A 114,366-nucleotide genomic window follows, 5' to 3' on the forward strand; every position below is an offset into this window, starting at 1 on the left:
TCGTCAGCTTCTACAACAGCCAGCGGTTGCACTCCACACTGGGCAACTTGCCACCCAATGCTTTCGAGCAGAAATCGGCAATCAAACAACCTATCGGTCTGTACGAAAAAACTTGACCAGGACAGTTTCATTTGTCTGAACGATAGCCCAGTAGACCATGCGCCTGAGTGTCAGCTCCCGCTGCACTCCTATTAACAATTTTCACGCTGCCAGCGTCAGCAATGTGGATTTAACGCAGCCAATTGAGCGACAGCTTTATGGACCCTCGACAGTGAAGAATTTTCTGCCCGTAAGCTGCCTCTGGCCGGTACCCGCTGCTGGTCGGTACTTGTCATTGGCGCATCAAACTCGAATGACTCGTGCCGCTTCGGCAACAGCCATTCAAGGAAAGACCGAAAAATGGCGCCTAAGGCCAGCCATTGAACCCCAGTCGCGCCAATTGCCTCCTTCAAATCAGCGATTTGCGAATCCGCGCAGAAATCACATCAATCACCGTCACAGTCACAATGATGATGATCATCACGGCGCAGGTCTCTGCGTATTGAAAGCCGCGGATGATTTCCCACAGGATGACGCCGATGCCGCCGGCCCCGACCATGCCCACCACCGAGGCCGAGCGCACATTTGACTCGAACCGGTACAGCGAATATGAAATCCACAGGGGCAACACCTGCGGGATGATGCCGTAGACAATTTCCTCCAACGCGTTAGCGCCGGTGGCGCGAATGCCTTCGACTGGCTGGGAGTCAATGGACTCCACCGCCTCCGAAAACAGCTTGGCCAGAATGCCGGTGGTGTGCACAAACAGGGCGAGCACACCGGCGAAGGGGCCCAACCCGACGGCCACGATAAACAGCATGGCAAACACCATTTCATTGATGGCGCGGGCCGCATCCATCAGGCGGCGAATGGGCTGGTAAATCCACCAGGGTGCAATATTGGAGGAGGACAGCAAGCCCAGTGGCACCGCAAACACAACGGCCAGGGCGGTGCCCCACAGTGCGATTTCCAGGGTGACGATCATTTCCTGCAGATACAGCCGCCAGTCGCCAAATTTGGGTGGGAAAAAGTCGGCGGCATAGGTGGCCATGTTGCCGGCGTCGCGCACCAGATCGAACGGACGCATATCGGCACCCCGCCAGGAGCCGGCCAGCAAGGCCAGCAGCAGGCCCCATGTGAACAAGCCAAACAGGCTGGTGCGGGATGCCACGCGCATTACTGCACCTTGCCCAGCGTCGCCAGCTGCTTGTCAATGTCGGCCAGCTTGCTTTGTTTGTCGGTGGCCGCCAGTGTCATATCGGCTTCAAATTTGTTGCGCGCCTTGAACAGCTCCAGCTGGCGAATGGGGAGGAGCTGGTTGTTGCTGGAGGCCTTGAAGCCGGAGAGCTTGGAGAGCTTGAACAAGGCATCCTTTTCCTGCTGGCCGCCCTGACCGTAGCTGTAGAAGAAGTCGCGCACTTTGGCCTTGGTGGCTTCGGGCAGGTCTTTGCGAATGACCAGCGGGTCCAGCGGGATCAAAGGGGAGGTCCAGATGACGCGGATGTCGTTGAACTTCTCGGGCAGCTTGTCTTTCAGCTTGTCCAGGTTTTCGCTGTTGTTGGTGGCCACGTCGACCTGTTTGTTCGCGACGGCCAGCGCGTTGGACTCATGGTTGGCGCCGCGCGTCAGCTTGAAAAAGGTCTTGGCATCGATCCTGTTCTGGGCAAACACGTAATAGCTCGGCACCAGAAAGCCGGAGGTGGAGTTCGGGTCGCCATTACCGAAAGACAGGTTCTTGCCCTGCTTGAGCATGTCGTCCAGTGTTTTGAGGGGGCTGTCCTTGTGGACGATCAGGTGCGAGTAATAGCCTTGTGTGCCATCGGCGTTGACCATTTGGGCAAACACCTCACCGCCGGCGCGGTCCACCGCTTCCATCGCCGACTTGTTGCCAAACCAGGCCACATGCACCTTGTTGAAGCGCATGCCTTCGATGATGCCGGCGTAGTCCGAGGCAAAAAAAGCGCTGACCTTCATGCCGGTCTTTTTGGCCATGCCATCCAGAATCGGCTGCCAGTCCGACTTCAGGTTTTGCGACGATTCGGTCGAGATGATGCCGAAATTGATTTCCTTCAATTCCTGGGCCGCCACCGGGTTCAGGGCGATGAGCGTGGCACCGGCCAGGCCGGCGAACAGTTTCTTGATCATGGGAAGTTCCTGTAAAACAGTTGGACAGAGGAGAGATTTGAATCAGGACTTGGCGAGCTCGCTCAATTTGCGGCTGATGTCGTCCAGGCGGGTTTTCTTTTCTTCGGCCTGCAGGTTGGCATCGGCCTCCAGCTTGATTTTTTCCTTGAACAACTCAAGCTGGCGCACTGGCTTGAGTTGCGCATTGCTGGAGTCCTGAAAGCCGCCGAGCGTAAGTTTGTTCAGCAGCGCCTTTTCACGCGCCGCATCCGGCCCGGACTTGCCGTAGGCCAGAAAGAAATCCTTGATTTTTGCTTTGACGTCCGGCGGCAAGTCTTTGCGCCACACCAGCGGGTCGGAAGCAATCAGGGGCGATTTCCATATCTGGCGTAACTGATGGGCGATGTCGGGCTGGCGCGTCTGGATGCGCTCCAGCACATCGGAGCTATGCACTGCGGCGTCCACCTGCTTGTTGGCGATGGCCATGATGTTGGTTTCATGGTTGGCACCGCGCACCGCCTTGAAGGCGGTTTTGGGGTTGACATTGTTGAGGGCAAAAACATAGTAGCTCGGTACCAGAAAGCCGGAGGTGGAGTTGGGATCGCCCATGCCAAAACTCATGTTTTTGGCGTTCTTGAAGATGTCGTCGAGCGTGTTGTAGGGGCTGTCCTTGTGCACGCTCACGAAGCTGTAATAGCCGAGCGAGCCATCGGCATTGATGGTCTGCGCAAAAATCTCGCTGTTGGCGCGCTCCACGGCTTCAATTGCGGATTTGTTGCCCAGCCAGGCAAACTGCACTTTATTGAAGCGCATGCCTTCGATCACGCCCGCATAGTCCGGCGCAAAAAAAGCCGTGACCTTGATGCCGAGTTTTCGGCTCATGTCGTTGATCACAGGCTGCCAATCCTGCTTGAGATTTTGCGATGATTCGGTGGACAGGATGCCGAAGTTCATTTCCCGCACTTCCTGGGCCACCACGGGATTGATGGCGATGAGCATGGCAGCGGCCAGCCCGGCGAGTCGTTTCTTGATCATGGATAAGTCCTTCAAAAAAAGCGGTACCAATGCGTTGCAGAAGTCAGGCCGCGCAGGCCAGCGGGGCACGCGCTGCCAGCGATGCCGGCCAGGCTAGGTGCGGCAGGGCGCGCCCGCTGTCTTGCAGGCTGGAGATGTGGTCGCCCAGCGCCAGGATGTCGTCGGCGTCGGCACCATAGAGTTCGCGCAGCAGGGTAGGCGTCAGCGCCACCGACGGACCGTCATAGACGATGCGGCCCTGGTGCAGGGCGACGGTGCGGGGGCAATACTTCATGGCGACGTTCACTTGGTGCAGCGACACCACCACCGTGCATTGGTCTTCGCGGTTGACGCGCGCCAGGATGTCCATGACCTTGCGCGAGGATTCGGGATCGAGCGAGGCAATCGGTTCATCGGCCAGGATTACCTTGGCGCCCTGCACCATGGCGCGCGCAATGGCGGCGCGCTGCTGCTGGCCGCCCGACAGGGTCGAGGCGCGCTGGCCGCAGCACTCGGCGATGCCGACGCGCCTCAATGCCTCCACGCCGCAGGCCACTTCAGCCGGCGTGAACCAGCGCAGCAGACTGCGCCACAAAGGCACGCGGTGCAGCGTGCCGGCCAGCACATTGACGATGACGGGCAGCCGGTCCACCAGATTGAATTGCTGAAAGACAAAACCCACGCCGGCGCGGGTCTGGCGGATATCGGACGCGATTTTTCCGTTTTGCTGCACAGTCTTGCCGTGGATCTGGATCAGACCCTGGCCCGCGCCGTCGCCCGCCATGAGGCCGGCCATGTGGCGCAGCAGGGTGGATTTGCCCGAGCCGGAGGCGCCAATCAGCGCCACCATCTCACCGGCTTTGATATTCAGATGAATATCGTGCAGCGCCTTGCGTCCGCCGCGAAATGTCTTGTTCAGTGCATTGATGTTGATGGCCGTGCCCATGGTGACTCCTGTTGGAAGCGCCTAAGTTAACGGGGCAATATGTCAAATAGATGTCGGATCAGGCGGTGATTTGTTGGCGCGCTGAATCTGGCTTGAGCATGTGCGCCGTCAAACCGGTGAAAATGCAAGTCTCTTTTTTGCACGGCCCTACCTCCCCATGAACCGACACCTCTGGCTGCTGGCCATCTGCCAGGGACTTTTCCTGACCAACAATGTCACCTTCATCGCCATCAACGGTCTGGTGGGCTTGAGTCTGGCGCCGCTGGGCTGGATGGCGACCTTGCCCGTCATGGGCTATGTGGTCGGCGGGGCGCTGTCGACCGGGCTGGTGGCCACCACGCAGCATCGCTTCGGGCGCAAGCTGTCGTTTCAATTGGGCCTGCTGGTGGCGCTGGCCTCGTGCCTGCTGTGTGCCTACGCCGCCGTCAACAAGAATTTCTGGCTCTTGTGTGCGGCCACCGTGGTTGCGGGGTACTACAACGCCAACGCCAATTTGTACCGGTTTGCCGCAGCCGAACTTGCCGGCGCCGCCTGGCGCGAAAAAGCCGTGTCGCTGGTGATGGCCGGCGGTTTGATCGGCGCGGTGCTGGGCCCCAACTTGGCCCAGCACACCCGCACGCTGACGGATGTGCCCTTTGCCGGCGCCTACCTGGCCTTGGCCGGGGTCGCCGTGCTGGCGATGGCCGTGCTGACCTTCATTGATTTTCCGCCGCCGCCCGTGAAAAACTCAACGGACAGCGGCCGTCCGCTGGCCGAGATCATGCGGCAACCAGCCTTCATTGTGGCGGCGGCCGCGGGCGCCTTGGGCTTTGGCGTGATGAACCTGCTGATGGCTGCCACGCCGCTGGCCATGCAGCAATGCGGTCTGCCGTTTTCCGATGTGGCCCTGGTGCTGGAGTGGCATGTGATCGGCATGTTCGCGCCGGGGTTCTTCACCGGCCATTTGATCAAGCGCTTTGGCGCGTTGCCCATCATGGGCGTGGGCGTGGTGCTCAATGCGCTGTGCATTGCCGTGGCCCTCTCCGGCGTGGACCTGCACCAGTTTTTGATCGCCTTGCTCCTGCTGGGCGTCGGGTGGAATTTTCTGTTCACGGGCAGCACCACGCTGTCGCTGCAAACCTACACGCCCGAGGAAAAAGACCGGGCGCAAGGGGCCCTGAATTTCTTTGTCTTCGCCACCTTGGCCTTGAGTTCATTTGCCTCCGGTGTGCTGGTCACCACGCGCGGCTGGGCACTGCTGAATTACGGCTCGCTGGTGCCCGTGGCGCTGACCGGCGCGGCACTGGTCTGGCTCAGCCTGCAGCAGCGCCGGGCGCTGGCAACTTAAAAGCGGGCGTCCAGCCATGCCCTGAGCTCGGCAAAAACGGGCGCGGGCTTGAGCTCATTGAATATCTCGTGGTAGAGCGCCTCGAAGCAACGGGAACTCACCACCTTTTTCGGCGCCGCCGCCGCGAAAGCCCGGCTGCCGGCCGGGTTAACCAGTTGGTCGGCCCCGGCGTACAGCAGCAGGGTCGGCACCTTCCAATCAGGCGCCTGCGCCAAGGTGGCTGGCCCGCTATCCGCAATGAAGCGCGCAAGCCGGCCCGAGATGCGGTCATGCACCCGCTTGTCGGCGCGGTAGGCGGCGACCACGGCCGGATCATGCGAAATCAGCGCGGGGTCCAGCCCGTTGCCCACGCGCAAGTTGGGTGCGAGTTTTGGCACGATCGCCAGCAGCAACTTCTGCAGCCAAGTGAGCCCCGGGTCCAGCGCCGGCGAGGACAGGACCAGCGCCTCCACCGGGCGCAGGCCCAGCGCCACGAAGCGCGCGGCCACCAGTCCACCCAGGCTGTGGCCCAACAGAATCAGTGGTGTGCCGGAAGCCATGCGCACCCGGGTGCTGTCCACAATGTCGGCCAAATCGTCCAGCAGCCGGCTGTCCGTGGGCAGGCCGCCACGGGGTCCGCCCGAGTCGCCATGGCCATACTGGTCATAACCGCGCACCGCAAAACCCCAGTTGTTGAGCTGATGGGCTACAAGGTCGTAGCGGCCGGCATGTTCGCCCAGGCCATGCACCAGCAGGACGACACCGCGCAAGCTTGTTTCCGGGTCTAGCGGCCAGTCCTGGATGGCGAGGTTGTCACCATCGAGGGACACAAAAGTGGAGAGTGTGCTGTCCATGCGTGAATCAATAAGTTGCCTGCAATAAGGCTTGCAGAAACCGGGCCAGGAGCGTCGTGCCGGGTCAGGTCAGGGGATTTGGGCGATGACCTGGGCCACGGCCGCCGTCAGCTTCTTGGCGTAGGGCACATGCAAAAACTCGTTGGGTCCGTGCGCGTTGCTCTTGGGGCCGAGTACGCCACAGACCATCATCTGCGCCTTCGGAAAACCCTTGGACAGCATGTTCATGAGGGGAATGGTGCCGCCTTGGCCGATGTAGCCGCAGGGGGCGTCAAAGTAGGTTTGTGATGCGGCGCTCAGCGCCTGCTCGAACCACGGGGCCGTGCCGGGTGCATTCCAGCCCGTGGCACTGCCTTCGCCTTCAAAGGTGACGCGGGCTTGGTAGGGCGCGTTGTCTTCCAGCAAGGTCTTCAATTGCTGCACCGCCGTGGCGGCATCCACCAGCGGTGGCAGGCGCAGGCTGAGCTTGAACGCGGTGTAAGGCCGCAGCACGTTGCCGGCGTTCTTGAAATCCGGAAAGCCCTCGGCGCCGGTCACGCTGAGAGTGGGCGCCCAGGTGCGGTTCAGCAAGGCTTGCACCGGGTCGGTGGTGGTGGGCAGGGCAAACTGGGTGGAACCGCCGCAGTCGTAGTGCGCCCAAGGGAAGCGCTTGTATAACTCGTCGCCCAAAATCGCCGCCGTCGCCCGGGCTTGGGCCAGGCGGTCGGCCGGCACCTCGCAATGAAACGAGGCCGGCAGCATGCGACCGGTGGCGCTGTCTTCCAGCCGGTCCAGCACCTGGCGCATGATGCGAAAACTGGAGGGCACCAGGCCGCTGGCATCGCCCGAATGCACGCCTTCGGTCAGGATTTCGACCTTCAACACGCCGCTGGCCATGCCGCGCAAGCTGCTGGTGAGCCAGAGCTGCTCGTAGTTGCCGGCGCCCGAGTCCAGGCAGATGACCAGCGCCACGTCGCCCAGACGGGTGCGCAAGGCGTCGATGTAGGGCAGCAAATCGTAGGAGCCGCTTTCTTCGCAGGTCTCGATCAAGCCGACGATGCGCGGGTGCGCCGCATTTTGGCTCTTGAGCGCCTGAATGGCGGCCAGGCTGGCGTACACCGCGTAGCCGTCATCGGCGCCGCCGCGACCGTAGAGCTTGCTGTCTTCATACTTGGGCGTCCACGGCCCGAGGTCGCTGCGCCAGCCGGTGAATTCGGGTTGCTTGTCGAGGTGGCCGTACATCAGCACGGTCTGCCCGGAAACCGCTTTTGCCGGGCCGCCTGCGTCGTTGGCCGCGCCGGTTGAGGCGGGCACCTCGAAAAAAAGCACCGGCGTGCGGCCCTCCAGCCGGATGATTTCCAGCGTCAGGCCTTCGACCTTCTGCGACTGGACCCAGGTCGCCGCGTCCCACATGGCCGTGTCAATGAAGCCGTTTTGCGCCCAATCGGCGTCAAACGCGGGCGACTTGGCGGGGATGCGGATGTAGTCTTCGAGCCGATGGACGATATCGTCGTCCCAAGCGCGGGTCACCTCGCTCAGTACTTGCGCGGCGTTCAGTGTGGATTCGGGTACTCGGGCATTCATGAAGAATTCCTTGGGCGGTAATTGAAAACTGCTGTCCATCATGACACCTTAGCGCGACAAGGTATAGACCGAGGTGCCCGCCAGCAGGTTGGGGCAGAAGCGCACGGTGCGCCCATCCTGCAGGCCGAAGCTGTCCAGCACTTTCAACTTGCTGCGCTCGGCCAGCTGCGCCAGGTCGGCATGGGTGCCGACGCGGATGTTGGGCGTGTCGTACCACTGGTAGGGCAGGCGGCGCGTCACCGGCATGCGGCCCTTCAGCACACTCAGGCGGTTCGGCCAGTGCGCAAAATTGGGGAAGGCGACGATGCCGATGCGCCCCACGCGCACGGTCTCGCGCAGCATCACCTCGGCGTTGCGCAGGTGTTGCAGGGTGTCAATCTGCAGCACCACGTCAAATGAGGCATCGGCGAACAGGTTCAGCCCTTCGTCCAGATTGAGCTGGATGACGTTGACACCACGCTTGACGCAAGCCAGCACGTTGGCATCCGCAATCTCGATGCCGTAGCCAGTGCAGCCGCGCGTTTGTTGCAGATGCGCCAGCATGGCGCCGTCGCCGCAGCCCAGGTCAAGAACGCGGGACCCTTCGGGCACCATCCGGGCAAGGGACTGCATCGTGGCCAGATCGCTCATACCGCCACCTCTTGGATAATGCTATTAAAATAAGAGCGTACTACGCCCATGTAGCGTGCGTCATCGAGCAAAAAGGCATCATGTCCGTGGGGAGCGTCGATTTCAGCGTAGCTGACGTCGCGTCGGTTGTCGAGCAGGGCCTTGACGATTTCGCGGCTGCGTTTCGGCGCAAAGCGCCAGTCGGTGGTGAAGCTCACCAGCAAGAATTTGCAGGTGGCCCGCGCCAGCGCGTGGCTCAGATCGCCGCCATAGGTGCGGGCCGGGTCAAAGTAGTCGAGCGCCCGGGTGATCAGCAAATAGGTGTTGGCATCAAAGTACTCGGCAAACTTGTCGCCCTGGTAGCGCAGGTAGCTTTCGATCTGGAACTCGACCTCCTGCGTGCTGTAGAGATAGGCACCCAGGTCCCCATCCTTGCTGACGGCGCGCAGCTGGCGCCCAAACTTCTCATTCATCACATCGTCACTCAGGTAGGTGATGTGGCCAATCATGCGGGCGATGCGCAAGCCCCGCTTGGGCACGGTGCCGTGCTCGTAAAAATGCCCGCCATGAAAATCCGGGTCGGTCACGATGGCGCGGCGCGCCACTTCGTTGAAGGCGATGTTCTCGGCCGTCAGGTTCGGCGCGCTGGCCACCACCACGGCGTGGCGCACGCGCTGCGGGTATTGCAGCGCCCAACTCAGCGCCTGCATGCCGCCCAGGGAGCCACCCATCACGGCCGCCAGGGTCTGGATGCCCAAGGCGTCCAGCAATCGGGCCTGGGCGTTGACCCAGTCTTCGACCGTGACCACGGGAAAATCGGCGCCATAGACGCGGCCGGTGTCCGGGTTCACATGCATGGGCCCGGTGGAGCCGAAGCAGGAGCCCAGGTTATTGACGCCGATGACGAAGAGTTTGTTCGTGTCCAGCGGCTTGCCCGGGCCAATCATGTTGTCCCACCAGCCCTCGGACTTCTCTTGGCCGGCGTAGACACCCGCCACATGGTGCGAGGCATTCAGGGCATGGCAGATCAGCACGGCATTGGATTTGTCGGCATTGAGGGTGCCGTAGGTCTCGAAACTCAGTGAATAGTCGCGAAGGGCAGCGCCGCTTTGCAAGGGCAAAGCGTCAGCAAAGTGCATGGACTGTGGTGTGGCAATCAACATAAAAAAACCCGGCAACGCTTTACGCGGGGCCGGGTTACCTGGTGGAGTGACGGTGGCCGTGTTTAGCTGAATTTCGAAGCTCATCGGCTTCGGCGCCCGCAATCCTGGATCAAATCGGCGCAAAAGGTGAGTATAAATCCAAGTCTAGGCTCCATTGAGCGAATGGCCAGCCCGGTCCGGTTACCTGCAGCCCTGCGGCGGCCCCTTCTCCAGCGCAAGACAACAAGGGCTGACACCCGGTTTTTTCCTCGTCGCGCGACGCGGAAGAGCCGCCATCAGTCCTGATTTGCACAGATTTGGATCGTTTGGCACAGCTTTGGCGTGAATTTTGCTTTAGTTTGGTGCGTTTAAAGTATTTTCAATATAAACGCACCAATACAACTCATTTCACCCCAAAGAGGTTCTCATGGAAGCACTAAAACAGGGCGCAGACACCCTGTTCATTCTTCTTGGCGCAGTCATGGTGCTGGCCATGCACGCTGGTTTTGCATTTCTGGAGCTCGGCACTGTGCGCCGCAAGAACCAGGTCAATGCCCTGGTCAAAATTTTGGTGGATTTTTCCGTCTCCACCGTGGTTTATTTCATGGTCGGCTACGGTGTGGCCTACGGCACCAGCTTCTTTGTGGGCGCCGAACAACTGATGGCCAAAAACGGCTACGAGCTGGTCAAGTTCTTCTTCTTGCTGACCTTTGCGGCGGCGATTCCGGCCATCATCTCGGGCGGCATTGCCGAGCGCGCCAAGTTCTGGCCGCAACTGATTGCCACCGCCGTGATTGTGGGCTTCATCTACCCCTTCTTCGAGGGCATTGTGTGGAACCAGCACTTTGGCGTGCAGGCCTGGATCAAGGGCCTCGCGGGCGAAGAGTTTCATGACTTTGCCGGCAGTGTGGTGGTGCATGCGGTGGGCGGCTGGATCGCGCTGCCCGCCGTCATGCTGCTGGGTGCCCGCGCCAACCGCTACCGCAAGGATGGCGGCATCTCGGCGCATCCGCCCTCCAGTATTCCCTTTCTGGCCCTGGGCGCCTGGGTGCTCACCGTCGGCTGGTTTGGTTTCAATGTCATGAGCGCCCAAACCCTGGACAAAATCTCGGGGCTGGTAGCCGTGAACTCACTCATGGCCATGGTCGGCGGCACGCTGGCCGCACTGATTGCCGGCAAGAACGACCCCGGTTTTGTCCACAACGGCCCGCTCGCCGGCCTGGTGGCCGTGTGCGCCGGCTCGGACCTGATGCACCCGCTGGGCGCGCTGGTGGTGGGCGCGGTGGCGGGGGGCATTTTTGTCTTCATGTTCACGCTGACGCAAAACAAATGGAAGATCGACGATGTGCTGGGAGTCTGGCCGCTGCACGGGCTGTGTGGCACCTGGGGCGGCATTGCAGCCGGCATTTTCGGCAGCAAAGCCCTGGGTGGTTTGGGCGGGGTTACGCTGGGCGCTCAGCTCATCGGCACGGCCATGGGTGTCGTCTGGGCCGTGGCGGGGGGGCTGGTGGTTTACGGCGTGCTCAAGAGCTCCATGGGTTTGCGCCTAAGCCAGGAAGAAGAATATGACGGGGCTGACCTGTCAATCCACAAGATCAGCGCCACGCCGGAGCGAGAAGCCAACTGGTAGTGCCCAAGGGATTGGCGCCGCGAGCGCCACCCGTGGCTGCTGTTGCTATCTAGTTAGTAGCTGCTTGCGCTTATTCGGTGTGGGCTAGCGGTCAATTTGATTCGAACTTTGTCGTTCATGCCGGGACCGGTCCCAGGCCGGTAAACCAGGCCTGCAGCGCCTTTCCGTGCAGCGGGCCGCTGCCCAGATTGCCCTGCATCACATCACAGCCCAAGCGCGTGACGGTTTCTTTTTCGGCTTCGGTTTCCACTCCCTCGGCGGTGACCAGCAGGCCCATGCCGTGGCCCATTTCAATCATGGACTTGACCAGGCGCTGCGTCGCCGGCAGGACATCGACGTGGCCTACAAAACTCCGGTCAATCTTGAGCTCACTTACCGGCAGTTGCTGCAGGTAAGCCAGGGACGAATAACCGGTGCCGAAGTCGTCAATTGACAGCTGCACGCCAAGTTGACCCAGGGCATGCAGCACAGCGACGCTGTGTTGCGGGTCTTCCATCAGGCCACTCTCGACGATTTCCAGGCGCAGTCGCCGCGGGTCCACGCCGTGCAATTCGATCAGCTGTTTGACGCGGCTGCAAAACTTCGGGTCCTGCAAATCCCGCGTGCTCACGTTGACGCTGATGCTGAGTTCCGGGTGATGGGGTGCCCAAAGCGCCAGGATGTGCAGGGCTTCACCCAGCATCCAGGTCGTGACAATGCCGATGTAGCCGGTTTGCTCGGCAAAGGGCACGAACTCGGCCGGTGATACAAAACCCCGTTGCGGATGTTGCCAGCGCACCAGCGCTTCGGCCCCTACAGCCCGGCCTGTGCTCAGTGAAAACTTGGGCTGCAACCACATTTGCAGTTGGGACGTGGCCACTGCCACGCGCAAGTCGGATACCAGGCCCAGATGGCTCAGGCGCGCCGCTTCCTGGGCTTCGCTGTACCAGGCAAACCGCACGGCGGCCCGTTTTGCGGCGTGCAGGGCGACCTCGGCGTTGCGCAACAGGGTGCTCACCGGGCGCGGCGCATTTTGCCCCGTCGAGTCGGCAAAACCATAGTCCAGACTCAAGTCCACGCTGTAGCCACTGCACAGCACCGGCTGCGCCATGGCCTGTTCAAGCTGCAGACGCAAACGTTCCACCGTGGGGCGGTCCGGGGCACTGAACGACACTGCGAACCGGCCACCCGCCAGATGGGTTACCAGTGGATAGTGGCCACCGATCAGCCCGCTGCTTGCCGCCCGCTTGACCACCGTGTCGGCGCGCTGCGCCACTTCCTTGATTAAAGTGTCGCCTGTGGCAAAACCCAGACTTTCGTTGATGGTCTTCAGGCGCGCCAGGTCGATCAACATCAGGCAGTTGTTGCGGCCTTCCTGTTCCGCCGTGGGTTTGAGCAAGTAGGTGCGGTTGGGCAGACCGGTTAGTGGGTCACGAAATGCCAGGTTTTCAATGTCTCGCTCCCGTGCGGCGATGGCCGTTGTCATGGTGGTTAGCGCCTGGCCCACCCGATTCACTTCTTCGGCGCTAGTGGCCAGCACCGGACTGGAATAATCGCCCCCGGCAATACGCAGAGCCGTGGCCTCCAGCTGGGCCAACGGCGTCACCACACTGCGCGTCGTGCGCAACGCCAGCACAATGGCCAGCATCACGGCCAGCAGTGACAGCATCGCCACCCACTTGGCCAGTTGCTCGAAGCTTTTCTGGGCCTGCAGCATCTGCCGTTCCACCCGCTCACGTTCGCGGTTGATCAGCGTGTTGGATTCAATCAGCATTTCTTCAAGCGAAGGCTGCACTTGCTCGGTATAGACACGCATGGCGGCCTTCGGGCGATCTCGCTCGATCTCAGCCACCGTGGCCTTGAACGCTTTGGAATAGGCCGCGCGGGCGGCCACCAGGCGCTGCAATGTACTTTCCTGCGCCGGGTCGTCCAGCAGATCCGCCAGCGAGGCGATGATGCCTTCGATGCGGCGGTTGCGTTCGTCTACCTCGGTGTATTCAAGAACACGGTGTTCACGTGGCGCGTTCATCAGGCGCAACAAGGCGTTGCCGGCACCCTCGGTATACAGCGAGAGGGTTTGTACGCGCAGAAGGCGCTGCATATCCTGGGTGGCAAAACGTTGGGTCAGGTGCGTGATGGATCGAATTTCCAGGCTGGCCAAGGCCAGCGCCATTAGCATCAAAGCTACCACCGATCCAAAACCCAGCGCCAGCCGCCAACCCAGGCGGCGCGGCCAGAGCCGGGCCCCGACGGGACGTGGGTTGACGCTTTCACCATTTGAGCGTTTCATGCCCCGATATTGTGCACGTCAGCCGTGCATGCCGCCACTGGCCAGCTGCTCACTGGCGCGACTGCTTGTGCAGTTCCTGCACGCCGGCCAATCGCTTTACACTGCAATGGCCACCATGACTATCGCCGCCACGCCCTCCTTTGAACAGCAACTGATCGACCACCGCAGCTATTTGCTGCGTTTTGCCCGACTGCAGTTGCGAAACGAGACGTGGGCTGAGGATGCCGTGTCTGAAACCGTGCTGGCGGCACTGGCCAAACCACAGTCATTCGCCAATCGTTCGCAGCTCAAGACCTGGCTGATTGGCATTTTGAAGCATAAGGTGATCGACGCGTTACGGCATCACAGCCGTGAGGTCTGCGGTCTTGACGGCTCTGGCGATGACGACGCTGACCCGCTGGACTTCATCGGGTTCAAGGCGGACGGGCACTTCTCACAGGCCCCGTCAGAATGGGGCAACCCCGAGCAGCAGATCAGCAGTCGGCAGTTCTTCGAAGTACTGGATGCCTGCGCCAGCAAGCTGCCAGCCAGTCAGGGACGCTTGTTCCTGATGCGGGAGTGGCTGGAGCTTTCCAGCGAAGAAATTTGTAAGGAATTGAGCCTGACACCGACTAACTTATATGTTCAGTTGCATCGTGCCCGGCTTAGGCTGCGCGAGTGCCTGGAGCTGAACTGGTTTGCCAACCGGAACTCTACATGATGCCTTTTCAACGAACCTGTAAAGAAGTCACTGCGTTGGTGATTGCGCGGGAAGACCGTGCACTACCATGGCGTGATCGGTTGGCGCTACGTCTGCACATGGCGATTTGTACCGCGTGTCCCACTTTTGAGCGTCAGGTGCTCACCATGCGTCGCGCCATGACGCAGTGGCGAAATTATGACGATCAAGAGACGCCGTCCCCAAACACCGAAGATCCGCCACGGCGCCTATCCTGATCAGGCGGCTTGACACCGTTCTCCATCTTCCAGCAAAAAAGATTGTGAAAATATAAAACTTGACGCATAATTAACTTGTATTGTCGGAAATCGGTTGTACAAGTTTGCGGTGTTTAGTCAGTTTCGCGTCTGCTTTAAGTCTTCATTGTTTTGTTGATTGCGGGGTATAGCGGTTTTGGACTCCATCGCGTTTTGAGTCATTTTGAGGAGTCCTTTCATGGGCAACAAACTTTACGTAGGCAACCTGCCTTACACTTTCCGTGACGAAGACCTGCAGCAAGCATTCGCTGCACACGGTACTGTCACTAGCGCCAAGGTCATGATGGAACGTGACACCGGCCGCTCCAAAGGCTTCGGCTTTGTGGAAATGGGCAGCGATGCTGAAGCACAAGCTGCTATCAACGGCATGAACGGTCAACAATACGGTGGCCGTGGCCTCGTGGTTAACGAAGCCCGTCCGATGGAAGCTCGTCCTCCCCGCACTGGCGGCGGCGGCTTCGGTGGTGGTGCTGGCGGCGGCGGTTACGGCGGCGGTGCTGGCCGTAGCGGCGGCGGTGGCGGCGGCGGTTACGGCGGCGGTGCTGGCGGCGGCGGTGGCCGTAGCGGTGGCGGCGGCGGTTACGGCGGTGGCCGTAGCAGCTACTAAGCAGTCGACTGGCTTTACGCCAATCAAAATAAAAGGGCCCTTGTGGCCCTTTTATTGTTTCAAGCTGTTTTCAATTCACTGCACTCACTCAAGGTGACAAGTCAGGGGCTGTTGCTCAGAGATCTGGGCCGCGTGGTTTTCGGGGGCGTCCGGCAAAAGCGCTGTCAAATAGCCAGTTGGGCAACAACCGTAACACCTTGGCCACTATCCCCATTTGCCAGGGGATCACGCGATAACTGACGCCAGCCTCAATTGCCCTAAATGCCTTTTCCGCAAATTCATCCGGGTGCATCAGAAAGGGCATGGAATAGGTATTCTTCTTCGTCAACGGGGTATCGATATAACCTGGGCACAAGGTCACCACTTTTACGCCACTGCCTCGGAGTTCTCCGCGAAGACACTCACAGTAGCTGATCATGGCCGCCTTGCTTGGGCAATTTGCGCCATGGCCGGGAAAGCCCCGGATACCGTTGACGCTGCCAATCCCCACCACGGCGCCCGAGCCGCGTTGGATCATGGTGTTCAGAAAAGGGTGAAATGTTGCAGCCGTGCCTGTGTTATTGGTGGCAAACGTTCGGGCGATCACATCAATATCGGCTCGCTGGGTCGTGTCTACGCCGACGCTGATCCCGGCACAGGCGACTACAACGTCGGGGACACCCTGCTGCATCAGGCAGGCCTGGCCCGCAGCAAATATGCTGTCCGGTACGGCGACGTCAGCACTGTAAATTCGATGGCGATTGGCGGCTATCTGTCGAATACCAGCCCATGTGTTGACCTCCTGCGTGCGTCGCGCCACCAAGGCGAGCGAATAACCCGCTTGATAAAAACGCCAAGCCAGCGCCTGACCAATGCCACTGGATGCGCCCGTGATAAAAACGAGTTTGGACATACTCTTAGGTTGGCTATCTATTTCTTGGCGGCGTCAGGCACCAGCGTGCCTTTGACACGCCCTTTGAGCTGCATCACGCGGTCCAGGTTATCGAAATCCATCGAATCTGCGGTGAATACATCGTTCCCGCGTATCAGTTCCACCGGTTTGTGCGATTTGACGCGTTCAGTATTCATGAATGCATGCAAAAATTCGCCGCGAAACTCCATGCGCGGCTGGGGTTGCCCGGCGATATCTGGCGCGGGCTCGCGCACCACCCGCGCATCGCCAAACAACTGCACTTCCGACGCATCCCCGTTGGTCAACGCGCGTCGGGCGGTCGCCGTTGTCAGACGCCCCTCTTCGTTGAACGAGCGAATACGCACCGAATCGATTTCCAGCGTGTCGGTGTCAGGGTAGTGGCGGGCATAAGTTCCCAGCACTTCACTTTTGAGCCTGCCCGTGCCGTCAAACGTCTTGACTGAAAATTTGCGCATGAAATAGTCCGGCTCATGCCGCGCTGGTGCCTCTTTCTCTGGCTGCATTAGCATCGGTGTGCTGCGCACCAGCCAATAGGTTCCCAGTGCCAGCATCGCCATGAGAATTATGGGTAAGTAGAGCGACAGGCGCTCCCACACCACGCGCACGAGCTTGATCACCGCGCAGTTTCCTCCAGCAGGCGCGCGTACTTGCCGCTGGCAATAAGAAGCAGGTCGCACAACTCTCTGACCGCCCCATTGCCGCCCTTGGCCCTTGTCACGTAATGCGAAACCGCCTTGACCTCCACATGCGCATTGTGCGGCGCGCAGGCCAGTGCACAGCGCCGCATCATCGCAAGATCGGGCCAGTCGTCACCCATCGCCGCGGCTTGGCCCCAGTCCAGCCCCAAGGCGGCGAGTGTTTGCTCGGCGGCGGGATGTTTGTCTTCGGTGCCGTAATGCACATGGTCAATGCCCAAGGCCGCAAGGCGCAAGCGCAGGGGTGTCGAGTCGCGCCCCGTAATAATTGCGGGGATGATGCCAGCACGTTGAAGCAGCTTGAGGCCATGGCCGTCCAGCGTGTTGAAGCGCTTGATCGTTTCCCCCGTTTCCGTGTAGTGCAAACCGCCGTCGGTCAGGACTCCGTCCACATCGAAGAAAACCACGCAAATGCCTTGTGCCTTGAGCAACAACTCAGGCGGAAAATTGAGTGCAGGGTCAGCCATCAGATCACCTTGGCACGCATCAGGTCGTTGCTATTGAGTGCGCCGCACAAGCGGCCCGCCGTGTCCAGCACCAGTACACTGGTAATTCGGTGCTGCTCCATCAATTCGGCGGCCTCCACGGCCAGGGCATCGCTGGCGATGGTACTGGGCTTGGGGTGCATGACCTGTTGCGCCGTGGTGGCGCGCAAATCGATGCCTTTTTCAACCAGGCGGCGCAAGTCACCATCTGTAAAAATTCCCAGCACTGCCAAATTGGCATCCACGATGGCCGTCGCCCCCAGGCCCTTGGCGCTCATCTCGCGCATTAACTCGCTGAAACTGGCTTGCGGTCCAACTTGGGGCACGTTATCACCGGTGCGCATCACATCGCTGACGTGCGTGAGCAGCTTGCGTCCCAAGGCGCCGCCGGGATGGGAACGCGCAAAATCCTCAGCCTTGAAGCCGCGCGCGTCCAGCAGGGCCACGGCCAGTGCATCACCCATCGCAAGCTGCGCCGTGGTGCTCGCCGTGGGCGCCAAATTCAAAGGGCAGGCTTCTTTCTCGACCCCGCAGTCCAGAAAAATATCCGCATGACAGGCCAGCGTCGATTCAGCTTTGCCAGTCATGGCAATCAAGGGGGCTCCCATGCGTTTCAGCATTGGCAGAATGGCGGTCAATTCTTCTGATTCACCGCTGTTCGAAATGGCCAATACAAGATCGACGGGCTTGATCATGCCGAGATCGCCGTGGCTGGCCTCGGCCGGATGCACGAACATGGCGGGTGTTCCCGTCGAGGCCAGCGTGGCGGTGATCTTTCGCCCAATATGGCCGCTTTTGCCTATCCCCATCACCACTACTCGACCCCGCACCCGAAGCATCATCTCCACCGCACGAGAAAACGAGTCACCCAGGCGCCGTTTCAAACCCAGCACAGCTGCAGCTTCGATGTCCAGTGTTTCCTGCGCCAGACGGATGGCGCGCGCCGGTTGAAATGTCGATATTGGCGTGTGTTGTTGTGTCATGGTCGGATATTATCGGTCGGCGCATCGCTTGTTAGTATCTAGGGGTGAGCCCTCTGGAACTGACCCTACTTTATTTGCTGGCCGCCGTACTGGGCGTGGTTGCCTGTCGCTCCTTGAAGCTTCCCCCGATGCTGGGCTATCTGGCTGTAGGCGTGGTCATCGGGCCCAATGCGCTAGCCGTGGCAAAAAACGCCGACGGCGTGCGCCATCTGGGTGAGTTCGGGGTGGTTTTCCTGATGTTTGTCATTGGGCTTGAATTCAATCTGCCCAAACTGCGCGCCATGCGCAATCATGTATTTGGACTGGGTTTTTTCCAGGTGTTGCTGACCATGCTCGGCGCCACCGCTGCCGTCCTGATTCTGGCGAAGATGGCGCCAGGCCTCTGGGCCATGGGTTGGCAGACGGCCTTGGCCCTGTCCGGCACCCTTGCGATGAGTAGCACGGCAATTGTGGTCAAGCTGATGAACGAACGCCTCGAAATGGAGTCGGAGCACGGCAAGCGCGTCATGGGTGTGCTGCTGTTTCAGGATCTGGCCGTCGTCCCATTGCTGGTATTGATCCCGGCGTTAGGGGCTACCGGGGAGCAGTTGTTTTCGACGTTGGGCGTCGCGACCCTCAAGGCCGCCATAGTAATTACCTTGCTATTGGTAGGTGGTCCGCGCGTGATGCGCTTTTGGTTGACGCTGGTGGCCCGGCGCAAAAGCGAAGAACTGTTTGTCCTGAATCTGCTGCTGATCACCTTGGGGCTGGCCTGGCTGACGGAGCTGGCGGGCTTGAGTCTGGCGTTGGGGGCCTTTATTGCGGGCATGCTGATCTCAGAGACGCAATTCAAACAGCAAGTGGAGACCGATATTCGGCCCTTTCACGATGTCCTTCTGGGCTTGTTTTTCATCAGCATCGGGATGATGCTCGACTGGCGCTTGGTGTTGGAGCGCTGGCCGCTAGTGCTCCTGCTGGTTACGGTGCCGGTGTTGTTCAAGGCCGCGCTGGTTACCTTCCTGGCGCGCGCGTTGGGCGCCACCGCCGGGGTTTCACTGCGCACCGGACTGTACCTTGCTCAAGCGGGTGAATTCGGGTTCGTGCTGCTGACACTCGCCCACGAAAATGCGCTGGTGCCTCCCGCATTGCTCAACCCGATACTGGCAAGCATGGTGCTCTCCATGCTCGCCACGCCGTTCATTATTTTGTACAGCAACCAGGTGGTGATGAAGCTGGTCAGCAGCGAGTGGCTGCAACAGTCCCTGCAAATGACCACCATCGCCCGCAAATCCATCAACGTCAACAAACATGTGATCATTTGCGGCTATGGCCGCTGCGGACAGAACTTGGCGCGCATGCTGGAACTGGAAGGTATTCCGTACATGGCGCTGGACCTGGACCCTGACCGGGTGCGGCAGGCCGCGGCCGCCGGTGACTCGGTAGTTTTTGGCGATGCCGCCCGTCTTCAGGCCCTGATGGCGGCGGGGCTGGCGCGGGCCAGTGCCGTGGTCATTACCTACCTTGAGGTACCGGGCGCCATGAAAGTGCTGGCCCATATCCGGGCCCATGCACCCCAGGTTCCCGCCATCGTTCGCACGCAGGACGACCACGATCTCGAGGCGTTGCGGCAGGCGGGCGCCACCGAGGTGGTCCCCGAGGCGATCGAAGGCTCGCTCATGCTGGCGAGCCACGCACTGGCACTGGTGGGTGTACCCATGCGACGTGTGATTCGCATCGTGCAGGAGCAACGTGATGCCCGCTACAACCTGCTGCGTGGTTATTTTTACGGGGTGGACGACGACCCGGTGGATGAACTCCATCAGGAGCGTCTGTCGTCCCTGACCTTGCCCCTGGCCGCCAAGTCCATTGGTAAACCGCTCAGCCATCTGGCCTTGCACGCATTTGATGTTCGCGTCGTCAGCTTGCGACGCAGCGGCGGCAAGGTCAAGGCGGTGGCATTGGATCCGCTGATTGAAGGCGGCGATACCCTGGTGCTCTCGGGCAAGGCTGAAATGCTGGCTCTCGCCGAGCAAAAACTGCTCAAGGGTTGACCTCGCCATGCGCGGTCGGGATGCGGGCGCGGTGCACAATACGGTTTCAATCCCAACCGGATGATCCATGCAAAACCTCAGTGTCAACCAGTACCTTAGAGATCACATCCGCACCGTGCCTGACTGGCCGGCACCGGGGGTGCAGTTTCGCGACATCACACCGCTGTTGCAGGACGCCAAGGTATTCAGGGTATTGATCGACGCCTTTGTTCAACGCTACACGGATCCAGCCAGGCGCCCTGATGTGGTGGCGGGACTGGATGCCCGTGGCTTCATTTTGGGTGCGGTGATTGCTTATCAACTGAACGTGGGTTTTGTGCCCATCCGCAAGAAGGGCAAACTGCCTTTCACAACGGTGGAAGAAACCTTCGAACTGGAATATGGCAGCGCCACCGTTGAGCTGCATACCGATGCCGTCAAATCCGGTGATCGCGTGCTCTTGATTGATGACCTGATCGCGACCGGCGGCACCATGATGGCCGGCATGAAATTGCTCGAAAAACTGGGGGCTCAAGTGATTGAAGGTGCCGCCCTGGTGGACTTGCCCGAACTTGGTGGCTCCGACAAACTCAGAGCCGCCGGTCTGCCGCTCTATACCCTGATTGATTTCGATGGACGCTGACCGTCGGTGCAAAGTTCAGTTCAAGTCCCCGTACTGGGTCCCGCTGAGCGGCGAGCCGTGACTGCTTGAGTCAACTATTTGCGTGTCTTCAAACTCGGCAGGTGGTGCCGGGTTTCGTCGCCCGGAAGTGACGATCTGGCCGGACGCCCAGCGAGCTGCTGCAGGGGTGACACCGGCCAGCGCCCGTTTGAATGCCGCAACTTCGTCTTCCTGCAACGGTTCATATGCGGGCACCGGTCTGGTCGACGATTCGGATGTTGCAGGTAGGCGCGTGGCCTGGGGTTCTGACACCATGTTGGAAAGGTGATGCGCGCGAACCGCCTGAGTTGACGACAGGCCTGCCGTGACCCGCTCGTTCACGCGCCAGTAGACGGCTGTGACCAGAATGTCATGACGAGTTCTGGCAATTTCGGCCATTCTGGCTTCAATTTCGGCGAGGCGATCGGTGATATCTGTCGACTGCCTGACCAGGTCCATCATGATGAGGTACTGGCGGCCTCGCGCATCGAGTGACAGAACCTTGAATTTGTAACTGGCCGCCAGCACCCCGCTACGAATCATCGAGTCACGCACGACGCTATAGATCAGCTCACGATTCTCAAGGCGCTCGGTTTTGTGATTCACCGCGTGCCCGGCTGGCGTTGGGACAGGTTTGCCCCGAACTCGGTCAGGCGGCATCTGGGGCACCGTGGCCTCTACATATCCCAAGCCGTGACTTTCACGGGTAGATGTAATTTTTGCTGTTTTTTTGCTGGCGAACCAGTCGAATAGTGACATTTTCTTCTTTCAGGTCAGCGCGACACGTCGTTCCGTCCGTGTCCTCCATTGAGCAGGCGTTATTGTGCGGCTGAATGGGTCTTCGTCTTGGGCAAGCACAAAATCAAACTATTTGCCGATGCAAAATTTGGAGAATATCACCCCAAGGAGATCGTCCGAGGTAAATTCACCGGTTATTTGATTCAATGCATTTTGAGCCAGACGCAGCTCTTCAGCCAGCAGGTCCAACGACTGTGCGTTGGCGGCCATATGGTCTCCAGCTTCCCGCAAATGGTCATCCACCCGGCGCAGTGCCTGCACATGGCGCTCGCGGGCAATGTAGACGCCCTCGGGGGCCGACTGCCAGCCCGCAACTTCCAGCAGCTTGCGACGCAAGGTGTCCAGTCCGGCGCCAGTTTTGGCCGACAGCGTCAGTCCCCATGCCCGATCCGGGGCGGCTATGGCATCGGCTTTGTTCCAGATATCAATGACGGGGATGTTTGAAGGCAGTTTTTGGGCTATGGCCCCCGCAATGACCGCATCATCAGCTATGTAATTAATAGCATCCATGCGAGTCAGATCATGCAAGAATAAAACGGCGTCAGCGGCCTCGATGGCGTCCCATGCCCGTGCAATACCGATCTTTTCGATCTCATCGTCACTGTCGCGCAAACCTGCCGTGTCAATGACATGTACCGGCACGCCTTCAATCTGAATGGTTTCTTGCACCTTGTCTCGGGTGGTGCCGGCCACCGGCGTGACGATCGCCAACTCGGCCCCCGCCAGGGCGTTGAGCAGCGAGGACTTGCCTGCATTGGGCTGTCCCGCAATGACCACCTTGATGCCTTCACGCAAGAGCGCGCCTTGGCGCGCTCGCTGGAGCACGTTTTGCAAGGTTTGCTGCAGCTTTGATAGCTGCCCCTGCGCGTCCGCCTTGCGCAGGAAGTCGATTTCTTCCTCAGGAAAGTCCAGCGTCGCCTCCACCAGCATGCGCAGATGAATCAGCGCGTCACGCAGGGTGTGAATTTCCCTAGAGAATGCGCCCGACAGCGACAGGCTGGCGCTGCGGGCCGCAGCCTCGGTGCTGGCGTCAATCAGGTCGGCAATAGCCTCGGCCTGCGCCAGATCGATCTTGTCGTTAAGAAAGGCGCGCTCGGAAAATTCACCCGGCAGCGCCACCCGCAGGCCTGGTAGCCGAGGTACACGCAGGACGGGATCGATTTCGGCAGCGGCTTCGATGCAGCGCGCCAGCAACAGCTGCAACACCACCGGCCCGCCATGCGCCTGCAATTCCAGCACATCCTCTCCGGTGAACGAGTGAGGTGCCGGAAAATAAATGGCCAGTCCCTGGTCAATCGCCAGTCCAGCGCTATCCAAGAACGGGGTGTAAGTCGCATCGCGCGGCTTGAGCGGACGTGAAAAAAGCGCCTGAATCAGCGCTCCGATACTTTTCCCGCTGACCCGCACAATGCCCACGGCACCCCGACCGGGCGCGGTGGCAATGGCGGCAATGGGGTCCTGATGACGCGGCAGGGACATCGCAACTCAGCCGCGGGCCGCTTGCCCCAAGTCAAGTGGCAGCCCGCCGGAAGGCGGTGCCGCACTTGCTGGGACCAGCATAGCGGCCATGTTTACTTGAACTTGGGCAGGTTGAACTGCGGTGGCACACCCATGCGGGTGTTGATCACCCACTGCTGCGCAATCGACAACACGTTGTTGGTGATCCAGTAAATCACCAAACCAGCCGGGAAGAAGAAGAACATCACGCTGAACGCCAGGGGCATGAACCACATCATCTTGGCCTGCAGCGGGTCAGGCGGTGCCGGGTTGAGGGCGGTCTGCAGCACCGTGGTCAGGGTCATGACCAGCGGCAGGATGTAGAAAGGATCAGGCGACGAGAGATCGTGAATCCACAAAACCCAGGGCGCGTTGCGCATCTCGACGCTGGACAGCAGCACCCAGTACAAGGCAATGAAAACCGGAATCTGGATCATGATCGGAAAACAGCCACCCATCGGGTTGACTTTTTCCTCGCGGTAGATGCGCATCATCTCCTGCTGCATCTGCTGCGGGTTGTCTTTCAGACGTTCACGCATTTCCGTGATCTTCGGATTGACGGCCTTCATCTTGGCCATGCTGGCGTACGCCTTGGCATTGAGCCAGTAAAAAGCGGCTTTGAGCAGCAGCACCAAAGCCATGATCGACCAACCCCAGTTGCCGATGAAGCTGTGGATCTTGTCGAGCAGCCAGTAGAGCGGCTTGGCCAGGATGGTGAGCCAGCCGTAGTCCTTGACCAGTTCCAGCCCGGGGGCCAAAGACTCCAGCCCTTTTTCTTCCTGCGGACCGGCAAAAAATTTGGCTTCCACGGTCTTGCTGGTGCCCGGCGCAATGTCGGTCAGCGACGTGATCATGCCAACGGCATAGAGATTGGTATCGACCTTGCGCATGAATAAATCGCGCTTGATGCCGTCGCCGAGCAGCCAGGCGCTGGCAAAGTAATGCTGCACCATGGCCACATAGCCGTTTTCCGCCTGTTTTTCGATATCGACCTTGTTCTTCTCGATGTCGCTGAACTCTACTTTTTGGTACTTTTTGGCCTCGGTATAGATTGCCGGGCCGGTGAAGGTGGAATAGAACGAGGACTCACCCGGTGGCTTGTTGCCATCGCGCACCAATTGCAGGTAGAGCTGCGGCGACACGGCGGCGGTGCCCACGTTGATCACTTCATGCTTGACCGTCATGGCGTAAGCGCCACGGGCCAGGGTAAAGGTTTTCACCAGTTTCACGCCACCCAACTCGGGGGACTCAAACCGGATAACCAGCTCTTTGTTGCCATCCGTGAGGGTACGTTCGCCTGGCACCACGTTCATGACCGTCTTGTGCGTGGGGAAAGTGCCACCTGCGGCGCCGGCGATCAGACCGGTTTGCGCCATGTAAGTACGGTCCTTTGATTCGTCCAGCAGAATGAACTTCTTGGTCTTATCGGCCATGTCGACGTGCTTGACGAATTCGGTCTGCACCAGGGAGCCGCCTTCGGTGTCGAACGTCAGTTTCAGCACATCGGTCGTCACCACAACGCGCTCGTGGGGCGCAGGTGCCGCACTCGAAGTAGAGGCAATATCGGTTGCAGCGCCCGCTACAGGGGTGGTGCCAGCTATTGAATTCGTAGCAGGAACTCCGCTCGGAACACTGGAGGCGGCCACCGGCGGATGGGCTGGCGCTGCCAATTTGGCTGGGCCTGGGAAGAAGGTGGCTTTATGGCCGTTGTAAACCTGCCACTGATCCCATAGCAAGACCATGGAAAAGCCAAAAATCACCCACAAAATGGTGCGGCGAATATCGTTCATGAAGACTTCTTATGAGTGGAGGATGAAATCAGCTGGGTAAAGAGCCGGGGTTTTTCGGTCGGAACGGGGTCATGCCCGCCCGCACACCAAGGGTGGCAGCGTGCAAGACGCGCCAGTGTCAAATAGCTGCCCGCTGCAGCGCCATGCGCCTGCAAAGCCTGCAATGAATAAGCAGAGCAAGTCGGCTCGAAGCGACAAGAAGAACCCAGCCAAGGGCTGAGCAGCAAACGGTAGCCCTTCACCAAGCCAATCAACAAACGCTTGATCATGGCATGCTGACTTGACGGACAGGCGCAGCCGAGCGAGCCGCGGCGCGTGCGAACAATTGCTGCAACTCCAGCCGAACGCTGGCCTTGAGCTCATCGGATGTGGCGCTGATAAATTGTTTGCGGTCGAACCCGACACGCAAACGCACGACATGGGCAGCCACCTGCAGCACCGATTCGAACTCGGTGCACACACTGTAAATCTGGCGTTTGATGGTATTGCGTGTAACGGCTCGTTTGGCCCAGCGTTTGGGCACCATGGCGCCCATCCACACGTCCCGCACGACAAAAAGCGCCACTGGAGGCGCCTTTGACGGCTCTGATGTTTTCTGTTCGACCACCGACACATCCAACGCAGCACAGTGCAAAGCAAAGTGGGCCGTTCTGGCTACGGTGCCGCCAGACAGCACGGCCTGAAACTGGCTTCGCGTTTTCAGTCGCTGCAATTTGAGGCTGCGCCAGAACTGCAAGTCAGCTGCGCGCTATGCGTGCAGACAGAACTAGACTGCCAGACGCTTGCGGCCCTTGGCGCGACGAGCGTTGATCACAGCACGGCCGCCGCGGGTTTTCATGCGAACGAGAAAACCGTGAGTGCGGGCGCGTTTGATCTTGGAGGGTTGGTAAGTGCGTTTCATTTTGGAAATCCTAAAGGGCTCAGTGAGGGCCCCCCACCGGTAAAAGTGAATGAGCCGCTGTCTTGTCTCCCCCGACACAATCAGGGGAACTCGCGATTATCGCAAACTTTCTCAGCCCCGGCAAATTTGTCGCGTGCTTTTCGGTCGCGGCCGGGCATTTTGAGCGCGCAGGACTTGGCTTTAGCCTGGTTTTGGCGTCAGCCACCGCAGCAATTGCCGCGTCACTTCGGGGCTGCTCAGCAAGGCCAGGTGGTTTGTGCGATAGGCAATCCATTGCGACGCTTTCGCAAAAGCCAGGCGGCGTCGTGGATCCTCGTGTTGGCCCATGGCGCTGGGCAGGGGAACCAGGCCGTCACCAATCACCGCATCCATCAGGTGGTGCCTGGGCAGGGTGCTGCGTTTGGCCGCAGTCGTTGCGGCCACGGCATAGCAGGCCACACCCATTGGCAAGGGTACCAGCTGACGGCTATCGGCTTTGCGGCGAAATCGGCTGTGGCCCTGCCAGTCGGCATCCAGCAGATAACCGTAGCGCAGGTCGGTGATGCCCGCGCTACGCAGTTGGCCCAGCAGGGCGAAAGGCGCCGTGTAGGGCGTGCTTGCCAAAATAAAGTCTACCCAGTTGCCGGCCCGCTCCAATGGCGCGCCATGGTGCGGCGTGCCCAGAAACACGATGTTTTTGAGCTGTGTCGGCCAGTGCAGTGCCTCCTGCCGGGCGTCATGGACGGCGCTGCGGATCAGCAGGCCGCCCATGCTGTGGGCCACGACGCTGAGCTCCTCGATCGGAGTGGGCCAATGTGCGCGCAGTTGCTCCAGTAGGGTGGAGAGTTCGTGCCCGTTTTGCGAGATGTGCAATCCGGAGTTGTAGCGCAGATAGATCGGGGTGTAGCCCAGCGCTGAGGCCAAGGCTTCGCCATGGTCCTGCACTTGCCCTTTTCTTCCCTTCTGTCCGCTGCGCTGCGTATGCCACTGCAGGTCGTTCATGCACAAGCCGTGAATTAGCAGCAACACTTTTCCGGTCACTTCGGGCGCGGGCGGCAAGGCCTGCCAGTTCAGGGCCTCGCCGCGGTAGCGCAGCGTCATCGGCGTTGCCAAGGGATTGTTGCTGGCGGCCAGACGGTCCCCCATCACGCCATTGAGCGCCGCGAGCACGGCTTCGCGTTGGGGTGTTCCGGGATAGGCTTCGTCGGTCGAGTCGAGCAGAGGTTGCAGCTTGGCCAATAGCGTATCCACGCCCAGGCCCAGCAGTCGGGTTATCCCCCTGACACTCCGGTAAACCATCCCGGTGAGGCCACGGGTTTGCCCTGGCATGGCGCCACCCGGTGCGCCCAGGGTACGCCATACCGATTGGTGCACGCCTTCGGCGATGTGGGTCACCCCTGCCGTGGCTTGCGTCGCCAACTGGGCAATGGCCCGAAGGTCCGACGTGCGCAGATGTTTGAGTTGGGTTTTGGATGCCGGTTTGGCCATGGCAGTCGGTGCGCCGGATGAAAAATCTCGACGCCCCCGCTTATTGTGGGTGCGCCAGCCGTTGCGGCGGTAGAGGTGGGGCCCGTGTTTTTTCGCGTGATTTGTGCTAGCTGACCCGCAAGAGCGCACGGGGCAATGGCCGGGGCTGCAAGCCGAGCGATCCAAGCGGCGGTTAACTCAATAAAAGCGGCTTAAGTTTGTCTGCGGTCCATCGATATTGACAGTAGGTAGACTAACGCCAAATTCAGGGGCGCGAGACTGTGGGGCACAATCCCACAAAGTACAACAGCGGGTTGCCAATTCGGCGTGAAAAAAATGATTACTCGGGAAAGCTGATTTGGAACATAAAGCCAGTATCTTAGGGGTCGCATTAATTTGTGTCGCTTTCGGCAGTGAGGCGCTCACGCTGGGTCGCGTGCGTGGTGCTGCGCTGGTAGGCCAGCCCCTGGATATGGTGATTCCGGTTCAGATGGATGCAGGCGAGGACGCCTCGTCCTTCTGCTTTGATGCCGATGTATTTCATGCCGATACGCGTCAGGAGGCCAGTCGTGTGCGTGTTGTCGTCGAAGCGACGGCGCAAGCCCAAACGGCCAATGTGCGGGTTCTGTCCTCGGCGGTCGTCGACGAGCCCGTTGTCACGGTCTACTTGCGTACTGGCTGCGGACAAAAAACAACACGTCGCTATGTCCTGTTGGCCGACTTGCCAAGCGAAGTCGCAGCACCTGTGTCAGGGGCGCAGCTGCCCTCAAGAACTGCGCGACCGCCTGCACAAGTGGTTTTGCTTCCTGATGTTGCCGCGGCTCCAAGGCCATCGCCCGTGGTGGCGAATTCGGCACAGCCCGTCAAGACCAAGACCGTTCGGGGGCCAACGCAGGCTGCGCGACAGGGAATTGTCGACAAGCGCGCTGACGTGAGGGCGGCGATTGCCGCGCCCAAACAAACACAGTCCGATGAAGCCAAAAAGCCTGGGCGAACGACCGGGCAATCACGATTGAAGCTGGACCCTCTGGAATTGCTGTCAGACCGGGTCGCGAATCTTGACGCATACATGACATTCCCCCCGTCTGAGGACGCGTTGCATAACCTGGAAAAAATACAGACGCTCGAAGGCAATGTGAAGACTTTGCTGGCCTTGACCGCGAAGAATGAGAGCAGCCTCGCGGATCTGAAAATGCGACTGCAAAAGGCCGAATCAGAGCGCTTTCCGGGCAGCGTGATTTATGGCTTGATCGCCCTGGTGCTGGTCTGTCTGGCGGCGCTGGCGTTACTCTGGACCCGGCAGCGCCGCGTTCATACGGGTGACGACAACTGGTGGAGCGGCGCCGACGCCATGCCAGCGGCAGTAGCGCCAGAACTTGAACCAGGGCCCGGGCCCTCCACCTCCCCGGCGACGGCCCACCAGGAGCTGGACGAGACACCGGAGCCGAAAAAGGCCCGCTCAACTGCTGTGTCGGGCTTGGTGGCTGATTCCGGCCCCTCATCCGAGCCGGGTGTCAGCCTGGTGGAAATGAGTGAGTCGGCGTTTGATGACCTGATGCAATCCAGCGTGGTGCACGCGGCGAATCGCAAGCAGCCTGCAGCGCTCGCGGTGGTCTCCCCGCCGGCGCCTGTGCCCGGGCTCCATTCAGAGGCGACGCTGGATGTCCGGCAGCAAGCGGAGTTTTTTGTTTCGCTGGGTCAAACCGACCGGGCCGTGCGAATTCTCGCGAAGCAAATTGACGAAAGTGACGCGCCCAATCCGTCGCTGTACCTGGATTTGCTCAGCCTGCTTCATTCGCTCAGTCTGAAATCTGATTTTCAAAGCCTTCGCAAGGATTTCAATCTGCTGTTCAACGCCAGAGTTCCCGAGTTCGCGGTATTCAAGAATGAAGGCAAGGGCCTGGAGTCTTACCCCGATGTTCTGTCCCGCATCACGGCATGTTGGTCGACGTCCACGATCCTGGAATTGCTGGGGGCTTATATCCTTCAGAACCCCCAACTGGCCAAGGTGCCGGTTTTTGATTTGGCCGCATTCCGGGATCTGCTGCTGCTGCACGACGTGGCCCAGCGCGTTGTTCTTGATGCCGATCTGGCGCTGAACGGCCAAACAGATTATTCCGTGGATGAGACTCTGCCTCCTCCCATGCTGGATCTGGACCTCGATCTGGGCCTGTTTGATTCCGACATCGACGGGTTGTCTCGCCCTCCGGTGGCGGCGGAGGTCGATATTCCCCTGGTGATGCCCGGTGATCACGAGTTCAAGGCGGCCGGGGCCGACGCAAGACACGTACTCGACGTCGACCAGATGTTGAGTTTTGACCTGCCGGAGGCCGGCATGGCTTCAGGGCCGCCCGGCATCAAGTCACGGTAATGGGCTGACCCCGAAGAGCTCCGGGTCCGACTAGAAGCGCTCGTGCGGTGCCAGGTAGCGCCACTGGCCGACCGGCAGATTGCCCAACATCACGTTGCCGATGCGCACGCGCTTGAGACCCACCACTTTCAGGCCGACCAGCTCGCACATGCGGCGAATCTGGCGCTTTTTGCCTTCCGTCAGCACAAAGCGCAGCTGCTCGGGGTTTTGCCATTCCACCTTGGCCGGTTTCAGGGCCTGGCCGTCCAGGCTCAGGCCGTGGCGCAGCTTGGCCAGCCCGTCGGGCGGGAACATCGCCTGCACATTGGTGGTGACGGGGTCGCCATCATTGATCTGCAGCAGGCGGTCCGGGCGGCCATCGGGTTCGATGAAGCCGATGTAGCTGACCCGCACCAGGTACTCTTTCTCCATCACCGAGTCTTCGCCAATCAGCTGGCGCGCGACGCGGCCGTCCTGCGTCAGCACCAGCAGGCCGATGGAGTCAATGTCCAGCCGCCCGGCGGGCACCAGGCTTTGCAGCTGCTTGGGGTGGAAGAAGAAACGGGCGTTGTCCTCGGTCCAGCGGTTTTGCGGCTGGATCAGGGTGATGGCGGGCAGATGGCCGTCTTCGGCCTGGCCGCTCACAATGCCCATCGGTTTGTTGAGCAGAATCGTGACCTGATTGGCCTGCTGGCCTTGGGCCTGCTTGTTGATTTCGATGCGCACATCGGGCGTGACCTGCATGCCCATGGTGGCGATCTCGCCATTGACCTTGACCCAACCGCGACCAATCCAGTCGTCGGCTTCGCGGCGTGACGCCAGGCCGAGCTCAGCCATGCGCTTGTTCAGGCGCAGGGTGCCGCCGGCGCCTGTTGCCCCCGTGCCAACGGTGGTGGATGGCACCCGACCAGGAGGCGGTGCGGCGCGGCGAAAGGAGGGGGGAGAATTGGAGGTTGTCATTTTGCTATTTATTTAGTAGCTACTTGCGCAGATTTGGCGAGGGCTAGAGGCTTATTTTATTCAAATTGTGACCAACCGGTAGCCCACCGCCGTTTCGGTCAGAAAATGCCGGGGCTGGGCCGGGTCGGTTTCCAGCTTTTGCCGCAGGTGGCCCATGTAAATCCGCAGGTAGTGGCTTTGCTCGGCGTGCGAGGGCCCCCACACCTCGCGCAGCAACTGGCGGTGCGTCAGCACCCGTCCCACGTTGGCGATCAACACCGTCAGCAGGCGGTACTCAATCGGGGTCAGATGCACCTCGGCGCCGCCGCGTCGCACCAGGCGCGCCTGCCGGTCCACCTCAACCTCGCCAAAGCGAAACAGCGGATCGGCCTCACTGGCGGCGTCGGCCGAGCCTTCCCCTGGCGCGGCGCGCGGTCGGCGCAGGTTGGCGCGTACCCGGGCCAGCAGTTCGCCCACGCCAAAGGGCTTGGTGAGGTAGTCGTCGGCCCCGGCATCGAGGGCTGCAATCTTGTCGGCTTCATCCGAGCGTGCCGACAGCACCACGATCGGCACGCCGGACCAGCCGCGCACGTCGCGGATCAGCTCCAGGCCGTCGCCGTCGGGCAGGCCCAGGTCCAGCACCAGCAAGTCGGGTTTGCGTGTCCCCGTTTCTGTCAGCCCTCTTTTGACCGAGTCGGCCTCAAACACCTGCCAGCCCTCGGCTTCGAGCGCAGCGCGCACAAAGCGGCGAATCTGGGGTTCGTCTTCAATGATGACGGCAACGGGGGCTGGCATGGCTGGGGTGGACGAGTTGGACTGGCGTTCAGGCATCAGGGAGGTCGGGCAGCTCCGGGGGCGGCTTGCGCGGCAGGGTCAGGATGAATTCTGCACCACCGCCCAAGGCCTGGGCCGCCGTGATGGTACCCCGGTGCGCTTCCACCACCGCCTTGCAGATGGCCAGCCCCAGGCCGACACCCGGCGTCGCCGATTCGGTCTTGCCGCGCGTGAACTTGTCAAACAGTGTTTGCTCCTGGTCTTTGCTGCCCGGCGGCAGGCCCGGCCCGTAGTCGCGCACGCTCAGCACCAGCGTGGTCGGCGTAACCCGGGCACTGAGCAGAATCGGCCGCGCCTGCGGCCCGGCAGCGCCCCCATATTTGGCCGCGTTCTCCAGCAGATTCACCAGTACCCGCTCCATCAGCGCCGCGTCGAACTCCACCAGTGGCAGCTCGGCCGGCACGTCGGTCTGTACCACCGCGTGGCCGAGTGCATGCTGGGCCGCCCGGATGGCGCTGCCGACCAGTTCTTCAACCGAATGCCAGTCACGGCGCAGATTGACCTGGCCGCTTTGCAGGCGCGCCATGTCCAACAGGTTGGTGACGAGCGCGTTGAGCTGGCGTGCTTCCTGGCTGATGGCGCGGGTCGTGGCGGCTTGGCTGCTGGCCAGCGGGGGGGCCGAGCGTTCGAGCGATTCCGCCAGCCCGACCAGCGCGGTCAGCGGGGTGCGCACGTCATGCGAAATGGCCGCCAGCAAGGCGTTGCGCAGGCTTTCGGATTCCATTTGCACCACCGCCGTTTGCGCCACTTCCACATAGTGCACCCGCTCAATCGCAATGGCGATCTGGCGCGCCAGTGTTTCCAGCTGCTGCACCTGTTCGGGAATCAGCAGCCAGCGCGGCTGCGCCGGCTGCAGCGCCAGCACGCCGCGAATCCGCATCGGCGCCTGCAGCGGCACGTAATGCCAGGCATGGGACGGCAGGGTGGCGGTGGCCAGGCCGGCGCGCTGGCCGTTGTGAAACGCCCAGTCGGCAATGCTGGCGTCAATCGAGGCTGGCAAATCGCTGGCCAGCGCCAGCTGGTCGTTGGCATCGGTCAGCAGCACCCGGGCCTGGCCGCCAAAGCTGCGCTGCACAGCTGCTTCGCCCAGCTCCACCACCTGGACGACCTGCAGCGCGGCAGACAGGTCCCGCGTCAACTCGAACAGGGCCTGGGCGCGCCGCTCTCGGCTGGCCGAGATGCTGGCCGAAAAACGCAGGCTGGCGGTGAGCTGGCCAATCAGCAGACCCACCGCCAGCATCACCGCAAACGTCACCAGGTATTGCACGTCGCTGACCGCAAACGAAAAGCGCGGCTGCACGAAAAACACATCGAATGAGGCCACGCCGAGCACGGCCGCCAGAATGGCCGGGCCACGCCCCAGCTTGACCGCCACCAGCACCACATACAGCAGGAACAGCATCACGATGTTGGCCAGGTCGATCCGGTATAGCAGCGGCCAGGCCAGCAGCGTGGTCAGCACGCAGCCGGCGCCGGCCCAGGCATAACGCGGCCAGGCGTCGCGCCACGGGACGGCCTCTTCCGCCTCGAGCCCGCTGCGCGGCACGGCCTGGGGCAAGCGCCGGGTGCTCTCGGTCCCGCCAACCTCGATGATGTCCAGCGCCGGGGCCAGGGTGGCGAGCTGGCGCGCGAGGGACGGGCGCAAAAGACGCCGCAGCGCCGGCCAGCGCCGTGCCCGGGGGCGGCCGGTCACCAGCGTGGCGCAGTTCAGGGTATCGGCCTGCCGCACCAGTTCGCCCGCCACGTCGTTGCCGGTCAACACGGCAGTGCTGCCCCCCAGTTCTTCCGCCAGCTTCAGCACGGCCAGCGTGCGGTCGCGCATCGCGGCGGGCAGGCGCTGCAGGGCGGGTGTTTCGACATAAGCCGCGTGCCAGCGCACGTTGAGCTGGCCGGCCAGCCGTGCGGCGCTACGCACCGCATGTTCGGCCCCTTCCTGCGGGCCGACGCAGGCGAGGATGGCGCCGGAGGTGTTCCAGGCCGACGCGCTGGCGAGGGCCTGGCTACCGCCGGCTTGCGACTGCTCGATGCGGTAGCTGCGCACGTCGTCTTCCACATGTTCGGCGGTGCGGCGCAGGGCAATCTCGCGCAGGGCGATCAGGTTGCCCTTGCGGAAAAAGTTCTGCGCCGCGCGTTCGGCCTGCTGCGGCAGATAGACCTTGCCAGCCTTGAGGCGTGCCAGCAGCTCATCCGGCGTGACGTCGACCAGGATGATTTCGTCCGCGCGGTCCAGCACGGTGTCGGGCACGGTCTCCTGCACGCGGATGCCGGTGATGGCGCCCACCGTGCCATTCAGGCTTTCCAGATGCTGGACATTAATGGCGCTCCACACGTCAATGCCCGCATCCAGCAACTCCTGCACGTCCTGCCAGCGTTTGGGATGGCGCGAGCCCTCGACATTGCTGTGCGCCAGCTCATCAACCAGCAACACGGCCGGGTGGGCGGCCAGGGCGGCGTCCAGGTCAAATTCATACAGGGTGCGGCCGCGGTAGGGCACCTCGCGTTGAGGTAGCTGTTTGAGCCCGGCCAGCAATTCGGCGGTTTCACTGCGGCCATGGGTTTCGATCACGCCGACCAGCACCTCGCGTCCGGCCACCTGCTCACGCTGGGCGGCATTGAGCATGGCGTAGGTTTTGCCCACGCCGGCGCCGGCGCCGAAGTAAATGCGCAGCTTGCCGACGCGTGCGTCTTCGCCGCGGATTTGCGCCAGCAGCTGATCGGGGTCCGGGCGGGATTCGTGGGTGTAAGCCAAAGGGGGGGTCTTTCGTGTCAAACAGGGCGTGCAGCGAAGGGTAGCACCTTGGCGTAGGCAACGATGCCGCCAATCTGGCCATTCGGCAAACAGCTCAGGATGCGGTCGATCACGGTGTCGCCCCGTCCGGCGGGAAAACGGACTTCCAGCTTGACCCTCGCGTCTTTGTGCATTGGCGAGCAGCGAACAATGGCCGTGTCAGGGCAGGCCTGCAAGGCTTGGCGGGCCCGCCACGCATCCTTGCTCGCAACCACTACATTCATCAGCTCGAAGCGTTTGGTCGCAAGCGCAATTGGGGCCGGATGCGGGTCGACAAAAGTCAGGGCATGACCACGGTACGCAGCGCGTGCAGCCGGAAAAGCCAGAACGGAAAGAAAATTCATCGTGAACTCCAGCGTGCTGTTGATAGAAAGCACGATGGGAAAAGGATAGAAATCACGCCGTAAAAACGGGGATAAAACCTCTCGGTGCGGTGTAAAGAAAGCGTTAAGGCCGCAGTGCGTCTGGGCGTGCGGGTGGAGATGCGGTCCCCCGCAAATGCGCTTTGCTCCCACGCTCACGTCCGATGCCGTTCCCGTCGCTTTTTCGAGCGATCCTGCCAACGGCCGATGCCCCACGCCAGCACCAGCGGAACGCACACAGCGGCCAGTGCGTACAAGAGCGTTCCCAAGTCAGAGCCCATGGATCATGCGTGCCGTGGCGAGCCGATGTGGGTTTAGCGAATGGCTTCAAGTGCCAGATTGAGCTGGAGCACATTCACGCGCGGCTCACCCAAAAAGGGCAGGAGCGGTGGTTCGGTCTGCTGCGCCACCAGGCTCTGCACCTTGTCGGTTGGCAAGCCGCGCGCCTTGGCCACGCGGGCTACCTGAAAGTTTGCCGCAGCCGGGCTGATGTGCGGGTCCAGTCCGCTGGCGGAAGCTGTGACCAGGTCCACCGGCACCGGTGCCGTGTTGCCCGGATCAGCGGCGCGCAAGGCTTCAATGCGGCCCTTGATGGCGTCGGTCAACGCCGGGTTCAGCGGGCCCTGGTTGGAACCACTGGACGCCGAGGCGTTGTAGGGCATGGGGCCGGTGGCCGAAGGGCGGCCCCAGAAATGCTGGGGTTCACTGAAGTTTTGGCCGATCAGGCTGGAGCCGACCGGCTTGCCATCACGCAGAATCAGGCTACCGCCCGCCTGCGTCGCAAACAATGACTGCGCCACACCGGTCACCAGCAGGGGGTAGGCCACACCGGTTACCAACGTGAGGATGAAGAACAGCACGAGTGCCGGACGAAGAATGTTTTTCATGAGAGTTCCTTTCAATTTGTTGCTAGGGCAGCCAGGCATCAGGCCAGATGCAACGCCACCAGCAACAGGTCAATCGCCTTGATGCCGATAAAGGGCACGATCAGTCCGCCCAAACCGTAAATCAGCAGGTTGCGGCGCAGCAGCATGGCCGCGCCCATGGCCCGGTACTTGACGCCCTTGAGCGCCAGCGGGATCAAAAACATGATGATCAGCGCGTTGAAAATCACCGCCGACAAAATGGCCGATGATGGACTGCCCAGACGCATCACGTTGAGGGCCGCCAGCTGCGGGTAGGTGGTCACGAATATTGCCGGAATGATGGCGAAATATTTGGCCACGTCGTTGGCAATCGAGAAGGTGGTGAGCGAGCCGCGTGTCATCAGCAAGGCCTTGCCGGTCTCCACCACCTCCAGCAACTTGGTCGGGTTCGAATCCAGATCGACCATGTTGCCGGCTTCCTTGGCGGCCTGGGTGCCGCTGTTCATCGCCACCGCCACATCGGCCTGGGCCAGCGCCGGCGCGTCGTTGGTGCCGTCGCCGGTCATGGCCACCAATCGGCCCTCGGCCTGGTACTGGCGAATCAGCTTGAGTTTGTCCTCCGGCGTGGCCTCGGCCAGAAAATCATCGACACCGGCCTCGGCTGCAATCGCCGCCGCCGTGAGCTTGTTGTCGCCGGTGATCATGATGGTCTTGATACCCATGCGACGCAGTTCCATGAAGCGCTCTTTGATGCCGGCCTTGACAATGTCCTTCAGCTCCACGATGCCGAGCACGCTGTTGCCATCGCTCACCGCCAGCGGCGTGCTGCCGCGGCGCGAGACTTCATCGGCGGCCCGGATGACTTGCGCGGGGAGGCCGCCGCCCAGCGACTCAATGTGTTTGCGGATCGCATCCACGGCACCCTTGCGCAGCTGGCGCATGCTGCCGTCACTGTTTTTGACATCGACACCGCTCATGCGGGTCTGCGCCGTGAACGGCACTTCATGGCTTTCCCCCACCAGCGGCTCGACCGCACCAAGGCGTTGGGCCAGCGTGACGATGCTGCGGCCCTCCGGCGTCTCATCGGCCATCGACGCCTGCACGGCAACGATCGCGAGTTGCGCCTCGGTCACGCCGGGGGCGGGCAAAAAAGTGGCGGCCTGCCGGTTGCCATGGGTGATGGTGCCGGTCTTGTCCAGCAGCAGCACATCCACATCACCGGCCGCTTCCACGGCCCGGCCCGAGGTGGCAATCACATTGGCCTGCATCATGCGGCTCATGCCAGCCACCCCCACCGCCGACAGCAAACCGCCGATGGTGGTGGGAATCAGGCACACCAGCAAGGCGATCAGCGCGGTGAGGCTGACCACGGTGCCAGCACCAGACGCACCGACGCTGAAAACAGAGAACGGCAGGAGCGTGACCGTGACGATCAGGAACACGATGGTTAGCGCCACCAGCAAAATCGTCAGCGCGATTTCATTCGGTGTTTTCTGGCGTTTGGCGCCTTCGACCATGCTGATCATGCGGTCCAGAAACGACTCGCCCGGATTGACCGTGATGCGCACCACCAGCCAGTCAGACAACACACGGGTGCCGCCCGTGACCGACGAAAAATCGCCGCCCGATTCGCGGATCACCGGGGCCGATTCGCCGGTGATGGCGCTCTCGTCCACGGTGGCCACGCCTTCGATGACTTCGCCATCGAGCGGAATCATGTCGTCTGCATCAACGAGCACGACATCGCCTTTTCTCAGGTTTTCGGCCTGCTCGGGCAACCAGGTCGTACCGTGGAAAATCTTGTTGACGGGGTCCTTGAACTTTTTGGCCCAAGTACTTTTCTTCAGGCTGCGCAGCGAAGCGGCCTGCGCCTTGCTGCGTCCTTCGGCCAGTGCTTCGGCGAAGTTGGCAAACAGCACGGTGAACCAGAGCCAGAGCGAGACACCCAGGATGAAGCCCGCCGACTCTTCTCCCTGCCCCTGCAGGGCCAACAGGCCCAGCAAGGTCGTCAGGATGCTGCCGATGTAGACCACAAACATCACCGGGTTGCGCCATTGGACCTGCGGGCTCAGTTTGGTGAAAGACGCCACGATGGCCGGCTTGAGCAGCACCGGATCAAGGAGCGTGAGAGAGGTTTTCGTTTTCATAGCATTGACTCGACTTTTCTTGTTCGGCGGTTCAGTGACCGGGCCACAGCATCAGGTGCTCGACCACCGGGCCCAGCGCCAGCGCCGGGACGTAATTGAGCAGACCCACCATCAGGACAGTGCCAATCAGCAGGGTCACAAACAGCGGACCATGGGTCGGCATGGTGCCGGCCGTGACGGGCAGGCGTTTTTTGGCGGCCAGGGCTCCGGCAATCGCCAGCACCGGCACGATCACGCCGAAGCGGCCCAGCCACACGGCCAGTCCCAGCAGCGTGTTGTAGAACGGCGTGTTGGCGGACAGCCCGGCAAAAGCGCTGCCGTTGTTGTTGGCGGCTGAGCTGAAGGCATAAAGAATTTCTGACAAGCCATGGGCGCCGGGGTTGGCAATGCCGGCCCTGCCGGCGCCGGCCAGCACGGCAATCGCCGTGCCGGTCAGCACCAGAATCGGCGTCGCCAGAATGGCGATCGAGGTCAGCTTCATCTCATGCGCCTCGATCTTCTTGCCCAGGTACTCTGGCGTGCGCCCAATCATCAGGCCCGAAATGAACACCGCCAGAATGGCAAAGATCAGCATGCCGTACAGGCCGCTGCCGACGCCGCCAAACACCACTTCGCCCAGCTGCATCATCACCATGGGCACCATGCCGCCCAGCGGCGTGAAGGAGTCGTGCATGGCGATCACCGCGCCGCACGAGGCGGCGGTGGTGATCACCGCAAACAGGCTGGAGGCGTTGATGCCGAAGCGGGTTTCCTTGCCTTCCATATTGCCGCCGGACTGCAGGCTGCTGGTGGCTTGGTCCACGCCCAGCGCGCCGATCAGCGGATTGCCGGCCTGCTCGGCCGGTGTGATGGCGATCACGGCAATCACAAACATCACCGTCATCGCCGCCAGCACGGCCCAGCCCTGGCGCTGGTCGCCGACCTCGCGACCGAAAGCAAAGCACAAGGCGGCGGGGATCAGGAAAATCGCCAGCATCTGCAGCAAGTTGCTCAGCGCGGTCGGATTTTCATAAGGATGGGCCGAGTTGGCATTGAAGAAACCGCCGCCGTTGGTGCCAATCATCTTGATGGCTTCCTGCGACGCGACCGGGCCCATGGCCAGTGTCTGTGTGCTGGTCTTCAGGTTTTGCAAAACCGGGTTGCCTTTGTCGTCTTTCAGGGCCTGACCGTCGGGGTCATTTTTGGGCACTTGGTAGCTGGTGGCCTCCAGGGTCGTCACGTCTTTGTAGGCGTCAAAATTCTGGATCACGCCCTGGCCCACCAGGAACACGGCGAACACGAGGGACAGCGGTACCAGCAGCCAGGTTGTGATACGCGTCACGTCTACCCAGAAGTTGCCGATGACGCCGGTCGAGCGCGCCGCAAAGCCGCGAAACAGGGCGAACACCACGGCGATGCCGGTGGCCGCCGAGAAAAAGTTCTGCACCGCGAGCGCTAGCATCTGCGTCAGGTAGCTCATGGTGGCTTCACCACCATAACCCTGCCAGTTGGTGTTGGTGACAAAGCTGAGGGCGGTGTTGAACGCCGAATCCGGCGACACGGCGACCATGCCGGCCGGATTGAGCGGCAGCCAGACCTGCAAGCGCTGCAGCGCATAAACCACCAGCACGCCCAAGGCATTGAAGGCCAGCACGGCCAGCGCGTAGTGCGACCAGTTCATGGACTCCTTCGCGGAGGTGCCCGCGAGACGGAACAGCGGCGCTTCGACCCGCTGCATCCACAGCGGCACATTGCCAGAACTCAGGCGCGCCAGCCAGATGCCGAGCGGCCAGGCCGCCACAAGCAAAAGCCCGAGGAAAAGGGCCAACAAGCCCCATGAGGAAGTACTCATCAAAACTCCTCAGCGCGGATCAGCGCATAAACCAGATAGGCGAGCAGCAGGACTGCGCACATGCCGCCAAAACCGTAAAGAACCTCCAGGCTGATCATGAGCGGCCTCCGGCTGGTTTTTCGAGCTTTTTAAAACCCCAGACCAGCAAGACCATCAGGCCCCACAGTCCGGCGGCGGCGGCGACAAACACGATATCCATGAGCTACTCCTGATTCAAATGAATGAGGGGAGTGTGGAGACCGGCGCGTAAAAACGGGGATGAGATTGATCTACCGGCTGTAAAAAAACTGTAAATGCGGGCGTTTTCGTCGGGCGAATGCGAGCGAAAACTGTTTGTAGGTGGCGGCCCCAGCCAAGCGCAACCCAATTGCCTAACGCAAACCGGACCTGTCGTGCTGCGCAGCAAGCAGCGTTGCTTCCACACGGCTGCGCACCTGCAACTTCTGCAGGATATTGGTGACGTAATGTTTGATGGTCTTTTCTGACAGAAAAATGCGTTCTCCGATTTCCCGGTTCGTCATGCCGGCGCCGATCAGGCCGAGGATTTCGCGTTCGCGCTCCGTCAATTCCTGCAAGGGATCGGGTGCCTGGCCCTGGGTCAGTGACACCAGCATTTCTGCGGCGAGCGAAGGCGACACATAAACTTCACCGTTGGCGGCTGTACGCACCACACGCGTGAGCTCACGGGCGGAAACCCCTTTCAGCACATAGGCCCGGGCGCCGGCCTTGAAGGCCGCAAACAGTTTGTCCTTGTCTTCCGAGACGGTCAGCATCACGATCGTGGTGGCGGGACAGGCCGTGGTGATCTTCTCGGCCGTGACCAGTCCGTTCCAGCCCGGCATGCTGATATCGAGCAGCACGACGTCGGGCAGTAGTTCTCGCGCCAGCCTCAATGCTTCTTCGCCCGATGCCGTCTCGCCCACCACGGTCAGTCCGGGATCCGAGTCCAGAGAATGCACCACGCCTTGCCTGAACAAGGGATGGTCATCGACCACCAGAACGCGAATCTGCTCATTCATAGTTCATCTCCGGTACGACCAAGGGCAAATTTACCCGGATCAGGGTTCCCAAGCCAGGCATGCTCTGCAAATCGAATGAGCCACCCAGAATCTCCACCCGTTCGCGCATGCCCACCAGACCGAGGTGTCCCACCTTGACCGCCGCGTGCGGATCGAAGCCGGGGCCCTTGTCGCTGATTTCAACCAGCAGGCGACTGTCTTCAGACCTGATTTCGACCCGTTGTGCGGCGCCTGCGGCGTGCCGAAACCCGTTGGCGAGCGATTCTTGGAGCAGTCGGTACAAAGCGATTTTGACTGGCAGCGAGGCCGCCGTGTTGATGTCGGCCACCACCAGCGCGACTTTTGCCCCGGTCTTGCTTTCGTAGTCCCGTACCGCCCGGGCAGCGATCTCGTTCAGGGTTAGCGGATCAATTTCTGGCAAATGCAGGCCGGCGCAAATCGAGCGCAAATCGGCAAGCGCCGACTCGATGGCGGAATGGATCGGGCGCAATGCCGTAGCGGCCGACTGCCGCTCCTGCTCCCCGCCTGGGCGTTTTGAGCAGAGGTCACTGATGGAGTCAAACCGCATCAGGGCAAAACCCAAATCCTGGCCGGGGCCATCATGCAAATCCGCAGCTATGCGGCGCAGAAAAGTTTCATTGAGGGCCGTCGTGCTCGCCGCCGCTCGCCGCACCCGGTCATGCAGTTGTTCGTTCTGGGTGTTCAAGGCGGTCAGCTGCGCCAGCTTGTCATTGAGTTCGCGTCGTTGCCGGTCAATGGTCTGGCTACCCCGACGCACCAGAAGAAACAACAGCAAATACATCACCGCGGTGGTTAGCGCCACCACCAGCCAACTTTGGCGCTGCTCAGCGGCGGACTCGTGCATCACTTCATCCACCCGCTGATAGAACTCGGCAACCGCAATCACTGACCCCAGCCCCAGCGCATGGATCGGCGTGTAGGTTTCGATCAGGCGCGGCCATTTGTGGGCCTCTGCTGCATTTTCGGCTGCGTTCAGCTCGCTGACCTCCGAATGCACCCGGCCGGCGAGCGCCTCCGCCAAGCCTTCTCCAATCGGAAACGATTGTCCAATCAGCGAGGCATCGGCGCTGTACAGGATGCGACCATCCGGCCGCCATATTTTGAAAGCAACGATGCGCTTGCCCAGCGGTGTTTGGGTCAGCAATGCACTCAACGCTACCCGGTCCGCAGCACGCAGATCGTCCGAACTGAGCAGACTTTGCACATGCGGCGCGACAAAGCTGTCGACGTACAGCCCGGTTACCCCGCCCATACGATGCACGACACTTTCTTCGACCTGCTTGCCGATCAGGGAGCCGATCACCATCATCCCGGTCAGCAAAACTGGAAAACTGATCAAAAGGAACTGGCGCGACAGGCTGGAACGGATAAAGGCAATCACGATAAATTCTCCTGGCTTCAGCGTAGCACTCGGCATGCGGCATAACAAATGACAGGGGCTAAATAGGGACCAAGGTCTGATGATTTAGCGACCAACGACGGCCTGAAATCGCGACCAGCGACCGTCGTTTATGAAGCCCCCCTTGCCTAAACTGAAACCAAGAGAACTGCAGCTGGATCGGCAAAGAAGCAAACCGGTACTTCACCGAGGCCAGCAGACACGAAACGCAGGCGTAGTTCTCTTGTTTGCAACTTCACTCATTTAAGGAGATTTATCATGTTGACACAGACCAAAATTGCTTTCCTGATCAGTGCCCTGGTCGCAGGGACTACATTCGCCAGTTCTGCCTCGGCTACGTCAGTAGCGGATCAGCCGATCGCGCGCGAAGCCAGTGAAGGCGCACGCGGCGAGGGCGGCAAAAAAGGCGGCCACCCCGCCATTGAAACCAAAGAGCAATTGGCGCGCAACGGCGCTGACGACGCTGCCGGTGATGACCACGGTGGCCGCCGCGGTGGGCGGAGTGGGCGCGGTGGACGTGGTTAATTCCGCTTCAAACTAAACCCCGAAATGCGTTCCGGGCGAGAGCCGGGAACGCATTTTTTCAGATGTGAAACTCAATCGGCTGACGACCTGCGTTGGAAGCCCCAGACCAGCAAGAACATCAGGCCCCACAGTCTGGCTGCTGCGGCGATAAACACGATATCCATGAGCTACTCCTGATTCAAATGAATGAGGGGGTGTGCTGACCGGGGCGTAAAAACGGGGATGAGATTGATCAAGTGGCTGTAAAAAAGCCGCAATGGGTAAGCATTGTCAGCCTGCTGATGCTTGTCAAATTGCTATTATTTTAATAGCTTTATGCGATTGATTGGTGGGCGCTAGAGGCTAGTTTTATGTAAAAAATTCAGGGCTACGCGTCACCCTGCCCGTCTTGCACGTGGCTACCAAGTTCGAGCAACAAACTATCTCGGGTTTCCACCAATACACAAACCGTCAGCGTCCTTCATAATTAGTTCGTCGTCCTTACTAAGTGCATCGTATTGCATGGACGGGAGCGCGATGGCTCATGTGAGTCGTTCATAACCACAGGCCTGACACAGGCCAACTGACTGGAGACAAAGATGAAACTGAAGACTACCCTGACCGCACTGGCGCTGAGTCTGGCCGCTGCGGGTGCATTTGCCCAATTGACGGTTGGCGTCAGCTGGTCGAATTTCCAGGAAGAGCGCTGGAAGACCGACGAAGCCGCCATCAAGACCCAGCTGGAAAAAATGGGCGCCAAGTACATCAGCGCGGACGCCGCCGGTTCGCCCGAAAAACAATTGGCCGACATCGACGGCCTGATGGCCAAGGGCGCCAAGGTCCTGATCGTGCTGGCCATGGACAAAGACGCCATCCTGCCGGCCGTGAACAAGGCCAACAAGCAAAAAGTGCCTGTTGTCGCCTACGACCGCCTGATCGAGGCCCCCGGCGTGTTCTACATCACCTTTGACAACAAGGAAGTAGGCCGCATGCAGGCGCGCGCCGTGTTCAAGGCACAGCCCAAGGGTAACTACGTGATGATCAAGGGTTCGCCGACCGATCCCAACGCCAACTTCCTGCGCGAAGGCCAGCAGGAAATCATTGCCGCCGCCGTGAAGAAGGGCGACATCAAGATCGTCGGCGAGGAATACACCGAGGGCTGGAAGCCCGAAGTCGCACAGAAAAACATGGAGCAGATCATCACCAAGACGGGCGGCAAGATTGACGCCGTGGTGGCCTCCAATGACGGCACCGCCGGTGGCGTGGTGGCGGCACTGAGCGCCAAGGGCATCAAGGGCATTCCCGTGTCGGGCCAGGACGGCGACTTCGCCGCGCTGAACCGCGTGGCCCTGGGCTCGCAGACCGTGAGCGTCTGGAAGGACGCCCGTGACTTGGGCATGCAGGCCGCGCAAGCCGCTGTTTCGCTGGGCGGCGGCAAAAAGGTGGCGGGCGCCACCTCCTGGAACGGCGGCGAGAAGAAGATTGCCCTGCAGGCGCAATTCCTCAAGCCCGTGCCGATCACCCGCGACAACCTGGATCTGGTGGTGAAAGCCGGCTGGATCAAGAAAGAAGAACTCTGCAAGGGCGTGACCGGCGACGTCGCCGTCTGCAAGTAATACCGGCCCTTCAGCAACCTCCTCCTGGTCTGCGCAGGCAGGCCGGGTAAGCCGCCCACTCACATGAATTCCCCTCTTCAAACCCTGCGCAAGGCGCCCATCGACTGGCGGCTGGTGTTCATGGCGCTGGTGCTGGCCGTGCTGGCCGGCACGTTCCACATTTTTTCGGACGGCATCTTCCTGTCGCCGGAAAACCTCTACAACATTGCCCAGCAGACCGCAGTCGTGGGCATCGTGTCCACGGTCATGGTGCTGGTGATCGTGGCCCGTCATATCGATCTGTCGGTGGGCTCGGTGATTGGCTTTGTCGGCGTGCTGATCGCCTACCTGCAGTACACCCTGGGCTGGTCCTGGCCGGCGGCCTCGCTGGCTGGCCTGGGCGCGGCCGTGCTGGTCTCCCTCTACCAGGGCTGGCTGACCGCCATGCTGGGCGTGCCGTCCTTCGTGGTCACGCTGGGCGGCTTGATGTCCCTGCGCGGCGCCGCTTTTCTGGTGGCCGATGGCAAGACCCAGCCGCTCACGGACGAGACCTTTTTGCAACTCGGCGGAGGCTATGACGGCGCCATCGGTGTTACCGCCACTTGGGTGCTGGGCGCGCTGGTTTGCCTGGCCTTAGTGGCGCGCGCCGCGCTGCGCCGGCGCGCCGCTGCCCGGCACGACATGCCTTTGCAAGCCCTGTGGGTGGACGCGTTGCGGGTGGCCGTACCGATGCTCTTGGTGCTGGCGTTTGCCGCCGCCATGAACCGCTACCAGATTCCCAACAAAGACGCGCCCCAGGGCATTCCGGTGCCGGTGCTGATCTGGGCCGCGGTGGCGGTGGCGGTGTCGTTCATCAGCCAGCGGACCCGCTTTGGCCGCTATGTCTACGCCATGGGCGGCAACCCCGACGCCGCCGCGCTGGTGGGCATTCCGGTCAAGCGTGTCACGCTTATGTTGTTTGCCCTGCTGGCGGTGCTCATCACCATCGCCGCCATCGTGTCGGTGGCCCGGCTCAATGCCGGCACCAACTCGCTGGGCACCGGCATGGAGCTGTTCGTGATCGCGGCGGCCGTGATCGGCGGCACCGCGCTAGCCGGGGGCAGCGGCACCATCATCGGCTCGGTGCTGGGCGCGCTCATCATGCAGTCGCTCGACAGCGGCATGCTGCTGCTGGATGTGTCGATTGGCAAACGCATGGTCATCATCGGGCAGGTGCTGATCGTCGCCGTCGTGTTTGACGTGCTCTACCGCAAGTGGGCGCAGGAGAATTGATATGCAGCCCCTCGTGGAACTCAAAGACATTCGTAAGGCCTTTGGCGGCGTGCACGCCGTGGAGGACGTCAACCTGAATCTGTATGCCGGCGAGGTGGTGGCCTTGCTGGGCCACAACGGCGCGGGTAAATCGACGCTCATGAAAATGCTGGCCGGCGCCTACCCGATCGACTCGGGCGAGGTTCGCATCAGCGGGCAACAGGTCCACATCCGCACCCCGGCGCAGGCCCAGCTGCTGGGCATCGAGACCATCTACCAGACGCTGGCCTTGGCCGACAACCTGGACGCCGTGGCGAATCTGTTCCTGGGGCGGGAAAAAATGACCGCCTGGAATACGCTGGACGACTATTTCATGGAGGCCCAGGCGCGCAAGGTGTTTGGGCGCCTGAACAAGAACTTCACCAACATCCACACCCCGGTGCGCCGCCTCTCGGGCGGCCAGCGCCAGGTGGTGGCGATCTCGCGCGCCATCTATTTCAACGCCCGCATCCTGATCATGGACGAGCCCTGCGCCGCCCTGGGGCCGGAAGAAACCGCCATGGTGGCCAATCTGGTGCTGCAACTGAAAGCCGAAGGCGTGGGTATTTTCCTGATCACGCACGACATGCACGACGTGTTTACCCTCAGCGACCGCCTCGCGGTCATGAAAAACGGCTGCCTGGTGGGCACCTACCGCACGGCGGACCTGAACGAGGACCAGGTTCTGGGCATGATCATCGCTGGCAAACAACCCGAAGGAAAGACGCAGGCCCCGCAGCGCGGCGCCTGATCCTTCCCCCTTGAACATGAAGACCACCGGCGACCAACAACTTGTCAAGCGCATCAACCGCAGCGTGCTGCTGCGCCTGCTGCGCGCCCATCCCGGCTTGTCGCGGGCGCGGCTGGCCGGCGAGAGCGGCTTGACCAAATCCACCGTCAGCCTGCTGGTGCGCGAACTCATCGACGAAGGCTGGCTGACCGAGACCGGCCTCACCGCGGCCAGCGGGCTGGGGCGGCCCTCCACGCCGCTGCAGATCGACGCCCGCACGCGTGGCCTGATTGGCGTCGAAATTGCCGTGGAAGCGTTGCGCGTGGTGACCGTCTCCCTGCTGGGGCAAGTCCTGTGGACGGTGGAAGAGCCGCTGGACAGCACCCAACCGCCGGCCGTATGCCGCCAGAGCGCCGCCCTGGTGGCGCGGGCCTATGCCGAGATGGCGGCGCAGGGGCGCCAGCTCTCGGGCGTGGGCATTGGCCTGCCCGGCGCCTTCGACGACGCCACCGGCGTGGTGCGCTTTGCGCCCAACCTGGGCTGGCGCAACGTGGATTTTTTACCGCAAATCACCCAGGCGCTGACCCTGGCAGGCTTGCCCGACGTGCCGGTGCATGTGCAAAACGAAGCCGACACCGCCGCCCTGAGCGAGTACGAATTTTCCGAAGACGAGGCGCAGAACTCGCTGATCTTCGTGACCTGCGGCACGGGCGTGGGCGCGGGCATTGTGCTCAACGACCGGCTGTTCACGGGCATGCAGGGCATGGCCGGTGAAATCGGCCACAGCATTCTGCAGGTGGACGGCCCTTTGTGTTCCTGCGGGCGGCGCGGCTGCGCCGAAACCTTCATTGGTGCGCGCGCGCTGGCTCGGATGGTTGATACCAGGCGTGGCGGGTATTACCTGGGGGTGCTGCTGCAGAACCTGTGGACGACCTTCAACCCCGGCTCGCTGGTGGTGGGCGGGTCGTCCTGCGAGCGCTACCCCGGCATCGTCACGATCGCGCAGGACACCCTGCAGGCGTATGCCGCCAGCGCCGGCATGGAGGCACCGACGGTGCGCGCCGCGCGCCATGGCCTGCTGGCCTCGGCGGTCGGGGCGGCGGCGCTGGTGCTGCACCAGTACCTGCGCCCCATGCATCCACGCGCTCACCCCCTGGCCACTTAACCCACAACCCTAGGCAAATCATGTTTCTCGGAATCGATGTCGGCACGTCAGAAGTCAAGGCGCTGCTCCTGGCGTCCAGCCACCAGGTGATCGGCTCGGCCGGCGCCGTGCTGGCGGTGTCACGGCCCCAGCCCGGCCACAGTGAGCAGCAGCCGCAGGACTGGTGGCATGCCACCCAGGCCGCCCTGGCCCAGTTGCGCCAGGACCACCCCCAGGCGTACGGCGCGGTCCGGGCCATCGGCCTGTCCGGGCAAATGCATGGCGCCGTGTTGCTGGACGCGCAGGACCAGGTGCTGCGCCCGGCCATTTTGTGGAACGACACCCGCGCGGCGCAGGAATGCACCGACATGATGGCGGAACTGCCCGGCCTGCCGGCGCTGGCGGGCAGCCTGGCCATGCCGGGCTTCACCGCGCCCAAATTGCGCTGGGTGGCGCGCCACGAGCCCGACATTTTCAAGCGCATCGCCAAGGTGTTGCTGCCCAAGGACTATGTGCGCCTGATGCTGACGGGCGACTATGTGACCGACATGTCGGACGCCAGCGGTACCCTGTGGCTTGATGTGCAGCAGCGCCGCTGGTCTGACGCGCTGCTGGCGCTTACCGGCCTGAGCCAAGCCCACATGCCCCGTCTGGTGGAGGGCTGCGAGGCCGGCGGCACCCTGAGCGCCGACGTGGCGAGGACGCTGGGCCTGCCGCCCGGCATCGTGGTGGCCGGGGGGGGCGGGGACAACGCCGCCAGCGCCGTCGGCATGGGCGCGGTCGACGCGGGCCAGGGCTTTTTGTCACTGGGCACCAGTGGCGTCCTGTTCGTGGTCACGCCCAGCTACCAGCCCAACGCCGCCAGCGCCACCCACGCGTTTTGCCACGCACTGCCCGGGCGCTGGCACCAGATGAGCGTCATGCTGTCAGCGGCCAGTTCGCTGCAATGGTTGAGCGGCTTGCTGGGCGCGTCGTCGGAAGGTACCCTGGCGGCGCAAGCCGAGGTCTTGACGTTGGCGCAACGGGCCGCCGCGCCTCTTTTCCTCCCCTACCTGGGCGGCGAGCGCACGCCGCACAACGACGCCAACGTGCGCGGCAGTCTGCATGGCCTGAGTTTTGAGACCGACGCAGCGCGTCTGGCTTATGCGGTGATGGAAGGCGTGACTTTTGGCCTGCGCGACGGTCTGGCGGCGCTGATCGCCGCGGGCAGCGCCGTGCAGCGCCTGTCCCTGGTCGGTGGCGGCGCGCGCAGCGCCTTGTGGGCGCAGCAACTGGCCTCCAGCCTGAATGTTGAGATCGTCACCCACGGCAGCTCCGCCGTCGGTGGCGCACAGGGAGCCGCACGACTGGGCTGGCTGGCCACAGGCGCCAGCCAGCAGGCCGTGTGCCTGAGCCCGGCGGTGGAGCACATCTACCGCCCCGAGGCCGACGAGCAGGACATGCTGGCCGCCCGCTACACGCGCTTTCGGGCGCTCTACACCCCGACGCCGGCCGCCATCGGCTGAGTCCGCTCATCCATCCCCTTCATCCTATTTGACTGGAAAACCTATGACCTCCTATTTTTCAAACATCGCCCCCATCGCCTTTGAAGGCAACGACTCCCACAACCCCCTGGCCTTCAAGTGGTACGACAAAGACCGCTTGGTGCTGGGTAAGCGCATGGCGGAGCATCTGCGCTTTGCCGTGTGCTACTGGCACAGCTTCTGCTGGAATGGGTCGGACCCGTTTGGCGGCGACACCTTCGAGCGCCCCTGGCAGCACATGGCCGACCCCATGGACGCCGCCAAGGCCAAAGCCGATGTGGCGTTTGAATTCTTCGCCAAACTGGGTGCGCCTTACTACTGCTTTCACGACCGCGACGTGGCCCCCGAAGGTGCCACGCCGCGTGACAGCGTGAACCACCTGCACGAGATGGTCGATGTACTCGCTGCCAAACAGGCGTCCACCGGTATGAAGCTGCTATGGGGCACGGCCAATCTGTTCAGCCACCGCCGCTTCATGTCAGGTGCGGCCACCAACCCCAATCCCGAAATCTTTGCTTTGGCTGCCTTGCAAGTCAAGGAGGCCATGGACGCCACGCTCAAGCTGGGCGGCGAAAACTATGTGCTGTGGGGTGGTCGCGAAGGCTACGAGACCCTGCTCAATACCCGCATCGGCCAGGAACTCGACCAGATGGGCCGCTTCATGAACATGGTGGTGGAGTACAAGCACAAGATCGGCTTCAAGGGCACCATCCTGATCGAGCCCAAGCCGCGCGAACCCACCAAGCATCAGTACGACTACGACGTGTCCTCGGTCTACGCCTTCCTGTGCCGCTACGGCCTGGAGAAGGAAATCAAGGTCAACATCGAAGCCAACCATGCCACGCTGGCGGGCCACAGTTTCGAGCACGAAATCGCCACCGCCACCGATCTGGGGATTTTTGGCTCGATTGACATGAACCGGGGCGACATGCAGTGCGCCTGGGACACCGACCAGTTCCCCAACAATATTCCCGAGACCGCGCTGGCGATGTACCTGATTTTGCAGGCCGGTGGCTTCACCACCGGCGGCATCAACTTTGACAGCAAGGTGCGCCGCCAGTCGATTGACCCGCAAGACATGTTCTACGGCCATATCGGTGCCATGGATGTGTCGGCCCGTGCCTTGCTGATTGCCGAAAAAATGATGCTTGACGGGCGCTTTGCCCAATTCAGGCAAGACCGCTACGCGGGCTGGACAAGCCCTTTTGGCCGGGATGTGCTGGACGGAAGAATGTCGCTCGACGCCGTCGCCGCGCAGGTGCTGGCCCGCAATGTCGATACGCGCCCAGTCTCGGGACGCCAGGAAAATCTGGAAAACCTGCTGAACGCGTTCATCTGATCCTCGCCGCTCGCTTGAGCGGCGGATTTCCCGGCAAAATCGGGCCGCGATGCGGCGGTAAATCGATCGTGGACGAGGTGGATAAGGCCTCCAGCGGCAAATACACAATCGAGCTCTTTTCCAACGGCTCGCTGGGCGACCAGCCCAAGGCGGTGCAGATGCTCAAGTCCGGCGAGATCGACGTGGCCGAGTTCAGTTCGGCGCCCTTGTCGGATGTGGTGCCGGGGCTCGCTTTTTCTACTGCGCCAACAAACCCATAGGCAAAGGCTCCGATTTGGTGGGGCAGACCATCCGCGTGCAGCAGTCCGAGAATTTGTATCAACATGGTGAAGCTGCTGGGCGCCACGCCGATGGCCTTGCCGTATAAAGAGGTGCAGGATGCCTTGCAACAGAAGAAGGTCGATTGCGCCGAGAACAACATGCCCGCCTATGAATCCACCGGCCACTACAAGGTGGCCAGGTACGCGTACCTGACCAACCATGTGGCGTCGCCCGAAGTGCTGGTGGTATCCACCAAACTCTGGGGTCAGCTCAGCCAGGACGACCAGGCGCTGTTTCTCAAGGCCGGCCAGAAGTCGGCGTTGCTGATGCGCGAACTATGGAACAAGCGGGTTGCCTCGGCCCGCGCGACGGTGGTCAAAGACGGCGCGCAAATCGTGGCCGTGAGCGACTTCGCCCCGTTCGTACGCAAAATGGGTCCACGCTATTCCCGGTTCATGGTCGATCCGGCAGTACGCGGCGAAGTGTTCAATATCATTGGCAACCAGTAGCGCGCAGTCCATCCCGGCGCGCGGTGGCGGTAAGTTTTTTGCTATTGTATTAATAGCGTACTCCGCATTTGGAATAAGGGCTACAGGCCTGTTTTGTCAAATATGTCGAGTACTTGACGTGGCTCAAGAGAGCCGGGCGGTCACGTCGTGACAATGGTGGCAATCCCCAGGAGAGAACCATGAGCACAGCCCCCGAATCCGTCAGTTTTGAAACGCTGAATGCATGCCACGAGCAAATTCACACGCACTTGACCGAGCTGGCCGCATTGGCACGGCGCGTCGAGGCCGAGGGCGTTGACGCCGCAGTCCAGCAGCAGGCTGGCGCGATCGAGGCCTTTTTCTCCGGCACCTCGCGCCAGCATCACGCGGAAGAAGAAAAAATCGTATTTCCGCCGCTGCTCGCTGGTGGCGATGCCGCGCTGGCGACGGCTGTGCGCACCTTGCAGCAAGACCACGGCTGGATCGAGGAAAACTGGCTTGAGTTGGCACCCCAGTTGCGCGCCATTGCGTCAGGCAATAACTGGATCTACGAAGCCGAGTTCCAACACGACGTTGAAGTGTTCATTGCGCTGTGCCGGGACCATATCGCGCGGGAAGAGGCGCTGGTCTATCCCGAATTCAAAGCCCTGCAGGCGCGCGAATCCGGGCGGGGCGGGTAAACAACACTGGAGCGCAGCGCCGCCAGATCCAGCACACGCAGGCCGCCGTATTCGATGCGGATCGAGCCCTGCTCGGCCAGCGTGGTCAAGGCCTCATTGACGCGCTGACGCGACAGGCCCACCAGGTAGGCGAGTTCCTGTTGTGTGATGCGCAGCACTTCGCCCACACCGGGGTAGAGCACCGGGTTGAACAGCGCGGCCAGGCTGCGCGCCACGCGGATGTCCGGGTTGTTCATGCGGTCGATTTCGCGCGCCGCGATGAACTGGCCCAGTCGCTCATTGAGCTGGTTCATCACAAAGCGGTTGAAACCAATCGAGTGGTCCAGAAGCCAGTGGAAGGTGTCCACATGCAACCCGGCTACCAGGCTCTTGCGCAGCGCCTGGATGTTGTAGCGGTAGGTTTCGCGCTTCAGGGCCGTGCCCTCGCCAAACCAGCCGCCCGGCGGCACACCGGTGAAGGTCATGGCATGACCTTCGACGTTGTCGCTGCTCATTTTCAGCAGCCCGCCCACCACGCCAAACCAGTAGGTGACGGGGCGGCCGGTGCGGCAAATGTAATCACCGGGGCTGGCATCGCTGATCTTCAGGTCGGCCACCGCACGCTCGTACTCCGTCGGCGACAACAAACCAATCCACGGAATGGCATTGAGTTCCGCAGCGGTCAGGGGGCGGCGGCGCTGAAAGACTGAAGCATCGGAGGTCATGGCAGTGTCGGGCTGTAAGGTCCGGATAAGTGAAGGGAAAACACCTACCGAGAAACGCCTGAATTGTCGTCCAAACGACAACTTGGCGTCAAATGAGGTTCTATTATTCACCCCATTCCAGCAACGGGCGCAGGGTGTGTCCAGGTTGCTTCCACATGAAGACAAGGTACCGGGATGCAGACCACTTTCCCTCGATTGCTTTTAAGCCACGCCACCCAGCGGCCGACTGAACCCGCCATGCGCGAGAAAGAGTACGGCATCTGGCAGGCCCTGTCTTGGGCTGACCTGGCGGCGCTGGTGGAGCAACTCGCCTGCGGCTTGCATCAGGCTGGTCTGCGCCGGGGCGATCACATGGTGGTCGTCGGTGCCAACCGTCCGCGCCTGTATGCCACCATGCTGGCCGCGCAATCCCTGGGCGCTGTTCCAATTCCCCTGTACCAGGACGCTGCTGCGCTGGAGTGCGTGTTTCCCATCAATGACGCCGAGGTGTGTTTTGCCTTCGCCGAAGACCAGGAGCAGGTCGACAAGCTGCTGGAAATCCGCGACAAGTGCCCGCAACTCAGCAACATCTATTTTGACGACCCACGCGGCCTGCGCAATTACGACGAGCCGGGTCTGGCGGCGGTGGATGAGCTGGTGGCCGCAGGCAAGGTATTTGCGGCCTTGCATACTGATTTTTTCAAAGCTGAAGTGAACCAGATCAAGCCCGACGATGTCGGCGCCATGTTCTTCACCTCGGGCACCACCGGCAACCCCAAGGGCGTGGTGCACACGCACAACTCGCTGCTGAACCGGGCCAAGGCCGGGGCTGACTTTGACAAGCTGACCCATGCCGAAGAAGTGCTGGCCTACTTGCCGCCGGCCTGGATTGGGCAGAATATTTTCTCTTATGCGCAGTGGCTGGCCTGCGGCTACGTGGTGAACTGTCCCGAGTCGGCGGCCACCGTCACCATCGACTTGAAGGAGGTCGGCCCGACCTACTACTTTGCGCCACCGCGGGTGTTTGAAGGGCTGCTGACCAGCGTGATGATTCGCATGGAAGACGCCGGAGCCATCAAGCGCCGCATGTTTCACTATTTCATGAGCGTCGCACAACGGGTCGGGCCGACCAAAATGGACGGCAAGTCACTCTCTCTGGTCGATGGCCTGCTGTATGGCCTGGGCAATTTTCTGGTCTATGGCCCGCTGCGCAACAACCTTGGCATGAGCCGCGTGCGCGTGGCCTATACCGCGGGTGAGGCGATTGGCCCGGACCTGTTCACTTTTTACCGCTCCATCGGCATCAACCTCAAGCAGCTGTACGGCTCGACCGAAACCGCCGTGTTTGTGTGCCTGCAGCCCGACCACCAGGCCCGTGCCGACACGGTGGGCGTGCCCTGTGCCGGCGTTGAAATCAAGGTGGCGGACAACGGCGAAATTCTGGTCAAGTCGCCCGGCTTGCTCAAGGAATATTACAAAAACCCGGCCGCCACCGCCGAGGTGCTGACCGCCGATGGTTGGTACCACACCAGCGATGCCGGTTTTCTCGATGCACAGGGCCATCTCAAGATCATCGACCGCGTGAAAGACGTGGGCCGCATCAAGGGCGGCGCCAATGACGGGGCCATGTTTGCGCCCAAGTATGTGGAGAACAAGCTCAAGTTCTTTCCGCATATCAAGGAAGTCGTGGCCTATGGGGACGGCCGCGAAAAAGTCTGCGTCATGATCAATATCGACTTTGATGCCGTCGGCAACTGGGCCGAGCGGCGCAACCTGCCGTATGCCGGCTACACCGATCTGGCGCAAAAACCCGAGGTCTATCAGCTCATCAAGGAATGCGTCGAGAAGGTGAATGCCGACCTGAGCGTGGACACGCTGCTGGCCGGTTCGCAAGTCAGTCGCTTCCTGGTGCTGCACAAGGAACTGGACGCCGACGACGGCGAGTTGACCCGTACCAACAAGGTCCGTCGCGGCTTCATCGCGGAAAAATACAAGGCGTTGGTGGACGCGCTGTACGAAGGTCGTACCTCGCAGTTCATCGAAACCCAGGTCAAGTTTGAAGACGGCCGCACCGGCAGCGTCAGCGCCACGCTCAGAATCGACGACGCGAAGACTTTCGCACCCGTAAAGGCAGCCGCATGAGCAAGAAAATAGGTGACGTCATTCTGGACGTCAAGAATATCTCTTTGAGTTTCGGCGGCGTCAAGGCGCTGACCGACATCTCCTTCAATGTGCGCGAGCACGAGGTGCGCGCCATCATCGGCCCCAACGGCGCCGGCAAGAGTTCCATGCTGAACTGCATCAACGGTGTCTACACGCCGCAGCAAGGCTCCATCACTTTTCGTGGCAAGACCTTCAGCCACATGGACAGCCACCAGGTGGCTGTCATGGGCATCGGGCGTACGTTCCAGAATCTGGCGCTGTTCAAGGGCATGAGCGTGATCGACAACATCATGACCGGGCGCAACCTCAAGATCAAGAGCAATCTGCTGTGGCAGGCGCTGCGCATCGGTCCGGCGCAGCGCGAAGAAGAAATGCACCGCGAAGCGGTTGAACACATCATCGACTTCCTGGAAATTCAGGCCTACCGCAAGACGCCTGTCGGGCAGCTGCCCTACGGCTTGCAAAAGCGCGTTGACCTGGGCCGCGCGCTGGCCATGGAGCCGCAGGTGCTGCTGCTGGACGAACCCATGGCCGGCATGAACGTGGAAGAGAAGCAGGACATGTGCCGCTTCGTGCTCGACGTGAACCAGGAGTTCGGTACCACCGTCGTGCTGATCGAGCACGACATGGGCGTGGTGATGGATATTTCCGACCGTGTCGTGGTGCTGGACTACGGCAAGAAGATTGGCGATGGCACGCCGGACGAAGTACGCAACAACGAAGAAGTGATCAGCGCCTATCTGGGCACCTCACATTAAGGGCAATTGAGATGGCATTTTTTCTTGAAACCTTGCTCGGCGGCCTGATGGCCGGCATGCTGTATTCGCTGGTGGCGCTGGGCTTTGTGTTGATCTACAAGGCGTCCGGCGTATTCAACTTTGCGCAGGGCGCCATGGTGCTGTTCGCGGCGCTGGCGATGGCGCGCTTTGCCGAGTGGATTCCGGCCCTAACCGGCATCACCAACCCCGTTGCGGCCAATCTGCTCGCCTTCGTGATTGCCGGCGTGATCATGTTTGTCGTGGCCTGGGTGATCGAGCGGCTGGTGCTGCGCCACCTGGTCAACCAGGAAGGCACGACCTTGCTGATGGCCACCTTGGGCATCAGCTATTTTCTGGATGGCATGGGGCAGACCATTTTCGGCAGTGACATCTACAAGATTGACATCGGCATGCCGAAGGAGCCGATCATGGCTTTTGAGTCCATGTTTGAAGGCGGCATCCTGATCAACAAGGAGGATCTTTACGCCGCCCTGATTGCCGCCGTGCTGGTCACCCTGCTCAGTGTGTTCTTCCAGAAAACCGCGACCGGGCGCGCTCTGCGCGCCGTGGCCGACGACCATCAAGCGGCGCAAAGCATCGGCATTCCGCTCAACCGCATCTGGGTCATTGTCTGGTGCGTGGCGGGTGTGGTGGCGCTGGTCGCCGGCATGATTTGGGGCAGCAAGCTGGGCGTTCAGTTTTCGCTCACGACCGTGGCTTTGCGCGCCCTGCCGGTGGTGATTCTGGGCGGCCTGACCTCGGTGCCGGGCGCCATCATTGGCGGGCTCATCATTGGCGTCGGTGAGAAGCTGTCCGAAGTGTTTTTGGGCCCTTACGTGGGCGGCGGTATCGAGATCTGGTTCGCCTATGTGCTGGCCCTGTTGTTTCTGCTGTTCCGGCCGCAAGGTTTGTTCGGCGAAAAAATCATCGACCGTGTCTGACCGCATTACAAAGAAGAAGCATCATGTTTTACAGAGAAAACGGTCAGTTCAAAACCAGCTATCGCGCTGATCAGCAGATTTTTCCGATTGCGCAGGATCGCTGGGCCGTACTGCTGGTCATCGCCGCGGCTTTTTTCGTCGTGCCCATGCTGAGCAGCGACTACATGTTCCGGGCGATTTTCATTCCCTTTTTGATCATGGCCCTGGCCGCCCTGGGGGTGAATATTCTGGTCGGTTACTGCGGACAAATTTCACTGGGCTCTGGGGCTTTCATGGCCGTCGGTGCCTACGCCGCCTTCAATTTCTTTGTACGCATACCGGGCTTGCCGCTGATTCCGGCGCTCATCCTCGGGGGCCTGTGCTCTTCCGCCTTCGGCATCCTGTTTGGCTTGCCCAGTTTGCGGGTCAAGGGGCTGTATCTGGCGGTGGCCACGCTGGCCGCCCAGTTCTTCAGCGACTGGATGTTCCTGCGCATCAAGTGGTTCACCAATGACTCGCCGTCGGGCTCGGTCTCGGTGTCGGGCCTGCAAGTGTTTGGCCTGCAAATTGACAGCCCGACCTCCAAGTACCTGTTGTGCCTGTCAATTTTGGTGGTGCTGGCATTGCTGGCCAAGAACCTGGTGCGCGGCGCCATTGGCCGCGAATGGATGGCCATCCGCGACATGGATGTGGCCGCTGCCGTGATTGGCATCCGGCCCATGTACGCGAAGCTCAGCGCGTTTGCTGTCAGTTCCTTCATTGTGGGTGTAGCGGGCGCACTATGGGGCTTTGTCTATCTGGGCGCCTGGGAGCCAGCCGCGTTTTCGGTGGACCTGTCCTTCAAGTTGCTGTTCATGGTCATCATTGGCGGCATGGGTTCCATCATGGGCAGTTTCTTCGGTGCCGGATTTATTGTGATTCTGCCGATCGCCCTGAACCAGTTCCTGCCTTTGCTGGGACGCCTGTTTGGCATCGACATCTCAACGTCGGGCATCTCGCACGCCGAACTGATCATCTTTGGCGCCCTGATCGTCTGGTTCCTGATCGTGGAGCCCCATGGCCTGGCCAAACTGTGGTCCATCAGCAAGCAAAAGTTGCGGCTGTGGCCCTTTCCGCATTGAATTTTTTGTTCGTCAACCGTGTTTTTCGTTCGTTAACTACAGGCATGCAAGTGCCAACATATGAGGAGACTTCCATGAAAATCCGCAACATCGTGCTGGCCAGCGTCCTGGCTGCAGCCGGCGCCGGCGCTATCGCCCAGGCCAAGGAGCAATTCTTCCCGGGTCTGCCCTACCGCACCGGTCCCTATGCGCCCAACGGCGTGCCTTGGGCCAATGGCTATTCCGACTACCTCAAACTGACCAATGCCCGCGGCGGCATCAACGGCGTGAAGATCATTTATGAAGAGTGCGAAACCGGCTACGACACCGCGCGCGGCGTGGAGTGCTATGAGCGCCTGAAGGGCAAACATGGCGGCGCCACGGTGTTCCAGCCGCTGTCCACCGGCATCACCTTCGCCCTCACCGAGAAGGCCCCCGGCGACAAGATTCCGCTGATCACGGCCGGCTATGGCCGCAGCGAGAGCCAGGACGGCAACGTATTCAAATGGAACTTCCCCCTGGCTGGCACCTACTGGCTGGCAGCCGATGCACTGGTGCAGACCATCGGCAAGAAAGAAGGCGGACTGGACAAGCTCAAGGGCAAGAAGGTCACGCTGGTCTATCACGATTCACCCTATGGCAAGGAGCCGATTCCGCTGCTGCAGGAGCGTGCCGCCATGCATGGCTTCAATCTGCAACTGCTGCCCGTGACCGCGCCCGGTGTTGACCAGAAGTCAACCTGGCTGCAAGTCCGCCAGGCCAAGCCCGACTACGTGCTGCTGTGGGGCTGGGGCGTCATGAATTCAACCGCGCTCAAGGAAGCGCAAGCCACCGGCTACCCGCGGGAAAAAATGTACGGCGTCTGGTGGTCGGGTGCCGAACCGGACGTGAAGGACGTGGGTGAAGGGGCAAAAGGCTACAACGCCGTCACCATGCAACACGGCGCCGAGCCGCAGTCCAAAGTGGTCAAAGACGTCCTGGAAATGGTCCATGCCAAGGGCCAGGGCAGCGGACCCAAGGAAGAGGTGGGTCAGGTGTTGTACATGCGCGGTGCCATGAGCGCAATGCTGGCGGTTGAAGGCGTGCGCCGTGCGCAGGAGCGCTTCGGCAAAGGCAAGTGGATGAGCGGCGAACAGGCGCGCTGGGGCTATGAAAACCTCGCACTCGATCAGAAGAAGCTCGATGCGCTGGGCTTTGCCGGTGTCATGCGTCCGATCAGCACCTCGTGTGCGGACCACATGGGCTCCAACTGGGCTCGCGTGCACACCTGGGATGGCAAGAAGTGGGCGTTCTCCTCTGACTGGCTGCAGGCTGATGAGCAAGTCCTCAAGCCGCTGGTCAAAGCCACCGCCGCCAAGTACGCCGCCGACAAGAAGCTGACCCCCCGCACCCCTGCGGAATGCCAGTCTACTGCCGGCCTTTAATCCCTGTCGTCGTACGGATGACGCTGGAGGTTCAAGCGAACCTCCAGCCGAAAGAGCAGATGCGCTGCTCTTTCGGCTGGCAACCACACAACATCATGAGCACTCCAAACATCGTTCTTAACGTCAATGGCATCGAGGTCATATACAACCACGTCATTCTGGTGCTGAAGGGGGTTTCCCTGAACGTGCCGGAAGGAAAAATCGTGGCCATTCTCGGCGGCAACGGTGCGGGTAAAACCACCACCTTGCGGGCCATTTCCAATCTGCTCAAAGGCGAGCGCGGCGAGGTGACCAAGGGCTCGATCGAGTTGCGCGGCGAACGCATCGAGAACCTCTCGCCGGCAGACCTGGTGCAGCGCGGCGTGGTGCAGGTGATGGAGGGGCGTCACTGTTTTGCCCACCTGACCATTGAGGAAAATCTGCTCACCGGCGGTTACACCCGCAAGGACAAGGCGGAGGTCGCCGCCAACCTGGAAAAAGTCTACAACTACTTTCCTCGCCTCAAAACCCGGCGCACCAGCCAGGCCGCCTACACCTCGGGCGGTGAGCAGCAGATGTGCGCGATTGGCCGGGCTCTGATGGCCAACCCCAGCATGGTGTTGCTGGACGAACCTTCGATGGGCCTGGCGCCGCAGATCGTGGAGGAGGTGTTCGAAATTGTGAAAGACCTTAACCACAAAGAAAAAGTCACCTTTTTGCTGGCCGAGCAGAACACCAATATGGCTTTGAAATACGCCGACTATGGCTACATCATGGAGTCCGGCCGCGTCGTGATGGACGGTGTTGCCAGTGACCTGGCGAACAACGAAGACGTCAAGGAGTTCTACCTGGGCGTAGGCGGTGGCGAGCGCAAGAGCTTCAAGGATGTGAAGAGCTACAAGCGGCGCAAGCGCTGGCTGGCCTAGTAAGTTTGAACCCACGCCGGCACAGCAGTGGCCGGCGCCTCACCGGAAGAAACCATGACCAATTATTTTGACGTGCTGGAAACGCGCGACCACGCCATGCGTGAAACGACACTGATGGCCGCCTTGCCGGGCCAGGTGGCCCACGCCAGAAAATCGTCGGCCGCATTAGCCGACATCTTGAAAGACGTCAATCCGACGGAGGTGACCAGTCGGGCTGCTTTGGCACGCCTGCCCGTCACCCGCAAGCATGAACTGCTGGAGCGTCAGCAGGCCAGCCGCAGCGCCGGCAGCGATGTGTTTGGCGGCTTCAGCACCGTGGGCTATGGCGCCCGCATGCCACGCATTTTTTCCAGCCCCGGTCCCATTTATGAGCCCGAAGGCGCGGCGAGAGACTATTGGCGTATGGCGCGTGCCATCTATGCGGCGGGCTTTCGCCCCGGCGAACTGATCCACAACTGCTTTAGCTATCATTTTGTGCCGGCCGGCTCCATGATGGAGTCCGGCGCCCATGCGCTGGGCTGCACCGTGTTTGCCGGCGGCACCGGCCAGACCGAGCAACAGGTGCAGGCCATGGCGCAGCTTCGGCCCGCAGGCTACATCGGCACCCCCAGCTTTCTGAAAATCATTGTCGACAAGGCCGCCGACATGGGCGTGCCTTTGCCCAGCATGACCAAAGCCATGTTTGGGGGCGAAGCCTTTCCGCCTTCCTTGCGCGATTGGTTCGCCGAGCGCGGCATTGCCGGCTACCAGTGCTATGCCACGGCCGACCTGGGATCAATCGCCTACGAGACTTCAGCGCGCGAAGGCCTGGTGATCGATGAAGGCGTCATTGTGGAGATCGTGCGACCCGGCACCGGCGACCCGGTCGCTGAGGGCGAAGTGGGTGAAGTTGTGGTGACCACGCTCAACCCCGACTATCCCCTCATTCGTTTTGGCACCGGCGACCTGTCTGCGGTGCTGAGCGGACCGTGCCCCACCGGGCGCACCAACACCCGCATCAAAGGCTGGATGGGGCGGGCGGACCAGACCACCAAAATCCGCGGCATGTTCGTGCACCCGGGGCAGGTCGCCGACATCATCAAGCGCTTCCCGGAAGTGACTCGGGCGCGCCTCGTCGTGACCGGCGAGATGGCCAACGACGTCATGACCCTCAAGGTCGAGACCGCCTGCAGCGGACCAGACGCGTTGGTGGCCAAAATAGGGGAGGCCATTCGTGACGTCACCAAGCTCAGGGGCCATGTCGAAGTCCTGCTACCCGGCAGCCTGCCGAATGACGGCAAAGTGATCGAGGATGCCCGCAGCTACCAGTGACGTTGACCTGGTTCAAGCAAATTCGAATACGGCTTTTTTCTAAGTAGTTTCCGTATTGCACAGCAAGCCTTCGAGCCCTACGATAACTCTTTGATATTTATCAGGAGTCGTTTCATGAAGCGTGTTTTAGTTCTTGCAGCTGCAGTTACTGCACTGTTTGCCAATGCTCAGGGTTTTCCCGGCAGCAAGCCAATTTCCATCGTGGTGCCATTTGCTGCCGGCGGGCCGACTGACCGGGTGGCGCGTGATCTGGCCGAGGCCATGCGCAAGACCATGGGCGGCGGTGCCAACTTCGTGGTGGAGAACGTCAACGGCGCGGGCGGCACCATTGGCGCGACCAAGGTGGCCAAGGCCAATCCGGACGGCCACACGCTGATGTTGTGGCATATCGGCATGGCGGCCACGGCTGGCCTGTACCGCAAGCTGCAGTACAAGCCACTGGAAGATTTCGAGTACCTGGGCATGGTCAACGATGTCCCGATGACCTTGATCGGCAAGCCGCAATTGACCGCCAACACCTACCGCGATTTTGAGAACTACATCAAGACCAACAGCGCCAGTCTCAATATTGCGCACGCTGGCCTGGGTTCGGCCTCCCACCTGTGCGGCCTGATGTGGCAGACGGCGGTCAACGCCAAGGAGCCCATGACCACCATTCCGTTTGGTGGAACTGCGCCGGCCATGACCGCCCTGATTGGCGGGCAGGTCGATGTGATGTGCGACCAGACCACCAACACCACGGCCCAGATTGAATCCGGTCGGGTCAAGGCCTTTGCCGTCACCACGGCTGGCCGGCTCTCCGGCCACAAGCTGCTCAAGGATTACCCGTCCCTGCAGGAGATGGGTCTGAAGGGTTTCAACCTGACGATCTGGCACGGTCTGTACGCCCCCAAGGGCACGCCGGCACCGGTGCTCAAGCAGCTCAATGACGCCATGAAGCTGGCGCTGAAAGACCCCGAGTTCATCAAGAAACAGGAAGGTCTGGGCGCCATCGTCGTGACCGACAAACGCATGGAGCCCGCCGGGCACAAGGCTTTTGTGGCGGCCGAAATCGCCAAGCTCAAACCGGTGATCGAGGCTGCCGGCAAGTTCGCCGACTGATTCCCGCGCATCCGCATTCAAGCCGCCCGACTCGCGTCCGGCGGCTTTTTTTGTATTCTCAACAGCATCGGCACACGGTGTTGCTGCATTCAAGGAGACCTAGATGACCCTAAAATTCAAGCCTTTTCGCCGCCTAGTCCTCGCCATTTGTGCGGGAGTAGCTATTGTTTCGATAGCTAATCAAGCCTCGGCGCAGACCTCGTGGCCCAGCAAGCCGGTGAGAATCGTGGTGCCGTTCGCGCCTGGGGGCACGACCGACATTCTGGCCCGTGCGGTGGCGCCCGAGTTGTCCAAGGCCTTTGGACAAACCTTCATTGTCGACAACCGGGCCGGTGCCGGCGGCAACCTGGGCGCCGACATGGTGGCCAAGTCACCGGCTGACGGTTACACGCTGTTGATGGGCACCGTTGGCACCCACGGCATCAACAAGTCGCTCTACAGCCGGCTGCCTTACGATCCGCAAAAAGACTTTGCCCCCGTCACGCTGGTGGCTGGGGTGCCCAATGTCATGGTGATGAACGCCGACAAGGCCAAAGCGCTGGGCATCAACAATGTGCCGGATTTCATCCGCTACGCCAAAGCTCACCCGGGTCAGTTCAACATGGCGTCCAGTGGCAATGGCACCTCGATTCACCTGGCTGGCGAGTTGTTCAAGTCGATGACCGGAACCTACATGACGCACATTCCCTACAGTGGCTCGGGCCCCGCCATGATGGGCATGGTGTCCGGCAATGTAGATGTGATGTTTGACAACCTGCCGTCCGCCATGCCACAGATCAAGGGCGGCAAGCTCAAGGCGTTTGCGGTCACCAGCGCGCAGCGCTCGGCGGCCATGCCCGAGTTACCGACCATTGAAGAAGCGGCCAGGCTCAAGGGTTTTGAGGCCAGCAGCTGGTTTGGCTTGCTGGCACCGGCGGGCACCCCGGCTGATGTGGTGTCCCGGCTTCAGCAGGAAACCGCCAAGGCGCTCGGTTCACCCGCCATCAAGGAAAAGCTGCTGGCCCAGGGCGCCATTCCCAGCGGCAATACACCCCAGGAATTTGCCCGCTTCATCGACGCAGAAATAGCCAAGTGGGCGCAGGTGGTGAAGGCGTCCGGCGCCAAGGTCGATTGACCTTGATTTGCCCCTAAACGCCCCAGACAATCTCGGTGCCGGCCTTCTCGCAGCGGCGCAGCATGTCAATAAAGGGCAGGGCGCGCTGGCGCAATGAGATCGCCTCGAAGCGGGGCGGGGCCTCCTGGTTGGCCAGCGCATCCGCCACGGCGGCCTTGCGCTCGGCGTCTTCCTGGGCAACCGCCGCTTCCAGTGCCGCGATGGCCGCAGACATTTGTTCGGGCAGGATGATGCCTTTGCCGGTTGCGGTGTCTTTGCCGATGATCTCCAGCACACGCCGGCCATTGGGCTCCAGCATGATGACATCACCGGTGGTTTTGGATTTGAACTTGTAAATCATTGGGATTGCTTCCTAAGTAGTCTTCTTTAAATGCCGTCCAGAATGAAGACGGTTCTATCTGCCGATTGCTGGCTTGACCGACAGTTTTCCACCACGAGATAAGCCGTCATTTCTTCTCCAAACTGAGTTGATGAAATTCCATACTTTGGTGGCCAGCGTATCACGGTCTGTTTCTCATGGCAGAGACGCCGCGCATAGGAATGCCGAACGCCATCGGGGTCGAAATCAGTTCGGATGACGAGCAACAAGCCCGTTGACACCTTCGGCTGGGGCGTGGCGCTGTACGAAAATGCTGTTCCAATCAGATGAGTTTCTTATACAGACATCGCGGCCCGCCGGCTGCCTCACTGACTTGATGCCATGCCCCTCGTTTCCCTCAGCTCGCAATCGTCCTATACCCGACTGCTGAACCGCTTTTACGGCATTTTTTTTCTGGTCTGCACCGTCTTTTTGACGATTGGCGTGCCTTTCGTGTTTTACCGCAAGACGGTCAGCGCGGTTATTGCCATGAGCATGATGCTTGCGGTGTGGCTGGCCTGGCGTATGAGTCGCCGTGGCCAGCCGCAGAAGTCCCTTTTGTACTTCGCGGGCGGTTTGTGGGTGCTGCTGGTGGGTTTGATTTTCACTGGCTTGCCACCCTACAGCGCCGCCACCGCCCTGGCCATGGCGGTGATGCTGGCGGTGGTGATTCATGTGCGCGCGGGGGTGTTTTTTGGCGTCGCCTACTTGCTGGCCTGGCTGCTGTATGTCGTGCTGCAATCGGCGCAGCTGGTGCCCGTTCCTTACTTTGTTGGCAATCCGCTCACGGGGTGGTTTATCGGGGCAGTCGCCTTCTGGCTGGTGCTGTTGCCGATTCCCGGCTTGGTTCGCAGCCTGCGCCGGGCCGCGTCCCTGCAACGCGCCGTGATCGAAGCCGCCACCGATGGCATCCTGGTGGTGAATAACGACGGCAAGATGGAGACCTACAACCAGCGTTTCGTTGATTTGTGGCGCATTCCGGCGGAATATTTGAACCCGTACCAAGACAGCGGCCTGGTGGCCTATGTGGCCCAGCAACTGGTCGATCCAGAGCAGTTTCTGCAGAAAGTACGGGAGCTGTATGCGCACCCCGAGCGGTCCAGCTTTGACACCCTGCGGTTCAAGGATGGCCGTGTTTTCGAGCGCCATTCGCAACCCCAGTGTCTGGACGAGCAGATCGTCGGACGCGTCTGGAGCTTTCGTGATGTGAGCGAAAGGGAGCGGACACAGGCGGCCTTGCGCCATGGCAAGGAGCAATTCGAGGCCATTCTGAATGCCACGTCAGAAAGCATTTTTCTGGCAGATCGAAACGGCGTGCTGCTGGCGATCAATGCCACGGCCGCCCACCGCATGAACAGCGAGCCCGGGCAACTGCTGGGCCAATGTGTATTCGACAAATTTCCACCCGGTGTGGCGGCCACGCGCCGTGCTTCGCTGGCGGAGGTGTTTGCCACGGGCCAGGGGCAATACACGCAAGACATGCGTGCCAACCGGGCTTTTGCGCTCAACTACTACCCGGTGGCGGGGCCCGACGGCGCCATTGCCTCGGTGGCGGTTTTTGCCGCCGACATCACGGAGCGCCAGCAAGCCGAGCAGGCGGCCGTGGCGCTGGTGCAACGCAACCAGCTTTTGATGCAGACCGCCACAGAGGGCATCCACGTTCTAGACAGTACCGGGCGGCTGATCGAGGCCAACGGCGCCTTCGTGCGCATGCTGGGCTACACGGCGCAAGAACTTGAAAACGCCAATGCGGCCCAGTGGAATGTGATCTGGGGTGAGGATGAGCTGCGCCAAAAAATCAATGAACTGATCCAGCATGGTGGGGCTTTTGAGACTGTGCATCGGCGCAAGGACGGAACCTTGCTGGATGTCGAGGTGCATGCCAGCGGCGTTTGCATCGAGGGTCAGAATTACCTGTATGCCGCCAGTCGCGACATCAGTCAGCGCAAGCGCAACGAGGCGCAGCGCGTCGCGCGCGAGGCCCGCTTGACCTCGCTGATGGCGTCCATGCAGGACACCGTCGTGGTACTGGATGCCCAGGGTCGCGTGCTGGAATACTTTGTCCCGAAAGACAATTCCAGCCATCCGCCGTTCTGCTCGTCCGATGGGCAGATCGTGGGAAAAACCTGTCAGGACCTGTTGCCAGCGGCCGCCGGCCAGTTGTTTGCTGCCGCCATCGCGGCACTGCTGGTGGATGATCAAGCGCAAACCTTTGACTACGCCGCAGTGGATGGCGGACAGGCGTATCACTTTGTGGTGACGATGAGTCACATCCATGGCGCGTCGCAAGCGGCGGAAGGCTTTTTCACAGTGGTGCGCGACAACACATTGCGGCGAAATGCCCGCCGGGACATTGAGCGGCTGGCACAGCGCAACAAGCTGTTACTGAACAGCGTCGGCGAGGGCATCTTCGATGTCGACGCCGCGGGCCGGACGACCTTTACCAACCCGGCCGCGCTGGCGATGCTGGGGCTGACGGAGGCGGACATCCTGGGACAGTATCCGCATGCCCTGTTTCACCATCACCACGAGGACGGTAGTCCCTACCCCCACAGGCAATGCCCGATCCATGCCGTGTTGCGCGACGGGCAACACCGCCGGCTTGAAGCGGAGTGGTTCTGGCGCCAGGATGGCACGGGCTTTGCCGTCTCCATGACGGTCACGCCCATCGTCGAAGACGGGCAGCGGGTCGGGGCGGTGGTGGTGTTTCAGGACATCACCGAACGCAAGCGGGCGCAGGCGGAAATTCATCGGCTGGCGTTTCACGATGCACTCACCCAACTGCCAAACCGGCGCCTGCTGAATGACAGGCTCGTGCAGTCGATGGCGGCCTGCACGCGCAGCGCGCAGCATGGGGCGCTGTTGTTTCTCGACCTGGATAATTTCAAGCCGCTCAACGATGCCCATGGACACGATGTGGGGGACATGTTGCTGCAGGACGTGGCACGACGCCTCACCCAGTGTGTGCGCCAGGTCGACACGGTGGCACGCTTCGGCGGTGACGAGTTTGTCGTGGTACTGGGCGAGCTCGATGCCGGACTGGATGCGGCGCGTCTTCAGGCCACCCTGGTTGCGGCGAAGATTCGCCATGCGCTGGAGCAACCGTATGACCTGACCGTGGCGCATGACGATGGCCCGGACACCCATGTGCAGCACCGCTGTACGTCCAGCATAGGCATCAGCATGTTTCCCGAGCAGGCCAACACGGCGGATGACATTCTCAAGCGGGCGGACACGGCGATGTACCAGGCCAAGGCGTGCGGGCGCAATGCCGTGCGCTTCCATGATCCAGCGTCGGCGTAAGCCCGGACCCGACGCACAGGACCGGACGGACGCGGTGGGAGGTCGCCAAGATCTTAAACTGCACAATGGCGTCAATGCGTACCCCCATGTTGCTGAATACCTTAAATGCCGTGGTCCCGCTTGATGGACTCCGTCGAGGACTGCGAGTTTTCCTGATCGTGGCCTGTGCGATGGGCGTGACCGCATGTGCAGACACCCGCTATTACCTGCAGTCGGTGGGTGGCCACCTGCATCTGATGCAGGCGGCCCGGCCAGTGGACCAAGTGCTGGCCGATGAGCAGATCGCGCCGACCCTGAAGCAGCGCCTGGCCTTGGCCCAGCGCATGCGCCGCTTTGCCGTGACCGAGCTCAAGTTGCCTGACAACGCCAGCTACCACCGCTACGCCGATTTGCAGCGCCGCTTCGCCGTGTGGAATGTGGTGGCCGCCCCCGAGTTGTCGCTCACCCTCAAAACCTGGTGTTTCCCGGTGACTGGCTGCGTCGGCTACCGCGGCTATTTCAGCGAAGCCGAGGCGCAGGTTGAAGCGCGGGCGCTGGCCGCCGAGGGTCTGGAAGTCCGCGTCTACGGTGTCCCGGCCTACTCGACGTTGGGCTGGATGAACTGGGCCGGCGGCGACCCGCTGCTCAACACCTTCATCGGCTACCCGGAAGGCGAGCTGGCCCGCATGATCTTTCACGAGCTGGCGCACCAGGTGCTGTATGTCAGGGATGACACCGTGTTCAACGAGTCGTTTGCCACAGCGGTCGAGCGCCTGGGGGGCGAGCGCTGGCTCTCCGTGCAGGGCTCGGAAGCGGCCAAAAAAGAGTACGCCGAGTTTGACGCCCGGCGTCGCCAGTTTCGCGCGCTGTTGCTGGCCACGCGCACCCGGCTCGCTGATATTTACAAGCAAAACAAGCCTCTAGCCCCCGATAGACAAGCGCTTCTAGCTATGAAAAACAGAGCGATCCAGGATTTCCGTGACGACTATGGCCGCTTGAGAAACAGCTGGGGCGGCTACGGCGCCTATGACGCCTGGGTGGCCAGCGCCAACAATGCCGCCTTCGGCGCGCAGGCTGCCTACGATGAACTGGTGCCGGCGTTCGAGGCTTTGTTTGAACGCGAAGGCCGGGACTGGCAGCGGTTTTATGATGCAGTCAGGCGGCTGGCGGAGATGCCGGCCCCGGAGCGGGCTCGGGCCCTGAAAAAAATACCAACGGAGCTGGAAATTGGCTGATCTTCATATCTTGCGCGAACACGCACTGGGCCTGCCTGAAGCGCGAAAAATCGCCTTCAAATGGGCGGAACACGTCGAAGTAGAGTTCGGCATGGACTGCACCTACGAAGAGGGCAAATCGGTGGATGAGGTGGGTTTCAGCCGCTCCGGTGTGCAAGGCACCTTGGTGGTCACCAAGGACAAGTTCGAGCTCAATGCCAAACTGGGTTTCCTGCTGGGCGCGTTCAAGGCCACCATCGAGAGTGAGATCGTGAAAAATCTGGATGACTTGCTCAAGGTCAAGCCACATGCGAAAGCGCACGGGCTCAAGAAAAAATGATTGACGGGCCTGGGCCCGTCAATGCGTCTGGAATGTTCTAGCTCAGGGACTCAATCAGGTCCACATACTGCTGCATGGCGTCTTCGCTGCTGGTGCCTTTGAGCCCGTGCCAAGCCTCCCATTTGGCGCGTCCCACCATGTCGCTGAAGCCGGGTTTCTTGTCCGTGTTGTCGCCAGTGCTGGCCTGTTTGTACAGCGCGTAAAGCTTGAGCAGCGTGGCGTTGTCGGGGCGCTCGGTCAGGTTTTTTGAGTTGGCCAGCGCGGCGTCAAATTTTGTTTTCAGGTCAGACATGGTTTTTTCCGGATAAGGTGGATACCCCATGCATATGGGGTATGTGCGCAGTATCTTACGGGCCGTTTTGCCGACAGAATAGGGTGGCGTCCCCAACAACGGTATTTCCGCCATTCCTTGTCCCTCTGGAGACTTATGGTTACCCGAATCATTGCCAAAAAAACCGTTAAAAAGCCTGTCCCAAAGGCCGCGCGTCAGGGCACGGCCAGCACCAGCGGCACCCGCAGCGAGCAGGCGTCGACGCGCGAGCGCATGAGCAAGGTGGATACCGCCTGGTTGCGCATGGATTCCCCGACCAATCTGATGATGATCGTGGGCGTCTGGATCATCGAGCCGGGCGTCAGTTACCAGGCCGTGAGCCAGCGCATTAAAGAGCGCCTGCTGCAGTACCCGCGCTTCGGCCAGCGGGTGGAGCTGGATGCCACCGGCGCGAGCTGGGTCAGCGACCCCGACTTTCAGATCGAGCGCCATGTGGTGCGCGAGAAACTACCCGCTGTGCCAAAAGGGCGCGAGCAGCAGGCCTTGCAGGACCGTCTGGCGGAACTCGCCATGCAGCCGCTTGATATGCAGCATCCGCTGTGGCAGTTCCATCTGGTCGAGCACTACCAGGGCGGCTCGGCCATGATGGCGCGCATTCATCATTGCATTGCCGATGGCATTGCCCTGATTGCCGTCACCCAGTCGCTGGTGGATGGCGGCGCGACGCCACCCCAACGTTCGTTCAAGGCCGCGCATCGTGAGGGGCTGGAGGGGGCCGAGGACTGGATTGCCGATACCCTGATCAAGCCTTTCACCGATGTGGCGGTGAAAGCCCTCGGTGTCGCGGGCGATGGGGCGGTCAACGCCATGGAGCTGCTGGGTGAGCCGAAAAAAGGTCTTGAGAAGGGCCTGGCCGCCTCAGCCGAACTGGCCAAAATGGCCTACCAGGTGGTGCGCGATGCGGCCGCGCTGGCGCTTATGCCCGACGACTCGTCCACCCGACTCAAAGGCACCCCTGGCACGAGCAAACGGGTGGCGTGGTGCCAGCCGATTCCGCTGGAAGAAGTGAAGGCCGTCGGCCGGGCGCTGAACTGCTCGATCAACGATGTCTTGTTGAGCTGCGTGGCCGGCGCCATTGGCAGCTATCTCAAGTCTTTTGGCGACGAGATTGCGCAAAAGGAAATCCGGGCCATGGTGCCGGTGAACCTGCGCCCGATTGAAGACGCCTACAAATTGGGCAACCGCTTTGGCCTGGCACCCGTGATCTTGCCCATCGGCATGGCCAATCCCGTGGAGCGGGTCTACGAGGTGCGGCGTCGCATGGGCGAGATGAAAGGCAGCATGCAACCCCTGCTGGCCTTCGGTCTGCTGGCGGTGGCGGGGTTGCTGGTCAAGCCAGCGCAAGACGCCATGCTCAGCCTGTTTTCAAGGAAAACTACCGCCGTCATGACGAATGTTCCGGGACCCCGGAACAAGCTCAAGTTCTGCGGCGCGACGCTGGAGCAAAACCTGGTGTGGGTCCCGCAATCCGGCACCGTGGGTCTGGGGGTCTCGATCTTGAGTTACGGCGGGGGCGTGCAGTTTGGCGTTATCAGTGACTCGACGCTGTGTCCTGATCCGCAGAAAATCATTGACAAGTTCGAGCCGGAATTTGCCAAACTGACCCTGCTGACGCTGATGCTGCCCTGGGGCGACTGATCAGCTTTCCAGCTCCACCTTGGCCATTTCCACGTCCAGCCGTTCCATCGCATCCATGGGTTGGGCCGCAGCGGCCCGCTGGTACAGGCGAGTGGCCTCCTTGATCATCTTGTCGCCTTCGAGCATCACCATGGCGTTGGCGTATTCGATCATGCCAATGGCCGATTCGAAGTTCAGTTTCAGGGCCTCCTGCAGCAGTGCCAGGCCAGTGTCTTTTTTGGCGCCGTAAGTCATGCCGCCAATGAGCGATCCGACCTTGTCGATGACTTCGGCGTGGAACGCCCCCAGCGCGATGTGGGCATCGGCGTGTTTGGGCTGGAGTTTGATCACGTTTTCCAGTGATCCCTTGACCCGCGTGCCAAGCCCCTGGGCCAAAGCCTTGGCCACACTGATGCCCTGGCTATAGCGCCCCAGAGCATAAGCTTGCCAATAATAGGCGTTGATGTTGTCGGGGTTGTCCTGGGCTTGCGCTTCGGCGCGGCGCACGACATCCATGTACAGGTCGAGCCGGGCTTTTTCTTTCTTTTCAAGGTAGGTGGCGTAGATGCAGGCGGCCTTGTTGGCCACGGTGAGACCGTCACCGCCAATATGGATTCCCATGTCCATGGCTTGCCGGAATTCGCCACTGTGGAACAGGGCCCAGGCCTCCAGCACTTTGGCATCTTCGGGCAGCGGCTCGGCGTCGCCGGCATGCAAACGCGCCCAGTGCGCTTTGACACGGGCAGCGTCAAAAACGTAATCGCCCGCATAGGGGAAGGCGGTCCAATTGGCCATGGTTGACTCCTCTGTTCTACTTACTTTTTTATTTGTCGCTGTTATTGTAGGCGCCGACTAATTTGAGTAAATGCATGCGCTGGCCCTGCTCCAGATAGGGTGCCAGCAGATTCAACACATGTTGCGCGCCCCGCAGCAGGGCTGATTGCGCGTTTTCAGGTTCGAGGGCTTTACGCGGATCGCGCACATACTCAAAACTCAGCCAGTAGGTGAGGACCACCACCATGCTGGTCGCTGTGGCTTCGACCTCACGCGAATCAATTTGAACCGCACCGGAGCGGCTCATACCGTCCAGCAGCGCCTTCACGGCACGGGTTTTGTTCTTGAGGACTGACTGGAAGTGGGTTTCCAGGCGCCGGTTCTTGCTGAGCAAATCGTTCAGGTCGCGGTACAAAAACCGGTACTGCCAGATCAGCTCAAACAGGGTGTGCATGAAAAACCAGGCGTCTTCCACGTCGCGCACGCCATCACTGGCATTGAGCAACTCGTTCAGGGCGCGCTCGTAGCGGTCAAACAGCGAATTGATGAGTTCGTCTTTGGCCGGGTAATGGTAGTAAAGGTTGCCCGGGCTGATGCCCAGTTCGGCCGAGATCAGGGTGGTGGATACATTGGGCTCGCCAAAGCGGTTGAATAGTGCCAGCGTGACTTCCAGAATCCGCTCGGCCGTGCGCCGGGGCGCCTTTTTCACCATGTTGGATGTCCCTTGTGTGCTTCTGACCGGACGACGTGGCCGAGATCGACCATGATTTCCTCCAGCCGGGAGATCGCCTGACCTATTTGCGTGGGTGCCTTGAGCGGCCCGCTGAGATGTCGTTTGGGGTCATCCAGTGCTTCATGGTGCAAGGTGATGCCATGACGCCACAGTTTGGCCGACAGGCCGGATTTGTGCGAGCGCAGCATCTGGCGGGTTTGCTGGTAGGCATGCTCGGCCAAGTGGCGGCGCTGGGCGTAGCTGAAGGTGTTGGCCAGATAGAGCTCGGGGTCGCGGTGGTCGGGCTCAATCAGGATGATGTCGGTGTCGGGATAGCTGCGCTCGTACTGCTTCATGCCCAACACCATGCGCGAGTGGATCATGGAGCGAAAGGTCTGGCTCATCACCGCAGGCAAACCGCCGTCCACGATGCGCGGAATGTGGTGTTTGTCGGCGGACAGTCCCCGCTGCATCACCTTGGCGACATTGGGCGCCGTGGCATCGAAGGGCACCAGCGGGTTCAGGCACAGCATCAGGTCGATACCCTCATCCAGGGCGACGGAGGCGTGCATGGTTTTTGTCAGGGCGCCGTCCACGTAGTAGCTGCCATCAATCTCCACCGGTGGAAACAGGCCAGGCAGGGCCGAGCTGGCCTGTACTGCTTTGGAGATGGGGACGTGGTCCCGGCCGGGGCGCCCAAAGGGGACAGCTTCGCCGGTGTCCAGGTCGGTGGCGACCAGCGTGAGCCGGGTCTTGAGTTGGCGGAAGTCGTTGGTGCGACCCGCTTGGGAGAACAGACGGCTCAGCTCAATGTTGATCTTCTCGTTGGAAAAAACGCCGGTGGGCAGCGCAGGGCCCAGGCGCTCCAGCGCATGCACGAAGGACTTGCGGCCGGCGGTCAGATGCCACATGGCGGATACCAACAGGCCCGGCAGCAGGGTGGCACGACGCGAAAATTCACCGTACGCCGGCGCTAACAGCCAGGACGGATCGAAAGTTTCGGACGGTTCGTTGTCGTTTTCAATGAACGACGCACACAGCGCGCGCGGCGTGATGCCGTTGGCCAGGGCGGCGGCAATAAAGCCGCCCGCCGACACCCCCACGTAGTGGTGGAGCTGGGTGAAGTCGACGCCGTTCAGGGACTCCTGCAGCGCGCACAGTGCGCCCACCTCATAAATCGCCCCCAAGGGCCCACCGCCCGACAAGGCCAAAGCGATTCTGGGTGGGCGCGAGGTTTTACGCTTCATAGGCGCAAAGTGTAGAGCTGATGGACCGGAGAGTTTGTTGCGATGCAGCATGGCGCCGTAATGCAAGAACCAAAAGAGAGCGCCTGAACGCGCTCTTGGCAAGAGTCTTCCGCAGCTCGTGTACCGGAATCTCCGTCAACCGTCGCTTGCCTACCCGCAATCAGACCGGTGTTGGGGCCGTCGCGGTCTTCCGGGCGGCCGCGCGCTTTGTGGCAGCTTTGGCCGCGCTATCCGGTGTTGTCGCGGGATCAGCCTTGATCACTGTCTTGGCCGTAACTCTGGTGGTTTGTTTCGGTGCGGCTCTGGAAGCGGCCCGCGGCGCCGCCCTGGATGCGACTTTGGATGCGGTTTTGGGCGCTGCATCCTTGGTCGAGAGTCTCTGGACACTCTTGTTCAACTCATCGATACGGGCGATCAGGGCATTGACATCCTTGGCTGAGGGCACCCCCAATTTGTTCAGGACCTTGGCCACGCGATCTTCAAAGATATTCTCCAGCTTGTCCCACTGGCCAGAGGCCTTGGACGAGATGTCGGTCGCCATACTGGACATTTTGTTGGTGGCTTCCGAGATTTTCTCTTCGGCGGCGGCTTGCGTTTTCCGCTGCAGGCTCACGCCTTCCTTAACGAGGGCTTCAAAGGCCTTGCTGCCCTCGGCCTGGGCCTTGTTGAAAGCACCCAAGCCAGCTTGCCAGATTTGCTGCGCTGAGTCTTTGACCGATCCCGTCAGCGGCACATCGGCTTTTTTCGATGTCTTGTTTTTTTTCAGTTTGGTGACCATGGTGAACTCCAGAAGGGTTAAGTCATTTGCACGCCGTTATTTGCTTCTAAGCAAACGCAAATTGGTGCCTGTCATGTACTGTAAGGGCCGACTGAAGCGCAGTGTAGGTGAGGCATCCTAAATCGCTAGGGAGCTTGCTCTAGCGGTGCACGGGTTTACGCTGAATAGTCGACGCCGCATTTTCGGCAAGAATGGACCAAGCAACTGGAGTTCTTCATGCAGTATTTCGTCACCGGTGCCACCGGGTTTATTGGAAAACGCCTCGTCAAAAAATTGCTGGAGCGCAAGGGCTCGGTGGTTTACTTTCTGCTTCGCAAGGAGAGCGAGAGCAAGGTGGCGGGCCTGCGCCAATACTGGGGCGCCAGTGCGGCACGGGTGGTGCCGGTGTTCGGCGACCTTACCGCCAAGAAACTCGGGGTGTCGGCCGACGGCTTGAAGAAGCTCAAGGGCCAGGTTGACCACTTTTACCATCTGGCGGCGGTTTATGACCTGGGGGCGGACGCTGCGAGCCAGATCGCCGTCAACATCGAGGGCACGCGCAACACCGTGGAGCTGGCGAAAGCGATCGGCGCGGGGCATTTCCATCATGTGAGCTCGATTGCCGCGGCCGGTCTGTATGAGGGCGTGTTCCGCGAGGACATGTTTGAGGAAGCAGAAAACTGCGAACACCCGTACTTCATGACCAAGCATGAAAGCGAGAAGATCGTGCGCCAGGAATGCAAAGTGCCGTGGTCGGTGTACCGCCCCGCCATGGTGGTTGGCGACAGCACCACGGGCGAAATGGACAAAATCGATGGACCGTACTATTTCTTCAAGCTGATCCAGCGCATGCGCCAGTTGTTGCCGCCGTGGCTACCTTCGGTGGGTCTGGAGGGGGGGCGCATCAATATTGTGCCGGTGGACTTTGTTGTGGGCGCGCTGGACACCATTAGCCACCAGGACGGTATTAATAAGAAATGCTTCCACCTCGTGGACCCCGTGGGCTACCGCGTGGGCGATGTGCTTGATATCTTCAGCCGCGCCGCGCACGCACCCAAGATGAATTTATTCATCAACGCGGCTTTGCTCGGGTTTATCCCGCGCAGCGTCACCAAAGGCCTGATGGCGCTGGCACCCGTGCGCCGCGTGCGCAACGCCATCATGAAAGACCTCGGCCTGCCGGACGACATGCTCACCTTTGTCAACTACCCCACGCGTTTTGATTGCCGCGACGCACTCGCCGCGCTCAAGGGCACGGGCGTGGCATGCCCGAATCTGAAAGACTACGCTTGGCGCTTGTGGGATTACTGGGAGCGCCATCTCGACCCCGATCTACACATTGACCGCTCCCTGCGCGGCACGGTGGCGGGCAAAGTGGTGCTGGTCACGGGCGGGTCGTCGGGCATCGGGCTGGCTACCGCGCATAAGTTTGCCGAGGCCGGCGCCACCACCCTCATTTGCGGCCGGGATGTAGACAAGCTCGAGGAAGCCTGCAAGCAGGCCCAGGCCAAGGGCTACAGCTTTGTGGCCTACGCGGTTGATATTGCCGACATGGCAGATTGCGACCGTTTTGTGATGCAGATGATGGAAGACCACGGCGGTGTGGACTTTTTGATCAACAACGCGGGCCGCTCCATCCGGCGCGCCATTGAGGGCAGCTACGACCGCTTCCATGACTTCGAGCGCACCATGCAGCTCAACTATTTTGGCAGTCTGAGGGTAACCATGGGCTTGCTGCCCGGCATGGTGGCCAAGAAAAATGGTCATGTGGTCAATATCAGCTCGATTGGCGTACTGACCAACGCGCCGCGCTTCAGCGCCTATGTCGCGTCCAAGGCCGCGCTGGACGCCTGGACGCGCTGCGCCGCCAGCGAGTTTGCCGATCAGGGTGTTTCATTCACCACCATCAATATGCCGCTGGTGCGCACGCCGATGATTGCCCCGACCGGGCTGTACAACAACGTGCCCACACTGTCACCCGAAGAAGCCGCCGATCTGGTGGCCCAAGCCTGCATCTTCAAGCCGGTGCGCATTGCCACCCGTCTGGGCACGGCCGGGCAGCTGTTGCATGCCGTGCTACCCCGCATTGCGCAAATCGCCATGAATACCAGCTTTCGCATGTTTCCGGACTCCAGCGCTGCCAAGGGTGCCAAGCCGGGGGACAAACCGGTCAAGCAGCAACTGTCACCCGAAGCGATTGCCATGCAGCAGATGATGCGGGGGATTCATTTCTGAAGTGGGCTTGTCAGCGGTGATAATCGAAGGGCGCTTTTGGCGCCCTTTCTTTTTGGTACGCCCGTCATATGAAATTTTTGAATCGGGCCGTCGGCGCCGTGGGTTTCATTACTTAAATCACCTTGCCGTACCCGTTTTGGGCTGCTGATCAATTCGTCGTATTTTCTGCAAATTTTATTTTGATTCGCCCCACTCTGACTCCCACGCTTTACAGGTCCGCAGTTTGGTCATTACTAGGCAATGTGGTGCCCATGTTGGCTGCGTTGGCTGCAGTGCCGTTTCTCTTGCATTACTTGGGACAGGAGCGTTTGGGCGTGCTGTCGCTGGTTTGGGTGGTCGTCGGTTACTTCAGCTTTTTGGATATGGGCTTGGGCCGGGCCGTGACCGTGGCGGTGGCAACTTGCCGCACGAGAGGGATATCAGGGCAGACCGATGAGCTGCATATTGTGGGTACTGCATCTGTATTGCTGGCGAGCGTCGGCGGCGCCATGGCATTGCTTCTGGGTTTGGGTATTGCGGGTTGGGGTGTCCCCGTTCGCTTGTCTTCGCCGGAATTTCTTGAAGAGGTTAAGCAAGCCTTGTTATGGATGTTGCCGAGCTTGCCTTTGCTGCTCTTGTCATCGGGTCTGCGGGGCCATCTGGAAGGGGTTGGGGCATTTCGATTGCTGAATCTGTTGCGGATACCGACGGGCGTGATGCTGGTGGCGGGGCCTTGCTTGACCGCCCTGTATTCGCCAGACCTTGCTTGGGCCTGTGCCAGCATCCTGGCGGTCCGGTTCGTGCATGTGCTTGTTTTGCTATGGCTGGTGGCGCTGGAGATGGGTTTTCGTTTAAATCCCTTTGCCAGGGCACTGTTGAGTGCAAGCAGTGGGGCCTGGCTGCGGCAGTTGCTGTCTTTCGGTGGGTGGGTGACGGTGAGCAACATCGTAGGCCCAGTGATTGTTTATGTGGATCGCTTTGTTATCGGTGCGGTTCTTGCGGCAAGTTCCGTGGTTATCTATGCCGTGCCGTTTGATGTGGTATCACGTTTGCCCGTGCTGGTAGCGTCGCTGTGCAGCGTCCTATTGCCAGAACTGGCCCGGTTATCACGTATTGATTCAGGTGGGCCGGGCAACACTCATCAGGTTCGCAGCTTGGTCAGGCGGTCCAGTGTGTTCAGTGCCTGGGCGGTTACCGCCGTGGTTGCCGTTGGGTGGGTTGCAACGCCTTGGGCCTTGCGATGGTGGGTGGGGCCGGTATTTGAAGAGCAGGGCACGCAAGTCACTCAAATCCTGTTGCTGGCATTTGGAGTCAATGCCCTGGCTCAAATTCCGTTTACCGCACTGCAAGCGGCGGGAAGGGTGCGTGCGGTAGCGTTATTGCACGTGGCTGAGCTACTGCCTTATGGGGCTGTCGTGTTCTTGGCGATTTCCTGGCTGGGAATTGCGGGTGCTGCTTGGGCCTGGTTATTAAGAAGCGTAATAGACTATTCGATTTTGGGATGGATGTGGCATCGCCATTCCGTCCATTCGGTAACTGGCCTCAGGGGTTGATTCGTGCAAAGCTACATCAATAAGTCAGAAGACTATTTTGCGCATGCTCGCAAGGAAATTGCCCCTTTATTGCCGCAACAGTGTGGTCGGGTGCTGGAGATCGGATGTGGGTCGGGTGCCACTCTCGGCTGGTTGCGCCGCGACCAACGGGCTTCTTTCACCGTCGGAGTTGAAATATCCGAGGCTGCAGCCCAAAGAGCCAGAGTCCATGCTGATGAGGTTTATTGCCTTGACTTCGAGCGCGTCGAGCTCCCTTCTGAAAGCACAAAATTCGATGTTATTTTGTGCCTGGATGTTCTGGAGCACATGGTCAATCCGTGGCTGGTTGTCGACCGGTTGGTGGCCCAACATCTTGTGCCGGGTGGCTCTCTCATTGTGAGTTTGCCAAATGTGCGGCACTACAGTGTTGTGTTACCGCTGCTTTTTCGGGGGCGATGGGAATATCAGGACGCGGGCTTGCTTGACAGGACGCACCTGCGGTTTTTCACGCGTGACACCGCTTCACGCCTGCTTTCACACGTCGAACTGGGACCGGTGCATTGTCGCGGGACCGGCTTTAACTGGCCCTCACGCAAAGGAATACTGAATACCCTGACTGCCGGGGTCTTTCAGGAGCTTTTGACGTATCAATATTATCTGACGGCATGCAAGAAAGTTTGAATGGCTCGGAAACGCAGAAGTTCTATAGTGCCAAGCCAATCATGACGTTTGACAAACAATCCTTGCGTTTCAAGTCCCATGTTAGAGCCTTGATATGAAACAAGTAGACGTTGTTGTATTGAATTGGAATGGATGGGAGGACACCATTGTTTGTCTTGCATCGTTGCAGCAACAAGACTATCCAAGCTTCAATTTGATAGTTGTCGACAACGGATCGACCGATGGCTCGGTAGATCAAATAATGAAGGCCATGCCAATGGTTGAGTTGTTGCAAACCGGCGCGAATTTGGGGTTCGGTGGTGGCTGCAACGTTGGCATCAGGCATGCCTTGGCCCGTGGCGCGGATTATGTGTGGCTTATCAATAGCGATGCCATCGTCGACACTCATGCACTGTCCGCGCTGGTCCGAGTGGCAGATCAAAATTTAGCTCTGGGTTCGGTTGGCTCCATTCTGTATGAAGTAGATACCGTAGATCGGGTTCAGTTGTGGGGCGGTGGCCGAGTACAGCTTTGGAGTGGCCAATCGCGACACCAACTGGCCCCCGGGCCGCTTGATTTCATTTCTGGGGCTTCTGTTTTGCTGCGTTGCTCGGCCATTAAAGAGGTCGGTTTATTTGATCAAACAGCCTTTTTTATGTATTGGGAAGACACGGACTTGGCTTTTCGGCTGCGCAAGGCAGGATGGACGCTGGCCGTGGCAGATGATTCCAAGGTGTGGCACAAGCAGTCTGCCAGTCTGGGCAAGCGCAGCCCTTTGCTGGATGAATACTTCACTCAATCCGGTGTTCGTTTTCTCATGCGCCACGCTCCGATTCCATTCATTTCAATTGCAGTCATGTTGGGCATGATGTTGGCCAAGCGCGTGGTCATGGGAGAATTTAGCCGGGTCCGAGCGGTCTTCAACGGGTTTTTAAGCGCATGAGTGAAATGGTGGCGGTTTCTGTGGTGATGCCTTGCTATCGCTGCAAGCAGACGATTGAGCGTGCTGTTGCATCAGTAGCGGCACAAACGGACCTGCCGATGGAGCTTATTCTGGTGGATGACGGCAGTGCGGATGAAACTCGTTCTCTCATGCTTGAATTGCTCAATAAATATCGGCCAGGTTGGATCAGGCTTGTTTTGTTGAATGAAAACCAGGGTGCGGCCAGTGCGCGCAATGCCGGCTGGGCGGTCGCGAGCCAGCCTTACATCGCTTTTCTGGATGCAGACGATGCCTGGCATCCCAGAAAAATTGAAATTCAATATGCCTACATGAATGCGAATCCCGATGTCGTGCTGTGCGGCCATGGGTATCGCCTGCTCAACCAGAACGTTCTGCCGGACTGGAACGTGGTTCAGGACGATGCAGAGCGCATCGGCAAATGGGCCTTGATACTGTCGAATAAATTCGTGACGCCGTCGGTCATGGTCCGGCGCAATGTCGGGCAACGTTTTGTGGAGAGACAGCGCTACATGGAAGACCACATGCTGTGGCTAAAAATCATTTGCAGTGGCGGGCGCGTCGTCAAACTCCCCGCTGAACTGGCTGCAATTTATAAGGAGCCATTTGGTATTACCGGACTGAGTGCGCAGGTTTGGCTTATGGAGCGGGGTGACCTGGGAAATTACCGTCGTCTTTATCGCGAAAGGTATATTGAAAGCTATCAGTTTGCGGCATTGGGTGCCTATTCTGTATTGAAATATGTGCGCAGACTGTTTATCTACTGGGGCTATTTGCGATGGCAAAAATAGCCGATAACCGTGAGATCGATATATCCATATCTGTTGTCAGTCATTTGCAAATAGGCCTGGTTGCCGAACTGTTGGCCGATCTGGACAAACATTGCGGAGATTCACAGCTTGAGTTGATCCTGACGCTTAATCTGGATGAAAACTTGCCCTTCGGGTTGGATGAGTTTTCGTACCCGATCAAGCTCGTGCGAAACGTGACGCCCCTGGGTTTTGGCGCCAACCATAATCAGGCATCCATTCACGCGCGCGGACGATATTTTTGTGTGATGAATCCGGATATCCGCTTGGACAGCAACCCCTTCAACGCGTTGTTGGCGCGTTTTGACGAGCCCACGGTTGGAGTGCTTGCACCGCTTGTACTGAATGTAGAGGGCGGCATTGAAGACAGCGCACGACGGTTTCCCACCCCACTCAAAATACTGTGCAAGGTTTTTGGTCGATGCAGAGGTTCCGACTATGCAATAACAGACGCGCCGATCTACCCGGATTGGGTGGGCGGTATGTTCATGTTGTTTCCGCGTGGCGTCTTCGAAAGACTGGGCGGGTTCGATCAGGGTTATTTTCTGTACTACGAAGACGTGGACATATGCGCCAGATTGAAATTGCTGGGCTTGAAAGCGCTGGTCTGTCCTCAGGCGAGGGTGGTGCACCACGCACAGCGCAGCAGCCATCGTAACCTCACGTATTTGCGATGGCATTTGAAAAGCATGCTGCGCTTTTTTGTTTCGCCTGTTTTCTGGCGCCTGCAATTTCTCCCCCCGCGATGAGAGTCCTGGTTACTGGCGCCAATGGCTTTGTAGGTAAATCCCTCTGTGCTGAATTGACTCGACGAGGTGACGCCGTGCGGGCGGCCGTCCGTTCCGGGCATTCTGACCGGGGGAGACTGGATGACGCAGTCGTTGGAGCGATAGACGGTGGAACGGATTGGTCTGCCGCGCTAGGTGATCAAGACGCGGTCGTCCACCTCGCCGCGCGAGTCCATGTCATGAAGGACGCAGCCGCTGATTCGCTCGTGGCATTTCGACAGGTCAACGTGCAGGCGACCCTGAATCTGGCCCGTCAGGCCGCCGCAGCCGGGGTCAAGCGTTTCGTGTTTATCAGCTCGGTCAAGGTCAATGGCGAGTGCACCTTCCCTGGCCAGACCTTTGCCGAGTCCGATGTGCCCGCTCCCCAGGATGCCTATGGGCAGAGCAAGCATGAGGCCGAACAGGGCTTGCGCCGGCTTGCTGCAGACACCGGCATGGAGCTGGTCATTGTCCGACCGCCGCTGGTGTACGGTCCCGGCGTCAAGGCCAACTTTGCCAGCCTGATGCGTGCCGTGCAGCGGGGCTGGCCCTTGCCGCTCGGCGCGGTGCACAACCGGCGCAGCCTGGTCGCCCTGGACAATCTGGTGAATTTCATTGTGACCTGTGTGACCCATCCACAAGCCGCCAACCAGACCTTTTTGGTGAGCGATGGAGATGACCTGTCCACCCCGGATCTGGTGCGCGGCCTGGCGCGTGCGGCAGGGATGACTGCGCGTCTGATTCCTGTGCCGGTGTGGATTCTGCAGGTGGGGGCGGCCCTCGTGGGTCAAGGGGCGTCGGTACAGCGCCTGGTTGGCAATTTGCAGGTGGATATTTCCAAAGCGCGCGCCTTGTTGGGCTGGGTGCCGCCGGTCACGGTCGAGGAGGGTTTGCGTCGCGCCCTTGCCGGGATGCAAAAATCATGAAAAGAATGTTCGATCTGCTGCTGGCGACGATGGCGGGTATTTTTTTGCTGTTGCCCGTGCTGCTGCTGACAGTATTGGTGCGCTTGACGTCCAAAGGTCCGGCGCTGTATTGGTCTGACCGCGTCGGGCGCAATAACGTGATTTTCCAAATGCCCAAGTTCCGCAGCATGCAAATAGGCACACCGGCCGTGGCAACCCATTTGCTGAGTGATCCCGATCGGTATCTCACGCCGATTGGCAGTTTTTTGCGCAAGAGCAGTCTGGATGAATTACCCCAGCTATTAAGCATCCTCAAAGGCGATATGAGTTTTGTAGGTCCCAGACCTGCCTTGTATAACCAGCATGATCTGATTGAACTACGCACGCGTAACGGGGTCCATACCTTGTTGCCCGGCTTGACGGGCTGGGCTCAAATCAATGGGCGTGATGAGTTACCCATTCCGCAAAAGGTGGCGCTGGATGTTGAGTATCTGCAAAGGAAGTCTTTCGGTTTGGATATGAAAATCATTCTGTTGACAGGTTTGAAGGTATTAAGAAGAGATAATGTGACTCATTAAAATTATTAAAAATAGTGTCTTTAGGGGCTTTTAACTTCAAACACATAAGGTATTGACCATGAATAATCTGATCGAAATTCAAAACCAGATAGAAAAACTGCAAAAGCAGGCCAACGAGATCAGGGCGCAGGAGTTTGATAAAACCGTCCAGGAAATCCTGAGCAAAATGACCGCTTTTGGCATCACCCTGAAAGATCTTGAGGCTGTCAAGGGGCGGACGCGCAAGACGGCGTCCGCCACGGCCAAGCCGGCCGCCGCCAAATACCGGGGACCCAATGGCGAAACCTGGAGTGGCCGCGGTTTGACACCTCGATGGTTGGCCGCACTGGTGGCCCAGGGGCATGCCAAAGAAGAGTTCACCATCAAAAGTTGATGTGAGCCTGATTAATTAAATGCAAAGCAGGGTATTGGCTTGGCCGCGTGCGGCCAAGCGGCTGGTGGTGGTCGCGCTTGATGTCTTTCTGGCGCTGCTGGCCACCTGGATCGCGTTCACGCTCAGGCTGGATACGCTGCATTGGCCCACGGGCGCGCAATGGTGGGTGTATGCGCTGACACCGACGCTGGCGGTGCCGGTCTTCGTCCGGTTTGGTTTGTATCGAGCCATTTTCAGGTACACGGGGCAGGCGGCCCTGCAGGCCACGGGTCAGGCGGTGATGCTGTATGGCCTGATGTTGCTGGGCGTGCTGTTGTGGCAGCGTTGGCCTGGCGTGCCGCGCACCTTGGGCGTGCTGCAACCGCTGGTCTTTCTTTTTCTGGTGGGGGGGAGTCGGGCTGTGGCCCGGTTTTGGTTGGCCGACCTGGGTCATGCGCCTGTCAAGGATGAAGGACGCTTGCTGATATTTGGCGCTGGCACCTTGGGTGTGCAGACCGCGGCCTCCCTGCACCTCTCGCGGCAGTTCGCGTTGCTGGGTTTTGTCGACGACGACACGGCCAAGGTGGGGCGCAGCATTGACGGCATCCCGGTTTTTGCATCCACCGAGCTGCCCGCCGTGGTGGCGCGGCAAGGTGTCACCGATATTTTGCTGGCACTGCCCAGCGCGTCCCGAGACCGCCGGAAAATCATTATTGACAGCTTGCGATCACTGCCGGTCCATATCCGGACCCTGCCGGGTTTGGCGGATCTGGCCAGTGGCCGGGTCACGGTGCAAGACTTTTGTGAACTCGATGTCGAAGACCTGCTGGGCCGCGATCCCGTGCCGCCCGATGCCGAGTTGATTGCGCGCGACCTCGCGGGGCAAGTGGTGCTGGTGACCGGGGCCGGCGGCAGTATTGGCGGCGAGCTGACGCGGCAAATCGTGCGACAAGGGCCGCGCCAACTGCTGTTGCTCGACCACAACGAGTTTGGTCTTTACACCATCCACCAGGAGTTGCAGGGCATCTGCGCGGCCAGTGGCTTGTCCGTGGAATTGGTGCCGCTGCTGGGCAGTGTGGCCAACTATGCGCGCCTGCTCTCGGTCTGCATGGCGTACCGTCCGGCTACCGTCTACCACGCTGCCGCCTATAAACATGTGCCCATGGTCGAAGACAACGCAGGCGAAGGCGTGGCCAACAACGTCTTCGGCACGCTCAACATGGCCCGCGCGGCACAGACCAGTGGTGTCAAACGTTTTGTGCTGGTGTCCACCGACAAGGCGGTCCGGCCCACCAATGTGATGGGCGCGACCAAACGCATGGCCGAGCTGGTGCTGCAGGCACTGGCCGCCGACACCACCGACACCTGCTTCACGATGGTCCGTTTTGGCAATGTGCTGGATTCGAGTGGCAGTGTGGTGCCCTTGTTTCGCCGGCAATTGGCCGCGGGCGGGCCGCTGACGGTGACACACGCCGACGTCACGCGCTATTTCATGACGATCCCGGAGGCCGCGCAGCTGGTGCTGCAGGCCGGCGCTATGGCTGTTGGCGGCGACGTGTTTGTGCTGGACATGGGCGAGCCGGTGAAGATCATGGATCTGGCGCGGCGCATGGTGCAGCTCAGCGGCCTGAGCGTGCGCGACGAGGCCAACCCGAATGGCGACATCGACATTGCCATCACCGGGCTTCGTCCGGGTGAAAAACTGTATGAGGAGTTGTTGATTGGCGACAACCCCGAACGCACGGCCCACCCCCGCATCATGAAAGCGCATGAGCCGTGCATCCCGTGGGCGCAGCTGGCCGAGGAGTTGCTGTCGCTTGAGTCCGCCGCTCAGCGCGACGACCTTGAGGCGATCAATACCTTTCTGCTGCAGCATGTGCACGGCTACCAGCCGGGCGAACTGCCTGCCCCGTGACGCTTTTGGATTGAAGCCCCGGGCGGTGCCCAACATGCGGCACAATTTGCACATTGCCCCTTTCCTCATTGAGTGCCACACCCATGACTGACGTTTCCAGCATTCCCCCGCGCGACAAGGCCGAAATCCTGGCCCAGGCGCTGCCTTACATCCGCAAGTTTCATGGCAAGACCATGGTCATCAAGTACGGCGGCAATGCCATGACCGATCCGGCCTTACAGGCTGACTTTGCCGAAGACGTGGTCCTGCTCAAGCTGGTGGGCATCAACCCGGTGGTGGTGCATGGTGGCGGACCGCAAATTGAGACGGCACTCAAGCGCCTGGGTAAAAAAGGCGAGTTTATCCAGGGCATGCGCGTGACCGACGCCGAAACCATGGAAGTGGTGGAGTGGGTGCTGGCGGGCGAAGTGCAGCAGGACATCGTCGGCCTGATCAACCAGGCCGGCGGCAAGGCGGTCGGTCTGACCGGGCGCGACGGCGGCATGATTCGCGCCCAGAAACTCAAAATGCTGGACAACGCCGACCCGAGCATCGAGCATGACGTGGGCCAGGTCGGCGACATCGTCAGCATTGACCCCAGCGTGGTCAAGGCGCTGCAGGATGATGCCTTCATCCCGGTGATCAGCCCGATCGGTTTTGGCGAAAACAACGAGAGCTACAACATCAACGCCGACGTCGTGGCCGCCAAGCTGGCCACGGTGCTGAAAGCCGAAAAGCTGATGATGCTGACCAACATCAGCGGCGTGCTCGACAAGTCAGGCAAATTGCTCACCAACCTCAGTGCGCGCCAGATCGACGAGTTGTTTGCCGACGGCACCATCAGCGGCGGCATGCTGCCCAAGATCAGCGGCGCGCTGGACGCCGCCAAAAGCGGTGTCAACACGGTGCACATCGTGGATGGGCGGGTACCGCATGTGCTCCTGCTGGAGATTTTGACCGACCAAGCCTATGGAACGATGATTCGTTCGCATTGATTTGCTATTGTTTTGGTAGTTGATTGCGCAATAAGCACGAGGGCTAGAGGCCGATTTCATGAGACTTTTGCTGGTTGAAGACGACCTGATGGTGGCCAGCGGCATCAAGCTGGGGCTCACCCATGCCGGCTACGCGGTGGACTGGGTGAGCAGCGCAGAGCGTGCCTTGGAAGTCACGCTGCGCGAAGCCTTTGACGTGGCCATCATCGACATCGGTCTGCCTGGCATGGATGGCCTGGCCTTGACGCAGCGTTTGCGCAAGGACGGTCACGCCATGCCGGTGCTGATACTCACGGCGCGCGACGCCCTGCAGGATCGGGTCCAGGGTCTGGACACCGGTGCGGACGACTACATGATCAAGCCGTTCGAGTTGCCCGAGTTGCTGGCGCGGCTGCGCGCGCTCTTGCGCCGCTCGCAGGCCGCCACCTCTTCGGTGCTGAGCTTTGGCCCGCTGGAGCTCGACACCGCGACCCGGCTGGCCTGCATCCGACCGGGTGGTCAGCCGATCGAGCTGGGGCCACGCGAATGGACGGTGATGGAGTATTTACTCATCAACGCGCCCAAGCCGGCCAACAAGGACAAACTGCTGCAGGCCTTGACGGGCTGGGACAAGGAAATCACGCCCAATGCGGTGGAGGTGTACATCTCCCGCCTGCGGGGCAAGCTGGAGCCCCACGGTATTGCCTTGCGTTCGATTCGCGGTTTTGGTTACCGGCTGGAGATGGCCGCTGACGGCAGCACCGACCCCCACATCACGGCCGCTTGAGCGATGCAGCTGGCCGCCCTGTCCTCGGGCCTGCAGCGACGCCTCTTGCTGCTCTTGTTGATCCCCCTGTGCCTGCTGGCCTTCGTCAACACCTGGTTTGATTACCGTTCGGCGGACACCGCCGCCCTGCAGCAAGACCGGCAGTTGCTCAAGCTGGTGCCGCTGCTGGCCGATTCGGTGGTGGCTAGCGGCAAAACACCCGCTGACCCGCCGGTCATGCTCACGGTGCCGGCGTTGCAGGAGTTTCTCAAGGACCGGGCCGGTGTGTCGGCCTTCTGCATTGCCAGCCTGACGGGCCAGGTGCTGCTGGGCGAGGCCTGGTTGAGCCGGGAGCCGCCGACCACGCGCGAGCCCGAGTTCTCCAGCGAGGAAGAGGGCGGTGTGACCTACCGCATCGTCTCGCAGCGTGTTCAAACCGTCGCCGGTGAACTGGTGGTCCGCCTGGCGGATGGCTCGGACCCGCGCCAGCAGTGGGTCCAGGGCGTGCTACTCAAGGTCGTGCTGCCCAATCTGGTGTTGATGGTGGTGGCGGTCTTTGTGGTCAGTTGGGCGGTCCGACGTGCGCTGGGTCCGCTGCTGACGCTCAAGGAGGCGGTGGAGCACCGGTCGCCGCGCGACTTGAGCGCGATTGATGTGCAGGCTTCGCCGGAAGAGGTTCGCCCGCTGGTGCTGTCGCTGAACCGGTTGTTTGAGCTGGTGAACGCGCAGGCCGAGAGCCAGCGCCGCTTCGTGGCCGATGCCGCGCATCAACTGCGCACGCCGTTGGCCGGCTTGCAAGCGCAGGCCGAAGCCTGGGCACAAGCCGTCAACAACCCTGACGCGGCCGTGGCATGGCAGGAGAAATATGAAGCAAACAGGGCGCTAGCCCCCGCCAATAGTGCGCAAATAGCTATCAATATAGGAGCTAATCAAATCAACCACCTGCGGGATGCCACGCGTCGTACCTCGCAGCTGGCCAATCAGTTGTTGGCTCTCTCCCGGGCCGATGCGCGCAGCCTCGACGCCCAGCCCCTGCAGCGGGTGGATATGAAGGAGCTGTGTGAAACCCTGCTGGAGGTGCATCTGGAGGCGGCCCTGGCCAAAGGCATCGACCTGGGATTGGACGTGCAAGCCGTGCATGTGAGCGGCCATGAGTGGCTGTTGCGCGAACTGCTGGGCAACCTGCTGGACAACGCCCTGAAATACACCCCCGAAGGCGGTACGGTCACGCTGCGCTGCGCCCGCACGGTCGATGACAACACCCCTTTTCTGGAGGTGGAAGATGATGGTCCGGGCGTGCCCGTGGCGGAGCGGCAGCGCGTGTTGGAGCGTTTTTACCGCATGCCGGGCAGTGCCAGCGAAGGCCATGGCCTGGGCCTGGCCATTGCCGACGAGATTGCGCGGGTACACCGCAGCCAGCTGATCGTGAGCAGTGGCGCGGGCGGGCGAGGCGCCCGTTTCACCTTGATTTTCCCCGTCTGACCCCGAGAAAACCCGCAGCCCTGCTATGCGAGAATCAAATGATTCTTTCGCCTTGTGCCCCCTTTGTGCCCCATGCCTGACGCCGAATCCTCCTCCTCTCCTGCACTACTCCCCGCCGATTCAGGCCATGAGCCAGCCGCGCCGGTTCGCAAGCGCCCGAAGCCGGGCGAACGCCGGATACAGATCCTGCAGGCGCTGGCGAGCATGCTGGAGCAACCCGGTGCCGAGCGCGTCACCACCGCAGCACTGGCGGCGCAACTGGATGTGAGCGAGGCGGCTTTGTACCGGCACTTTGCCAGCAAGGCCCAGATGTATGAGGGCCTGATCGACTTCATTGAGCAGTCGGTGTTTTCGCTGGTCAACCAGATTGCCCAGCGAGAAGGCGTGGCGGGCACGGGCCAGGCCGGCAAGGTGGTGGCCATGCTGATGCAGTTCGCCGAGAAGAATCCCGGCATGACGCGCGTCATGGTGGGCGACGCGCTGGTGTTCGAGAATGAGCGCCTGCAACAGCGCATGAACCAGTTTTTCGAGAAGATCGAGTCCAGCCTCAAGCAAAGCCTGCGCGGCGCGGCCGAGGCAAGTGGCTCGGCCACGCCGACGGTGGACACGCAGGTGCGCGCGTCCGTGCTCACCGCTTTCCTGGTCGGGCGTCTGCAGCGCTTTGCGCGCTCGGGTTTCAAGCGCCTGCCCTCCGAGCACCTCGAAGCCAGCCTGGCGCTGATGCTTTAGGCGCCGCGCTAGGTCGCGTTCCGGACCGTGCCTTGGGCCGCTGTGAGGGCCGCGATGAAGCGCAAGGCATTGGCCTGGACCTGCGCTGGCGTCATGCCCGGTTTGTAGAGCGCGGACCCAATGCCAAAGCCGGCGGCGCCGGCGGCCAGATAGTTGCCCATGTTGTCCGGCGTCACACCGCCGACCGGGAACAGTCGCGTGTCGGCGGGCAGCACCGCACGAAGGGCCCGGACCACGGACGGGCTGATCATCTCGGACGGAAACAGCTTGAGTCCGGTGGCTCCAGCTTCCAGTGCGCCGAACGCCTCGGTGGCGGTCATCACGCCCGGCAGGCACACCAGCCCCAGTCGCACGGCTTCGCGCACCACCGCTGCATTGAAGTTGGGCGACACGATCAGTTGGCCGCCGGCGGCGTGAACCTGGCGCACATCGTCCGGCGTGAGCACCGTGCCGGCACCGACCAAGGCCTGGGGAAAGTGGCTGGCCAGCGCGGCGATGCTCGTCAAAGGATCGGGTGAGTTCAGCGGAACCTCAATCAAGGTCCAGCCCGTGGTGGTCAGGGCGTCGCCCATGGCCACGGCCTCATGCGCTTGCAGGCCGCGCAGGATGGCGACCAGGGGGATGTGCTTCAGGGCGGCTTCAAGTTTTTGGTGTGCGTTCATGGTGTCTTCAAGCAGAGGAAGTGAGTGTTTTTGCGATCGCCCACAGACCGGCCCAGGTGGCCTCAGAGCCCATCCTTTGTGCGGCGACGTCGCGCAGGGCCAGGGCGTTTTGGTAGCGCTGCGTCAAGGCTTCCGAGCCGATGATGACCACCTCGGTGCCGGCCGGCACGGTCTGGACACGCAGTTCCTCGCCAATCACCAGGCCGGACAGGTAACTCGGCAGGGCGGCGGCGGGCAGGCGATCGAACAGCGCCAGGGTTCGGACGCTGAAGGCGGTGTGCAGCAGGCTGCTGCCGCGCAGGGCCCGTGTCACGCCTTGGTCGAAAGCCGCGCTGTCAAACTCGCCGTCACTGGCGGGCAGGGTGCGCGACAAAATGGAGTGCTTGCGCAGCAGGGCGAAGAACTCGCCCGTCATGAAAGTCGAGAAGGACTGGATACGCCCTGCTTGCACGCGCACCCATTTGCTGTGCGTCCCCGGTAGCACCACCAGGGCGTCTTGCAGGCCGAGCAGTTGCAGGGCGCCGAAAATCTGCGTTTCTTCGCCCCGCATGACGTCGGGCATGCCATCGTGTTCGCAGGTCAGTCCCGGCACGATGGCGATGCTGCCATGCTCCACCCAACTCAGCTGACCGGCGACTTCTTCAAAGCCGGCCGGACAGGCGCAATATGGGGCTTCCCGCCAGCCCTGCTTGCTGCCGACCATGCCGGACATCAGGCACATGGCGCCATCGGTCTTCATCCAGTCGCCAAAGCAGGCGTCGAAAACAGCAGGGAATTCACCCGCGGCCACGCTCAGGATGCCGCGCTCAAAAGCCCGTTCTTCCAGGACCTGTCCCGTGGCATCCAGCCGGGCGCCGCGCAGCGACGACGTGCCCCAGTCCACCGCGATCAAAGACTTCACAGCAGGTTCCTCATCAGTATTCATTCAGTGATTGTCCCGCGGCACAAACGAGCCCCGCTTGCCGACGAGGAAGTCCAGATCCACGCCCTGATCGGCCTGCAGCACATGGTCGATGTAGAGCTTCCAGTAGCCGGAGGTCATGGGCGGCGCGGGCGGGCTCCAGTTGGCCAGGCGGCGGGCCAGCTCCTCGTCCGTCACATGCAGATGAATCTTGCGTTGCGGCACATCGAGCTCGATGATGTCGCCGTTTTGCACCACCGCCAACGGTCCGCCGGCGGCCGCCTCGGGCGCGGTGTGCAAGACCACGGTGCCATAGGCCGTGCCGCTCATGCGGCCGTCGCAGATGCGCACCATGTCGGTAATGCCCTTGCGCAGAATCTTCGGCGGCAGCGGCATGTTGCTCACCTCCGCCATGCCGGGGTAGCCCTTGGGGCCGCAGTTCTTGAGCACCATCACGCAGGTTTCATCCACATCCAGATTCTCATCGTCGATGCGGGCATGGAAGTCCTCGATATTCTCGAACACCACAGCCCGACCCTTGTGCACCATCAGTTCAGGCGTGGCGGCGCTGGGCTTGATGACGGCACCGCGCGGTGCCAGATTGCCGCGCAGCACGGCAATGCCGGCCTTGTCCTTGAAAGGCGCGCCCAGCGGCATGATGACTTCGGTGTTGTAGTTTTGCGCGTCGGCGATGTTCTCGCCCACGGTCTTGCCGTTGGCGGTCACGGCGTCCAGGTGCAGGTGCTGCGCGATTTCTTTCATCACCACCGGCAGGCCGCCGGCGTAGCAAAAATCTTCCATCAGGTACTTGCCCGAGGGCTGCAGGTTGACCAGGCACGGCAGTTCGCTGGCCAGCCGGTCGAAATCGTCGATGCTGAGCGGGATGCCAATCCGCCCGGCCATGGCGATCAGGTGAATCACGGCGTTGGTCGAGCCGCCAATGGCGGCCAGTGTTTTGATGGCGTTCTCGAATGCTTCCCGGGTCAGGATGCTGGACAGCTTCTGGTCCTCGTGCACCATGTCCACCACGCGCCGTCCGGCCATGCGCGCCAGTACATTGCGCCGTCCATCCACGGCCGGATAAGCCGCGTTGCCGGGCAAGCCGAGGCCCAGCGCTTCCACCATGCTGGCCATGGTGCTGGCGGTGCCCATGGTCATGCAGTGGCCGTGGCTGCGGTGCATGCAGCTCTCGGCCTCGAAGAACTCCTCCAGCTTGAGCGTGCCGGCGCGGACCTGCTCGCTCATGCTCCAGACCCCCGTGCCCGAGCCCAGCTCCTGGCCGCGCCATTTGCCGTTGAGCATCGGGCCGCCGCTGACGCCGATGGTCGGCAGGTCCACGCTGGCCGCGCCCATCACCAGCGAGGGCGTGGTCTTGTCGCAGCCCATCAGCAGCACCACGCCGTCGATCGGGTTGCCGCGAATGCTTTCTTCCACATCCATGCTGGCCAGATTGCGGTACAGCATGGCGGTCGGGCGCAGCAGGGTCTCGCCCAGCGACATCACCGGAAACTCCAGCGGGAAGCCGCCGGCCTCGTAGACGCCGATCTTCACCTGCTCGGCCAGCGTGCGAAAATGCGAGTTGCAAGGCGTCAGCTCGCTGAAGGTGTTGCAAATCCCAATCACCGGACGGCCATCAAACTGATCGTGCGGCACGCCCTTGCCCTTGACCCAGCTGCGGTAGGCAAAACCGTCGCGGTCCTGGCGGCCGAACCATTGCTGGCTGCGTAGTTCTGTGCTCTTCTTTTTTGGGGTGCTCGAATCGGTCATAGGGTAAGTCCTGAATTTGTAAACATATTATCGTCATATGATTGAAAATGTGTCCTAGTAATAACCATGATTAAAAACGTCCACGGCAATACGGTTGACCACCTCGGCGAAGCCATCGTCGCGGGCCGCTATGCGCCGGGCGCATCGATTCCGCCCGAGCCGCTGCTGGGCGAAGAGCTGGGCGTCAGCCGCACCGTGGTGCGCGAAGCGGTGAAGTCGCTGATCGCCAAGGGCCTGGTGACCACCGGCCCCAAGGTGGGCACCCGTGTGTTGTCCGAAGAGCACTGGAACTGGTTCGATCCGGACGTGATTGCCTGGCAATCCAAGGCCGGCCTCACGCCGGAGTTCTTGCGTGATCTGCAGGATTTGCGTCGAGCCGTCGAACCGGCGGCGGTCCGGATGGCGGCCGAGCGCGCCACGGCGCAGGACATTGCCGCTATTGAAGCGGCGTTCGAGGGCATGACGCGGGCCGTGAAGGAGGGCGGCGACTATGTCACCTATGACCTGCGCTTCCACCAGGGCCTGTTGCGTGCCTGTCGCAACCGCATGTTGATTCACATGAGCAAGGCCTTGAGCGCCCTGTTGCGCACCAGCTTTGAGTTGTCCACCAGCAAGAAAGGCGGGCCGGCCAGCTCCCTTGCGCTGCATCGCGCCGTGCTCGATGCCGTGATTGCCCGTGACCCAGCCAAGGCCGAAAAAGCGATATTGATCCTGATTGACGGCGCGCACAAAGATATCGAGCAGATTTTGACCACGCGCCGCCGCCTGCCCCGTCTGAACACGCCGGCATCGGTGCTCAAGGCCGCCTGAGGAGTGACCGGCCGGCCGCGTCAAGCGCCGGCGTTCAGGCTGGCAGGGTGACGCCGACCTTGAGGCCGGCCGCAACAATCTCCTGCCAGGTCAGCTCATCCACCGAGATGCCCTCCGCGCTGCGCTGTGCCCGGTAGGCGCGCTCCGGGTCGCCGGCAATCTGCACGGCGTCGAAACCGGGGGCGACCGGCCCCGCCTGAAGCCAGTTCACAAAAGCCAGCGCTTCCTGTTCAAACGCGGCCTGTGTTCCCAGTTTGGCGGGGTCGATCAGGATGGTCAGCATGCCATTGATGACGGCGCGCACCGCCGGGTCGGTCGGCCGGTGCCAGGTGCCGCTGCCGGTCAGGGCGCCGCCCAGCAGCTCGCAGGCGACGGCCATGCCGTAACCCTTGTGCTCGCCAAATGCCAGCAGGGCACCAAACAGGCCATTGCTTTGCGGCACCACCACCACGCCGGGGTCGGTCGTGGGGTGTCCGTTTTCGTCAATCAGCGTGCCGGGTTCGACCCGGCGGCCTTCGTTGTGGGCCACGCGCATCTTGCCCTGCGCCACCCGGCTGGTGGCAAAGTCCAGAATGAAATGCGCCCCCGAGGGGTCGCTGGCGTCCCGGCCCTTCAGCGGGATGCCAATGCAGCAGGGATTGGTGCCATAGCGTCCATCAGCGCCGCCAAAAGGCGCCACGACCGGGCGCGACAGGACATTCACAAAATGCAGGGACACCAGGCCTTGCGCCACCGCCATTTCGGCAAAGTGGCCGATGCGCCCGAGGTGGTGCGCCTGGCTCAGCGTCATGATGCAGCTGCCATGGGTTCGGGCGCGCGCGATGCCCAGCGCCATGGCCTCTTCGCCGACCACCTGGCCGTAGCCACGCTGGCCGTCCAGCGTGAGCAGTGAGCCGGTATCGAGGACCACGCGCACGCTGCTGTTCGGCTTGAGCCCGCCTTCGAGCACCGCATCCACATAGCGCGGCAGCATGCCCACGCCATGCGAATCATGGCCGCTCAGGTTGGCCATGACCAGATTGCTGGCGACGGTGTTGGCTTCCACCGGCGAACTGCCACACGCTATTAAAATACTAGCTGCTTGCGCAGTAAGGACGGGGGCTAGAAGCACTTTTTTCATATAAGTCTCGGATAATGCCGGATCGGGCTTCACATCACTGCGCCGACCTGCCAGGGCACAAATTCGTTCTGGCCGTAACCGTGCGACTCGCTCTTGCTGTGGGCGCCGGAGGCGGTGGCCAGCACCTTCTCGAAAATGCGTTGTCCCATCGCGGCGATGGTGCAGCTGCCGTCAATGATCTCGCCGCAGTTGATGTCCATGTCTTCTTCCTGTTTGCGCCACAGCGCCGAGTTGGTGGACAGCTTGAGCGAGGGCGAAGGCGCGCAGCCATAGGCCGAGCCGCGACCCGTGGTGAAGCAGATGACGTTGGCGCCGCCTGCCACCTGGCCGGTGGCGCTGACCGGGTCGTAACCGGGGGTGTCCATGAAGACCAGGCCGTGGGCGCTGACGGGCTCGGCGTATTCGTACACCGCCTGCAGGTTGCTGGTGCCGCCCTTGGCCACGGCTCCCAGCGATTTTTCCAGGATGGTGGTCAGGCCGCCGGCCTTGTTGCCCGGCGAGGGGTTGTTGTTCATCTCGCCGTCATTGACCCGGGCGTAGTGCTCCCACCACTTGATGCGGGTGATCAGTTTCTCGCCCACCTCAACTTTCACGGCGCGGCGTGTCAGCAAGTGTTCGGCGCCATAAATTTCCGGCGTTTCGCTCGGGATGGCGGAGCCGCCGTGCGCCACCAGCAGGTCCACCGCTGCGCCCAGTGCCGGGTTGGCGCTGATGCCGGAGTAACCGTCCGAGCCGCCGCATTGCAAACCAATGGTGATGTGCGCGGCACTGCAGGGTTCGCGCCGGACGGCGTTGGCCTGGGGCAGCATGTCCTTGATCAGCGCAATGCCCTTGGCCACCGTTTTTGCCGTGCCACCGGTGTCCTGAATGCTGAACGCGCGCAGGGTCTCGCCCTCGCGCAGGCGGCCCGTAGCCAGCCAGGCATTGATCTGGTTGGACTCGCAGCCCAGCCCCACCACCAGCACGGCGGCAAAGTTGGCGTGGGTCGCGTAACCGATCAGGGTGCGCTGCAGGATCTGCAAGCCCAGGCCGTCACTGTCCATGCCGCAGCCGGTGCCGTGCGTCAGGGCGACGACGCCGTCCACATTCGGAAAGGCGGCCAGCGCCGCCGGATTGTTGTGCCGCGAAAAATGGTCGGCGATGGCGCGTGCGGCGGTGGCCGAACAGTTCACGCTGGACAGGATGCCGATGTAGTTGCGCGTGGCCACGCGTCCATCCGCGCGCTTGATGCCCATGAACGTGGCCTCGCGCCGCGCCGGCTCGGGTTTGACGTCGGCCCCAAAGGCGTAGTCCCGTTCAAAGTCGCCCTTGTTCGGGCCCATGTCCAGGTTGGGCGTGTGCACATGCTCGCCGGGGGCGATCGGCTTGCTGGCAAAGCCAATGATCTGGTTGTAGCGCCGCACCGGTGCGCCTTGCGAAATGGCGTGGGTGGCAATTTTGTGGCCGGCCGGGATCAACCCTTTGACGGGAAACCCTTCAATGACGGTGCCGCCCAGCAGTTGCTGGCGGGCGATCAGCACGTCGTCGTTGGGATGAAGGCGAATATAGGAAGGTGTCGAAGTCATGAGGTGGCTTCGGAAGAGGGGCGACGGGTTTTGGCTTTGCGCCAGCTCACACTGAAGCGCGCATGCGAGTTATCCATGTGAAGGTGCATCGCGGCACGGGCGCTGGCTGCATTGCGGGCGCGGATCGCGGCCACAATGGCTTCGTGCTCGGTAATGGCGGCACGCCACGACGGCACGGTTTCAAAGTAGCCACCCAGGCGCGTGAACAAGGGGCCACGGCGTGCGTCCCAAAAGCCTTGCACGGTTTCCGTTAAAACGACGTTGCCGCAGGCCTGGACGATGGCTGTGTGAAAGGCGCGGTCACCGTCAAGCGGCAGTCGGCCGGCGTCGGCTTCGTCGCGCATGGCTTGAAGGGCGAGTTCAATCTGGGTCAGATCTTTGCGTTTGGCTTGCAGCGCGGCCAGTGCGGCGACCTCACCTTCAATCACCCGGCGCGCGCGGATCAATTCAAGAGGCCCCCATTCGGTGGAGGCGATGGCGCTGGCGCGGGTGGTGCTACTGCGTTCCAGGACATACACACCCGAGCCCGTGCGCACCTCGACCCAGCTCTCGACCTCCAGCGCAATCAGGGCTTCACGCACCGAGGGGCGGCTGACGCCGAGTTGCTTGGCCAGGTCCCGCTCGGCGGGCAGGCGCGCGCCGACGGCGAACTCGCCAGCTGCGATGGCCGTGCGCAATTGCTCGGCAATCTGGCGATACAAGCGTTGCGGTTCTACGATTTGCAATGCCATAAGGGTCGAAATGAAGGGTTCAGGGGGAATAAGGGTTTGTCTTTATTGGCCAAGTGGTAAGGCCAATTAATAATCACACGATTTGCATTATTCAACATCGGGGCAAACCCTGTCATGGCGGTCCGGTGCCGACTTTTCTGAATGGAGGCGACATGAGGCTACAAGGGAAAACAGCGCTGGTCACGGCCGCAGGCCAGGGTATTGGCCGGGCCAGCGTTCTCGCAATGGCTGCTGAGGGCGCGCAGGTGCTGGCCACCGACGTCAACGCCCAGCTGCTGGAGGGCTTTGCCGGTGTGGCCAATGTCACCACGGCCCGGCTGGACGTGATGGATAAAACCGCCATCCAGGCGCTGGTGGCGCGCATCGCGCCGGTCAACGTGCTGTTCAATTGTGCCGGCGTCGTGCACAACGGCAGCATCCTCCAGGCCACCGATGAGGAGTGGAACTTCGCCTTCAACCTGAACGTGCGTGCGCAGTTCTGGATGATCCAGGCGGCGCTGCCCAAAATGCTGGCGGCGGGCGGCGGCAGCATCATCAACATGGCCAGCGTATGCGGCAGCCTCAAGGGGCTGCCCAATCGTTTTGCCTACGGCGCCAGCAAGGCAGCGGTGGTCGGCCTGACCAAATCGGTCGCGGTCGATTTTGTCGGGCAGGGCATTCGCTGCAACGCCATTGCGCCCGGCACGGTGGACACGCCTTCCCTCGGGGAGCGTATCAACAGCTATGCCGATCCGGCCGAGGCGCGCAAGAATTTCATCGCCCGCCAGCCGATGGGGCGCCTGGCCCAGGCGAACGAAATCGCGCCCATCGTGGTCTACCTGGCCAGCGACGAATCGGTTTTTGCCACCGGTCAACTGTTCTCGGTTGACGGCGGCATGACCATCTGAAACAACACTCAACCAGCAACAGAAAGACAATTTCATGAAACTTGTTCGTTACGGAAATCCCGGCAAAGAAAAGCCCGGCCTGATCGATGCCGAGGGCAAACTGCGCGACCTGAGCGCGGTGGTCAAGGACATTGGTCCTGAACAGCTGGGTGACGCCGCGCTGGCCAAAATCCGCAAGCTGAAGGCGGAAAAATTGCCACTGGTGAAAGGTTTACCCCGCCTGGGTTCGCCGGTCAACGGCGTCGGCAAGTTCATTGCCATTGGCCTGAACTATGCCGATCACGCGGCCGAGTCGAATTTGCCGATTCCCCCGGAGCCGATCGTGTTCATGAAGGCGACCACTTGCATTCAGGGGCCCAACGACCCGGTCATGCTGCCCAAGGGCTCCGTGAAATCTGACTGGGAGGTCGAGCTGGGCGTGGTGATTGGCACCAGAGCGCGCTACGTGTCACAAAAGGCCGCGCTTGATTTTGTCGCCGGTTATTGCACCGTCAACGATGTGAGCGAGCGTGAATACCAGATCGAGCGCGGCGGTACCTGGGACAAGGGCAAGGGCTGCGACACCTTCGGCCCGCTGGGGCCGTGGCTGGTGACACGCGACGACGTGCCCAACCCGCAAAAACTGGCCATGTGGCTGGACCTCAATGGCCAGCGCATGCAAACCGGCAATACGAAGACCATGATATTCAACGTGGCCAAGATCGTGAGTTACGTCAGCCAGTTCATGACCCTGATGCCCGGCGACGTGATCACCACGGGCACGCCACCCGGCGTGGGCCTGGGCATGAAACCGCCGCTGTACCTGAAGAAGGGCGATGTCATGACCCTGGGTATTGAAGGCCTGGGCGAGCAGCGCCAGGTCGTCGTGCCGTTCAAGCTCTGAGCGCTTCAACCATTTCCTCTGGAGACTGAATTGTCCAAACCCGATATCCTGGCCGTTGCCAAACTGCATCCGTTTTATCTGGAGGCGCTGCAAGCCAGCTTTACCGTGCACGATCGCGCGCATGAAGCCGATGCGGCCGCGTTTGCCGAACTCGCGCCGCGCATATCTGGCATTGCGGCCATGGGCGAATCGCGAGTTTCCCGGTCGCTGCTGGCGCAGTTGCCGAACCTGAAAGTGGTGTCGGTTTTTGGCGTCGGCTATGACGGCGTTGACACCGAAGCGGCGCGGGAGCGTGGCATTTGCGTCACGCATACGCCCGATGTCTTGTCCGATGATGTAGCGGACCTGGCCATCGGGCTGATGCTGTCCATCGCCCGTCGCATTCCGCAGGCGGACCAGCATGTGCGCGCTGGCCGCTGGCCGTCGGGCCCGATGCCGCTGGGTCGCAAGGTGACCGGTGCCCGACTGGGCATCGTCGGCTTGGGCCGCATTGGCAAAGCCATCGCCCGCAGGGCGCAAGCTTTTGACATGTCCATCGCCTATACGGCGCGCTCGGAAAAACCGGAGTCCGGCTACCTCCACTACCCAAATCCCAAGGCCCTGGCGGCTGAGGTTGACTTTCTGGTGGTGATCACGCCGGGGGGCGCCGGCACGCGTCATCTGATCAACGCCGAGGTGTTGTCGGCCTTGGGCCCGAATGGCTTTTTGATCAACGTGGCGCGCGGTAGCGTGGTGGATGAATCGGCCCTTGTTCATGCCTTGCAGTCGGGGCTGATTGCCGGGGCGGCCCTGGACGTTTTTGAGAATGAACCGAACGTGCCGGCCGAACTGTGGTCCTTGGGCAATGTCGTTCTCACGCCGCACATGGCCAGCGCTACACAACAAACGCGCCAGGCGATGGCCGACCTGGCCTTTGCCAACATGAGAGCCGGACTGGCGGGGGAGCCCTTGCTCACACCCGTGCCGGAGTGTCGCTAAGCAAGGGTTTACCTTGGTTCGCCAGATAAGCTAATCGTCATATGATAGAAATCAAAGGCATGACCAGCAGCATCTCTTGCAATGCAGTGCCCCCTCTCATCTCTCTCATAGCGGTCTGATCCGCAAGCCGTTTTTTCCCTCACTACAAAAGGAGACTATCGATGAAGTTCAAACTACTTGCTACAGCGGCCTTCATGACCTCGGCCTTGTTGGCCGGCGGTCAGGCTGTGGCCCAGGAGAAGCTCACCGTCTGGTGGGTCAAGGGTTTCTACAAGGCCGAGGATGACGCCTTGTTTGCCGCCATCAAGAAATACGAAGACAAGCACAAGGGCGTCAAAATCGAACTCTCGCAGTATCCGATTCAGGACATGATTCCGAAGACCGTGGCGGCGCTGGATTCCGGCAATCCGCCGGATGTGGCCTACGCGGATGTGTATGACTTCCAGGTCACCGGCAAATGGGCTTTTGACGGCAAGCTGGAGGACATCAGCAGCGTGATGAATCCCATCCGCACCCGTTTTGCCCCGAACACGGCGGAGACGACTTTCCTGCTGAACAACCAGACCGGCGCGCGTGCCTACTATGCGTTCCCGATGAAGCAGCAGACCATGCACATCGAGTACTGGGTTGACATGCTGGCCGAGGCCGGTTTCAAGGAATCGGACATCCCGACCAAATGGAGCGATTACTGGTCGTTCTGGTGCGACAAGGCCCAAGTCGCGCACCGCCAGAAATCCGGCAAGCGCAGCTTTGGCATTGGCCAGCCCATGGGCGTGGATTCGAGTGATTCGTTCTACTCATTCCTGACTTTCATGGATGCGTACAACGTGTCCCTGGTCAGCGACAGCGGCAAGCTGCTGGTGGATGACCCCAAGGTGAAGGCCGGCTTGGTGTCTGCCTTGACCGATTACACCAATATCTACGCCCGCGGTTGCACCCCGCCGTCGTCCACCAGCTGGAAAGACCCGGACAACAATGTGGCCTTCCACAACAAGACCACCTTGATGACGCACAACGCCACGATCTCGATCGCCGCGAAGTGGCTGGACGACATGAACAACGAAGCCCTGAAGCCGGAGGAGCGGGCCCTGGCCAAGAAGAACTACACGGAAAACATCCGTACCGCGGGCTTCCCCAGCAAACCTGACGGCAGCAAGATGGTTTACCGCGCGGCCATCAAGACCGGGGTGGTGTTCTCGCAAGCCAAGAACAAGGTACGCGCCAAGGAATTTGTCAGTTTCCTGATGCAGGATGAAAATCTCACGCCGTACGTGGAAGGTTCGCTCGGACGCTGGTTCCCGGTGATGAAAACCGCGCAGGAACGCCCGTTCTGGAAAGCGGATCCGCACCGCACCTCGGTCTACAACCAGTTCAAGGCCGGCACGGTTAATTTCGAGTTCACCAAGAACTACAAGTTCACCGTCCTGAACAACGAGAACGTCTGGGCCAAGGCCATGAACCGCGTCATCAACGAGAAGGTGCCGGTTGACAAGGCTGTCGATGAAATGATCGCGCGCATCAAGACCGTCGCTAACTGATTTCGTCACCTAAAGAGAAAGGGCGGCGCAACCTTCCGGTTAAACCATTTCGGTCCACCGGCGGTTGCGCACCTTCAAAAGTCATGAGTTCCATTGCTGCCGATCAAGCCAGTTCGTCCGCCCGCCCTATTCGGCGCGGTGCGTCATCCTGGGAATTCTGGGGACGGATCTTCGTCGTTCCCTACATCCTCGTTTTCCTCGTCTTTGTTATCTACCCGGTAGGCTACGGCCTGTGGCTGGCGCGTCATCCAGACAGCTATGAGCGCTTGTTTGCGGACCCGATTTTTTTCCGCACCGTCATCAATACCGTCATCTTTGTTGTCGTTTCAGTCAATCTGAAGATGCTCCTGGCCTTGCTGCTCTCGGGCTACTTTCTGAATACGCGCTGGTGGATCAAGCTCCTGGCCGCCATATTCATACTGCCCTGGGCCGTACCGTCGATTCCCACCATTTTGTCGATGCGCTTCATGCTCAACCCTGAGTGGGGCGTCATCAATACGCTCATCTTCAATCTCACAGGATTGGATGGGCCCAACTGGCTCAATGATCCGACGCTGGCCTTGAGTTTCTCGATGCTCGCGCATATCTGGAAATCCTTGCCCTTCTGGACGCTGATCCTGTTGGCCGGGCGCATGGCGATTCCAGCCGAACAATATGAAGCGGCCTCGGTGGATGGCGCCTCCAGCCTGCAAAAGTTCAAGTTCATCACCTGGCCGTCGATGCGCAGTCTGTATTTGACATCCACCATCCTGTCGATGATCTGGACGCTGGGCGACTTCAACAGCGTCTATCTGCTGACCGGCGGCGGCCCGGCCGATTTGACCCACGTCCTCGCGACCCTGGGCATTCGCTACCTGCGACTGGATCAGGTCGATCTGTCGCTGGCATCGATCGTGGTGGCCTTGCCCCTGGTATTGCCTCTGGTGTATTTCATGATGAAAAGACTCTCCAAATGAAGCGCATCACTTTCAAGACCGTGGCCACCGAGGCCAAGCTGTTGCTGATTGGCATCCCGGTGCTGCTGTGGACGCTGATTCCGATCTACCACATGGTCCTGTTCGCGATCTCGCCGCGAGACCAAGCCACCTCGGGGCACCTGTGGCCCACGAACCCGACACTGGATAATTTTTATTTTGTGTTTGGACAAAAGCACTTCTACCTGGCGCACTTCTGGACCCAGATGGGCAACTCGCTGGTGATTGCGGTGTCGGTCGGCGCGCTGACACTGACGATCTCGACGGCCGCGGCCTTTGCCATCAGCCGCCTGAAAGTTCGCGGTGGCCGCACCGTGATGAACCTGGCCCTGTTCACCTACTTCATCCCGGCGGCGTTTCTGGCGGTCCCCATGTACAAGACCATGGGCAACTATGGTCTGCTCAACAGCCAGTGGGCGCTGATTCTGGCGATGGTGACGATTGCGTCACCGTACTGCATCTGGGTACTCAAGCAGGCGTCCGACAAGTTGCCCTTTGAATTGGACGAAGCTGCCCGGATGGACGGCGCCACCGCGCTACAACTGTTCCGGCTGGTGTACCTGCCGCTGATGGTGCCGTCGCTGGTGGCCGTCGGCACCTACGCCTTGCTGCTGGCCTGGAACGAGTACCTGTATGCGTTCCTGTTGCTGTCCAACGATACCAGCGTGACCTTGGCGGTGGCTCTGGGTAATTTTCTCTCGGCCGACGATTCACCATGGGAGCTGCTCATGACAACCGGCTTGATTTACGCCATGCCGCCAGCAGCCATTTATTACACATTCAAGCGCTACATGGTGTCTGGCCTGACGGCTGGCGCGGTGAAAAGCTAGGCAAAAAGGAATTGACTCCATGGCATCCGTATCATTTAACAAAATCGAAAAAAACTTTGGCAAGGTCAAGATCATTCACGGCATCAGTTTTGACATTGCCGATGGTGAATTCGTTGTGCTGGTCGGCCCCTCGGGCTGCGGTAAATCAACCTTGCTGCGCATGCTGGCCGGCCTGGAAGAGATCAGCGACGGTGAAATCGCCATCGATGGCCGCGTGATCAATGAACTCGACTCCAAAGACCGCGACATCGCCATGGTGTTTCAAAGCTATGCGCTGTATCCGCACATGACGGTGCGGGACAACATGGCCTTCAGTCTCAAGCTGCGCAATGCCGATACAACGCTCACCCACAAGCGCGTGGGTGATGCCGCGCGCATCCTGAACCTGGACCCGCTGCTGGACCGTTTTCCGCGCGAGCTTTCGGGGGGCCAGAGGCAACGGGTGGCGATGGGGCGGGCGATCGTGCGCGACCCCAAAGTATTTTTGTTCGACGAGCCGCTCTCCAACCTGGACGCCAAACTGCGGGTTGCCATGCGCGCCGAGATCAAGGCCTTGCACCAACGCCTGAAAACCACCACGGTCTACGTCACGCACGACCAGATCGAGGCCATGACCATGGCCGATCGCATTGTGGTGATGCATGACGGCATCATTGAACAGATCGGCACGCCGCTGGAACTGTTTGATCACCCCGGCAATCTGTTCGTGGCCCAATTCATTGGTTCTCCGTCCATGAATGTGTTCACCGGAACCTTGCGCCAGGCCGACGGACGTGCCTGGGTCGAATCCCAGGGGAATCAATGGCCCGTCGGCGCCATGGGCTCCGGGCGGGACGGGCAGACCGTGCACTACGGTGTCCGCCCCGGGGACATTGTCATCGGCGAGGCGGGGCAGGGAATCGCGGCCAAAGTGGTGGTGGTGGAGCCCACGGGCGCGGAAACCGAGCTGGTGCTTGCGGTCGGCGACACCACCTTCACGGTGGTCCTGCATGGAAGAACCACCGTCAAACCCGACGACATCATCGGGCTGCACATTGATGCGGCCAAGGTGCACTTGTTTGAAACGGACAGCGGCAAACGCCTGGATTGATATCGCGCGAGCCGTGATTTTTTCTGACATGCGGGCAGCTGTTTTTGTGGTGATGGGGGTATGCGGTTGCGGCAAAAGCACCGTGGGGCAAGGACTGGCCAGCGCACTGGGGCTTGAATTCCTGGAAGGCGATCAGCTGCATTCCGCCAGGAACATCGGACGAATGGCCGCGGGCATTGCGCTGACCGACGACGATCGGCAAGACTGGCTCGAAGTGCTGGCCGCCCGCATTCGCGATGCACGGGCGCGTGGTCGCGGCCTCGTCGTTTCCTGCTCCGCGCTCAAACGGGCTTATCGGGACATCTTGCGTGGCGGGGCTGCTGACTTGCAGGTCATCCACCTGCGGGGCGACCCTGAATTGCTGGCGACGCGCATGGCCAGTCGCCCGGGACATTACATGCCGGCATCGCTGCTTGACAGCCAGCTGGCCACCCTGGAGCCGCCCGGCCCGGATGAGCACGCCTATACCTTCGACGCGGCCATGCCGGCGGACGCCATCGTGGCTGCGGTGTTTCTCGCCAGTGAGGCCTCCAGTTTTGTCAACGGCCATATTCTTTACGTGGATGGCGGCGTCACCGCCACCCTTTGATTCAGCCCATGAATTGCGGGCACCTGCCCTATAACGTTTCGGAGAATCGCACATGTCCGTTTTCACCCAAGTCGTCCTCTACACCGATGCCGATGGCCGCGCCCGGTTTCGCGATGAAACGATAGACCTGTCCGAAGGGTCCGCCCAATCCATGCTTTCCAGAGTGTTTGAATCGGGCGGTTACCAGCTGCGCTACAGTCCGGTCGGATTTCGCAGCCAGTTTCATTGCACCGGCAATCCGCAGTGGGTGTTTATCTTGACGGGTCAAATGGAAATTGGCCTGCAGGGTGGCGTGTCCCGGGTGTTCAAGCCGGGCGAGCATTTCTATTCGGCCGATGTATTGCCTGCGGGGGCTACCTTCGACCCCGCCGTGCACGGCCACTGGAGTCGTCAGCTCGGTCCTGACCCACTGCAGACCTTGTTTGTGCGGGGCTGAACCACCGCGTCAGTGCCAGCAGCTGCATGGCGCTGCTTCAGGGTTCGGGTATACCCTTGATGACCCTAGAAAAAACTCTCTAAATACATCGGGGGATTGCAGCGGACATCAGAACTACGGCAAAATAGCACGATCGTTCTTTTTCTGCGCACCATGCCCATCTCTGAATTGCCTGATACCCCACCACGCTCCAGCAGCCGGCAAGGCTCGCGCGGGGGGCGCGCCCTGCAAAAAGGGCAACAAACCAAGCAAGCCATTGTGGATGCGGCCTTGGGCCTGGCGGCGCAGATCGGGCTGGAAGGCCTGAGCATTGGCGCCTTGGCCGAGGTGACGCAAATGAGCAAGTCGGGTGTGTTTGCCCACTTCGGCTCGCGCGAAGAGCTGCAGATTTCCGTGATTCGCGAGTACTACGCCCAGTTTGCCGACGAGGTTTTCTTTCCTGCGATGGACGAAGCCCGTGGCTTGCCGCGCGTGCGGGCGCTGTTCGCCAACTGGATGAAACGCGTGGCGGTCGAAATCCAGTCCGGCTGCATCTTCATCAGCGGGGCCGTTGAGTTTGACGACCGCCCCGGGCCCGTGCGTGACGCGCTGGCCAGCTCGGTCAAGACCTGGCTGGCGGCCCTGTACCGTGCCGTCGTTCAGGCCAAAGAGGAAGGCCACCTCCATGAAAACGCCGATGAAGAGCAAATGGCCTTCGAGATTCATGGCCTCATTCTGGCCTCGCACTACGAAGCCCGCTTTTTGAAAAACCCGTTCTCCACCGAGCGTGCCAACAAAGGCTTTGAAAACATTCTCGCGCGCTACGGCAAGCCTGCCGCGACCGCATCAACCCACCCCGCAACAACAAACCCATCCTCCAAGGAATAATCAGCATGCCTACCTACAACCCACCCCTGCGCGACATGCAATTTGTGATGCACGAAGTGCTCAAGGTCACCGACGAATTGAAAGCCATGCCGCAGCATGCTGACATGGATGTGGACACCATCAACGCCGTGCTGGAAGAAGGCGGCAAGTTTGCCGTTGACGTCGCCTTTCCGCTGAACATCAGCGGCGACACGCAAGGCTGCACGCTTGATCGGGACACCCATGTTGTCACGACGCCCAAGGGCTTCAAGGAGGCCTACGCCAAGTACGTCGAAGGCGGCTGGCCGGCACTCGGTTGCGACCCGGCCTTTGGTGGCCAGGGCTTGCCGCTGGTGGTGAACCAGCTGTTTTACGAGATGCTCAACAGCGCCAACCAGGCCTGGACCATGTACCCCGGCCTGACGCACGGCGCCTATGAGGCCCTGCACACCCACGGCACCGACGAGCAAAAGCAGACCTACCTGCACAAGATGACCAGCGGCGAATGGACCGGCTCCATGTGTCTGACCGAACCCCATTGCGGCACCGATCTGGGCCTGATGCGCACCAAGGCCGAACCCCAGGCGGACGGCACTTACAGAATCACCGGCAACAAAATTTTCATCAGCGCCGGTGAACACGACATGACCGAGAACATCATTCACCTGGTGCTGGCCCGCTTGCCCGATGCGCCCGCCGGCATCAAGGGCGTGAGCCTGTTCATCGTGCCCAAATTCCTGGTGAACAAGGATGGGTCCCTGGGTGCGCGCAACGGTGTTTACTGCGGTGGCCTGGAGCACAAGATGGGCATCCACGGCAATGCCACGGCGCAGATCGTGCTCGAGGGCGCGGTCGGCACGCTGGTGGGCCAGGCCAACAAAGGCATGCAAGGCATGTTTGTGATGATGAACGCCGCGCGCCTGGGCGTGGGCAACCAGTCGCTCGGGCTGACCGAAGTGGCCTACCAGAACGCATTGGCCTACGCCAAAGACCGCATCCAGATGCGCTCGCTGTCCGGCCCCAAAGCCAAGGACCAGCCCGCCGACCCGATCATCGTGCACCCGGATGTGCGCAAGATGCTGCTCACCGCCAAGGCCTATGCCGAAGGCGGCCGGGCCTTGATGTGCTTCAGCTTCATGCTGCTGGAGAAAGAGAACAACCACCCGGACGAGAAAGTGCGCAAGGACTCTGGCGAGATGCTGGCCATGCTTACACCCATCGTCAAGGCCTTCATCACCGACAACGGCCACATTTCCACCAATGCCTGCATGCAGGTGTTCGGCGGTCACGGCTTCATCAAGGAATGGGGCATGGAGCAGTTTGTGCGCGACAACCGCATCAACATGATTTACGAGGGCACCAACACCATCCAGTCGCTGGATCTGCTGGGTCGCAAGATTCTGGGCAACAACGGCGCCACGCTGAAGAAGTTCGGCCGGCTGGTGGGCCAATTGGTGGAAGAAGAAGGTGTCAACGAGAAGATGGCCGAATTCATCACCCCGATTGCCATCCTCGGCGACCAGATGACCAAGTTCACCACCGAGATCGGTTTCAAGGGCTTTCAGAACCCCGACGAGGTGGGCGCGGCGGCCGTGGACTATCTGCGGGTGGCAGGCCACCTGGTGTTCGGCTACTTCTGGGCCCGCATGGCGCAAGTTGCGCTGCGTGAAATCGCCGCCGGCAATGCCGACCCCTTCTACCTGGCCAAGCTGCAGACGGCGCGTTTCTACTTTGCCAAACTGTTCCCGGAAACCGCCAGCCTCATGCGCGCGGCGCGCGCCGGCAGCAAAGTGTTGATGGACACGGATGCCGCCCTGGCCTGAAGCCGGTAGCTCACTCACAAGTCAGGAATCAATATGTCCCGCTTTCAAGTTAAAAAAGTCGCCGTGCTCGGTGCCGGCGTGATGGGTGCGCAAATTGCCGCCCACCTGGTCAATGTCAAGGTGCCCGTCATTCTGTTTGACCTGCCCGCCAAGGAGGGGCCGAAGAACGGCATCGTGACCCGTGCCATCGACGGCCTGAAAAAGCTCAAGCCCGCGCCCCTGGGCGTGGCGGAAGACGCCGGGCTGATCCAGCAGGCCAATTACGAAGAGCACATGGAGCTGCTCAAGGACTGCGATCTGGTGATCGAAGCCATCGCCGAACGCATGGACTGGAAGCTCGATCTGTACAAAAAGATCGCGCCCTTTTTGGCGCCGCACGCCATCGTGGCATCCAACACCTCGGGCCTGTCCATCACCCAACTGAGCGAAGCGCTGCCGGAGGCCATCAAGCCGAATTTTTGCGGCATTCATTTCTTCAACCCGCCCCGCTACATGATGCTGGTGGAGCTGATCAACACGCCCACCACGCAGCCGCAAATCCTCGACGACCTGGAAGCCTTTGTCACCAGCACCCTGGGCAAGGGCGTGGTGCGGGCCAAGGATTCCCCCAACTTCATCGCCAACCGCGTCGGCATCGCCGGCATGCTGGCGACCATGAAAGAGGTGGAGAATTTTGGCCTGACGTATGACGTGGTCGATGACCTCACCGGCAAAAAACTGGGCCGCGCCAGCTCCGGTACTTTCCGCACCGCGGACGTGGTCGGGCTGGACACCATGGCCCATGTGATCAAGACCCTGCAGGACACCTTGACGCTGGAGACCGATCCTTTCTTTGAGAGTTTTGCCACGCCCGAGGTGCTCAAGACCTTGCTGGAAATGGGCAACCTGGGCCAGAAAGCCAAGGCGGGATTTTTCAAGAAGGTGGGGCGCGATATTCTGCGTTTCGATCTGGCCACGAAAGACTACGTGCCGGGCGGTCAAAAGGGCGACGAGGTCTATGGCCGCATGCTGAAAAAGCCCGCCGCCGAACGCTTGAAATTGCTGCGCGACAGCGAAGGCGCGCAAGGCCGATTCCTGTGGGCCATTCTGCGCAACAGCTTTCATTACGCTGCCGTGCACCTGGCGTCGATTGCGGACAACGCGCGCGATGTGGACTTCTGCATGCGCTGGGGCTTTGGTATGAAGCAAGGCCCGTTCGAACTCTGGCAGGAAGCCGGCTGGCTGACCGTGGCCCATATGATCAAGGAAGACATCGACGCCGGCAAGGCGCTGTGCCAAGCGCCGCTGCCGGATTGGGTCTTCAACGGCCCGGTGCCCGACGCCGGTGGCGTGCACACGCCACAAGGTTCTTGGAACCCCAGCACGGGGCAGTTTGTGCTGCCGCGCAGCCTGCCGGTGTATGCGCGGCAACACTTCCCCGAGCGCGTGCTCGGCGCCGAGGCGCCCAAGGCTGAAACGGCGGGCAAGACGCTGCATGAAGACGACGCCATTCGCCTGTGGACGCTCGACGACGAGGTGCTGATTGCCAGCATCAAGACCAAGATGCACGCCATCAGCCCCGGCGTCGTGGAAGGCCTGATGCACGGCCTGGAACTGGCCGAGGCCGGCTACCAGGGTCTGGTGATCTGGTCGCCGGACGAGATGTTCTCCGCTGGTGCCGATCTGCAGGCCATGCTGCCGGCCTTCATGATGGCCGGCGTGGCTGCGATTGACGGTGCTGAGGCCGAGATGCAACAGGCCATGCTCAAGCTGCGCTACGCCAATGTGCCCGTGGTGTCGGCCGTGCGGGGTTTGGCGCTCGGCGGTGGCTGCGAACTGGCGGTGTATTCCGCGCGGCGTGTGGTCGCCATGGAGAGCTACATCGGTCTGGTGGAAGTGGGCGTCGGCCTGGTGCCCGGTGCCGGTGGTCTGACCTACATCGCGCGGCGTGCGGCTGAAAATGCAGCCACTTCGACCGGCAAGGATCTGCTGCCCTTCCTGACCGAAGGCTTCACGGCCGCGGCCATGGCCAAGGTGGGCACCAGCGCGCTGGAGTCGCGCAAGCTGGGTTATTTGCTGGACAGCGATGTCATCGTGCCGCACAAGGACGAACTGCTGTTTGTTGCGATCAACGAGGCCAAGGCCTTGTTCAATGGCGGCTACCGCGCGCCGCACAAGCGCCAGTTCGCCGTGGCAGGTCGCAGCGGTGTGGCCACCATCAAGGGCTCGCTGGTCAATATGCGCGACGGCGGTTTCATCAGCGCGCACGATTTCCATATCGCCAGCCTGATTGCCAATGTGGTCTGTGGCGGCGATGTGGATGCGGGAAGTCTGGTGGACGAGGAATACCTGATGACGCTGGAGCGTCGGGCCTTTTGCGAGCTGCTGGTCCACCCCAAAACGCAGGAACGCATCATGGGCATGATGTCCACCGGCAAGCCGGTTCGTAATTGATAAAGCTACTGCGCGCTCGCCATGCGTCGTTGGGCGGTGCTCGGAATCCTCACGTACAGGGAGTACGTTCCGGTTCCTGCGCTCCGTCCGCCTAGCCTGACGACCGCTCGCTACGCTTTCTCAATCACGAACCCTCCCGCATTAATTGAGTGATCTGTTGAAAGGATCTATATGAAACAAATTCAAGAAGCCTATATCGTTGCCGCCACGCGCACGCCTATTGGCCGTTCGCATCGCGGGTTTTTCCGCAATACGCGCCCGGACGATCTGCTGGTCAAGGCCTTGCAGGCGGCGCTGGCGCAAGTGCCTTCGCTGGACCCGAAGGTGATTGAAGACCTGATTTGCGGCTGCGCCATTCCCGAGGGCCCGCAAGGCCTGAACATCGCGCGCATCGGCGCCGTGCTGGCGGGTTTGCCGACCAGCGTCGGCGGCATCACCGTCAACCGCTTTTGCGCGTCAGGTTTGAGCGCGGTACAAATGGCGGCCGACCGGATTCGCGTCGGTGAAGCCGACGTGATGATCGCCGCCGGCGTGGAGAGCATGAGCATGGTGCCGATGATGGGCAACACGCCGTCACTGTCGCCGGCGATGTTCAACAACGACGAGAACATCGGCATTGCTTACGGCATGGGCCTGACCGCCGAGAAGGTGGCGACGCAGTGGAAAATCAGCCGCGAAGCGCAGGACGCGTTTGCCGTCGAGTCCCACAAACGCGCCCTGGCGGCCATGGAAGCCGGCCACTTCGCCGATGAAATGACGCCGGTGGAAGTGATTGACCGTTCCCCCAATCTGGCGACCGGCGAAGTCATCGAGAAGAAACGACTGGTCAGCCTGGACGAAGGCGCGCGTTTTGATACCTCGATGGAAGGCCTGATCAAGCTGAAAACGCCGTTTGCCGCGCGCGGTTCGGTCACGGCCGGCAACAGTTCGCAAACCTCGGACGGGGCCGGCGCCCTGATCTTGGCCAGCGAAAAAGCGGTGAAACAATTTGGCCTGAAACCGCTGGCGCGATTCGTCAGTTTTGCGTCCAAAGGCGTGCCGCCGCACATCATGGGCATCGGCCCGATCGAGGCCATTCCGGCGGCGCTGCGCTACGCCGGCCTGAAGCAGGACGACATCGACTGGATCGAGCTCAACGAGGCCTTTGCCGCGCAGTCGCTGGCCGTCATCAATACCTTGGGGCTGGACCCGGCCAAGGTCAACCCCATGGGCGGCGCCATTGCGCTGGGCCATCCGCTGGGTGCCACCGGCGCCATCCGCGCAGCCACCGCCATCCATGCGCTGCATCGCAACAATCTGCGTTACAGCATGGTCTCCATGTGCGTCGGCATGGGCCAGGGCGCGGCCGGTATTTTCGAGCGCGTGTAGCCGTACAGGCTGCGCGACGTATTTGCTCCTCACAACCGAGAACCACCATGACCGAGATATTGATCGACACCAGCGCCAGCGTGATGACCATCACCTTGAACCGCGTGGACAAGAAAAACTCCCTTACCGGTGCGATGTATGCGGCCATGGCCGATGCCCTGGCACAGGCCGAGGCGGATGCCACGGTTCATGTGGTCGTGTTCCAGGGACATGAGACCATTTTCAGTGCCGGCAACGACATTGGCGATTTTCTCAATGTTCCGCCCGCCGGCCAGGACTCGCCGGTGTTCCGCTTTTTGCGCGGCATCAGCAGCTTTCCCAAGCCGCTGGTGGCGGCGGTGTGCGGTCCGGCGGTCGGCATTGGCACCACCCTGCTGTTTCATTGCGACTTGGTTTATGCCGGGGACAACGTGCAGTTCTCTCTGCCCTTCGTCAACCTGGGCCTGTGTCCCGAAGCGGCGTCCAGCTACCTGGCACCGCAGCTGATGGGCTATGGCCGCGCCGCCGAGGCGCTGCTGCTGGGCGAGCCCTTCAAGGCCGAGGCAGCGCTGGAGATGGGGTTGATCAGCCGCATCGTGCCGCCGGCCGAAGCCGCCGCGCTGGCGCAGCGCCAGGCCCAGAAGCTGGCCGCCAAACCCATGAGTTCATTGATCGAGACCAAGCGCCTGATGAAAAAAAGTCAGGCCGGCGTCGTGGCCGAGCGCATGGTGGAAGAGGGCGCCAGCTTCGCCCGCATGCTGCGCGAGCCGGCGGCCCGCGAGGCCTTCACCGCGTTCATGGAGAAGCGCAAGCCGGATTTCTCGAAAATTTAAAGAAAACAGGCCTCTAGCCCTCGTCGAATAAGCGTAAGCAGCTATTTTTTGCATAGCAAAAACATCATCAGGAGAAGTAAGCATGACTGACATGAAACCGGCCGCCAGCCTGAAGGGCAAGACCTTGTTCATCACCGGCGCCTCGCGCGGCATTGGCCTGGCCATTGCCAAGCGCGCGGCGCTGGATGGCGCCAACATCGTCATCGTGGCCAAGACCACCGACCCCAATCCCAAGCTGCCCGGCACCATCTACAGCGCGGCCCAGGAGATCGAAGCCGCCGGCGGCCGCGCGCTGCCGCTGTCGGTGGACATCCGCGACGAAGAGGCTGTGCTGGCGGCCGTGGCCAAGGCCGTGGCGACCTTTGGCGGTATCGACATCCTGGTGAACAACGCCAGCGCCATCAGCCTGACCAACACCGAAGCCACGCCCATGAAACGCTTCGACTTGATGAACGGCGTCAATGCGCGCGGCACTTACCTGTGCACCATGGCCTGCCTGCCCGAGCTGAAAAAATCAGCGGCGGCCGGGCGCAACCCGCAGGTGCTGACCATGTCACCGCCGCTGTCCATGCGGACGCACTGGTTCGAAAATCACACCGCCTACACCATGGCCAAGTACGGCATGAGCATGTGCACCTTGGGCCATGCGGGCGAGTTCAAGAAATACGGCATTGGCGTCAACAGCCTGTGGCCGCGGACCGCCATCGCCACCGCGGCCATGCAGATGATTCCGGGCGTGGACGTGGCCTTGTGCCGCAAACCGGACATCCTGTCGGATGCGGCCTGGCTGGTTCTGACCAGCGCCAGCTCAAACACCGGCAATTTCTACATTGACGATACCCTGCTGGCAGCGCACGGCATCACCGATCTGGAAAAGTATTCGGTGACACCCGGCACCCGAAATTTCATTCCGGATTTCTTCGTCGATTGATTTCTTGCCGGCTCACGCTGGTACGGCTGGGCGTGACACCGTCGAACAGGCGCCACGGTGAATGGTTGCACTCAGTAACTGCGGTATACATATTGATACAGCTTGAGAATGCGCAAGATGGAAGCGCGCGGCGAAATGAGAATCGTGTGAAGGCGTCGGAGTCAATGTGGCTGACCGCTGATGCGAGGGGTGGGACCGAAGTGCAGGCTTGAGTAGTCCACCTGAGTGAAGTTGACCCCTGTGATGGACAGCTTGCTGTGCTCAAGAAAGGAGTTCGAAATTCCTACTACCAGATCGTCGTATCCGGCACAATTCCGTCAGAAATTGGTCGAGCTGGTTCAAGCTGGAGGCAATCCCGGTGACTTGGCCAAAGAGTTTCGCTGCCACATCTCCAGCATCCTGAGCTGGGTACGTAAAGCCCAACCGACCACGATCAGCGCGGCAGGCAAGGGGGGAGGCCTGAGCGCAGTAGAGCGCCAGGAACTCATGGAGCTACGGAGAATTTCCGGCCTGTTGGTGTCGATTCAGGAGAATGAACGAAGGCGGATCTCATCGGATTTACACGACGGGCTGGGGCAGTCGCTCAGCCTGATCAAACTATTGATCGAAAACTGCGCCATGCGGCTGGCCGCGGGCGCGACTGACGAGGCAAGCGAGTCGCTGCAGCAGCTGATACCCCACGTCAAGGAGGCAGTGGCCGAGTTGCGCCGCGTTTCCACCGATTTACGCCCGTCGATACTTGATGATCTGGGCATCCTGCCTACCCTCTCCTGGTTTTTCCGTGAATACGAGGCCGCCTGCGCCAATATTGCCATCGAGAAGATCATCAATGTTGCCGAGCACGAAGTGCCGGTGCCACTGCATCTCCCTCTCTACCGTATTCTTCAGGAAGCCATCCACAACATCGTCAAGCACGCTGCGGCCGACCGGGTGCGCGTCAGTCTTGACCGTTTCGATGATGTGCTTCTGTTTCTGATCGAGGACAACGGTCGCGGATTTGATCTGGACGGCATCAAGTGCGTTGAAGGTCAAATCAGAGGGTTGGGACTGCGCAGCATGGAGGAGCGCGCATCCGTCTCAGGCGGCACCTACCACCTCAGGTCCGCGCCCGGGCAAGGCACCGGCATCTGGGTGTCCTGGCCTTGCAGGCAGTTCCTGCGCTAGAGCCGAATCCTTTTCCGCGTCCAAAACGCAGCGCGCAACAAGCGTCGCCCCGACCGAGCGCTGCTACGCAGTTTGGCCATCTGAAAATACCGACTTCTATGTATGAACGTATACCGTGATTCACCCAGAGCCAGATCGCGCCTGTGGCGCTAAAGTTAAAACAACGCCAGTAAGACATTTGTCAGTGATGGTCGGCTTGGGGCGGGTACGGGAGGGTGTGAATATGAAGAAAACAGGGCATGACAGCGGGTGGGGGGGCGCACGCCGAAACAGCAGGGGTTTTACCCTGCTTGAGTTGCTGGTGGTCATGGTGATCATCGGCCTTCTGGTCGGCTACGTCGGGCCTAAATACTTTTCCCAGATTGGCAAGTCGGAGATCAAGGCCGCACGGGCCCAGATCAACGCCTTGGGTAAGGCGCTGGATCAGTTCCGGCTCGACAGCGGGCATTACCCCACCGCCGAGCAGGGGCTGGTGGCCCTTGTCGATCGTCCGGCCAACGAGGCCAAATGGGATGGCCCGTACCTGAGTAAAGCGGTTCCACCCGACCCCTGGGGCAATCCCTACGTGTTCATCATGCCGGGCGAGCATGGGGAATATGACTTGTTGTCGTATGGCAAGGACGGCAAGCCTGGCGGCGAGGGAGAAGCCGCAGAAATAACGAACTGGCAGTAGGCAAGCAACTATCCGATGTGGGAGAAGCACCATGCACTATGAGGTCAAGGCATTACGCGGCGACGAGTTGACGGCATTGGCGCTGGAGGCCGTGGATGCCGGCGATGCCGCGATCCAGGCGCAAGATCAGGGGTATACGGTTATCGGAATCAAGCCGAAAGCGGGCTGGCTGATGTGGCGCAAACCCGGCACGGGTAGATTTGCACTGGTCTTGTTCAGCCAGGAACTGCTGGCTCTTCTGGAGGCGGGGCTATCCCTGGTGGAGTCATTGGAAACCCTGGCCGACAAGGAGCAGCAGCCCGAAATCCAGAAAACGCTTAGGCAGATTATCACCAGCCTCTACGAAGGGCATACCTTTTCTCATGCGTTGCAGCATTCGCCCGCGACCATTCCGCTGCTGTATGTTGCGACCGTCCGCGCCTGTGAAAAAACGGGCGGTTTGCCCGAAGCCTTGT

The 114,366-nt window shown here is 60.9% G+C and carries 106 protein-coding genes, 1 other RNA gene and 1 pseudogene (1 of these 108 only partly in view); 65 read left to right on the top strand and 43 right to left on the bottom strand.

The annotated features are described in order from the left end of the window. Positions 1 to 448 precede the first annotated feature (448 nt). From phnE to phnC, 4 genes are read right to left on the bottom strand one after another with little or no spacing between them, the layout of a single operon-like run. Positions 449 to 1,216, bottom strand: a complete 768-nt coding sequence (phnE, locus tag C5P05_RS10355) for a phosphonate ABC transporter, permease protein PhnE (protein WP_114969766.1) — start codon at positions 1,214 to 1,216, stop codon at positions 449 to 451. Continuing rightward, the gene (gene phnD / locus C5P05_RS10360) at positions 1,216 to 2,184 is read right to left on the bottom strand and encodes a phosphonate ABC transporter substrate-binding protein (RefSeq protein ID WP_114969767.1); all 969 of its coding nucleotides are present in this window, start codon (positions 2,182 to 2,184) and stop codon (positions 1,216 to 1,218) included. The genes phnE and phnD (C5P05_RS10360) overlap by 1 nt, the downstream gene beginning before the upstream one ends. A gap of 42 nt (positions 2,185 to 2,226) precedes the next feature. Next, positions 2,227 to 3,198, bottom strand: a complete 972-nt coding sequence (gene phnD / locus C5P05_RS10365) for a phosphonate ABC transporter substrate-binding protein (protein WP_114969768.1) — start codon at positions 3,196 to 3,198, stop codon at positions 2,227 to 2,229. 43 nt (positions 3,199 to 3,241) lie between these two features. Continuing rightward, a complete protein-coding gene (phnC, locus tag C5P05_RS10370) occupies positions 3,242 to 4,123 on the bottom strand; it encodes a phosphonate ABC transporter ATP-binding protein (RefSeq protein WP_114969769.1) in 882 nt (293 codons plus the stop codon). Between the two features lie 157 nt (positions 4,124 to 4,280). Here phnC and C5P05_RS10375 point away from each other — a divergent pair, with 157 nt between their 5' ends. Beyond that, positions 4,281 to 5,450, top strand: coding sequence for an MFS transporter (locus tag C5P05_RS10375; RefSeq protein WP_114969770.1), 1,170 nt, complete (start codon positions 4,281 to 4,283; stop codon positions 5,448 to 5,450). On the opposite strand, the gene C5P05_RS10380 is transcribed toward C5P05_RS10375, so the two are convergent. From C5P05_RS10380 to metX, 4 genes are all read right to left on the bottom strand, one after another. Beyond that, a complete protein-coding gene (locus C5P05_RS10380) occupies positions 5,447 to 6,283 on the bottom strand; it encodes an alpha/beta hydrolase (RefSeq protein WP_114969771.1) in 837 nt (278 codons plus the stop codon). The two genes, C5P05_RS10375 and C5P05_RS10380, sit on opposite strands and share 4 nt — an antisense overlap. 69 nt (positions 6,284 to 6,352) lie before the next feature. After that, on the bottom strand, positions 6,353 to 7,846 hold the full coding sequence (locus tag C5P05_RS10385; protein WP_114969772.1) for a M20 family metallopeptidase: 1,494 nt from the start codon (positions 7,844 to 7,846) through the stop codon (positions 6,353 to 6,355). A 48-nt stretch (positions 7,847 to 7,894) separates the two neighbouring features. Continuing rightward, positions 7,895 to 8,476 carry a methionine biosynthesis protein MetW gene (metW, locus tag C5P05_RS10390; protein ID WP_114969773.1) on the bottom strand — a complete coding sequence of 194 codons (582 nt, stop codon included), beginning with the start codon at positions 8,474 to 8,476 and terminating at the stop codon, positions 7,895 to 7,897. Further along, positions 8,473 to 9,618, bottom strand: coding sequence for a homoserine O-succinyltransferase MetX (metX, locus tag C5P05_RS10395; RefSeq protein WP_114969862.1), 1,146 nt, complete (start codon positions 9,616 to 9,618; stop codon positions 8,473 to 8,475). Before metX ends, metW begins: the two co-directional genes overlap by 4 nt. 406 nt (positions 9,619 to 10,024) lie before the next feature. Here metX and C5P05_RS10400 point away from each other — a divergent pair, with 406 nt between their 5' ends. Beyond that, entirely contained in the window at positions 10,025 to 11,227 is a 1,203-nt protein-coding gene (locus C5P05_RS10400; protein ID WP_114969774.1) for an ammonium transporter, read from the top strand. 115 nt (positions 11,228 to 11,342) lie between these two features. Here the strand turns inward: C5P05_RS10400 and C5P05_RS10405 are convergent, their stop codons facing one another. Further along, positions 11,343 to 13,496: a putative bifunctional diguanylate cyclase/phosphodiesterase gene (locus C5P05_RS10405; RefSeq protein ID WP_114969775.1), complete on the bottom strand. Its 2,154-nt coding sequence runs from the start codon at positions 13,494 to 13,496 to the stop codon at positions 11,343 to 11,345. Positions 13,497 to 13,611: 115 nt separating this feature from the next. Between C5P05_RS10405 and C5P05_RS10410 the strand changes: the two genes are divergently transcribed. The 3 genes and pseudogenes from C5P05_RS10410 to C5P05_RS10420 all read left to right on the top strand — a co-directional run. After that, complete coding sequence (locus tag C5P05_RS10410; RefSeq protein ID WP_114969863.1) at positions 13,612 to 14,196, top strand: sigma-70 family RNA polymerase sigma factor; 585 nt, start codon at positions 13,612 to 13,614, stop codon at positions 14,194 to 14,196. Further along, complete coding sequence (locus tag C5P05_RS10415) at positions 14,196 to 14,432, top strand: zf-HC2 domain-containing protein (RefSeq protein ID WP_114969864.1); 237 nt, start codon at positions 14,196 to 14,198, stop codon at positions 14,430 to 14,432. Before C5P05_RS10410 ends, C5P05_RS10415 begins: the two co-directional genes overlap by 1 nt. 217 nt (positions 14,433 to 14,649) lie before the next feature. After that, a pseudogene (locus C5P05_RS10420) lies at positions 14,650 to 15,063 on the top strand (RNA recognition motif domain-containing protein); the annotation flags it as partial. A gap of 130 nt (positions 15,064 to 15,193) precedes the next feature. On the opposite strand, the gene C5P05_RS10425 reads toward C5P05_RS10420, so the two are convergent. The 4 genes from C5P05_RS10425 to C5P05_RS10440 are packed head-to-tail and all read right to left on the bottom strand — an operon-like array spanning position 15,194 to position 18,154. Beyond that, positions 15,194 to 15,970 (bottom strand): SDR family oxidoreductase, encoded by a 777-nt coding sequence (locus C5P05_RS10425; RefSeq protein ID WP_114969777.1) that lies wholly within the window; start codon positions 15,968 to 15,970, stop codon positions 15,194 to 15,196. A gap of 17 nt (positions 15,971 to 15,987) precedes the next feature. After that, positions 15,988 to 16,608 (bottom strand): LPS export ABC transporter periplasmic protein LptC, encoded by a 621-nt coding sequence (gene lptC, locus C5P05_RS10430; RefSeq protein ID WP_114969778.1) that lies wholly within the window; start codon positions 16,606 to 16,608, stop codon positions 15,988 to 15,990. Beyond that, positions 16,605 to 17,153, bottom strand: a complete 549-nt coding sequence (locus C5P05_RS10435) for a KdsC family phosphatase (protein WP_114969779.1) — start codon at positions 17,151 to 17,153, stop codon at positions 16,605 to 16,607. The genes lptC and C5P05_RS10435 overlap by 4 nt, the downstream gene beginning before the upstream one ends. Continuing rightward, entirely contained in the window at positions 17,153 to 18,154 is a 1,002-nt protein-coding gene (locus C5P05_RS10440) for a KpsF/GutQ family sugar-phosphate isomerase (RefSeq protein ID WP_114969780.1), read from the bottom strand. The genes C5P05_RS10435 and C5P05_RS10440 overlap by 1 nt, the downstream gene beginning before the upstream one ends. Positions 18,155 to 18,198: 44 nt before the next feature. Here C5P05_RS10440 and C5P05_RS10445 point away from each other — a divergent pair, with 44 nt between their 5' ends. Both C5P05_RS10445 and C5P05_RS10450 read left to right on the top strand, forming a co-directional pair. Continuing rightward, positions 18,199 to 20,184, top strand: a complete 1,986-nt coding sequence (locus tag C5P05_RS10445) for a cation:proton antiporter (protein WP_114969781.1) — start codon at positions 18,199 to 18,201, stop codon at positions 20,182 to 20,184. A 67-nt stretch (positions 20,185 to 20,251) separates the two neighbouring features. After that, positions 20,252 to 20,806, top strand: a complete 555-nt coding sequence (locus C5P05_RS10450) for an adenine phosphoribosyltransferase (RefSeq protein ID WP_114969782.1) — start codon at positions 20,252 to 20,254, stop codon at positions 20,804 to 20,806. 15 nt (positions 20,807 to 20,821) lie between these two features. Here C5P05_RS10450 and C5P05_RS10455 read toward each other — a convergent pair whose 3' ends face one another. The 7 genes from C5P05_RS10455 to C5P05_RS10485 all read right to left on the bottom strand — a co-directional run bounded on the left by C5P05_RS10455 (position 20,822) and on the right by C5P05_RS10485 (position 27,277). Next, positions 20,822 to 21,430, bottom strand: coding sequence for a hypothetical protein (locus C5P05_RS10455; RefSeq protein ID WP_232834431.1), 609 nt, complete (start codon positions 21,428 to 21,430; stop codon positions 20,822 to 20,824). Positions 21,431 to 21,691: 261 nt separating this feature from the next. After that, entirely contained in the window at positions 21,692 to 23,101 is a 1,410-nt protein-coding gene (mnmE, locus tag C5P05_RS10460) for a tRNA uridine-5-carboxymethylaminomethyl(34) synthesis GTPase MnmE (RefSeq protein ID WP_114969784.1), read from the bottom strand. A 92-nt stretch (positions 23,102 to 23,193) separates the two neighbouring features. Beyond that, positions 23,194 to 24,909 carry a membrane protein insertase YidC gene (gene yidC / locus C5P05_RS10465; RefSeq protein ID WP_114969785.1) on the bottom strand — a complete coding sequence of 572 codons (1,716 nt, stop codon included), beginning with the start codon at positions 24,907 to 24,909 and terminating at the stop codon, positions 23,194 to 23,196. Beyond that, on the bottom strand, positions 24,906 to 25,178 hold the full coding sequence (gene yidD / locus C5P05_RS10470) for a membrane protein insertion efficiency factor YidD (protein ID WP_114969786.1): 273 nt from the start codon (positions 25,176 to 25,178) through the stop codon (positions 24,906 to 24,908). Before yidD ends, yidC begins: the two co-directional genes overlap by 4 nt. Continuing rightward, positions 25,175 to 25,621, bottom strand: coding sequence for a ribonuclease P protein component (locus C5P05_RS10475; RefSeq protein ID WP_114969865.1), 447 nt, complete (start codon positions 25,619 to 25,621; stop codon positions 25,175 to 25,177). Before C5P05_RS10475 ends, yidD begins: the two co-directional genes overlap by 4 nt. Positions 25,622 to 25,675: 54 nt before the next feature. Continuing rightward, on the bottom strand, positions 25,676 to 25,810 hold the full coding sequence (gene rpmH / locus C5P05_RS10480; protein ID WP_066096666.1) for a 50S ribosomal protein L34: 135 nt from the start codon (positions 25,808 to 25,810) through the stop codon (positions 25,676 to 25,678). 180 nt (positions 25,811 to 25,990) lie between these two features. After that, positions 25,991 to 27,277: an esterase/lipase family protein gene (locus C5P05_RS10485; RefSeq protein WP_114969787.1), complete on the bottom strand. Its 1,287-nt coding sequence runs from the start codon at positions 27,275 to 27,277 to the stop codon at positions 25,991 to 25,993. A 337-nt stretch (positions 27,278 to 27,614) separates the two neighbouring features. Between C5P05_RS10485 and C5P05_RS10495 the strand changes: the two genes are divergently transcribed. Next, positions 27,615 to 29,627 carry a FimV family protein gene (locus C5P05_RS10495; RefSeq protein WP_157979284.1) on the top strand — a complete coding sequence of 671 codons (2,013 nt, stop codon included), beginning with the start codon at positions 27,615 to 27,617 and terminating at the stop codon, positions 29,625 to 29,627. A gap of 30 nt (positions 29,628 to 29,657) precedes the next feature. Here the strand turns inward: C5P05_RS10495 and C5P05_RS10500 are convergent, their stop codons facing one another. From C5P05_RS10500 to C5P05_RS10545, 10 genes are all read right to left on the bottom strand, one after another. After that, positions 29,658 to 30,566: a pseudouridine synthase gene (locus tag C5P05_RS10500; protein WP_114969790.1), complete on the bottom strand. Its 909-nt coding sequence runs from the start codon at positions 30,564 to 30,566 to the stop codon at positions 29,658 to 29,660. A gap of 60 nt (positions 30,567 to 30,626) precedes the next feature. Continuing rightward, positions 30,627 to 31,340, bottom strand: coding sequence for a two-component system response regulator KdpE (gene kdpE / locus C5P05_RS10505; protein WP_114969791.1), 714 nt, complete (start codon positions 31,338 to 31,340; stop codon positions 30,627 to 30,629). Between the two features lie 28 nt (positions 31,341 to 31,368). Next, complete coding sequence (locus C5P05_RS10510) at positions 31,369 to 34,128, bottom strand: DUF4118 domain-containing protein (RefSeq protein WP_232834432.1); 2,760 nt, start codon at positions 34,126 to 34,128, stop codon at positions 31,369 to 31,371. Between the two features lie 17 nt (positions 34,129 to 34,145). Continuing rightward, the gene (locus C5P05_RS10515) at positions 34,146 to 34,511 is read right to left on the bottom strand and encodes a hypothetical protein (protein WP_114969792.1); all 366 of its coding nucleotides are present in this window, start codon (positions 34,509 to 34,511) and stop codon (positions 34,146 to 34,148) included. A gap of 332 nt (positions 34,512 to 34,843) precedes the next feature. Next, positions 34,844 to 35,416 (bottom strand): potassium-transporting ATPase subunit KdpC, encoded by a 573-nt coding sequence (kdpC, locus tag C5P05_RS10520; protein ID WP_114969793.1) that lies wholly within the window; start codon positions 35,414 to 35,416, stop codon positions 34,844 to 34,846. Between the two features lie 38 nt (positions 35,417 to 35,454). Continuing rightward, positions 35,455 to 37,542: a potassium-transporting ATPase subunit KdpB gene (gene kdpB, locus C5P05_RS10525; RefSeq protein WP_114969794.1), complete on the bottom strand. Its 2,088-nt coding sequence runs from the start codon at positions 37,540 to 37,542 to the stop codon at positions 35,455 to 35,457. Between the two features lie 31 nt (positions 37,543 to 37,573). After that, positions 37,574 to 39,373 carry a potassium-transporting ATPase subunit KdpA gene (gene kdpA, locus C5P05_RS10530; RefSeq protein WP_114969795.1) on the bottom strand — a complete coding sequence of 600 codons (1,800 nt, stop codon included), beginning with the start codon at positions 39,371 to 39,373 and terminating at the stop codon, positions 37,574 to 37,576. Then, positions 39,373 to 39,471: a K(+)-transporting ATPase subunit F gene (gene kdpF, locus C5P05_RS10535; protein WP_114969796.1), complete on the bottom strand. Its 99-nt coding sequence runs from the start codon at positions 39,469 to 39,471 to the stop codon at positions 39,373 to 39,375. The genes kdpA and kdpF overlap by 1 nt, the downstream gene beginning before the upstream one ends. Before the next feature lie 273 nt (positions 39,472 to 39,744). Beyond that, positions 39,745 to 40,392 carry a response regulator gene (locus C5P05_RS10540; RefSeq protein ID WP_114969797.1) on the bottom strand — a complete coding sequence of 216 codons (648 nt, stop codon included), beginning with the start codon at positions 40,390 to 40,392 and terminating at the stop codon, positions 39,745 to 39,747. Then, a complete protein-coding gene (locus C5P05_RS10545; RefSeq protein WP_198674692.1) occupies positions 40,385 to 41,794 on the bottom strand; it encodes a sensor histidine kinase in 1,410 nt (469 codons plus the stop codon). Before C5P05_RS10545 ends, C5P05_RS10540 begins: the two co-directional genes overlap by 8 nt. Positions 41,795 to 42,070: 276 nt before the next feature. On the opposite strand from C5P05_RS10545, the gene C5P05_RS10550 reads away from it, so the two are divergent. From C5P05_RS10550 to C5P05_RS10590, 10 genes are all read left to right on the top strand, one after another. Further along, a complete protein-coding gene (locus C5P05_RS10550) occupies positions 42,071 to 42,337 on the top strand; it encodes a hypothetical protein (protein WP_114969799.1) in 267 nt (88 codons plus the stop codon). 578 nt (positions 42,338 to 42,915) lie between these two features. Beyond that, a complete protein-coding gene (xylF, locus tag C5P05_RS10555) occupies positions 42,916 to 43,932 on the top strand; it encodes a D-xylose ABC transporter substrate-binding protein (protein WP_114969800.1) in 1,017 nt (338 codons plus the stop codon). Positions 43,933 to 43,995: 63 nt separating this feature from the next. Continuing rightward, positions 43,996 to 45,183: a sugar ABC transporter permease gene (locus C5P05_RS10560; protein WP_114969801.1), complete on the top strand. Its 1,188-nt coding sequence runs from the start codon at positions 43,996 to 43,998 to the stop codon at positions 45,181 to 45,183. Position 45,184: 1 nt separating this feature from the next. Further along, complete coding sequence (locus C5P05_RS10565) at positions 45,185 to 45,952, top strand: ATP-binding cassette domain-containing protein (RefSeq protein ID WP_114969802.1); 768 nt, start codon at positions 45,185 to 45,187, stop codon at positions 45,950 to 45,952. Positions 45,953 to 45,968: 16 nt separating this feature from the next. Beyond that, complete coding sequence (locus tag C5P05_RS10570; protein ID WP_114969803.1) at positions 45,969 to 47,096, top strand: ROK family transcriptional regulator; 1,128 nt, start codon at positions 45,969 to 45,971, stop codon at positions 47,094 to 47,096. A gap of 20 nt (positions 47,097 to 47,116) precedes the next feature. Further along, entirely contained in the window at positions 47,117 to 48,580 is a 1,464-nt protein-coding gene (gene xylB / locus C5P05_RS10575) for a xylulokinase (RefSeq protein WP_114969804.1), read from the top strand. A 43-nt stretch (positions 48,581 to 48,623) separates the two neighbouring features. Further along, a complete protein-coding gene (gene xylA, locus C5P05_RS10580; protein ID WP_114969805.1) occupies positions 48,624 to 49,937 on the top strand; it encodes a xylose isomerase in 1,314 nt (437 codons plus the stop codon). Positions 49,938 to 50,014: 77 nt separating this feature from the next. After that, positions 50,015 to 50,197 (top strand): hypothetical protein, encoded by a 183-nt coding sequence (locus C5P05_RS34440; protein WP_232834438.1) that lies wholly within the window; start codon positions 50,015 to 50,017, stop codon positions 50,195 to 50,197. Positions 50,198 to 50,260: 63 nt separating this feature from the next. Further along, positions 50,261 to 50,707, top strand: a complete 447-nt coding sequence (gene dctP, locus C5P05_RS34445; RefSeq protein WP_232834433.1) for a TRAP transporter substrate-binding protein DctP — start codon at positions 50,261 to 50,263, stop codon at positions 50,705 to 50,707. A 179-nt stretch (positions 50,708 to 50,886) separates the two neighbouring features. Further along, positions 50,887 to 51,366, top strand: a complete 480-nt coding sequence (locus tag C5P05_RS10590) for a hemerythrin domain-containing protein (protein WP_114969806.1) — start codon at positions 50,887 to 50,889, stop codon at positions 51,364 to 51,366. On the opposite strand, the gene C5P05_RS10595 is transcribed toward C5P05_RS10590, so the two are convergent. Further along, positions 51,315 to 52,070, bottom strand: a complete 756-nt coding sequence (locus C5P05_RS10595) for a Crp/Fnr family transcriptional regulator (RefSeq protein WP_114969807.1) — start codon at positions 52,068 to 52,070, stop codon at positions 51,315 to 51,317. The genes C5P05_RS10590 and C5P05_RS10595 overlap by 52 nt on opposite strands. 174 nt (positions 52,071 to 52,244) lie before the next feature. Here C5P05_RS10595 and C5P05_RS10600 point away from each other — a divergent pair, with 174 nt between their 5' ends. The 9 genes from C5P05_RS10600 (at position 52,245) to C5P05_RS10640 (ending at position 62,845) form a co-directional block, all read left to right on the top strand. Continuing rightward, complete coding sequence (locus C5P05_RS10600) at positions 52,245 to 54,191, top strand: AMP-dependent synthetase/ligase (RefSeq protein WP_114969808.1); 1,947 nt, start codon at positions 52,245 to 52,247, stop codon at positions 54,189 to 54,191. Further along, positions 54,188 to 54,970, top strand: coding sequence for an ABC transporter ATP-binding protein (locus C5P05_RS10605; RefSeq protein ID WP_114969809.1), 783 nt, complete (start codon positions 54,188 to 54,190; stop codon positions 54,968 to 54,970). Before C5P05_RS10600 ends, C5P05_RS10605 begins: the two co-directional genes overlap by 4 nt. An 11-nt stretch (positions 54,971 to 54,981) precedes the next feature. Further along, the gene (locus C5P05_RS10610; protein WP_114969810.1) at positions 54,982 to 55,911 is read left to right on the top strand and encodes a branched-chain amino acid ABC transporter permease; all 930 of its coding nucleotides are present in this window, start codon (positions 54,982 to 54,984) and stop codon (positions 55,909 to 55,911) included. A 23-nt stretch (positions 55,912 to 55,934) separates the two neighbouring features. Further along, on the top strand, positions 55,935 to 57,011 hold the full coding sequence (locus tag C5P05_RS10615) for a branched-chain amino acid ABC transporter permease (protein WP_114969811.1): 1,077 nt from the start codon (positions 55,935 to 55,937) through the stop codon (positions 57,009 to 57,011). A gap of 74 nt (positions 57,012 to 57,085) precedes the next feature. Beyond that, positions 57,086 to 58,414, top strand: a complete 1,329-nt coding sequence (locus C5P05_RS10620) for an ABC transporter substrate-binding protein (RefSeq protein WP_114969812.1) — start codon at positions 57,086 to 57,088, stop codon at positions 58,412 to 58,414. A 95-nt stretch (positions 58,415 to 58,509) separates the two neighbouring features. Then, a complete protein-coding gene (locus C5P05_RS10625; RefSeq protein WP_114969867.1) occupies positions 58,510 to 59,319 on the top strand; it encodes an ABC transporter ATP-binding protein in 810 nt (269 codons plus the stop codon). Between the two features lie 54 nt (positions 59,320 to 59,373). Further along, complete coding sequence (locus C5P05_RS10630; protein WP_114969868.1) at positions 59,374 to 60,630, top strand: phenylacetate--CoA ligase family protein; 1,257 nt, start codon at positions 59,374 to 59,376, stop codon at positions 60,628 to 60,630. Between the two features lie 114 nt (positions 60,631 to 60,744). After that, positions 60,745 to 61,731, top strand: a complete 987-nt coding sequence (locus tag C5P05_RS10635; RefSeq protein ID WP_114969813.1) for a tripartite tricarboxylate transporter substrate-binding protein — start codon at positions 60,745 to 60,747, stop codon at positions 61,729 to 61,731. 103 nt (positions 61,732 to 61,834) lie between these two features. Further along, positions 61,835 to 62,845, top strand: a complete 1,011-nt coding sequence (locus C5P05_RS10640; RefSeq protein WP_114969814.1) for a Bug family tripartite tricarboxylate transporter substrate binding protein — start codon at positions 61,835 to 61,837, stop codon at positions 62,843 to 62,845. 13 nt (positions 62,846 to 62,858) lie between these two features. On the opposite strand, the gene C5P05_RS10645 is transcribed toward C5P05_RS10640, so the two are convergent. Next, entirely contained in the window at positions 62,859 to 63,185 is a 327-nt protein-coding gene (locus C5P05_RS10645) for a DUF1840 domain-containing protein (protein WP_114969815.1), read from the bottom strand. 360 nt (positions 63,186 to 63,545) lie between these two features. On the opposite strand from C5P05_RS10645, the gene C5P05_RS10650 reads away from it, so the two are divergent. The 3 genes from C5P05_RS10650 to C5P05_RS10660 all read left to right on the top strand — a co-directional run bounded on the left by C5P05_RS10650 (position 63,546) and on the right by C5P05_RS10660 (position 68,039). Then, positions 63,546 to 66,506, top strand: coding sequence for a PAS domain S-box protein (locus C5P05_RS10650; RefSeq protein WP_114969816.1), 2,961 nt, complete (start codon positions 63,546 to 63,548; stop codon positions 66,504 to 66,506). 86 nt (positions 66,507 to 66,592) lie between these two features. After that, positions 66,593 to 67,720 (top strand): aminopeptidase, encoded by a 1,128-nt coding sequence (locus C5P05_RS10655; protein WP_198674693.1) that lies wholly within the window; start codon positions 66,593 to 66,595, stop codon positions 67,718 to 67,720. Further along, positions 67,713 to 68,039, top strand: coding sequence for a polyhydroxyalkanoic acid system family protein (locus C5P05_RS10660; RefSeq protein ID WP_114969818.1), 327 nt, complete (start codon positions 67,713 to 67,715; stop codon positions 68,037 to 68,039). Before C5P05_RS10655 ends, C5P05_RS10660 begins: the two co-directional genes overlap by 8 nt. 37 nt (positions 68,040 to 68,076) lie before the next feature. Here the strand turns inward: C5P05_RS10660 and C5P05_RS10665 are convergent, their stop codons facing one another. After that, complete coding sequence (locus C5P05_RS10665; protein ID WP_114969819.1) at positions 68,077 to 68,331, bottom strand: acyl-CoA-binding protein; 255 nt, start codon at positions 68,329 to 68,331, stop codon at positions 68,077 to 68,079. A 135-nt stretch (positions 68,332 to 68,466) separates the two neighbouring features. Between C5P05_RS10665 and C5P05_RS10670 the strand changes: the two genes are divergently transcribed. Then, positions 68,467 to 70,008, top strand: a complete 1,542-nt coding sequence (locus C5P05_RS10670; RefSeq protein ID WP_420130741.1) for a wax ester/triacylglycerol synthase family O-acyltransferase — start codon at positions 68,467 to 68,469, stop codon at positions 70,006 to 70,008. Here the strand turns inward: C5P05_RS10670 and C5P05_RS10675 are convergent, their stop codons facing one another. From C5P05_RS10675 to C5P05_RS10690, 4 genes are all read right to left on the bottom strand, one after another. Next, a complete protein-coding gene (locus tag C5P05_RS10675; protein WP_114969820.1) occupies positions 70,009 to 70,782 on the bottom strand; it encodes a hypothetical protein in 774 nt (257 codons plus the stop codon). Positions 70,783 to 70,810: 28 nt separating this feature from the next. Then, a complete protein-coding gene (locus tag C5P05_RS10680; RefSeq protein WP_114969821.1) occupies positions 70,811 to 71,473 on the bottom strand; it encodes a TetR/AcrR family transcriptional regulator in 663 nt (220 codons plus the stop codon). Continuing rightward, positions 71,467 to 72,720 (bottom strand): patatin-like phospholipase family protein, encoded by a 1,254-nt coding sequence (locus C5P05_RS10685; protein ID WP_114969822.1) that lies wholly within the window; start codon positions 72,718 to 72,720, stop codon positions 71,467 to 71,469. Before C5P05_RS10685 ends, C5P05_RS10680 begins: the two co-directional genes overlap by 7 nt. A gap of 160 nt (positions 72,721 to 72,880) precedes the next feature. Then, positions 72,881 to 73,498, bottom strand: coding sequence for a phasin family protein (locus C5P05_RS10690; RefSeq protein ID WP_114969823.1), 618 nt, complete (start codon positions 73,496 to 73,498; stop codon positions 72,881 to 72,883). A 216-nt stretch (positions 73,499 to 73,714) separates the two neighbouring features. Here C5P05_RS10690 and C5P05_RS10695 point away from each other — a divergent pair, with 216 nt between their 5' ends. The 14 genes from C5P05_RS10695 to slmA all read left to right on the top strand — a co-directional run bounded on the left by C5P05_RS10695 (position 73,715) and on the right by slmA (position 88,100). After that, on the top strand, positions 73,715 to 75,712 hold the full coding sequence (locus C5P05_RS10695; protein ID WP_114969824.1) for an SDR family oxidoreductase: 1,998 nt from the start codon (positions 73,715 to 73,717) through the stop codon (positions 75,710 to 75,712). A gap of 122 nt (positions 75,713 to 75,834) precedes the next feature. Next, positions 75,835 to 77,244, top strand: coding sequence for an oligosaccharide flippase family protein (locus tag C5P05_RS10700; RefSeq protein ID WP_157979286.1), 1,410 nt, complete (start codon positions 75,835 to 75,837; stop codon positions 77,242 to 77,244). Positions 77,245 to 77,247: 3 nt separating this feature from the next. After that, a complete protein-coding gene (locus C5P05_RS10705) occupies positions 77,248 to 77,904 on the top strand; it encodes a class I SAM-dependent methyltransferase (RefSeq protein WP_114969826.1) in 657 nt (218 codons plus the stop codon). A 94-nt stretch (positions 77,905 to 77,998) separates the two neighbouring features. Beyond that, on the top strand, positions 77,999 to 78,826 hold the full coding sequence (locus tag C5P05_RS10710; protein WP_114969827.1) for a glycosyltransferase family 2 protein: 828 nt from the start codon (positions 77,999 to 78,001) through the stop codon (positions 78,824 to 78,826). Beyond that, complete coding sequence (locus tag C5P05_RS10715; protein WP_114969828.1) at positions 78,823 to 79,635, top strand: glycosyltransferase family 2 protein; 813 nt, start codon at positions 78,823 to 78,825, stop codon at positions 79,633 to 79,635. The genes C5P05_RS10710 and C5P05_RS10715 overlap by 4 nt, the downstream gene beginning before the upstream one ends. Continuing rightward, positions 79,623 to 80,402 (top strand): glycosyltransferase, encoded by a 780-nt coding sequence (locus C5P05_RS10720; RefSeq protein ID WP_114969829.1) that lies wholly within the window; start codon positions 79,623 to 79,625, stop codon positions 80,400 to 80,402. Before C5P05_RS10715 ends, C5P05_RS10720 begins: the two co-directional genes overlap by 13 nt. After that, complete coding sequence (locus C5P05_RS10725) at positions 80,399 to 81,346, top strand: UDP-glucose 4-epimerase family protein (protein ID WP_114969830.1); 948 nt, start codon at positions 80,399 to 80,401, stop codon at positions 81,344 to 81,346. The genes C5P05_RS10720 and C5P05_RS10725 overlap by 4 nt, the downstream gene beginning before the upstream one ends. After that, on the top strand, positions 81,343 to 81,903 hold the full coding sequence (locus tag C5P05_RS10730; RefSeq protein WP_114969831.1) for a sugar transferase: 561 nt from the start codon (positions 81,343 to 81,345) through the stop codon (positions 81,901 to 81,903). The genes C5P05_RS10725 and C5P05_RS10730 overlap by 4 nt, the downstream gene beginning before the upstream one ends. Positions 81,904 to 81,961: 58 nt before the next feature. Beyond that, complete coding sequence (locus C5P05_RS10735; RefSeq protein ID WP_114969832.1) at positions 81,962 to 82,276, top strand: H-NS family nucleoid-associated regulatory protein; 315 nt, start codon at positions 81,962 to 81,964, stop codon at positions 82,274 to 82,276. Between the two features lie 19 nt (positions 82,277 to 82,295). Continuing rightward, positions 82,296 to 84,170, top strand: coding sequence for a polysaccharide biosynthesis protein (locus C5P05_RS10740; protein ID WP_114969833.1), 1,875 nt, complete (start codon positions 82,296 to 82,298; stop codon positions 84,168 to 84,170). Positions 84,171 to 84,253: 83 nt separating this feature from the next. Next, complete coding sequence (gene argB, locus C5P05_RS10745) at positions 84,254 to 85,144, top strand: acetylglutamate kinase (RefSeq protein WP_114969834.1); 891 nt, start codon at positions 84,254 to 84,256, stop codon at positions 85,142 to 85,144. A gap of 58 nt (positions 85,145 to 85,202) precedes the next feature. Next, on the top strand, positions 85,203 to 85,910 hold the full coding sequence (locus C5P05_RS10750; RefSeq protein WP_114969835.1) for a response regulator transcription factor: 708 nt from the start codon (positions 85,203 to 85,205) through the stop codon (positions 85,908 to 85,910). 3 nt (positions 85,911 to 85,913) lie between these two features. Beyond that, on the top strand, positions 85,914 to 87,371 hold the full coding sequence (locus tag C5P05_RS10755; protein ID WP_232834434.1) for a sensor histidine kinase: 1,458 nt from the start codon (positions 85,914 to 85,916) through the stop codon (positions 87,369 to 87,371). Positions 87,372 to 87,443: 72 nt separating this feature from the next. Continuing rightward, a complete protein-coding gene (gene slmA, locus C5P05_RS10760) occupies positions 87,444 to 88,100 on the top strand; it encodes a nucleoid occlusion factor SlmA (RefSeq protein ID WP_114969836.1) in 657 nt (218 codons plus the stop codon). An 8-nt stretch (positions 88,101 to 88,108) separates the two neighbouring features. Here the strand turns inward: slmA and C5P05_RS10765 are convergent, their stop codons facing one another. Genes C5P05_RS10765 through C5P05_RS10775 form a run of 3 tightly spaced genes read right to left on the bottom strand, consistent with a single transcriptional unit; the run spans position 88,109 to position 91,430 of the window. Further along, positions 88,109 to 88,762, bottom strand: coding sequence for a 2-dehydro-3-deoxy-6-phosphogalactonate aldolase (locus C5P05_RS10765; protein WP_114969837.1), 654 nt, complete (start codon positions 88,760 to 88,762; stop codon positions 88,109 to 88,111). Between the two features lie 7 nt (positions 88,763 to 88,769). Further along, on the bottom strand, positions 88,770 to 89,663 hold the full coding sequence (locus C5P05_RS10770) for a 2-dehydro-3-deoxygalactonokinase (protein WP_114969871.1): 894 nt from the start codon (positions 89,661 to 89,663) through the stop codon (positions 88,770 to 88,772). 24 nt (positions 89,664 to 89,687) lie between these two features. Beyond that, positions 89,688 to 91,430 (bottom strand): IlvD/Edd family dehydratase, encoded by a 1,743-nt coding sequence (locus C5P05_RS10775; protein WP_114969838.1) that lies wholly within the window; start codon positions 91,428 to 91,430, stop codon positions 89,688 to 89,690. A gap of 66 nt (positions 91,431 to 91,496) precedes the next feature. Between C5P05_RS10775 and C5P05_RS10780 the strand changes: the two genes are divergently transcribed. Continuing rightward, positions 91,497 to 92,240: a FadR/GntR family transcriptional regulator gene (locus C5P05_RS10780; protein WP_114969839.1), complete on the top strand. Its 744-nt coding sequence runs from the start codon at positions 91,497 to 91,499 to the stop codon at positions 92,238 to 92,240. A gap of 34 nt (positions 92,241 to 92,274) precedes the next feature. Here C5P05_RS10780 and C5P05_RS10785 read toward each other — a convergent pair whose 3' ends face one another. Genes C5P05_RS10785 through C5P05_RS10795 form a run of 3 tightly spaced genes read right to left on the bottom strand, consistent with a single transcriptional unit; the run spans position 92,275 to position 95,656 of the window. Continuing rightward, positions 92,275 to 93,360: a malate/lactate/ureidoglycolate dehydrogenase gene (locus C5P05_RS10785; protein ID WP_114969840.1), complete on the bottom strand. Its 1,086-nt coding sequence runs from the start codon at positions 93,358 to 93,360 to the stop codon at positions 92,275 to 92,277. Positions 93,361 to 93,389: 29 nt separating this feature from the next. Then, positions 93,390 to 94,925, bottom strand: a complete 1,536-nt coding sequence (locus C5P05_RS10790) for a UxaA family hydrolase (RefSeq protein ID WP_114969841.1) — start codon at positions 94,923 to 94,925, stop codon at positions 93,390 to 93,392. Further along, positions 94,922 to 95,656 (bottom strand): FadR/GntR family transcriptional regulator, encoded by a 735-nt coding sequence (locus C5P05_RS10795; RefSeq protein ID WP_114969842.1) that lies wholly within the window; start codon positions 95,654 to 95,656, stop codon positions 94,922 to 94,924. The genes C5P05_RS10790 and C5P05_RS10795 overlap by 4 nt, the downstream gene beginning before the upstream one ends. A gap of 152 nt (positions 95,657 to 95,808) precedes the next feature. On the opposite strand from C5P05_RS10795, the gene C5P05_RS10800 reads away from it, so the two are divergent. The 19 genes from C5P05_RS10800 to C5P05_RS10890 form a co-directional block, all read left to right on the top strand. Next, positions 95,809 to 96,543 (top strand): SDR family oxidoreductase, encoded by a 735-nt coding sequence (locus tag C5P05_RS10800; protein WP_114969843.1) that lies wholly within the window; start codon positions 95,809 to 95,811, stop codon positions 96,541 to 96,543. Positions 96,544 to 96,577: 34 nt separating this feature from the next. Next, on the top strand, positions 96,578 to 97,426 hold the full coding sequence (locus tag C5P05_RS10805) for a fumarylacetoacetate hydrolase family protein (RefSeq protein ID WP_114969844.1): 849 nt from the start codon (positions 96,578 to 96,580) through the stop codon (positions 97,424 to 97,426). A 30-nt stretch (positions 97,427 to 97,456) separates the two neighbouring features. Then, positions 97,457 to 98,404: a 2-hydroxyacid dehydrogenase gene (locus C5P05_RS10810; RefSeq protein WP_114969845.1), complete on the top strand. Its 948-nt coding sequence runs from the start codon at positions 97,457 to 97,459 to the stop codon at positions 98,402 to 98,404. Between the two features lie 161 nt (positions 98,405 to 98,565). After that, positions 98,566 to 99,942 (top strand): ABC transporter substrate-binding protein, encoded by a 1,377-nt coding sequence (locus tag C5P05_RS10815; RefSeq protein WP_114969846.1) that lies wholly within the window; start codon positions 98,566 to 98,568, stop codon positions 99,940 to 99,942. Positions 99,943 to 100,025: 83 nt separating this feature from the next. After that, entirely contained in the window at positions 100,026 to 100,898 is an 873-nt protein-coding gene (locus C5P05_RS10820) for a carbohydrate ABC transporter permease (protein ID WP_114969847.1), read from the top strand. Further along, entirely contained in the window at positions 100,895 to 101,746 is an 852-nt protein-coding gene (locus C5P05_RS10825) for a carbohydrate ABC transporter permease (RefSeq protein ID WP_114969848.1), read from the top strand. The genes C5P05_RS10820 and C5P05_RS10825 overlap by 4 nt, the downstream gene beginning before the upstream one ends. A 19-nt stretch (positions 101,747 to 101,765) precedes the next feature. Beyond that, a complete protein-coding gene (locus C5P05_RS10830; protein ID WP_114969849.1) occupies positions 101,766 to 102,836 on the top strand; it encodes an ABC transporter ATP-binding protein in 1,071 nt (356 codons plus the stop codon). A gap of 13 nt (positions 102,837 to 102,849) precedes the next feature. After that, positions 102,850 to 103,425: a gluconokinase gene (locus tag C5P05_RS10835; RefSeq protein ID WP_232834435.1), complete on the top strand. Its 576-nt coding sequence runs from the start codon at positions 102,850 to 102,852 to the stop codon at positions 103,423 to 103,425. A gap of 52 nt (positions 103,426 to 103,477) precedes the next feature. Beyond that, positions 103,478 to 103,861, top strand: coding sequence for a hypothetical protein (locus C5P05_RS10840; protein WP_114969850.1), 384 nt, complete (start codon positions 103,478 to 103,480; stop codon positions 103,859 to 103,861). A gap of 153 nt (positions 103,862 to 104,014) precedes the next feature. Continuing rightward, complete coding sequence (locus C5P05_RS10845; protein ID WP_114969851.1) at positions 104,015 to 104,728, top strand: TetR/AcrR family transcriptional regulator; 714 nt, start codon at positions 104,015 to 104,017, stop codon at positions 104,726 to 104,728. 5 nt (positions 104,729 to 104,733) lie between these two features. Beyond that, on the top strand, positions 104,734 to 106,530 hold the full coding sequence (locus C5P05_RS10850) for an acyl-CoA dehydrogenase C-terminal domain-containing protein (protein WP_114969852.1): 1,797 nt from the start codon (positions 104,734 to 104,736) through the stop codon (positions 106,528 to 106,530). Between the two features lie 33 nt (positions 106,531 to 106,563). Continuing rightward, positions 106,564 to 108,963 (top strand): 3-hydroxyacyl-CoA dehydrogenase/enoyl-CoA hydratase family protein, encoded by a 2,400-nt coding sequence (locus C5P05_RS10855; protein ID WP_114969853.1) that lies wholly within the window; start codon positions 106,564 to 106,566, stop codon positions 108,961 to 108,963. A gap of 51 nt (positions 108,964 to 109,014) precedes the next feature. Continuing rightward, positions 109,015 to 109,089: non-coding RNA, sX9 sRNA (locus tag C5P05_RS10860), on the top strand. 45 nt (positions 109,090 to 109,134) lie between these two features. Beyond that, entirely contained in the window at positions 109,135 to 110,331 is a 1,197-nt protein-coding gene (locus C5P05_RS10865; protein ID WP_114969854.1) for an acetyl-CoA C-acyltransferase, read from the top strand. 47 nt (positions 110,332 to 110,378) lie between these two features. Next, a complete protein-coding gene (locus C5P05_RS10870) occupies positions 110,379 to 111,143 on the top strand; it encodes an enoyl-CoA hydratase (RefSeq protein ID WP_114969855.1) in 765 nt (254 codons plus the stop codon). Between the two features lie 82 nt (positions 111,144 to 111,225). Then, positions 111,226 to 112,074 (top strand): SDR family oxidoreductase, encoded by an 849-nt coding sequence (locus C5P05_RS10875; protein WP_232834436.1) that lies wholly within the window; start codon positions 111,226 to 111,228, stop codon positions 112,072 to 112,074. A 243-nt stretch (positions 112,075 to 112,317) separates the two neighbouring features. Further along, a complete protein-coding gene (locus C5P05_RS10880; protein ID WP_114969856.1) occupies positions 112,318 to 113,238 on the top strand; it encodes a sensor histidine kinase in 921 nt (306 codons plus the stop codon). 223 nt (positions 113,239 to 113,461) lie between these two features. Next, a complete protein-coding gene (gene gspG, locus C5P05_RS10885) occupies positions 113,462 to 113,911 on the top strand; it encodes a type II secretion system major pseudopilin GspG (RefSeq protein WP_114969874.1) in 450 nt (149 codons plus the stop codon). Between the two features lie 31 nt (positions 113,912 to 113,942). Next, on the top strand, positions 113,943 to 114,366 hold the 5' portion of the coding sequence (locus C5P05_RS10890; RefSeq protein ID WP_114969857.1) for a type II secretion system F family protein. 764 nt of this gene lie beyond the right edge of the window; 424 of the gene's 1,188 nt are visible here — the first part of the coding sequence; its start codon is at positions 113,943 to 113,945; the stop codon falls past the right edge of the window.

Origin of the sequence: Rhodoferax ferrireducens (genome assembly GCF_003347515.1) — a bacterium.
Lineage (GTDB): Bacteria > Pseudomonadota > Gammaproteobacteria > Burkholderiales > Burkholderiaceae_C > Rhodoferax.

Bases quoted from the DNA above. Each gene is read 5' to 3' on its own strand.
- phnE (WP_114969766.1), bottom strand. From the start codon at position 1,216: ATGCGCGTGGCATCCCGCACCAGCCTGTTTGGCTTGTTCACATGGGGC.
- phnD (WP_114969767.1), bottom strand. From the start codon at position 2,184: ATGATCAAGAAACTGTTCGCCGGCCTGGCCGGTGCCACGCTCATCGCC.
- phnD (WP_114969768.1), bottom strand. From the start codon at position 3,198: ATGATCAAGAAACGACTCGCCGGGCTGGCCGCTGCCATGCTCATCGCC.
- phnC (WP_114969769.1), bottom strand. From the start codon at position 4,123: ATGGGCACGGCCATCAACATCAATGCACTGAACAAGACATTTCGCGGC.
- C5P05_RS10375 (WP_114969770.1), top strand. From the start codon at position 4,281: ATGAACCGACACCTCTGGCTGCTGGCCATCTGCCAGGGACTTTTCCTG.
- C5P05_RS10380 (WP_114969771.1), bottom strand. From the start codon at position 6,283: ATGGACAGCACACTCTCCACTTTTGTGTCCCTCGATGGTGACAACCTC.
- C5P05_RS10385 (WP_114969772.1), bottom strand. From the start codon at position 7,846: ATGAATGCCCGAGTACCCGAATCCACACTGAACGCCGCGCAAGTACTG.
- metW (WP_114969773.1), bottom strand. From the start codon at position 8,476: ATGAGCGATCTGGCCACGATGCAGTCCCTTGCCCGGATGGTGCCCGAA.
- metX (WP_114969862.1), bottom strand. From the start codon at position 9,618: ATGTTGATTGCCACACCACAGTCCATGCACTTTGCTGACGCTTTGCCC.
- C5P05_RS10400 (WP_114969774.1), top strand. From the start codon at position 10,025: ATGGAAGCACTAAAACAGGGCGCAGACACCCTGTTCATTCTTCTTGGC.
- C5P05_RS10405 (WP_114969775.1), bottom strand. From the start codon at position 13,496: ATGAAACGCTCAAATGGTGAAAGCGTCAACCCACGTCCCGTCGGGGCC.
- C5P05_RS10410 (WP_114969863.1), top strand. From the start codon at position 13,612: ATGACTATCGCCGCCACGCCCTCCTTTGAACAGCAACTGATCGACCAC.
- C5P05_RS10415 (WP_114969864.1), top strand. From the start codon at position 14,196: ATGCCTTTTCAACGAACCTGTAAAGAAGTCACTGCGTTGGTGATTGCG.
- C5P05_RS10425 (WP_114969777.1), bottom strand. From the start codon at position 15,970: ATGTCCAAACTCGTTTTTATCACGGGCGCATCCAGTGGCATTGGTCAG.
- C5P05_RS10435 (WP_114969779.1), bottom strand. From the start codon at position 17,153: ATGGCTGACCCTGCACTCAATTTTCCGCCTGAGTTGTTGCTCAAGGCA.
- C5P05_RS10440 (WP_114969780.1), bottom strand. From the start codon at position 18,154: ATGACACAACAACACACGCCAATATCGACATTTCAACCGGCGCGCGCC.
- C5P05_RS10450 (WP_114969782.1), top strand. From the start codon at position 20,252: ATGCAAAACCTCAGTGTCAACCAGTACCTTAGAGATCACATCCGCACC.
- mnmE (WP_114969784.1), bottom strand. From the start codon at position 23,101: ATGTCCCTGCCGCGTCATCAGGACCCCATTGCCGCCATTGCCACCGCG.
- yidC (WP_114969785.1), bottom strand. From the start codon at position 24,909: ATGAACGATATTCGCCGCACCATTTTGTGGGTGATTTTTGGCTTTTCC.
- yidD (WP_114969786.1), bottom strand. From the start codon at position 25,178: ATGATCAAGCGTTTGTTGATTGGCTTGGTGAAGGGCTACCGTTTGCTG.
- rpmH (WP_066096666.1), bottom strand. From the start codon at position 25,810: ATGAAACGCACTTACCAACCCTCCAAGATCAAACGCGCCCGCACTCAC.
- C5P05_RS10485 (WP_114969787.1), bottom strand. From the start codon at position 27,277: ATGGCCAAACCGGCATCCAAAACCCAACTCAAACATCTGCGCACGTCG.
- C5P05_RS10500 (WP_114969790.1), bottom strand. From the start codon at position 30,566: ATGACAACCTCCAATTCTCCCCCCTCCTTTCGCCGCGCCGCACCGCCT.
- kdpE (WP_114969791.1), bottom strand. From the start codon at position 31,340: ATGCCAGCCCCCGTTGCCGTCATCATTGAAGACGAACCCCAGATTCGC.
- C5P05_RS10515 (WP_114969792.1), bottom strand. From the start codon at position 34,511: ATGAATTTTCTTTCCGTTCTGGCTTTTCCGGCTGCACGCGCTGCGTAC.
- kdpC (WP_114969793.1), bottom strand. From the start codon at position 35,416: ATGAAAAACATTCTTCGTCCGGCACTCGTGCTGTTCTTCATCCTCACG.
- kdpB (WP_114969794.1), bottom strand. From the start codon at position 37,542: ATGAAAACGAAAACCTCTCTCACGCTCCTTGATCCGGTGCTGCTCAAG.
- kdpA (WP_114969795.1), bottom strand. From the start codon at position 39,373: ATGAGTACTTCCTCATGGGGCTTGTTGGCCCTTTTCCTCGGGCTTTTG.
- kdpF (WP_114969796.1), bottom strand. From the start codon at position 39,471: ATGATCAGCCTGGAGGTTCTTTACGGTTTTGGCGGCATGTGCGCAGTC.
- C5P05_RS10540 (WP_114969797.1), bottom strand. From the start codon at position 40,392: ATGAATGAGCAGATTCGCGTTCTGGTGGTCGATGACCATCCCTTGTTC.
- C5P05_RS10550 (WP_114969799.1), top strand. From the start codon at position 42,071: ATGTTGACACAGACCAAAATTGCTTTCCTGATCAGTGCCCTGGTCGCA.
- xylF (WP_114969800.1), top strand. From the start codon at position 42,916: ATGAAACTGAAGACTACCCTGACCGCACTGGCGCTGAGTCTGGCCGCT.
- C5P05_RS10560 (WP_114969801.1), top strand. From the start codon at position 43,996: ATGAATTCCCCTCTTCAAACCCTGCGCAAGGCGCCCATCGACTGGCGG.
- C5P05_RS10565 (WP_114969802.1), top strand. From the start codon at position 45,185: ATGCAGCCCCTCGTGGAACTCAAAGACATTCGTAAGGCCTTTGGCGGC.
- C5P05_RS10570 (WP_114969803.1), top strand. From the start codon at position 45,969: ATGAAGACCACCGGCGACCAACAACTTGTCAAGCGCATCAACCGCAGC.
- xylB (WP_114969804.1), top strand. From the start codon at position 47,117: ATGTTTCTCGGAATCGATGTCGGCACGTCAGAAGTCAAGGCGCTGCTC.
- xylA (WP_114969805.1), top strand. From the start codon at position 48,624: ATGACCTCCTATTTTTCAAACATCGCCCCCATCGCCTTTGAAGGCAAC.
- dctP (WP_232834433.1), top strand. From the start codon at position 50,261: ATGGTGAAGCTGCTGGGCGCCACGCCGATGGCCTTGCCGTATAAAGAG.
- C5P05_RS10590 (WP_114969806.1), top strand. From the start codon at position 50,887: ATGAGCACAGCCCCCGAATCCGTCAGTTTTGAAACGCTGAATGCATGC.
- C5P05_RS10595 (WP_114969807.1), bottom strand. From the start codon at position 52,070: ATGACCTCCGATGCTTCAGTCTTTCAGCGCCGCCGCCCCCTGACCGCT.
- C5P05_RS10600 (WP_114969808.1), top strand. From the start codon at position 52,245: ATGCAGACCACTTTCCCTCGATTGCTTTTAAGCCACGCCACCCAGCGG.
- C5P05_RS10605 (WP_114969809.1), top strand. From the start codon at position 54,188: ATGAGCAAGAAAATAGGTGACGTCATTCTGGACGTCAAGAATATCTCT.
- C5P05_RS10610 (WP_114969810.1), top strand. From the start codon at position 54,982: ATGGCATTTTTTCTTGAAACCTTGCTCGGCGGCCTGATGGCCGGCATG.
- C5P05_RS10615 (WP_114969811.1), top strand. From the start codon at position 55,935: ATGTTTTACAGAGAAAACGGTCAGTTCAAAACCAGCTATCGCGCTGAT.
- C5P05_RS10620 (WP_114969812.1), top strand. From the start codon at position 57,086: ATGAAAATCCGCAACATCGTGCTGGCCAGCGTCCTGGCTGCAGCCGGC.
- C5P05_RS10625 (WP_114969867.1), top strand. From the start codon at position 58,510: ATGAGCACTCCAAACATCGTTCTTAACGTCAATGGCATCGAGGTCATA.
- C5P05_RS10630 (WP_114969868.1), top strand. From the start codon at position 59,374: ATGACCAATTATTTTGACGTGCTGGAAACGCGCGACCACGCCATGCGT.
- C5P05_RS10635 (WP_114969813.1), top strand. From the start codon at position 60,745: ATGAAGCGTGTTTTAGTTCTTGCAGCTGCAGTTACTGCACTGTTTGCC.
- C5P05_RS10640 (WP_114969814.1), top strand. From the start codon at position 61,835: ATGACCCTAAAATTCAAGCCTTTTCGCCGCCTAGTCCTCGCCATTTGT.
- C5P05_RS10645 (WP_114969815.1), bottom strand. From the start codon at position 63,185: ATGATTTACAAGTTCAAATCCAAAACCACCGGTGATGTCATCATGCTG.
- C5P05_RS10650 (WP_114969816.1), top strand. From the start codon at position 63,546: ATGCCCCTCGTTTCCCTCAGCTCGCAATCGTCCTATACCCGACTGCTG.
- C5P05_RS10655 (WP_198674693.1), top strand. From the start codon at position 66,593: ATGTTGCTGAATACCTTAAATGCCGTGGTCCCGCTTGATGGACTCCGT.
- C5P05_RS10665 (WP_114969819.1), bottom strand. From the start codon at position 68,331: ATGTCTGACCTGAAAACAAAATTTGACGCCGCGCTGGCCAACTCAAAA.
- C5P05_RS10670 (WP_420130741.1), top strand. From the start codon at position 68,467: ATGGTTACCCGAATCATTGCCAAAAAAACCGTTAAAAAGCCTGTCCCA.
- C5P05_RS10675 (WP_114969820.1), bottom strand. From the start codon at position 70,782: ATGGCCAATTGGACCGCCTTCCCCTATGCGGGCGATTACGTTTTTGAC.
- C5P05_RS10680 (WP_114969821.1), bottom strand. From the start codon at position 71,473: ATGGTGAAAAAGGCGCCCCGGCGCACGGCCGAGCGGATTCTGGAAGTC.
- C5P05_RS10685 (WP_114969822.1), bottom strand. From the start codon at position 72,720: ATGAAGCGTAAAACCTCGCGCCCACCCAGAATCGCTTTGGCCTTGTCG.
- C5P05_RS10690 (WP_114969823.1), bottom strand. From the start codon at position 73,498: ATGGTCACCAAACTGAAAAAAAACAAGACATCGAAAAAAGCCGATGTG.
- C5P05_RS10695 (WP_114969824.1), top strand. From the start codon at position 73,715: ATGCAGTATTTCGTCACCGGTGCCACCGGGTTTATTGGAAAACGCCTC.
- C5P05_RS10710 (WP_114969827.1), top strand. From the start codon at position 77,999: ATGAAACAAGTAGACGTTGTTGTATTGAATTGGAATGGATGGGAGGAC.
- C5P05_RS10715 (WP_114969828.1), top strand. From the start codon at position 78,823: ATGAGTGAAATGGTGGCGGTTTCTGTGGTGATGCCTTGCTATCGCTGC.
- C5P05_RS10720 (WP_114969829.1), top strand. From the start codon at position 79,623: ATGGCAAAAATAGCCGATAACCGTGAGATCGATATATCCATATCTGTT.
- C5P05_RS10725 (WP_114969830.1), top strand. From the start codon at position 80,399: ATGAGAGTCCTGGTTACTGGCGCCAATGGCTTTGTAGGTAAATCCCTC.
- C5P05_RS10730 (WP_114969831.1), top strand. From the start codon at position 81,343: ATGAAAAGAATGTTCGATCTGCTGCTGGCGACGATGGCGGGTATTTTT.
- C5P05_RS10735 (WP_114969832.1), top strand. From the start codon at position 81,962: ATGAATAATCTGATCGAAATTCAAAACCAGATAGAAAAACTGCAAAAG.
- C5P05_RS10740 (WP_114969833.1), top strand. From the start codon at position 82,296: ATGCAAAGCAGGGTATTGGCTTGGCCGCGTGCGGCCAAGCGGCTGGTG.
- argB (WP_114969834.1), top strand. From the start codon at position 84,254: ATGACTGACGTTTCCAGCATTCCCCCGCGCGACAAGGCCGAAATCCTG.
- C5P05_RS10750 (WP_114969835.1), top strand. From the start codon at position 85,203: ATGAGACTTTTGCTGGTTGAAGACGACCTGATGGTGGCCAGCGGCATC.
- C5P05_RS10755 (WP_232834434.1), top strand. From the start codon at position 85,914: ATGCAGCTGGCCGCCCTGTCCTCGGGCCTGCAGCGACGCCTCTTGCTG.
- slmA (WP_114969836.1), top strand. From the start codon at position 87,444: ATGCCTGACGCCGAATCCTCCTCCTCTCCTGCACTACTCCCCGCCGAT.
- C5P05_RS10765 (WP_114969837.1), bottom strand. From the start codon at position 88,762: ATGAACGCACACCAAAAACTTGAAGCCGCCCTGAAGCACATCCCCCTG.
- C5P05_RS10775 (WP_114969838.1), bottom strand. From the start codon at position 91,430: ATGACCGATTCGAGCACCCCAAAAAAGAAGAGCACAGAACTACGCAGC.
- C5P05_RS10780 (WP_114969839.1), top strand. From the start codon at position 91,497: ATGATTAAAAACGTCCACGGCAATACGGTTGACCACCTCGGCGAAGCC.
- C5P05_RS10785 (WP_114969840.1), bottom strand. From the start codon at position 93,360: ATGAAAAAAGTGCTTCTAGCCCCCGTCCTTACTGCGCAAGCAGCTAGT.
- C5P05_RS10790 (WP_114969841.1), bottom strand. From the start codon at position 94,925: ATGACTTCGACACCTTCCTATATTCGCCTTCATCCCAACGACGACGTG.
- C5P05_RS10795 (WP_114969842.1), bottom strand. From the start codon at position 95,656: ATGGCATTGCAAATCGTAGAACCGCAACGCTTGTATCGCCAGATTGCC.
- C5P05_RS10800 (WP_114969843.1), top strand. From the start codon at position 95,809: ATGAGGCTACAAGGGAAAACAGCGCTGGTCACGGCCGCAGGCCAGGGT.
- C5P05_RS10805 (WP_114969844.1), top strand. From the start codon at position 96,578: ATGAAACTTGTTCGTTACGGAAATCCCGGCAAAGAAAAGCCCGGCCTG.
- C5P05_RS10815 (WP_114969846.1), top strand. From the start codon at position 98,566: ATGAAGTTCAAACTACTTGCTACAGCGGCCTTCATGACCTCGGCCTTG.
- C5P05_RS10820 (WP_114969847.1), top strand. From the start codon at position 100,026: ATGAGTTCCATTGCTGCCGATCAAGCCAGTTCGTCCGCCCGCCCTATT.
- C5P05_RS10825 (WP_114969848.1), top strand. From the start codon at position 100,895: ATGAAGCGCATCACTTTCAAGACCGTGGCCACCGAGGCCAAGCTGTTG.
- C5P05_RS10830 (WP_114969849.1), top strand. From the start codon at position 101,766: ATGGCATCCGTATCATTTAACAAAATCGAAAAAAACTTTGGCAAGGTC.
- C5P05_RS10840 (WP_114969850.1), top strand. From the start codon at position 103,478: ATGTCCGTTTTCACCCAAGTCGTCCTCTACACCGATGCCGATGGCCGC.
- C5P05_RS10845 (WP_114969851.1), top strand. From the start codon at position 104,015: ATGCCCATCTCTGAATTGCCTGATACCCCACCACGCTCCAGCAGCCGG.
- C5P05_RS10850 (WP_114969852.1), top strand. From the start codon at position 104,734: ATGCCTACCTACAACCCACCCCTGCGCGACATGCAATTTGTGATGCAC.
- C5P05_RS10855 (WP_114969853.1), top strand. From the start codon at position 106,564: ATGTCCCGCTTTCAAGTTAAAAAAGTCGCCGTGCTCGGTGCCGGCGTG.
- C5P05_RS10865 (WP_114969854.1), top strand. From the start codon at position 109,135: ATGAAACAAATTCAAGAAGCCTATATCGTTGCCGCCACGCGCACGCCT.
- C5P05_RS10870 (WP_114969855.1), top strand. From the start codon at position 110,379: ATGACCGAGATATTGATCGACACCAGCGCCAGCGTGATGACCATCACC.
- C5P05_RS10875 (WP_232834436.1), top strand. From the start codon at position 111,226: ATGACTGACATGAAACCGGCCGCCAGCCTGAAGGGCAAGACCTTGTTC.
- C5P05_RS10880 (WP_114969856.1), top strand. From the start codon at position 112,318: ATGGACAGCTTGCTGTGCTCAAGAAAGGAGTTCGAAATTCCTACTACC.
- gspG (WP_114969874.1), top strand. From the start codon at position 113,462: ATGAAGAAAACAGGGCATGACAGCGGGTGGGGGGGCGCACGCCGAAAC.